Origin of the sequence: Streptomyces sp. NPDC058145 (assembly GCF_042884245.1) — a bacterium.
In the GTDB taxonomy this organism is placed as follows: domain Bacteria; phylum Actinomycetota; class Actinomycetes; order Streptomycetales; family Streptomycetaceae; genus Streptomyces.
On sequence record NZ_JBHVUH010000010.1, the window covers coordinates 1 to 112,795 of the forward strand.

Sequence of the window (112,795 nt, forward strand, 5' to 3'; positions counted from 1 at the left end):
CCCCCTGACGGGGGCGTGCCCGCCCGGCGCCTCCCCGTTGGTGTCCTGCCTGCTTCCCGGACCGCCCTGTCAGGGCAGCAGCTTCTCGATGGCCGACGGCCCCTCGGCCTCCAGCTTGCGGCGCGCCCAGTCGAGGGTCGCCGGGGTGACGTCCCTGCCCGTCGCCATCACCAGGTCCTCCGGGGTCAGACCCCGTGAAGGAGCGGAGTGGAGCAGGGCGTCCGGGGTGCAGTGGTCGTCGGACGACCGGGACCCTTCGGGTGTGGATGTCGACATGATGCCTCCTCCTCGGTCCGGATGACCGCATCCGTGCCGGTGCCGCCGAACGGGGCACCCTCTCACCATTCACCGCCGCGCCGAACCCTGCATCCGGAAGGGGCCGCAGAGCGGGGTGAGGACCGCCTGCCCAGCCCGCGCCGAGGCACTCGCCCGTAAGCTGGAAATCCGCCCATACCCTGGAAAACAGCAGCGTTCCGCACCGGGGAGGCCTCAACGATGGCCGAGATGCCCTTCCAGCAGGAGTCGTCCCGAAGCCCCCGCTACCTGCCGATCGCCGAGCACGGTCTCATCGGCGACCTGCGCAGTGTCGCGCTGGTCGGCACCAACGGCACGATCGACTGGTACTGCTCACCTTCCTTCGACGCACCCAGTGTCTTCGCGTCGATCCTGGACGCCGAGCGCGGTGGCAGCTTCGAGCTGGCCGCCGCCGTACCGGGCCGGACCAAGCAGTTCTACTTCCCCGACACCAACGTGCTGATCACCCGCTTCTTCACCGAGGACGGGGTCGGCGAGGTGCAGGACTTCATGCCGGTCGCCGGGGACGGGCTCGCCGCCGAGTCGGGCCGGCACCGGCTGATCCGGCGCGTGGTGTGCGTGCGCGGCACCGTCCCCTTCCGGGCCAGGGTCGCGCCGCGCTTCAACTACGGCGCCGACCCGCACACCGTGCGCAAGCTGAACGGCCTGCTCTTCTTTGAATCGCCCGAGCGGTCCCTTGCGCTCACCTCCACCGTCGTCATGGAGTGCGACGGACGGGACGCGTGGGCCGACTTCAAGCTCGGCGAGAGCGAGACCGCGGTGTTCGCCCTGGACCTGGCCGGCGAGGAGGTGCCACCGCGCGGCTGCCCCCACATGGAGGCCGAGCACGAGTTCAACGCCACCGTCACCTACTGGCGGCACTGGCTCCACCAGTCCCGCTACCGGGGCCGCTGGCGCGAGATGGTCCACCGCTCCGCGCTCACCCTCAAGCTCCTCACCTACGCCCCCACCGGCGCCATCGTCGCCGCGCCCACCACCAGCCTGCCCGAACAGCTCGGGGGCGAGCGCAACTGGGACTACCGCTACGTGTGGGTGCGCGACGCCGCCTTCGCCGTCTACGCGCTGCTGCGGCTCGGCTTCACCGGCGAGGCCGAGGCGTTCATGCGGTTCCTGACCACGCACATCAGCCCCGGCTGCGGCGACCACGCCGGACCACTGCAGATCATGTACGGCATCGACGGCCGCACCGAGCTGCCCGAACGCGAACTCACCCATCTGGAGGGCCATCTGGGCTCCGCCCCGGTCCGGGTCGGCAACGCAGCCGCCGACCAGCTCCAGCTCGACATCTACGGCGCCCTGATCGACTCCATCTACCTCTACGACAAGTGGGCCCAACCCATCTCCAGCGGCCAGTGGGACGACGTGTGCCACCTCGTGGGCTGGGTGTGCGACCACTGGGACCAGCCCGACGAGGGCGTGTGGGAGACCCGGGGCGGCCGCCGCAACTTCCTGTACTCGCGGCTGATGTGCTGGGTGGCCGTGGAACGGGCCATCCGCCTGGCCAACCGGCGCGGACTCCCCGCCGACCTGCCCCGCTGGCGCCAGTCCCGCGACACCATCTACCGGCGGATCATGGACCGCGGCTGGTCCGAGCGGCGCGGCGCCTTCGTCCAGCACGAGGACAGCGAGGTGCTCGACGCGGCCGTGCTCATGATGCCGCTCGCCAAGTTCATCGCCCCCACCGACCCCAAGTGGCTGTCCACCCTGGACGCCCTCACCGAGGACCTGGTCTCCGACTCCCTCGTCTACCGCTACGACCCGCAGGCCAGCCCCGACGGACTCCGCGGCGACGAGGGCACCTTCTCGATCTGCTCGTTCTGGTACGTCGAGGCCATGGTCCGGGCCGGGCGGCTCGACGAGGCCCGGCTGGCCTTCGAGAAGATGCTCACCTACGCCAACCACCTCGGCCTGTACGCCGAGGAGATCGGCCGCACCGGCGAGCAGCAGGGCAACTTCCCGCAGGCCTTCACCCATCTGTCCCTCATCAGCGCAGCCTTCAACCTCGACCGCGCCCTCGGCTGAGCCACCCGGGCCCGCGCACGGGCGGCGGAGGGTGCCGTGTGCCGCGCAGGCCGCACGGGTACCCGGGGGTCTTACGAAGGACGAAGAACACAGGGCCCGCGAAAGGAGGAGACCCCGCATGACCAGCACCAGCGAGACCGGCGACGTCACCGGAACCCTCGACAGGGACTACAACCTCATCTGGTACGTAGAGGCGTGCCTGAGCAACGCCCTGCGCCTGGAGCAGTACATCCAGGACGCCGACCGTGAGAAGGACAACGAGGTCGTGGAGCTGTTCCGCAAGGCCCAGTCGGACAGCCGTAAGGGCGCCGAACTGGGCAAGCAGTTGCTGCGCTCGCGGCTCGGCGGCTGACCGGGCCCCCGCCGGGTTCGCGCCGCACCCCCCCCGCGTGCTCGGCGGACGCACCGGCCGGGATGATCCCGGCGGTCAGGACAGTGGCTGCTCCGCCCAGATGATCTTCCCGTGGGGGGTGTACCGGGTGCCCCAGCGCTCGGCGAGCTGCGCGACCAGGAAGAGGCCCCGGCCGCCCTCGTCGGTGCTCGCCGCGTACCGCAGATGCGGGGAGGTGGTGCTGCCGTCGGAGACCTCGCAGATCAGCGTCCGCTCGCGCAGCAGCCGTACCCCGATCGGGTCGCGCCCGTAGCGGATGGCGTTGGTCACCAGCTCGCTGAGGATCAGCTCCGTGGTGAACGACAGCTCCTCCAGGCCCCAGCCGTCGAGCCGCCGGGTCACCGACGCCCGCACCTCGGCGACGGCCGCCGGTTCGGACGGGACCTGCCACTCGGCGACCCGGTCCGTGCTGAGGACCCGGGTGCGCGCCACGATCAACGCCACGTCGTCGCTGGGCCGGGCCGGGAGGCGGTCCAGCACGGTCCGGCAGGTGTCCTCGGGCGAGGCGCCGGGCGTCCGGCGCAACGCGTCGCGCAGCAGTTCGAGGCCGACGTCGATGTCCCGGTCCCGGTCCTCCACCAGACCGTCGGTGTAGAGCACCAGACTGCTGCCCTCCGCCAGCTCCAGATCGACCGTCTCGAACGGCAGACCGCCCAGGCCCAGCGGGGGACCCGCGGGCACCTCCGGGAACTCCACCTCGCCGTCCGGGCACACGAGCACCGGCGGCGGATGCCCGGCCCGGGCGACGGTGCAGCGCCGGGACACCGGGTCGTACACCGCGTACAGACAGGTCGCGCCGGTGACCGCGGCACCGTCGGCCGGGGTCTCGTCCTGGTCGATGCGGCCCACCAGTTCGTCCAGCAGGCCGAGCAGTTCGTCGGGCGGCAGATCGAGCGCGGAGAAGTTGTGCACCGCCGTGCGCAGCCGGCCCATCGTCGCCGCCGCGTGCAGCCCGTGCCCCACGACGTCGCCCACCACCAGGGCCACCCGGGCGCCGGACAGCGGCAGTACGTCGAACCAGTCGCCGCCCACCCCGGCCTGCGCCGGCAGATAGCGGTAGGCGATCTCCAGGGCGTCCTGCTCGGGCAGGGAGCGCGGCAGCAGGCTGCGCTGGAGGGCCACCGCCATGCTGTGCTCACGGGTGTAGCGGCGGGCGTTGTCGATGGACACGGCGGCCCGTGCCACCAGTTCCTCGGCGAGGGCCAGCTCCTCGGCGTCGAACGGCTGCGGCTTCTCCGCGCGCCAGAAGTTCGCCAGGCCCAGGACCAGGTTGCCCGCCCTCAGCGGCACGGTGATCAGCGAGTGGATCCCGTACGCCACGACCTGACCGGTGCGGTCCACGTCCTGTGCCAGCCAGCCGGACGCCTCGCGGAGCACCGGCTCCACGACGGACTGCCCCGTCGTCAGGCTCCGGGCCTGCGGCGACGTCGGCACGAACCGGATGCGCTCGCCCAACGGATACAGCGGGGCGTCCTTGCGGATGCCGCTGAACGCCGCCCGGCGCAGCGCGGTGCCCGGCTTCGGCTCCTCGCCCTTCAGCACCGCGTCGAACAGGTCCACGGTGGCGAAGTCCGCGAACCGGGGCACGGCCAGTCCGGCCAGCTCCTCCGCCGTACGGGCCACGTCCAGGCTGGTGCCGATGCCCACCCCGGCGTCGTACAGCATGTTCAGCCGCTCGCGGGCCACCTCCGCGCGGCCGGACAGGGCGCGCAGCTCCGTGGAGTCGCGCAGCGTGGTGACGCTGCCCGGCGGCCCGCCGCGCAGGTCGGTGGGGCGCTGGTTGATGGCCAGCAGCCGGTCCTTGACCAGATGCACCTCGTCCGTGGCGACCCGCCCGGAGGCGAGCAGCCCGGCCGTCTCGTCGTCCAGCCCCAGTTCCAGCACATGCCGCTGCTCGGCGTCCTCGGGCAGGTCCAGGAGCCGCTGCGCCTCGTCGTTGGCGAGCAGCAGCCGGCCACCACCGCCGACGATGAGGACGCCCTCCCGGACGGCGTGCAGCACCGCGTCGTGGTGTTCGTACATCCGGGTCATCTCGTACGGTCCGAGGCCGCGCGTCTGGCGCAGCAGCCGTCTGCTGACCAGGGCCGTGCCCGCGGTGGCCAGCGCCATCGCCGCCGCGGCCGCCGCGAGCAGCAGGGGTAGCTGCTGGTTGGCGGTCCCGCCCACGTGCGCGGTGGTGATCCCGGACGACACCAGGCCCACCACCTTGCCGGCCTTGTCCTTGACCGGCACGACGACCTGCACCAGCGGGCCGATCGTCCCGTTGACCTTCTCGACGACCGTGCCGCCGGCGACGGCCGGCGCGAGCGTCCCGACGAACTTCTTGCCGATTCGGTCGGGCTTGGGATGGGTGTACCGGGTGCCGTCGGTCGACATCACGACGACGAAGTCCACGCCGGTCGCCTTGCGGGTGGCCTCGGCGCGTGGCTGCAGGATGGCCGTCGGGTCAGGGGCGCGCAGCGCGGCGGCCGTGCCGGGCGCGTTGGCGAACGACTCGGCGACGGCGAGCGAGCGGCTGCGGGCCTCCTGGGCGCTGTCGTGCCGCACCTGGAGCACCTGGGCCACCACGGCCGACACGACCAGCAGCAGCACGATCACCGCTTGCAGCAGGAACACCTGTCCGGCGACGCTGTGTCCGGTCACCGCCGACCGCAGCACGCCCGGCGGTGCGCCGTTCGTGCCGGCCGCCTGCTGCCTCGGTGCGCGCGGACGCCCGAAGGAACGGGGCGGCCGAGTCTCGGGCCGGCCGGGCAGTCGGACCATGAGCCCATGTCTACACTGCGCGGCCCCGGGTGGCGAGGGCGTCGGCCGAGGCGGCTGCCGCGGGAGCCGGCCGCGTGCCGCGGTCACCGCCCCTGCGCCGGGCGCCGGGTGGCGAGCAGCAGCGCCACGTCGTCCGGCCGGGCGGTGGCGTTGCGGGCGGTGGAGGTGAGCCGGTCGGCGACCCCGGCGAGGGAGCCGCCCCGCCGTCCGACGGCCGCCCCGGCCCGCGACAGCGCCAGGGCCAGCGCGGTGATGCCGTCGTCGATGTCGGTGCCGGGCCGCTCCACCAGCCCGTCGGTGTACAGGGCGAGGACCGCGCGCGGCTCCAGCCGCAGCCCGGTCACCGGGTACTGGGCCTGCGGATCCACCCCGAGGACGACACCGCCCGGGATGTCCAGCACCCTGGTCCGTCCGTCGGGGCAGCGCAGCAGCGGCGGTGGATGCCCCGCCCGGGCCGCCCGGGCCCGTCCGGTGGCCGGGTCCAGCCGGACGTAGCAGCAGCTCGCGAACTGGCCCGGATCGAGGTCGATCAGCAGCCGGTTGGTGCCGCTCATCACCTCGTCGGGCGGCCGGTCCCCCAGCGCGAAGGCCCGCACCGCGCTGCGCAGCTGGCCCATGGTGGCCGCCGCCTGCACACCGTGCCCCTGCACATCGCCGATCACCAGCGCCAGCCCGCTGCCCGCCTCCACCACGTCGTACCAGTCGCCGCCCACGTCCATGCCCTGGGTGCCGGGCAGATAGCGTCCGGCCGTCTCCACCCGGGGATGCGCCGACAGCCGCCGGGGCAGCAGGGCCTGCTGAAGACCCCGGGCGAGCGCCGCCTCGCTGTCGTAGCGCTGGGCCCGCTCCATCGAGTGCGCGATCAGTCCGGCCAGGGCGGTGAGGACCGCACGCTCCTGGGTGCCGAAGCCGCGCGGGCGGTCGAACCCGAGGATGCACGAGCCGACGGGCCGGCCTGAGGCGATCAGCGGCAGGAAGGCACGGGCGCCCTCCTCGGCGTCCAGGGCGAGCCCGGGATAAGTGTCCGCCAGCTGCCGCATGGACTCGAAGAACAGCGGGCGGCCGGTGGTGAGGGTCTCCACGCCAGGTATGTGCGCGTCCAGGCCGACGCCGTCGAACGGGGCGAGGAAGCCCTGGGGGAAGCCGGTCTCCCAGGCCAGGTACAGGTGGCGCTCCTGGAGCAGGTAGATGGCCAGGCGGCGGCCGCCGAAGGCGGGCAGCAGCTCCCGCATCACGACCGCCGACACCTGCCGGGCGGTGACCGCGTCGGTCAGCGCGATCGCCAGTGCGATGGGCCGGTACAGCGGGGCCAGCGAGTGATCGCCGAGCACCGTGTCCTCCAGGGCGTGCGGCTCGTCCGGCGGCCGGTCGGCGGTCTCCGGCTCCGTCGACGCGTCCACGTGGCTGGCCGGCACGAGCGTGCAGGTGAGGATGTCCGGGCCGGGATGGACCGTCAGGGCGAGCCAGTCACCCCCGGCGGGCCCCGCGGCGCCCTGCGGCGGGCGCCGGACGTGCACGTGCACCGGTTCGAGCGACAGCAGCACGCCGCGCAGATGGTCGTCGTACGGCGGTCCGGTCAGCCACGGCATCGCCTCCCACAGCGGACGGCCGAGCAACGCCGGCCGCTCCCGGCCCGCGAGCCGGGCCGCGGCCGGGTTGACGTACACGACCAGCCCCATCCGGTCCAGGCAGAACACCCCTTGCGGGAGCAGATCGGCCGCGCCGTCCGCCGCCGCGGCGGGCCCCGGCTCGAAGACGATGCCGCCCACCAGCACCTTCGCGCCCGCGTCCGCCTTCGGCCACAGGTCCAGCAGCCGGAGGGCACCGTGCACCGATCTGACGCTCAGCGGCACGGGCGGCGGCTTCCCGGCGGCGGTCTCGTGCAGCGCGGCCAGGATGTGTCCGGCCTCGTCCCGGGACAGCGCGTCCGCGAGCGCCGGGCCGGTGCCGGGGAACTCGCCCGTCCGCAGCCCGAGCAGCGCGCTCAGCCGGTCGTCGGCGTCCACCGCGGAGGTCGCCGGGTCCCAGGTGAAGCGGCCCACCCTGGTCTCAGCGGGACGCGTGACGGGCGGCCGTGCGCACAGCGGGTCCCCGTCCCAGGCGAGTGCCGCCTCCTCCCCGTTCGCGAGCCCGAGAAGCTCGGCGCCCAGTCCTTCGGCGAGCCGCCCGAGCAGCTCCTGGTCCAGCAGCTCGTCCACCGTGTCCGGCACCGCCGGTCGCAGCACCGTGAGCACACCGAGCGGCTCGGCCCCGCCCGGCACCGGCACGTGCACCGACCCGAACGGGAACGGCAGACCCGCCGCGAACTGCGGATACCGGCGCACCGTCTCCGTGGCGTCGGGCAGCACCACAGGGACGCCGAGACGGTAGGCGTCGGCCACCGGGAAGGGCCGGCCCAGGTGCAGCCGCCACCAGGGCCGGAACAGCGGCCCGGGCAGCCCCACCAGCACGGCCAGGCGCAGCAGCCCCGGGGTGCTGGAACGCAGGTAGACACCGGCCACGCGGCCGCCGGCCGCGCCGAGCGCGCCGGTCGAGGCGTCGACCAGCAGCGTGGCCAGCCGGGCCCGCGTACCGGCCGTGCGCTCGCGGCTCACAGCCATGGGTGCCTACCTCCCGTGCGCCGCCGGGTGGATGACACAGCAAGAATGCGCCACCCGGGCGGCGGACCGCACCTGGGCGGAGCAGGAAGGGCGGCGGGAGAGCGGCCTTCGCATCCACCGGGATGCCGGTGGACCCGGTCCGCGTCGCCGCGAGGTGCGGCGGACCGGCGTGGGACGCGGGGCCGGTTCAGAACTCCTTGGTCTTCGGCGGCAGGGCGCGGCCGGCCCCCAACTCGGTCCCCTCCGGCAGGACGCGGCCGACCCGCAGGCTGCGCAGGGCAAGGAGCAGGACGGCGATGTCGTCCAGGTAGACCGGGTCCGGCAGCAGATCGGTGGGCAGCACCAGGTACGCGACCGCACCCCAGAACACCCACCGCGGTCCCGTGGGCAGCCCGGCGCGCCGCAGGGTGCGCCGGGCGCGGACCAGGCGCACCAGCAGGCCGACGGCGACGGCGAGCAGCACCGCCGCGACGACGGCGCCTGTCACCAGCCAGGTCGCGGTGGAATCCATGCGGCCTCCAGTCCCTCGTGACGGACGGGGCGGGCCGGTGCGGCCCCCTTCACTTCCCCTTCTCTTCCCTCTGCCCGGTCCCGGCCGCCGTACCGCCTCGCGTGCCGGTCCACTACCGCCGCTCCGCCGCGCCGGCGCCGGGGACTTCGGGGACTCCGGGGATTTCCAGGACTCCTGGGGCCTCGGACGGGCCGTCCGGGGCGGGTGCCGGGCGCGGGCCCTTGGCGGTGAACCGCAGTCGTTCGAAGGTCCGCGTCAGCTGCTGGAGCGCGGCGGGTGTCCGGGCGCCCGTCCGCTGCTGCTGCGGCAGCGCGGCGGGGGCGGGCGCGTCGCGGAGGGCGGTCAGCGCCTGGTGGGCCTGCTCGGCGGCCTCCCGGTACAGGTCCCGGGACTTCGTCATCGCCTCCAGCGCGTCGGCGTACATGGCGACCAGCTCCCGCTGCCGCTCCAGTTCCTCCTGGAGCGTCGTCAGGGTCCAGTTCTCGCGCAGGTCCGTCAGCGCCTCCTGGGCGCCAGGCGGCAGCGGCCGGGGGAGGGCCATGAAGTCGCGCAGTGCCGCCACGAGTCCGGCCGGCTCCGAGCCGTCCAGGAAGACGGTGCGCACGCTGTGCTCCCGGCCGTCGTAGTCCTGGGGCGCCGGGTCCGGCGGCAGCAGCACGGCACCGCCGCGGGGCACCTCGACGCCGAGGTCCTTCAGCGCCCAGTTGACGGCGCGGAACTGCTGAGGCGCGGCCCGGTGCTCCATCACGCGGTGCCGGAGCCCCGGCGGCAGCAGCCGGGCCAGGGGCAGCCTGCCCTGCTCGTCGGGGGTCATCGCCTCGTGCACGACGACATGCGCGCACCAGGACTCGCGGGCGGCGTCCTTCAGCCGGCGCCGCGTCTCCTTGTCGTCGTCGGGCAGCGGGTTGACCTGGCCGAAGCGCAGGCCCTGGACGGTGGGGTGGTGGTCCCAGTCGCCGTCGGCGCCCTCCGCCGGCCCGGCCTCGGGCCAGAACAGGGTCGCGGGGGAGGGCCACGCCTCGTCCCACGGGCGCTCCGCCTCGGCGACGAGCGTCCACTCCTGCCCCTCGGGGCGGGCGGCCCGCGGTACGAGGGTGAGCCGGGCCCGCACGGTCACGGTGCCGCCGGCCCGCCAGCGGGCCTCGAAGATCCGTTCGGGGGAGTCGTCGGGCACGGGCGGCTCGGCGAAGTCGTCGATGTCCCCGCTCTCCCTGTGCCGTCCGAGGGTGCGGCGGACGACGTCCTCGGCGGCGGGGCCGGGGTGGCGGCCGCGGGCCGCCCAGAGGGTCTGCGGGATGGTGGCGTGGTCGGTGGCGGAGTTCGACATGGGCCAATCTGCTGATGGGGGCCGGTGCGCTACCCAGTATCACCGCTGGGGGGCGGAACCCGTCGACAGGGCCCCGGGCGGCGCGCCGTGCCACCGGTGACAGAGGCGCGGGGCGCGTCACGGGCGGTCTCGCGGTGGTGTGCCCGCGCTCCCGGGCGCGCGACCGACGCTCCCGCGCACCGGGCGCGCGCCGGTCACCCGTGACGCACGCCGCTGACACGAGGCTCGCGCCGATCACCCGGGGTGCGCGCCGCACGTGTGACACGACCGTCGTTCACACGTCCCGGAGCCGGGACCGGACGCCCACAATGGGCCGTCGGACGGGGCCGCCCACCCATCCGCTCGGGGCGGGCCCCGTCCACCGACGAGTTACGCGCCGCTCTCCCGCAGCATGTCCTCACGCTCGACGAGCTTCACGCGATCACGGCCCTGCGGCTCGCCCAGCGCGCGCTCGGCGGCGTCCAGCTTGTACCAGCCCTCCCAGGTGGTGAAGCGGACCTCGCGCTCGGCGAGGAAGGCGTCCACGGCCTCCGGCGCCGGCGAGGCAGGGGTGTGCAGGCGGCCGTTCGCGTGGTCGTCCAGCAGGTTGGCCACGGTCTCGTTGGCGTCGCCCTTGGTGTGGCCGATGAGGCCGATGGGGCCGCGCCGGATCCAGCCGGTGACGTACGTCGACTGCAGGTGGCCGCCGCTCTCCTCGAGGACCCGGCCGCCCCGGTCCGGCACCGTGCCGGAATCCAGGTCCCAGGGCAGCTTGGGCAGCTTGTCGGAGAGGTAGCCGACCGCGCGGTACACGGCGCTGACGTCCCAGTCCTTGAACTCACCGGTGCCCTTGACGTTCCCGGTGCCGTCCAGGGCGGTGCGCTCGGTGCGCAGGCCGACGACCCTGCCGTCCTCGCCGAGGATCTCCGAGGGGGACTCGAAGAAGTGCAGGAACAGCTTGTGCGGCCGCTCGCCGGCGTCGCGGATCGCCCAGTTCTCCAGGGTCTTGGCGACCATGTCGGCCTGCTTGTTGCCACGCCGGGTCTCGATGGAGCCGGCGTCGTAGTCGATGTCCTCGGGGTCGACGATGACCTCGATGTTGGGGGAGTGGTCCAGCTCGCGCAGCTCCATCGGGCTGAACTTCGCCTGTGCCGGGCCGCGGCGGCCGAAGACGTGGATCTCCTTGGCCCGGTTCGCCTTCAGGCCGTCGTACACGTTCGGCGGGATCTCGGTGGGCAGCAGCTCGTCGGCCGTCTTGGCGAGGACGCGGGCCACGTCGAGCGCCACGTTGCCGACGCCGAGCACGGCGACCTTCTCGGCCTCCAGCGGCCAGGTGCGCGGCACGTCCGGGTGGCCGTCGTACCAGGAGACGAAGTCCGCGGCGCCGTAGGAGCCGTCCAGTTCGACGCCGGGTAGGGACAGCTCGCGGTCGGCCGTGGCGCCGGTCGAGAAGACCACCGCGTCGTAGAACGCCCGGAGGTCGTCCAGGCTGATGTCGGTGGGGTAGTCGACGTTGCCGAAGAGGCGGATCTGCGGCTTGTCGAGCACCTGGTGCAGGGCGGTGATGATGCCCTTGATGCGCGGGTGGTCGGGCGCCACGCCGTAGCGGATCAGGCCGAACGGGGCGGGCATCCGCTCGAAGAGATCGATGGAGACACCGGGCTCGGCGGCCACCTCGGACTTGAGCAGGGCGTCGGCGGCGTAGATCCCGGCCGGGCCGGCTCCGACGATGGCTACCCGCAGGGGGCGCGGCATGATCAGTTCCCTTCGAGCGTGAACATTCGAGCCTGAACAGAAGACTCGCTCGATCGGGAAGCCTAAGCTAAGGCAGCCCTAAGTTAGTACGCGGGTCTGGTCTATGACCTCATAAGCGGATCTTATGAGGGTTCAAGGAGCCACTTATGCCCCGGGCCGGGCCGGGGCCGACACCCCTGGAAAGGGGGTCAGGCCGGCCGGATCACCCGGTGGATCGCGGACTCCCCGGCGCCGTAGATCGACTCCTCGCGGATCGTGGATCCCGGGCCCGGTGCGTGGATCATCATGCCGTCGCCGATGTGCAGGCCCACGTGCCGGTCGTCGTCGAAGAAGAGGACGAGGTCGCCCGGTTCGAGTCCGGCGAGGGCGACCGGGACGCCGGCCAGTGCCTGCTCGTGCGCGGCACGCGGCAGCGTGACCCCGGCGGCCTGCCACGCCGCCCGGGTGAGGCTGGAGCAGTCGTAGGACTCCGGACCGGTGGCCCCCCATACGCAGGGCTTGCCGATCTGTGCCCGGGCGAACGCGATGGCCTTGGCGGCGCGTGTCGTGTCGGGGGTGAAGGGGGTGGGGAACGGGGTGAAGGAGCCGGTGTCGGTGAGGGCGGGCTGCGGGAACGCGCCCGTGTCCGTGAAGGCGTCGATGGTGGACCGCGTGAAGGAGCCCGTGCCGCCGAGGGGGTCGAAGGGGGCGGGCGTCACGGGGGCGGGCGTCACGGGGGCGGGCGTTACGAGGGCGGGCGTTACGAGGGCGGCCGCGCTCGGCGTCGCCGCGGTGCTGGGCGCCGTCCACGGGGGTTGCTCCCACTGCCCGTCGACCGGCTGGAACGCCGTTGCGGAGAACGTGAATTGGGCGGCGTGCCGGGCCAGCAGGTCCCGGGCCGCGGCCAGTTTGCGGCGGTGGCTCGCCTTGGAGTCGGCGGGGGAGGGGTGCCGGGGCGCGGCCCCGGAGGCAGGCAGTTCCCTCGGCATCCACGCCGGGGCGGCCTGCGGCTCGGGAAGGGTGGCGACGGGCAGTACGGCCGTCTCCGCCGGGCCGGGGTCGCTCGTCTCCGGGACGCCGAGGTGAGCCGGTTCCGCCGCACCCCAGGCGGCCGGCCGGAGTGACATCGGAGCGGACAACTCGGCTGTCATCGAAGGAAGTTCGACGGGACGCGCGGCCGGGAGCTCAGCGGGACGCGCGGCCGGGAGTTCCGGGCGGGCGCCCGTCAGGCCGGACGTGCCCGCTTCCAGGGCGGCGCGGGGGCGGCCGTTCGATGCCGCCGAGGACCCGCCCGTCAGCTCCGCCACCGCGCGATCGGGGGCCCGGCCGGCGGAGCCGGGTGCCAGCTCGGGCAGTGCGACGCTCAGGGCGTCCCGGTCACCGGGGTTCGCGCGGTCCCACGAGCGGGCCGGGCCGGCCGGGGGTTCGGGCAGGCGGTCGGCGGGGAGCACGGCCGGAACCGTCGGGCCGAGCTTGGCGCGCGCCGCGTCGAACCACTGCCGGGCCACCGCGTCGAGGCCCGGGTCCGGACGCGGCCCGGACCTCTTGGACAGCGCGACCCCCCGGTTCCTGCCGGCCGCCGACATGGCCCGGGTCGCGTTGTAGTTCCCGGTCGCGTTCTCGGCCTGTTCGTAGAGGAAGTCGATCCGCCGCCGAACCTCGTCGCGGCCCTCCGGCACCATGGAAGACGTGCTCCTTCCTTGCCCCGCGGGGCAGTTGGGCCGATCTCGGGGTCGGTCGAGCCCCGGCCCGGGACGCCACGGCGAGTTCGCTGGGGGCAGCCGGGCGGCCTGGCGGTCAACCTAGCCAACTTGTGTGCTCGGTGTGAAGGTTGCAGGGCGGAATGTCCGATACGTATTTGTGATGTTCGCGGCGTCGTTCGAGTGGGAAGAATTTTTCGCCTTTTGCATGGCCCTGCCACCCGGCTCGCGTTGTCGTACGCTGCCGCCGCCGGTGTGACCACGGTTTCCTGTGAGATCCCGGTGAATCGCGGATTCGGTTGAACGCTACGGGTCCGCCCTGCGTATGGGACGCGGGAACTCCATGCCCGACCGACCGCTCCACACAAGGGGACCACCGTGGTACGCAACAGGCGCAGACGCCCGACCGGCGCACGACGCGCGACCTTCGCAGCAGTCGCCCTGATGCTGGGCGGGGGCGGCCTCGTCGCCGCGAACGTCTATGCCTCGGCCACGGAGGGTGGTTGGGGCGGTGGCTCCGGCCAGGACGCCACCGGACAGGTCAGGTCCGCCGGTATGGCCACGATCGACTGCCCGGACGTGGGGAGCCGGCTGACATCGGTCCCGGACGACGCCCGCTCCGACGTCGACCGTGAACTCGCCGAGCTGGACCAGCAGACGGCCGGCGCCTACCAGCAACTCCAGGCATCCGCACAGGAGATCCGCCAGGACCCGAAGGTCGCCGACGGCTCGATCATGAACCCGCTGAAGGAGAAGCGGGCGGCGACGATCGAGCGCATCGCGGTCGCCATCGACCGGGTCGGGGACCGGCCGGAGGGGCTGGAGTCCCTGGCGGCCTGCACCCTGCGCCCCGCCCAGGACGGCGCGGGCGGCGGCTCGGACGGCACCGGCCAGGCCACCGCCTCGCCGAGCGCCGGCGGCCAGCAGGGCGGCGGCCAAGGGCAGAACGGCGCCGGGCAGGCGGGCACCGGTCAGGGCGGCAACGGACCCGTCGCCTCGGACTACGCGGACATCACCGCCGTACAGCCCAACGCGCCGAAGCCGCCCCAGGGGGACGGCGCCTCGCGCGGCACCTTCACCACCGAGTGCGGCGTCAACGCGAACGGCCTGTTCAACTCCGACAACGTCATCGTGGCCCCCGGCGTCTCCAACGGGGCCCACCACTTCCACGACTACGTCGGCAACCAGTCCAACACCGCCTTCGCCAGCGACGACGACCTGGCCAAGGCCGACACGAGCTGCGTGGACAAGGGCGACCGGTCGACGTACTACTGGCCGGTGGTGCGCCTGCAGAACGGCACACAGGAGCGGGACGCCGGTGCGCCCGGCGGCGGTACGGAAGGCAACGCGGGCCAGATCGTCACGCCCAAGGACGTCACGCTGACCTTCGTCGGCAGCCCGCAGGGCAAGGTGACCGCCATGCCGCGCCTGCTGCGCGTCATCACCGGTGACGCCAAGGCCTTCGTCAACGGCCCCACCAACGCCAACGCCTCCTGGAGCTGCACCGGGTTCGAGGACCGGCAGCTCAAGGACAAGTACCCGCTGTGCCCGTCCGGCAGTGACGTCGTGCGCACCTTCCGCTTCCAGAGCTGCTGGGACGGCCGCAACATCGACAGCGCCAACCACCGTACGCACGTGGCGTTCGCGACGCCCGACGGCGCGTGCCCCGCCGGCTTCCAGGCGATCCCGCAACTGGTGCAGCGCATCGTCTACGACGTCAAGGCGCCCAGCCTGAACGACGGGGGGCGGTCGGTGCCGCTGTTCGCCGTGGACTCCTTCCCGGAGCAGCTGCACAAGCCGGTCACCGACCACGGCGACTTCATCAACGTCTTCGACGAGGACCTGATGCGCGACATGGTCGACTGCATCAACTCCGGCCGCACCTGCGGTCCGCGCGGCGGCGACGACTCCGGTGCCACCGCGGCCCCGAGCCAGAGCCCCGGCAACGGTGCGACGGACGCCCCGGGCGGCGGTGCCTCGGACGACCCCGGCACGGGTGCCACGGCCACGGCCGAACCGACCGCCTCCGCCCCGGCCGAGGAGCCGCGGACCGACGCGACGACCTCACCGGCGAACACCACCAAGCACAGCAAGCCGGCCAAGGACGACACGCGGACCGAGCCCGCCAAGGACGACACGCGGACCGAGCCCGCCAAGGACGGCAAGCGGACCGAGTCGGCCAATGACGGCAGGAAGACCGGGGACAACCCGGCGACGTCGGCCGGCTCGGGCGGCACCGGCGAGGTCGGTTCGGCCACCCGGACCGCACCCGCGCCGGCGGCCGACGGCGGCGGCCTGTCTCCGGCCGCCCAGTCTCCGGCCACGCAGTCCCAGGCACCGGTCGCCCAGACGGAACCGCAGGCGGCCGGGCAGGGCGGACTCGCCGAGACCGGGGCCAACCTGTGGCCCGCGGGCATCGGCACCCTGCTGGCGCTTGCGGGCCTGTTCATGCTGATCAAGGCCAAGCGCCTGACCCACTGACCCCCCACCCGACCCCGGCCTGATCCTCGGACGGCGGCCCACCCCCTGCGGGTGCGGCCGCCTTTCCGTCGCTCCAGGCCGGCCGAACAACTTGTGGGAGCGCTCCCAAAGGCGTGAGGATGTCTCCATGCCGACCAACGCCCCGAGCCCGTTCGTCCGCCCCTACCGCCCCGCCGACCGTGACGCGGTCGCCGACGTCTGCGTCCGCACCGCACTCGACGGCGGCGATTCCCGGGACCTGTATCCCGATCTTCGCCTCATGCCGGCGATCTTCGCCGAGCCCTACTGCCACTTCGACCCGGACCTCGCCTTCGTCCTGGACGACGGCGCGGGCCGGGCCGTGGGCTATGTGATCGGCACGGCGGACACCGAGCGCTTCGTGAAGGACTTCCGGCGGACCTGGATCCCTCGGCTGACCGCCCGCTACCCGGCCCCGGCGGCACCGCCGCGCACACCCAGCGAGCAGATGATCGGCCTCCTGCACCATCCCGAGCGGATGCTCGTCCCCGAACTCGCCGCGTATCCGGCCCACTTGCACATCGACCTGCTGCCGGCACGGCAGCGGCGCGGACACGGCCGCCAGTTGATGGGCGCGCTGCTCGACGCCCTGCACCAGCAAGGGGTTTTGGCCGTCCATCTCGGCATGGTCACCGCCAACACGGCCGCCCGCGCCTTCTACGACCGCCTCGGCTTCCACGAGGTCCCGGTCCGCGACCCCGGCCCGCTCACCTATCTGGGCCGGGCCACGGCGGACGACTGAACCAGGCTGCCGGCCGAACCGGACCGTCAGCGAACGCGCAGGGTCCGCTTGGCGAGTTCGTAGGCGGGTCGCATCTCCTCGTGCTCCTCGGTGTCCATGCCGCCGAGGTGCAGCACGACCGGCCCGTCGGGCGTGCCGACCGCGAGTGCGGTCTCCTTCTTGGTCTCCTCCAGGAGCTTGCTCGTGTAGAGGTACTCGACCTCCACACCGCTCACCCCGGTGGCCGTCTTGAAGGAGTGGTACTTCTCCTCGCTGACGTTGTCCTCGGCCGCCACGAACTCCCGCAGCGCGGTGCGCGCGTCCGTGCCGCCCGGCCTGCCGGTCCACACGCGCAGGAAGCCGATGTTGCCGGCCGGCTTGGCGTCGATCTCGCAGGCGGTGGTGACCGGTCCCTGGCGCAGGAAGGCATCGGCGAGGCCGCCCGGCAGGCCGCCGCCCGAGCCCTTCGACGCCTTCGACATCTCCGCCTCGGCGTCGATGCCCTTGGCCTTCCAGTGCTTGGCGATGTCGAAGCCGACGGGCAGTTCACAGGCCGAGCCGGCAGCGCCGATCGTGCCTCCGCTCGCCGCCGTTCCGGCCGTCGCCTCCGCCTTCGCCGACGAACCCGACTGACCCTTGTCGTCCGTTCCGGACGACTCGGCGCACCCGCTCAGTACCGCCGCTGCAAGCGCCGTTCCGGCCGCCAGACCCACTGCTCCGCCGCGCACAATCCCCACCTTGACCTGCACCGTCTTCTCCCCAATGGTCCGGTCGGACACTGTAGCCGAGGGGTCGGCGGCGTCGCGGGGAACAACGGTGCGGGGCACTTGCTGACGGGGCGTCTCATTGCCCAACCGTGACCTACCGTGGGCTACCGCCGGTAACTTACTCGACAGTAAGGTCCGTGCCACCCACTTCGGTACCCCCTGCCCCACCACTCGGGAGGTCCGCCATGCGCGCACACACCCCACTTCCGGTGCTCGCCGTCGCCGTCGCCGCCTGCCTGGGCGCACAGACCGCCGCCGCACTCCCCGCCACGGCCTCGGACACCGTCGTGTCCCGGGGCGTCACCATCCCCGCCTTCTACGACCCGCCCGCCACCCTGCCCGCCGCCGACGGCACCCTCGTCCGCAGCGAGCACCTTCCGCTCGCGCTGAGCCTGCCCGGACTCGACGACCCCCTGCCGGGCCGGGCCACCCGGCTGATGTACAAGTCGACCGACTCAGGCGGAAGTCCGGTCGCCGTGACCGGCGCCTACATCGAACCGGCCGCCGCCTGGAAACACGGCGGACCGCGCCCCCTCGTCGCCGTGGCGCCCGGCACCATGGGGCAGGGCGACCAGTGCGCCGCCTCACTCGGCCTGGAACACCCGCTCGGCATCAACGGCCAGACCCTGTCGGTCGGTTACGAGGACCTGGCGATCTACCGCATGCTCGCCAGGGGCGTCGCCGTCGTCGTCACCGACTACGCGGGCCTGGGCGCCACCGACCGGCTGCACACCTACGTCAACCGCCTCGACGGCGGGCACGCCGTGCTGGACGCCGTGCGCGCCGCCCGGAACCTGGCGGGCACGTCCGTGACGGCCGCCTCGCCGGTCGGGCTGTACGGCTACAGCCAGGGCGGTGGCGCCACGGCCGCCGCCGCCGAACTCCAGCCGTCCTACGCCCCCGACGTCACCCTGGCCGGCACCTACTCGGGCGCGCCGCCCGCCGATCTGACCGCCGTCACCAAGGCCATCGACGGCAGCGACCTGGCCGGTGCCCTCGGCTGGGCCGTCAACGGCTTCCTGCAGGCCGACCCCGCCCTGCGGCCGATCGCCGACAAGCGCCTCAACGCGGCGGGCAAGGCCGCGCTGGCCGACCTGTCGACGATGTGCGTCGGAGACGCGATCCTCTCCTACAACTCCGCGCACAGCACGGCCTGGACCGCCGACGGCTCCTCCATCAGCGACGTCATCAAGGCCGAGCCGTCCCTGCGGGACTTCCTCGACCGGCAGCGCATCGGCCGGACGAAGCCGGCGAGCCCGGTCCGGGTGGCGACCGGAGTCAACGACGACCTCGTCCCGCACGCGCAGGCCCGGACGCTCGCCGTCGACTGGTGCCGCAAGGGCGCCGACGTCACCTATGCGCCGGTCACGGTGCCCCCGTTGGGCCGTTCGCTGCTCAACCACTTCGCCCCGCTGATCACCGACCAGGGCGACGCCATCGACTGGCTGACCGACCGGCTCTCCGGCAAGCCGGCGAGCTCCACCTGCTGGTCGCTGCCCGTCCGGCCCTGACCGCGGCCGGCGCGCTCAGCCGGACGCGCGCCGGCAGTGCAGGAACAGGTGCGGCTCGGGTACGGCGCCGGGATGGGCCGGGGCGAACACGGCGTGCTCCTCCGCGAGGACCGTCAGGCCCGCCCCGGTCACCAGCGCCGTGAAGTCCCCGGCCGCGAAGCTGGTCACCCGTACCGGCTGCCCCATGAACAGCCCCTCGACGGCCTCCAGGTCGAGGGGCACGGTGGCCAGCACGGCGTACCCGCCCGGCCGCAGCGCCCGCGCCAGCCGCGCCACCACGGCCGCCTGCTCGGCGCGGGACATCTGCAGCAGCGAGAAGTACCCGCACACCGCGTCGAACGAGCCCTCGTCCAACGGCAGGTCACGGATGTCGCCGAGCCGGAAGACGGCCCCTGGCACCTGCCGGGAGGCGACGTCGACCATGACCGGGGAGACGTCGACGCCGAGCACCTCGTGCCCCGCGTCGCTGAGTGTCCGCGCGGTCGGCCGTCCCGTTCCGCTGCCCACGTCCAGCACCCTGCTGCCCGGCTCCAGCCGGTCCAGCAGCCACCGCAGGGAGTCGCGATGCGCCTCGGAGGCGGCGAACGCCTTCTCGTAGTCGAGCCCCAGCGCGTCGAACAGCACGGCGGCCGGTGCCCGGTGATCGTCCTCGGCCAAGACGGCTCCTTCCGTGGTCCCCTGCAGGTGCCCGGCATCGTCGCACTCCGGGCCCGCGCCCCACAACGCCGCGCGCCGGGCGCGGTTTGCGGGGCACGGCACCGGCAGGGCAGGGTTCGGGCGTGCCCACCTTGCTGATCGTGCATCACACCCCCTCGCCCAACTGCCAGGCGCTGTTCGAGGCCGTCGTCTCCGGCGCGACCACACCGGAGATCGAGGGCGTGCGCGTCGTGCGGCGGGCGGCGCTGTCCGCCACCGCAACCGACGTCCTCGAGGCCGACGGCTACCTCCTCGGTACCCCGGCCAACCTCGGCTACATGTCCGGCGCCCTGAAGCACTTCTTCGACCAGATCTACTACCCGTGCCTGGACGAGACCCGGGGCCGCCCGTTCGGCTACTACGTGCACGGCGGCAACGACGTCACGGGCGCCGTCCGCGCCGTCGAGTCCGTCACCACCGGCCTCGGCTGGCGCCGTTCGGCCGACGCCGTGACCGTCACCGGCGCCCCCGGCAAGGCCGACCTCGAGGCCTGCTGGGAGCTGGGCGCCACGGTCGCCGCCGGGCTCATGGACGACGCCTGACGGCGCCACCGTACCGACGCGGCCGCCCCGCCCGCCGATGGGCCGTTCGGGTGCCAGGGCAACCGGGCCGAATTCCGTTCCACCAGGTCAGGAGGGAGCCGCCCGGCAGGTGAAGGTGCGGGCGTGGTGTCCGTCGCCCACGATGGACCGCGACCGGCCTTCGCGGGTTCGGTCGCGCACGCACGTCGTCGAGCCGAGGGAGCGTCGGATGCGAGCGGACGGCCACGCCCCCGGACAACCGGACGAGCAGGACGCCGGGGAACTCCTCCGCCGGTGCGCACAGGACGTCCTGGACGTCGCGGAGGGGATCCGCGCGGTGTCCGCGCGGACCGGCGCCGCGCTGCTCGACCCGGGGCTCACCGGCTCCGCACACCGCCGGCCCCGGACCGCCCTCGCCGCCCGCTGGGCGCTGCTGCGCGCCCTGACCGGCGGGCGGGGCCTCGGCCGCCCGGCCCTCACGCTGCCGAAGAGCCCGGCACGGCTGCCCGGCCGTGCGGGCCTGCCCGCGTGGGTGGCGGTGACCGCCCTGCGGCTGAGGGTCGCCGCCGTGCTGGCCGGTCACCCCGAGTTCGCCCGCGACCCGGGCATGCGGCGGCTGACGGACGCCCTGGCGGCCGACCGCGCCCCGGCGGCCGTGCGCTCCCTGCGTGCGCTTTTCCGGGACCCGGGAGCGCAGCGCGCCCTGTCCGGCCTCATCCCCCTGATGGCCGAACTCGTGGCCGTGCGGCGGCTGCTGGAGGGTAACCCCCGGACCGGCGACGGGGCCGGCTGGGCGCTCGTACCCGGACCACCGGACGGGCAGCCGTCCGCCGGCCCCATGCCCCCGGTCGAGGCCCGGGACGGGGGCGAGGCAGCCGCCGACGCCGTCGACCTGACCGAGCAGGAGAGGCAGACCATCGCCACCGAGGGGTCCTTCCTCGGCTTCCTGAGCAACATCAAGGCGCTGTCCGCCGACGGGCGGATCCTGGTGCAGAACGTGCGCGGACCCGACGGCGTCGTCCGCTACGTCGTCCAGGCCCCCGGCACCTCACCCGGCCGGCCCCGCGACGACGGCCCGCGTGACTTCGCCGACGCCTGGCACGACCTCTTCGCGACCGACTCGCCCCACACCCGCTCGATCCGGCTCGCCCTCGCGGACTACGGCATACCGCGCGGCGCCGACCTCGCCCTGATCGGACACGGCGAGGGCGGCACCGCGCTGCTGAACCTCGCCCGGGACCCGGACTTCTGCCGGGCCTACCGGGTCACCCACGTCATAACCGTCGGCTCCCCGGCCGGCGGCCGGCGGACCGCCGACCCGCGCACCTGGGTCGCCGCCATCACCGACCAGCACGACATGGTGCCCGTCCCGGACGGCCCGGACGCCGGCCCCGCCCCCGACCCGCACCCCAACCGGTACGAGCTCCACTACCCGGGACCCGCCGGCCCGTTTCCGCTGCGCCACACGGTCCGTGACTACATCGAGCATCTGCGGTCCGTCGTCCCCCAGGCCCGTGGGACCGTCGACGACGCGCTCACGCCCTACCGAGGCCCCGTCGTGCGCACCCGGGCCTATCGACTCCGCAACCGTGCCCACCCGCCCGAGGGGCACCCGTTCCTCACCCTGCCGACCGCCTCCGTCCCCACCGCGACCGGCCCGGTGGACGTGCCGGTGCGCTACTACGACTCCTCCGCCGCCCACCTGTGCTACCTCGTCGACGCCGAGGCGGCGCAGGGCCTGCTGCCCGCCGGCACCCGGACGGTGCCGAGCCGGCTGGGCGGCCGGGCGCTGGCGGTGCTGTCGCTGTACGAGCACCGCTGCTCGACCATCGGCCCCCACACGGAGGTCGCCCTGACCGTGCCGGTGGCCGACCTGTGGCGGCCGCGCCCGTACGACATCGCCGCCGATCTGCTGCGCCGCGCCGACCTGCGCCGTACCGGCCGGCACGTCCTCTCCCTCGCCGTCAGCAGCGAGGAGGCACGGTCCGTCGCCCGGGAGATCTGGGGCCAGCCCGCCACCCTCAGCTCGGCCGTGGCCGACCTGATGGGGCATCACCTCAGGTTCGCCACCATGGAGATCGGGCTCGTCGTGGCAGGCCGCCTCGGTCCCGGCGTCCGCTGTCCGGAGGCGGACTGGGTGCTGTACGGCCGGCGCGACGAGAGCACGGTCCGCACCCTGGTCCGCGCGCACGGTGCGCCACGGCTGCACGCCGGCGCCCGGGTGCGAATGCGCCTGGACACCGCGGCGGCCGAACCCATGGCCGGACAGCTGCGCCGGCTCGGCGTCGACGCGGCCCGGCCGCTCTTCGTGCTGCACAACCCGCGGTTCACGGCCCACCGCAGCGCCGGCGCCGTCCTGCCGCGCTGAACCGCACGCATCGATCCATGAGTTGGGAGTCTTCGTGGTCACCGAGCTGCTGCCCCGCACGATGCCGACACCCGCCGGACTGCTCGACCGAGCGGTCGCGTTGCGTGCCGACGCCGACCTGCTGGACGGTTACGCCCGGCGGCTGCTCGCCACCGCCGCGGCACTGACCGGTCCAGCGGCGCCCGGGTGGAGCCGCCCCGCCCTGGAACGCCAGGCGGCCGCCTGCCGCGCTTCGGCACGGCAACTGCGCACCGCCGCGGCGGCGTTGCTCGCACATCGGCGGGCCACTGGAACCGGACGGGGCGGATCGCCGGCCCGCGACGGCCGCGACGTGGCGTGGACGGAGCCGGGCGCGGGCAGGGGTGCGCGGGGATGACGGTCCGGCAGCACGTGCGCGTCAGCGGCCGCGTCCAGGGGGTCTTCTACCGTGACACCTGCCGTCGGCTCGCGGAGGAGCGGGGCGTGGCCGGGTGGGTGCGCAACCTGTACGACGGAGACGTGGAGGCCGTGTTCGAGGGGCCTTCCGACGACGTCGCCCACCTCGCGCGCTGGGCGGCGCAGGGCCCGCCGGCGGCCACGGTGACGCACTGCACGGGCGCCGCCGAGGAGCCCGAGGGGCTGTCCGGCTTCCGCGTACTGCCCGACGCCGCGCCCGGCGACGGCCCCCACGGGGGATAGGCCGGCGGGAAAGAGAGGGAGGGAAAGGGAACCGGCGGAAGGGAATCGAGGTCTTACGGTCCGTCGGCGCCCGGGATCGGCCCGGTCGCGAATAAAACGGGGGAATGAGAAAGATGCCCGTCCGCAGTCGAAGGACTCTACTGACCGCCGTCACCGTCACGGCCGGCCTCACCCTGGCCGCCGTCACGCCCGCCCTCGCCGGCACCGGCGCGAACCACACCCGCGCCGCCGTGTCCTCCGCCCAGGGCGACCCGCGCAACGCCACCCAGCGCGTGGCCGACTTCTACGGCGCCTACATCGACTCCGTCTGGGCCGCCGACGACCCGGCGGCCGCCGCCAACGCCAAGGCGCTGCGCGCCTTCTACCTGTCCGCCGCCGCCCAGAAGAAGGCCGGCGCCTACGAGAAGAAGAACCACGCCGACGGCATCCTCTTCGCGCAGAACGTGCCGGTGAGGTGGAAGGTCGCCTACACCGGCTCCGGCATGGGCCACTCCACCAGCAGGGTCACGCTGACCTGGAGCGACGGCGGCAACGCCCAGGTCACCAGGATCGACGTCCAGTCCGATCTGCAGACCCTGAAGATCACCGGTCTGAAGCCGGTGGACTGACCCCGCGAGCGGGCCCGCGGTCCCGCCCCGCCCCACCCGGGGCGGGCCCGCGCGGTCGTCGGGGCCGGTGGTGCGGGGCCGGTGGTGCGGGGTCGCACCACACGCCCGCCGGCAGGCCGCCCCCGCGGCCGACGGCGATGGCGGGCCAGGACTGAGCGGCACCGGCCCGGGTACCCGGTGTGCCCCTCCTGGGGCCGTCCCGGCCGCCCGGGAGCGCAGGGCGCCGCGAACGGAGAGACCATGACGCAGAACGGGGAGGGAACCACCCCCGCCCGGCGGACCGAGGTCACCGGGCTCCGCCTCGCCGGCGACGGACCGGCGCCGCCGGTACCGGCCGCACCGGTCACGGAGCCCCTGCCGCACGACCGCAGCCAGGCGATCCTGGAGGCCGCCAAGCAGATCGGCGCCCTGCTGAAGAAGAAGGGCCACCCCTTCGCCCTCGCGGGCAGCGTGGCGGTCTACGCCCACGGCGGGAGCCGTGACCTCCAGCACGACGCCGACTTCGCCGTGCTGCCCGAGGACTCCGACGCGGTGGCAGCGACCCTGCGCGAGGCCGGTCTTCCCGTGCGTACCCCGCCGGAGGACTGGCTGCTGAAGACGGCCTGCCGGGGGCAGGACATCGACGTCATCTTCCAGTTGGCGCACGAGCCCGTCACCCAGGACATGCTCGCCCGGGCGACGTGCCTGCCGGTCGACTCCGTGCTCATGCCCGTCCTGTCCCCGACCGATCTGATCCGCAGCCTGATCAGCGCCTTCTCGGAGCACTACTGCGACTTCGGGGCGGTTCTCCCGGTGGCCCGCGCCGTGCGCGAGAAGGTCGACTGGGACGAGGTGCGCCAGACCTGCGGAGACCAGCCGATGCCCGCCGCCTTCCTCTTCCTGCTCGAACGGCTGAACGTGATCGCACCCCGGAAGGGGCAGCCATGACCGACCGAGACGCACACCGGCCGCCGGACCCGCCGGCCGCCGAGAACCTGGACTACCGCGTCGCCCATCTGGCCGAACGGATCGCTGCCGGACCGCTCGGCGAACTGGGCGTACGGCTGGTCCCGCACGGTGACTCCGTACTGCTGACGGGCACCGTGCCCTCCACCGAGTGCCGGGACGAGATCCTCGGCCTCGCCCGCGAGGTGCTGGCGGGGCACCCCGTCCACTGCGACATCCTCGTCGCCGGGACCTCCTCGCCCGATCACGGGGAGGACCTCACATGATCCGCGTCGCCGCCGTCGGGGACATCCACATGGGGCCGGACAGCCAGGGCACGCTGCGTCCCGCCTTCGAGACCCTGCCCGAGTGCGCCGACGTCCTGCTGCTCGCGGGAGACCTCACCCGGCACGGCACGCCCGAGGAGGCGCGGGTCGTCGCCCGGGAGATCAAGGACCTCGCCGTCCCCGTCGTCGCCGTGCTCGGCAACCACGACCACCACGACGACCACCCCGAGGAGGTCACCGCGATCCTCCGGGACGCCGGCGCGCACGTCCTCGAGGGCCAGGCCGCCGTCGTCACCCGCGACGGGGCACGCATCGGGGTGGCCGGGACGAAGGGCTTCGGCGGGGGATTCGTGGGACGCTGCGCCGGGGAGTTCGGCGAGCCGATCATGAAGGAGTTCGTCCGCTACAGCCGCCGGCGCGCCGACGGACTGCTCGCCGCCCTGCAACAGCTCGACGAGTGGAACTGCGACGTACGGATCGCCCTGACCCACTTCGCACCCGTGCCGGACACCCTGGCCGGGGAGCCGCCGGAGATCTACCCGTTCCTCGGCAGCTATCTCCTCGCCGAGGCGATCGACACCGCCTGCCCCGACCTCGCCGTGCACGGGCACGCCCACGCGGGCACCGAGCACGGGATGACCAGCGGGGGCGTCCGGGTCCGCAACGTGGCACAGCCGGTGATCGGCCAGGCGTTCCACGTCTACAACCTGCCGGGGCGCGAGCCGGCGGCGACGGCCTGACCGGGCGGCGGACGGCGAGGTCTCAGGCGGCCGTGCCCAGGGCCTCGCGGCCCGTCACGTCGCCGTCCTTCGCCGGCAGCTTCAGCGCGGTGGGGAGCGCGACCCGGCGCCGCAGCAGGCCCGCGCCGATCGCACCGGCGATCAGCAGCCCGCCCGCGACCAGGGCGCCCCGCGCCCCCGCCCACTCCATCAGCAGACCCAGGGCGGGCGGCCCGCCGAGGCCCCAGACGGTGCCGATGCAGCTCCACACGCCGAGCACCCGGCCCCGCATATGGGCGGGCGGGTCGGTCTGCAGCACCGCCGTACCGGCGGTGTCGGAGACCGACTCCACCACGGCCATCGGCAGCACCAGCACCAGCAGGACGGCCAGGGACGGCGAAAGCCCCGCCGCGACCTGGAGCAGCCCGCCGGCCGCCGCGAGCACACCCACGGTCCGCACCGAGGGGCTGCGCAGCCGGGCGCCGAGGATCGCGCCGAGGATGCCGCCGACGGCCAGCACCGTGGACACCGTGCCGAACGCCCCGGCGCCGCCCGCGAGCGGCCCGGTGACGAGGACGGCCAGGGTGAGGCCGTAGTTGCGGCCGAAGACCGAACTGAGACCGGTGACGGCGGCGAGCGCGACCAGCCGGGGCCGGCGGACGAAGAAGGCCAGGCCCTGCCCGACGCTCATCTCCGCCCTGTCCGGTACGGCGCGCTCGGTGGTCGCCTGCTCCCGGTGTGCCCCGGGCGCGGGGCGCAGGAACGGCACGACCGCCGCCACGAACAGGAACGACAGCCCGTTGGCGGCGTACGCGGCGGAGGTGCCGAGGAAGCCGACGGTCACTCCGGCCAGCGCCGTACCGGCGAGCCGGCCCGCGCTGTGTACGAGGGCGCCCACGCCGATCGCGGAGGGGACGTCCTCCACCGGCACGAGATCGTTGCCGAGCAGCGCGCAGGCCGGTCCGTCGACGGTGGCGATGACACCGGTCACCCCGGCCAGCACCAGCAGGGACGTTATGTCGATCCGGTCCAGTGCCACGAGCAGGGCGGTGGTGAAGGCCACCGCGCCGAGCAGGGCCTGGCTGACGGCGACCGTCAGCTTCCGGGGCCAGCGGTCGACGGCCGCGCCGCCCAGCAGGCTCACGAAGAGCGCGGGCGCCGCCTGTACCGACATCGACAGACCGGTCGCCGCGGCGGACCCCGTGATCTGCAGTACCAGCAGGTTCTGCACGGTGAGCTGCGTCCAGGTGCCGGCGTTGGAGACGAGGTTCGCGACCGACCACCAGCGCATGCCGCGGTGACGCAGCGACCGCCACGGTGAACGCGAGGCGCTCGGGCGCGCGGCGGGAGTGGTTCCGGGCGTGGGCAGGGCAGGGGCAGAGGACAAGGCGGCTGCTCGACATCCAAGGGAGTCGGAAGAGCGACCGGCGGAACGGCTGAACCGGCTGCGCCGCACGGCTCGTCCGCCCGGTCGGGAGGGCGCCGACCATGGTGGCAGAAGGGACGGGCGAGTCGCTGCCGCCCCGCCTCCCGGAGGGGCCCGGAGAACCCCAAAGCTCCGCACCCATAACGGACTTGGGACCCGGGTGGGCTTCCTCACAGGCCTGTGTCACGGCCGCGGGCGACGGCCGTTCGCCCGGCGCCCGCGCGGGCTGCGCGGAGGGCGGCCGGACCACACGGTCCGGCCGCGGGAGGTGTGACGTGCGCGACTACGACCGGGCACGGGACGGCCGGTCCGGGCGGACAGCGGCGCCGGAGCCCCGCTCGCGCTCCGGCGTCCCCGGCCGCCGCTCGTCCCGCACCGGCACCGAACCGGTCACCCCCGTAGCGCCCTGCGCCTGCGGCTGCCGCTCTCCGAGGTCTTCCTGCCGTTCTCCGCCGCGGCGACCGCCGCCCTCGCGGTCCGGGCCCCCGCGCGCTCGGACCCGTGCGACAGCCCCGGCAGCGGCGCGCTGACCGTCCTCGCCCTGATCCGCGGGGTGCGCTCGCGCTCGCGGCGGCGCCGGACCTCGCCGTCGTGACCGGCCGTGTCCGACGGGAGCACGGCGAGAGGTCCCAGCGCCCGGCGAGAGGTCCCGGCGCTTGACGGCACCGCCCTAACGGTTGACCGACCGCATCCCGGCCTCGTCGTAGCGCTCGCCCGACGCCTGCGGCAGCTCGGCGTCGATGCGGGCGAGGTCTTCCTTGGTCAGCTCGACGTCCACCGAGCCCGCGTTCTGCTCCAGATAGGTGCGGCGCTTGGTGCCCGGGATGGGGACCAGATCCTCGCCCTGGGCCAGCACCCAGGCGATCGCGAGCTGGGCCGGGGTCACGTCCTTCTCCGCGGCGATCTCCTTGACCTTCGCCGCCAGCCGCAGGTTCGCCTCGATGTTGGCGTCGGCGAAACGGGGGCTGCTGCGGCGCCAGTCGTTCTCGTCCAGCTCGTCGGGGGAGGAGAAGCGGCCGGCGAGGAAGCCGCGGCCGAGGGGCGAGTACGGCACGAAGCCGATGCCCAGCTCCCGGCAGGCCGGCAGCACCTCGGCCTCCACGTCCCTGGTCCACAGCGAGTACTCGCTCTGCACGGCGGTGACGGGGTGGACGGCGTTCGCGCGCCGGATGGTATCCGCGCTCGCCTCGCTCAGCCCGATGTACCGCACCTTGCCCTCGGTGACCAGTTCCGCCAGGGCTCCGACCGTCTCCTCGATCGGCACCTGGGGATCGACCCGGTGCTGGTAGTACAGGTCGATGTGGTCCGTGCCGAGGCGCTCCAGCGAGCCGTGGACCGAGCTGCGCACATGCTCGGCGGAGCCGTCCTGCCGGCCCACCGTGCTGATGTCGCCCGGCACCGCGTCGTCCATCCGGTAATTGAACTTCGTGGCGATCACATACTCGTCCCGGTGCCCCCTGATCGCCTCGCCGACCAGGGACTCGTTGGTCAGCGGCCCGTACATCTGCGCGGTGTCGAGGAAGTCGATGCCCAGCTCGAGGGCGCGGCGGATGGTCGCGATGCCCTCGTCCTGGTCGGCGGTTCCGTAGAAGGCGGACATTCCCATGCAGCCGAGGCCGATGGCCGATACCTGGAGATCCCGCAGACTGCGCTGTCGCATGTGCTGTCCCAGCCTTTCCATGCCCACTCGATGGTGATGCGTTCCGTACGCCCGCGCCCCTCATCCATCTAGCGACGGATCCGGCGGCCCGGCATCCCGTGCGGCGGACCCGGCGGCGCGGGCCCGGTGGCCCGGGACGCCGGTGACGCTACGAGCTGGAGCGCGCTCGAAGTCAACCCGGACCTTGAGAGGCCCGGGGCGGAACCCCGCAAGCGTCAATGTGACGCTTTTCGCACTTCGACATGTGCGGGTACCCCCTAATGTTGCCGCGACGTACGGCAGGGCATGGCTGACACCATGGTGTTTGTCGCCGCCAGGCAGCTGAAGGGAATCCAGGATGTTCCGCAAGGTGCTGGTCGCCAACCGTGGAGAGATCGCGATTCGCGCGTTCCGGGCGGGCTACGAACTCGGTGCGCGCACGGTCGCCGTGTTCCCGCACGAGGACCGCAACTCACTGCACCGGCTGAAAGCCGACGAGGCGTACGAGATCGGGGAACCGGGGCATCCCGTGCGGGCCTATCTCTCCGTCGAGGAGATCGTGGGCGCGGCCCGCCGGGCGGGCGCGGACGCCGTCTACCCCGGGTACGGATTCCTGTCCGAGAACCCCGAACTCGCCCGCGCCTGCGAGGAGGCGGGCATCACCTTCGTCGGCCCGGACGCGCAGACGCTCGAGCTGACCGGCAACAAGGCCCGCGCGGTCGCCGCCGCGCGCGCCGCCGGCGTACCCGTGCTCGGCTCCTCCGCGCCCTCCAACGACGTGGACGAACTGGTGCGCGCCGCCGAGGACGTCGGCTTCCCGGTCTTCGTCAAGGCGGTCGCCGGCGGCGGCGGCCGTGGCATGCGCCGGGTGGAGGACCCCGCCCAGCTGCGCGAGTCCATCGAGGCCGCCTCCCGCGAGGCCGCGTCGGCGTTCGGCGACCCGACCGTCTTCCTGGAGAAGGCCGTCGTGGACCCGCGCCACATCGAGGTGCAGATCCTCGCCGACGGCGAGGGCAACGTCATCCACCTCTTCGAGCGCGACTGCTCGCTCCAGCGCCGCCACCAGAAGGTCATCGAACTGGCGCCCGCGCCCAACCTCGACCCCGAACTGCGGGAGCGGATCTGCGACGACGCGGTGCGCTTCGCCCGCGAGATCGGCTACCGCAACGCGGGCACCGTGGAGTTCCTGCTCGACCGCGACGGCAACCACGTCTTCATCGAGATGAACCCGCGCATCCAGGTCGAGCACACGGTCACCGAGGAGGTCACCGACGTCGACCTGGTCCAGGCCCAGATGCGCATCGCCTCCGGTCAGACCCTCGCCGACCTCGGCCTCTCCCAGGACACCGTCACCCTGCGCGGTGCCGCCCTGCAGTGCCGCATCACCACCGAGGACCCGGCCAACGGCTTCCGCCCGGACACCGGCCGGATCAGCGCCTACCGCTCCCCGGGCGGCTCCGGCATCCGCCTGGACGGCGGAACCACCCACGCGGGTACGGAGATCAGCGCCCACTTCGACTCGATGCTGGTCAAACTCACCTGCCGGGGCCGGGACTTCCAGGCCGCCGTCGGACGCGCCCGGCGTGCCGTGGCCGAGTTCCGCATCCGCGGTGTGGCCACCAACATCCCGTTCCTGCAGGCGGTCCTGGACGACCCCGACTTCCAGGCGGGCCGGGTCACCACCTCCTTCATCGAGCAGCGCCCGCACCTGCTGACCTCCCGGCACTCCGCCGACCGCGGCACCAAACTGCTCACCTACCTCGCCGACGTCACCGTCAACAAGCCGCACGGCGAGCGGCCCGACCTGCTCGACCCGGTCACCAAGCTGCCCTCGCTCCCGGCCGGTGAGCCCGCGGCCGGCTCCCGGCAGCGGCTGGTCGAACTCGGTCCCGAGGGCTTCGCCCGGCATCTGCGCGAGTCGCCGACCATCGGAGTCACCGACACCACCTTCCGCGACGCGCACCAGTCGCTGCTGGCCACCCGGGTGCGCACCAAGGACCTCCTCGCCGTCGCCCCGGTGGTCGCCCGAACCCTGCCGCAGCTGCTGTCCCTGGAGTGCTGGGGCGGCGCCACGTACGACGTCGCGCTGCGCTTCCTGGCCGAGGACCCCTGGGAGCGGCTGGCCGCCCTGCGCGAGGCCGTGCCCAACATCTGCCTGCAGATGCTGCTGCGCGGCCGTAACACGGTCGGCTACACCCCGTACCCGACCGAGGTGACCGACGCCTTCGTGCAAGAGGCCGCCGCCACCGGCATCGACATCTTCCGCATCTTCGACGCCCTGAACGACGTGAACCAGATGCGGCCCGCCATCGAGGCCGTGCGCGAGACCGGCACCGCGATCGCCGAGGTGGCCCTCTGCTACACCGCCGACCTCAACGATCCCGCCGAGCGGCTCTACACCCTCGACTACTACCTGCGGCTCGCCGAGCAGATCGTCGAGGCAGGCGCCCACGTCCTGGCGATCAAGGACATGGCCGGACTGCTGCGCGCCCCGGCCGCCGCGAAGCTCGTCACCGCGCTGCGCAGCGAGTTCGACCTGCCCGTGCACCTGCACACGCACGACACGGCGGGCGGCCAGCTCGCCACCTACCTCGCCGCGATCCAGGCGGGCGCCGACGCGGTCGACGGCGCGGTGGCCTCGATGGCCGGTACGACCTCGCAGCCCTCGCTGTCGGCCCTCGTCGCCGCCACCGACCACTCGGAGCGGCCCACCGGCCTCGACCTGGGTGCCGTCGGTGACCTGGAGCCGTACTGGGAGGGCGTGCGGAAGATCTACGCCCCGTTCGAGGCGGGCCTCGCCTCCCCGACCGGGCGGGTCTACCACCACGAGATCCCCGGCGGGCAGCTGTCCAACCTGCGCACCCAGGCCGTCGCCCTGGGCCTCGGTGACCGCTTCGAGGACATCGAGGCGATGTACGCCGCCGCCGACCGGATCCTCGGCCGGCTGGTCAAGGTGACCCCGTCGTCCAAGGTGGTCGGCGACCTCGCGCTGCACCTGGTCGGCGCCGGGGTCTCGCCGGAGGACTTCGAGGCGACGCCGGACCGGTTCGACATCCCGGACTCGGTGATCGGCTTCCTGCGCGGCGAGCTGGGCACCCCGCCCGGCGGCTGGCCCGAGCCCTTCCGCACCAAGGCCCTGCAGGGCCGGGCGGAGGCCAGGCCGGCCCCCGAGCTGTCCGCCGAGGACCGCGACGGCCTGGCCAAGGACGCCCGCGCCACCCTCAACCGGCTGCTGTTCCCCGGCCCGACCCGCGAGTTCGACACGCACCGCCAGAGCTTCGGCGACACCAGCGTGCTGGACAGCAAGGCCTTCTTCTACGGCCTGCGCCCGGCCAAGGAGTACGCCGTGGACCTGGAGCCCGGTGTCCGGCTGCTGATCGAGCTGCAGGCGGTCGGCGAGGCCGACGAGCGCGGTATGCGCACCGTGATGTCCTCGCTCAACGGCCAGCTGCGGCCCATCCAGGTGCGGGACCGGGCGGCGGCCTCGGACGTCCCGGTGACGGAGAAGGCGGACCGGGGCAACCCGGGTCATGTGGCGGCGCCGTTCGCCGGGGTGGTGACGCTCGCGGTGTCCGAGGGCGACGAGGTGGCGGCCGGTGCCACCGTGGCCACCATCGAGGCGATGAAGATGGAGGCGACGATCACCGCGCCGAAGGCGGGCCGGGTGTCCCGGCTGGCCATCAACCGGATCCAGCAGGTGGAGGGCGGCGACCTGCTGGTGGAGATCGCCTGACGGCAGCGCCCGCCCGCCGCGGCCGGATGTCACCGGCCGCGGCGAGCGGGCGTACGAACCGGCTCGGTGCCGGTCGGGAGGCGCCGGTCAGCTCCAGAGCGGGTAGGCCACGACCTGGTTGAAGCCCTCGGGCCGGGCACCCTCGTAGGTGAGGGTCATCCGGGTGAACCGCTGGACGCCCGGATGCTTCTTCCACGGGGCCGGGCTGTCCAGCCGCACCGTCACCCGGTACGAGTGGAACTTGCCGGCCGCGCAGTACGGCTTGCAGTCGTTGACCGCGTTCAGGCCCTCGGCCATGGCCGCCCGGGAGCCCCACTTGGTCCAGTGCAGCCCCAGCAGGCGGCTGTTGCCGTCGCCGCAGGCCAGGATGAAGTCGGCCGGGCGGACGTTGCGCTGGAAGGAGCAGTCGACCAGCACCGGCTGCGAGCGCCGGGCCTGCGCGGCCGACGTGTCCGGCGGAGTCGCGGAGGCCGTCGTCATGGCCGCCGTGAGCATGGCTCCCGCCGCGAGCGTGACTGCCGTTCCCACCAATGATCCGCGCATGGCCGCTCCCACTGCCGTTCCGTGTCCGACCGCGTGCACATCGACGCTACGACCGTACGCCCGGATGTACCAATCGCGCAGGTCGCGCCGCGTGTCCGCGGTGCGGACAGCCGTTCGGCGTCAGCTTTGGACCGAACACGTCAAGCGGGTCAGCAGGTGCCCTCGTCCTGCCAGGGACCCCACTCCGAGGCGCCGGGCACCTCGTTCTGGGTCCACCACTTGGCCTTCCAGTTGTGCTTGCCGTACGAGACCTCGTTGTCCTTGGTGTACACCGCCGTCGAGCTCCAGGCGGCCTTGCAGGAGGTGCCCGGGGTCGGCGTCGGGGTCGGGGTGGGGGTGGGTGTCGTGGTGGGCGGGGTGACGCCCGCGAACTTCACCGAGTACTTGGCGAAGTCCCAGGAGTTCTGCGCCACGCTCGAGCAAGTGCCCGACGTACGGCCGCCGTTGTCGGCCGGGGTGCACTGGCGGTCGCGGTTCAGGGACCAGAACGTGAAGCGGTCCATGTGGTGACCGGTGGCGTAGTCCAGGACGGTCTGGAAGTCGGCCTGCGTGAAGTACTCGCCGGTGTCGCTGCGGCCGTTCATGCCGGAGAAGCCCTCGTGGGCGTAGGCGGCCGCCTCGTCCCAGCCGAAGGTCGACCGGAGGATCGAGTTGAAGTTGGTCAGCGCCGTGGTCTGGCTCGCCGCCCCGTTGAAGCCGCCGTCGAACGGCATGATGGAGAAATTGTTCGGGGTGAACCCCTGCGACTTGGCCTCGAGCAGCATCTGCTTGCCGAACCAGCCGGTGCCGTCCGCCGTGCCGGCGGTGGTCACGGAGACGTACAGGCCCGGGTTGTTCTGCTGGAGGATCTTCGCGGCGCCGATCTCGTTCCTGATCGCGGCGCCGTTCTCGTACTCCGGCTCCTCCAGGTCGAAGTCGATGGCGTGCAGGCCGTACCTGGTGATCACCTGCTGATAGGCCGCGGCCGTGGCGGCCGGGTCCGCGCACGCCTGGCCGAGCTTGGTGCCGCCGTAGCCGCCGATGGAGACGGAGACGTCTCCGCCCTTGGCGCGGATGCCGCTGATGACCGACTGGACGGCCGTGTCGGAGGAGACGGGGGACGTGCCGCCCCAGGTGGGGGAGCAGCCGCCGCCGTTCGGGGCGAGCACGAAGGCCAGCTGGAACGTCTTGAGGCCGGTGGCGTCCATGATGGCGGCCGCGTTCGGCGGGTCGTTGTCCAGCGGCATCAGATAGGGGGCCGCGGCGTACCACCGGTCGCTCAGCGCGGTGGTGGCGCCCGAGGCGCTGGTGGTGACGAGGGCGGTGGTGCCCGCGGCGGCCAGTCCGACGGCGGCCGCCGCACCCAGACATGCGCGAAGGGGTCTCACTGCGTGCCTCCAGGGGGTGGGGGTGGGAGTTGCCCAGCGGGGAGTCGCCCCAGCCTCCGGGAGCTGTTGCGGTCACGTCAATGAGTTGGTCTAGTCCAAAGAGGTCTTTGGACTAGACCATACGATCTCTTTACTCGAGGCGCGGGACGCGGCCGCCGCCGGCGGGGCTCAGGCCTCGCTCTTACGCAACACGATCTGGGTCTGCGTGGTCTGACCGACCAGCCGGTCCCGGTCGTCCCGCAGGTCGGTCTGCACCACCAGGAGGGTGCCGCCGAGATGCAGCGGGCGGGCCGTGGCGTGGACGTGCCCGGCGGTGACCGCCCGCAGGAAGTTGGTCTTGGACTCCACCGTCGAGGTGCCGGAGGCCCCCGTCGGCAGATTCAGGTAGGCGCACACGGCGCCGACGCTGTCCGCCAACGCCATCAGCGCCCCGCCGTGCAGCGCGCCACCCGCCGTGCAGGCCTTCGGGGACCAGGCCAGACTGCCGGTCGTGCGCTCGGCCGTGGCCTCGTGCAGCTCGATGCCCAGGCCGGCCGCGAACGGCATGGCGGCCAGCAGGTCGGCGGGCCGGGGAGCGGCCGGCTCGGACAGGGACATGGTGTACCGCCTCTCGTGGGTGCCGTGCTGCTCCGCACGGCGATCAGGCAGTGTGCCAGCGGTGCCCGGCACGGGCCGGGATCATGGTCGTCATCGCGCCAGTCGGTCCCCGGCCGCCCGGACGGCCGTCCGGGGGCGGGCTGCACGCCGTCCGTCCGGACTCGTGCGCGATTGCGCATACCCATGGCGGATCGTCCGTCGCCTGAGGCACCCTTGACAGGGTGCGTACGGTTTCGCGAACTTTGAGCATCGGCGCACGGCGGGGATCCGCACACGGCAGCAGCAAATGGCAGGACGCGCCCGGCGCGTCATGGGGGGAGCGGTCGCCCATGCGATCCAGGAGCCATGATCCACACACCTCACCGGCCCCGGCCGAGCCCGGCGGGCCACTGGCGGAGCGGGCCGAAGGGCGGTCGAGCTGAGGTGGACGTCACCATCCACAGACCCGGGGACCTGACCTCCGCGCTGTGCGGGTCCTGGCACCGGGCGATGGACGAGTCGCCCGAGTACGCGAACCCCTTCCTGGCACCGGAGTTCACCGTCGCGGTCGGCCGCCACCGCGGCGGCGTGCGGGTCGCGGTACTGCGGGAGGACGGGCAGCCGGTCGGATTCTTCCCGTACGAGCGGGGCCCTCTCGGCACCGGCCGGGCCGTCGGGCTCGGACTGTCCGACTGCCAGGCCCTCGTGCACCGGCCCGGAGTCACCTGGGACGCCGGGGACCTGCTGCGCGCCTGCGGCCTCAGCATCTTCGAGTTCGACCATCTCGTCCAGGAGCAGCGGCCGTTCGCCCCGCACGTCACGGGAACCTTCGCCTCGCCGGTGATCGACGTGAAGCCCGGCGACGGCACGTACGCCGAGTGGCTCCGCGGGTCCTATCCGGGGCTGGCCAAGACGACCCTGAAGAAGGAGCGCCGGCTCGGGCGGGACATCGGCGCGGTGCGGTTCGAGTTCGACGAGCGCGATCCACGGGTCCTGCGCGCCCTCATGCGCTGGAAGTCCGCCCAGTACCGCCGCACCGGGCGCATGGACCGCTTCTCCCGGCCCTGGATCGTCGACCTGGTCGACCACCTCTTCCACGTCCGCGAGGAGCACTTCACCGGAGTGCTCTCCGTGCTCTACGCCGGCGACCGCCCGGTCGCCGCCCACTTCGGCCCGCGCTCCAGCACCGTCCTGGCCGCCTGGTTCACCGCCTACGACCCCGAACTGCACTACTACTCACCCGGGTTGATGATGCACCTGCGGACCGCCGAGGCGGCCGCCCGGCAGGGGGTGACCCTCGTCGACCTGGGGCGGGGCGACAAGGAGTACAAGGACTGGCTCAAGACCCGCGAACTGCGGGTGGGGGAGGGCTTCGCCGCGCGCCGGCACCCGGTGGCCGCCGCGCGGCGCATGTGGCGCCGGCCGGTGCGCGGCCTGCGGAACACGGTCCTGGCCCATCCCCGGCTGCGCGAGCCCGCCGACCGGCTGCTGAGGACGGTGGGAGAGCTGCGCACCCGCGGCCCACGCCCCTGAAGCCCTCCGCCCCGAGACGGAAGCGACCGAATGTGGGCGTGCCGGTTTGCCCGCCCCGCCCTCCATGGCGTAGCTCTGCCACCCGTCGGCGCACGCGAACGGAACGGTGGGTGGTACCGATGGCACGCATTCTGGTGATCGGCGGCGGCATCGCGGGCACGGCGGCCGCGCTGGGCCTGCGCAAGGCCGGACACGACGTCGCCGTCTTCGAGGCGCACCCCGACACCGCCGAGGACATCGGCGCCTTCCTGACCCTCGCGGCGGGCGGCATGCGCGCCCTGGCCCAGATCGACGCCACGGACGCCGTCACCGCCATCGGTTTTCCGCTGACCTCCCTGCGCCTGCTCGACAGCGAGGGCGGCGAGGTGGCGCGCGCACCGCTCGCCGGTGCCGACGACCCCGCGCTGCGCTACCGCTGCCTGCGCCGCGGCGAACTGAACGCGGCCCTGCAGGCCGAGGCGGTCCGGCGTGGCACGCCCCTGCGTCACGGTGCCCGGCTGGTGTCCGTGGACGACGGCACCGACGGCGTGACCGCGCACTTCTCCGACGGCAGCAGCGCCACCGGAGACCTGCTGATCGGCGCCGACGGCCTGAACTCGGCCGTGCGCCGGCTGGTCGTGGCGCCCGCCGCCCGGCCCCGGTACGCGGGCCAGCGCGTGTACTACGGCTACACGGACGCGGCACCCGCACCGGGGCCGACCGGCGCCATCACCATGGTGCGCGGCAGCGCGGCCGCGTTCGGATACGCGGTCTCGCCGACGGGGGAGACGTACTGGTTCGCCCGCGTCACCGGCGCCCCCCGGCCCGCCGGTGACGCGCCGGGCCCCACACCCGCCGGTCTGCGCGGCGAACTGCTCCCGCTGCTGCGCGAGGACGCCACACCCGCCGGGGACATCGTCGCGGCCGGCGGCGAGACCATCATGGCCACCGACGCCACCGAGATGCCGCTGGGCACCCCCTGGCACACGGGCCGTGTCCTGCTCCTCGGCGACGCGGCGCACGCGGCCTCACCGGCCACCGGCCAGGGCGCCTCCATGGCGCTGGAGGACGCCGTCGTCCTCGCCAAGGCCCTGCGCGACCTGCCAGATCCGCGGACCGCTTTCACCGTGTACGAGCGCCACCGCCGCCCGCGCGCCGAGCACAACATCTCCGTCAGCGGCGCCATCTCGCGCGGCGCCCACACCCCGGCGCGCGACGATTCCGCTGCTCCCGGCGCACCCCGCGAGGACGACACGCTGAACCGCCAGTTGGACTGGGAGACCCCGCTCGCCGACGTTCCCCTGGCGGAACGCTGAGCGCGGGACAACTGGACCGGCGGCAACGGAAGTTCGGTCAGCGGGAGCGCGGGCTATCCTGCCCGCATGGAGATGATCGACTCGGGGTCGGACGCCCACCTCGCCCGCACGGCGGCGCAGGCGGGAGCCGCCGTGGTCCGCGAGATGTACGGCGGACGGCTGGACCGCTTCGAGAAGTCGGCCGGTGACTTCGCGACGGCGGCGGACCACGCGGCCGAGAAGACCATCCTCGACGTCCTGCGCGCCGCCCGGCCCGGCGACGCCGTCACGGGCGAGGAGAGCGGCAGCAGCGGTGCGGCGGACGCCCGGCGCCGCTGGCTGGTCGACCCACTGTGCGGCACCCTCAACTACGCCGTGCGGAACATGCTGGTGGGGGTGAACGTGGCCCTGCGGGAGGACGACGAGATCACCGCGGCGGCGACGGCCGACCCGTTCGGCGGCGAGGTGTTCTGGACCGACGGACACCGCGCCCGGGTCCACCGTGACGGCGAGGACGAGGAGTTGGCGCCCTCGCCGGAGTCCCGGCTGGTGGACGTCAACCTCGACCCGCCGTTCCCCAACGCCCCCGGCTTCCAGGCGGTCCGGCTCCTGGCCGACCCCGGCTTCGGCCGGCGGTTCCGGCCCCGGGTCGTCTCCACCACCCTCGCGGTCGCCTGGGTCGCCGCCGGCCGCAGGGCCGCGTACGTCACCGACGGCGACCTGCGCGACAGCGTGCACTTCGCCGCCGGGATCGCCCTGTGCCGGGCCGCCGGCTGCACCGTCACCGGCATCCACGGTCAGCCCCTGCACACCGGCGCCGGCGGACTGATCGCGGCCGCCGACGCCGAAACGCACGCCGCGCTGCTGGAGATGGTCAAGAACCAGACGCGGTAGCGGAGTTGGCGCACGGCACGCCAGGTCGCGCGTATTTCAGGTTTTGACTTCCGAAGGCTTGCCGCCCGCTTGGCTCATCACTTAAATCAAAACATGAACTAAGCCATGGGGTCAGCTTCCTGACCTCCGCAGCCGCATGGAGCCGCCACATGAGACTGAGATCCCTGGGCATCGCGCTAGCCGCCACGGCGGCGCTGATCGCCCTGCCCACCACCCATCCACCCGCCGCGGCGGCCGAAACCCCGCTGTCGCAGGGGAAGACGGCCACCGCGTCCTCCGAGGAGAACGCGGGCACCGCCGCCGCCAAGGGCGTCGACGGCGACTCCGGCACCCGCTGGTCCTCGGCCGCCACCGACGACCAGTGGTTCCAGGTCGACCTTGGAGCCACCGCCACGGTCAGCCAGGTGGTCCTCAACTGGGAGGCAGCCTACGGCAAGGACTACAAGGTCCAGCTGTCCAAGGACGGCAGCACCTGGACCGACCTGAAGTCCGTCACCGGCTCCGACGGCGGCGTCGACACCCTCGACGTCTCCGGACAGGGCCGCTACGTACGCATGCTCGGCGTGCACCGCGCCACCCAATGGGGCTACTCCCTCTGGGAGTTCCAGGTCTACGGCACGGCGAGCGGCAGCCAGACCGGCTGCGGCACCGCGAACGCCGCCCAGGGCAGGCCCGCCACCGCGTCCTCCACCGAGAACGCCGGCACCCCCGCCTCCGCCGCCTTCGACGGCGACACCGCGACCCGCTGGTCCAGCCAGGCCGCCGACCCGCAGTGGCTCCGGGTGGACCTCGGCTCGGTCAAGGACCTGTGCCGGATGGACCTCAACTGGGAAGCGGCGTACGGCAAGGACTTCCAGCTCCAGGCCTCCGCCGACGGCCAGACCTGGAGCACCCTGAAGAGCGTCACCGGCGCGACCGGCGGCACCGCCTCCTACGACGTCAGCGGCACCGGCCGTTACGTCCGGGTCTACGGCACCGCCCGCGGCACCGGCTACGGCTATTCGCTGTGGGAGGTCGCCGTGCACACCGGCGCCACGGGTGAACCGCCCGTCCAGGGCGGCGGCGACCTCGGCCCGAACGTCATCGTCGTCGACCCCTCCACGCCGAACCTCCAGCAGAAGTTCGACGACGTCTTCAAGCAGCAGGAGTCGAACCAGTTCGGCACCGGCCGCTACCAGTTCCTGCTCAAGCCGGGAACCTACAACGGCATCAACGCCCAGATCGGCTTCTACACCTCGATCTCCGGTCTCGGCATGAACCCCGACGACACCCAGATCAACGGTGACGTCACCGTGGACGCGGGCTGGTTCAACGGCAACGCCACGCAGAACTTCTGGCGTTCGGCGGAGAACCTCGCCATCAGGCCGTCCAACGGGACCGACCGCTGGGCGGTCGCCCAGGCCGCCCCGTTCCGCCGCATCCACGTCCAGGGCGGCCTCAACCTCGCCCCCAACGGCTACGGCTGGGCCTCCGGCGGCTACATCGCCGACTCGAAGATCGACGGCACCGTCGGCCCCTACTCCCAGCAGCAGTGGTACACCCGCGACAGCTCCGTCGGCGGCTGGACCAACGGCGTGTGGAACATGACGTTCTCCGGCGTGCAGGGCGCGCCGGCGACCAACTTCGACAGCGGCCCGTACACCACCCTCGACACCACGCCGGTCTCGCGCGAGAAGCCGTTCCTCTACCTGGACGGCTCCGCCTACAAGGTGTTCGTCCCGGCCAAGCGCACAAACGCCCGGGGCGTCTCCTGGCCGGCCAACGCGGGCACCTCCCTGCCGCTGGACCAGTTCTACGTGGTCAAGCCGGGCGCCACCGCCGCCACCATCAACGCGGCCCTCGCCCAGGGCCTCAACCTCCTCTTCACCCCCGGCGTCTACCACCTGGACCGGACGATCGACGTCACCCGCGCCAACACCGTGGTCCTCGGGCTCGGCCTCGCCACCCTGGTCCCGGACAACGGCGTCGACGCCATGCACGTCGCCGACGTCGACGGCGTGAAGCTCGCCGGATTCCTCATCGACGCGGGCCCGGTCAACTCCGACACCCTGCTGCGGATAGGCGACCCCGGTTCAAGCGCCGACCACTCCGCCAACCCCACCACCATGCAGGACGTGTTCGTCCGCATCGGCGGCGCCGGACCCGGCCTCGCCACCAACTCCGTCGTGGTCAACAGCGACGACGTCATCGTCGACCACACCTGGATCTGGCGTGCCGACCACGGCAGCGGCACCGGCTGGGACACCAACCGTGCCGACTACGGCCTGCGGGTCAACGGTGACGACGTCCTCGCCACCGGCCTGTTCGTCGAGCACTTCAACAAGTACGACGTGTACTGGAGCGGAGAACGCGGCCGCACGATCTTCTTCCAGAACGAGAAGGCGTACGACGCCCCGAACGCCGCCGCCATCACCCACGACGGCATCGTCGGCTACGCGGCCTACAAGGTCGCCGACCCGGTCACCACACACGAGGCGTGGGGCCTGGGCAGCTACTGCAACTACACGGCCGATCCCACGATCGTCCAGGCGCACGGCTTCCAGGTCCCGGCCACCTCGGGGATCAGGATGCACGACCTGCAGGTGATCTCCCTCGGCGGCAAGGGCCAGTACGCCCATGTCGTCAACAGCACGGGCGCGCCCACCTCGGGGACGGACACCGTCCCCTCCAAGGTGACCTCGTTCCCGTGACGCACGCCCCGCTCCCGCGCGTCCGCCCGGCGCGCGGGAGCGGGCTCAATCCCCGGCCAGCGCCAGACGGGGAGCGCGCCGATAGGTCTCCCGGTACAGGGACGCGAAGCGGCCCGGGTGGTAGAAGCCCCACCGGGCGGCGATGTCCGTGACCGTGGCGCCGTCGGTGGGATCGGCGGCGAGCAGGTCGTGGTGGGCGTGCGTCAGCCGCACCCGGCGCAGGTGGGCCAGTGGGGTCGTGTCCAGATGGCGGCGGAAGGCGTACTGCAGCCCCCGCACGGTGACCCGCGCCGCCCCCGCGATCTCCGCGACGGTGACGGGCCGACCGGCTCGCCGCACTTCAAAAGGAAGTGAGTCAGCTGCGGCACGCCGTTGTCTCGCATGCCGTCATCGACGAGGCGATCGGAGTGGTCGTCGCCGTCGGCGGCCTGAGCGCCGGGCAGGGCTGGGAGGTGCTGGTGCGGGTCTCGCAGCACACCAACATCAAACTGCGGGAGGTCGCGCGCCGCCTGGTGGAGTGGCCTGCCTCCGGATCGCTGCCCGAACCGATCGACCGGGCGCTGACCGAGGCGATGGAGCAGGAGCGTGACGCGACGGCCCTCGTGCCCGCCGACCGGTACGACGCATGGGCGGCGCGGTGCGGCTCCCTGGAGTGAACGGCCCGGCAGCCCGACACCGGTCGTCGTGGGGTTTGGAGCGGACGTCGGGTGCTACACGGTGAGTGCCGCACCCGCACTGCCACGGCGCCGGCCGGGCACCGGCTCACGGCCGCCCGGACACCGGCTCGGTCGCGCGGTGCCTCACGCTCACGCCCGGACCAGGAGGAGGACGGCCATGGACCACTCACGCGCACCCGTGCTGGAGGCCCTGCAGGAATTCCGGCGCCGGGGGGACGTGGTGTTCGGGCCGCCGGGCCACAAACAGGGCCGCGGGACCGACCCCCGAGTCGCCGAGGTCCTCGGCCTGGACGTCTTCCGCTCGGACGTGCTCAGCCTGAACGGCCTGGACGACCGGCGCGAGTCCCAGGGCGTCCTCGAACAGGCACAGGAACTGATGGCCGACGCCGTCGGCGCCGAACACGCCTTCTTCTCGACCTGCGGCAGCTCTCTGTCCGTGAAGACCGCGATGCTCTCCGTCGCGGGCCCGGGGGAGAAACTGCTGCTGTCCCGCAACGCGCACAAGTCGGTCATCGCGGCCGTGATCATCAACGGGGTGGAGCCGATCTGGGTCCACCCGAAGTTCGACGCCGAGCGGCACATGGCCCACCCGCCCGAGCCCGACGACGTGCGGAAGCGGCTGCGGGAACACCCCGACGCCAAGGGCATGCTGCTGATCACGCCCACCGAGCTGGGCTCCTGCGCCGACATCCGCGGCGTGGCCGACGTCTGCCACGCCGTGGACGTACCGCTCATCGTGGACGAGGCCTGGGGCGCCCACCTGCCCTTCCACCCGGACCTGCCGGCCTGGGGCATGGACGCCGACGCCGACCTGGTCGTCACCAGCGTCCACAAGATGGGCGGCGCGATCGAGCAGAGCTCGGTCTTCCACCTCCAGCACGACCGGGTGGCGCCCGAAGTGCTCAAACAGCGGGAGGACCTGCTCGGCACCACCAGCGCCTCCTCCCTGGTGTACGCGGCGCTGGACGGCTGGCGGCGCCAGATGGCGGAACAGGGGCACGAGCTGCTCCAGGCCGCCCTGCGCCGTGCCGAACGGCTGCGAGCCGCGCTGAACGAACTTCCCGGGCTGCGGGTGATGGGCGAGGACATCGTCCGCGAGGGCCTGGCCGCCGAGTTCGACCCCCTGAAGATCGTCATCGAGGTACGGGACCTGGGCATCACCGGCATGCAGGCGGCCGAGTGGCTGCGGGCCGAGCGGCACGTCGACGTCGGTGGCTCCGACACCTGCCGGATCAGTGCCTCGATCACCCACTCCGACGACGACGAGACCGAGAAGATCCTCCTCGAGGCGCTGCGCTCCCTGGTGGACGGCGCCGGCTCGATCGAACGGCAGCGCCCGGTCCACCTGCCGGAGCCGGGCGCGCTCGAACTGGAACAGGCCGTCCTGCCCCGTGCGGCCTTCTTCGGCCCCGCCGAACAGGTCCCGGCCGAACGGGCCGTGGGCCGGATCGCCGCCGAGACGATCAGCCCCTACCCCCCGGGCGTCCCGGTCGTGGCGCCGGGCGAGGTGATCACCGAGGAGGTCGTCGACTACTTGCGCAGCGGCATCGAGCACGGCTTCCTGGTCTCCGACGCGGCCGACCCCTCGCTCGAGACCTTCCGGGTGCTGACCCGCCCCTGACCGGCGCCGGCCGAACTGCGCGGCACGCGCCCAGCACCTAGGGTGGCGGGTGCGGGCGGGCCGCGTGCCGGTCCGCTCGCGGGTCAAGAAACGGCCCTCCTCCGAACCCGCTTTCGGCTGGGGGCGGTTGACCCCGCCGACGGTCCCCGGGTCCGGGCGCATGTCCGAAGGGCCGGACGCGCGGCGACACGCCGCGCACCCGACCCGACTTCACCCCACGGGACAAGCCGCACGGCTCCCGGTTTCGGACGCCCGGCCCGGGGACCTCGGTGTGCGGGTCCCGCTCGGCCCCTGGGCCGCGCCCCCGCACACCGCCGGTCGCCCGCCCCTGGGCGTGGGGCGGCCTCCGTGCGCCGAACCTCCCGGACCGCCCGTGCCGGGCATGGGCAGCCCTGTGACCAGCGAAGGAATGGTAGTGATGAGCGAGAGCATCCCCGGTAAACCGGCCCCCGAGACGCCGTCGGTCGCCGAGCCGGCCGAACCCCGCGAGCCGCTGCCCCCGAAGCCCGACCAGACCGGCCCGGACACCGTCTCGCCGACGGGTCAGCCCACCGGCTCCGACCAGGCACGGATGGCCCAGAGCGGCAGCTACCTCACCAACGCCCAGGGCACCCGGCTGTACGACACCGACCACTCGCTGAAGGCGGGCCCCCGCGGCCCGGTGCTCCTGCAGGACCACCACCTGCGGGAGAAGGTGATGCACTTCGACCACGAACGCATCCCGGAGCGCGTGGTCCACGCCCGGGGCGCCGGAGCGCACGGTGTGTTCCGCAGCTACGGCACCGCCGCCCGGCTGACCAAGGCGGCGTTCCTCGCCGAGGACGTCGAGACACCCGTCTTCGTGCGCTTCTCCACCGTGCTCGGCTCCCGGGGTTCCGCCGACACCGTCCGCGACACACGGGGTTTCGCGACCAAGTTCTACACCAGCGAGGGCGTCTACGACCTGGTCGGCAACAACATCCCGGTCTTCTTCATCCAGGACGCCATCAAGTTCCCCGACGTCGTGCACGCCGCCAAGCCGCACCCCGACCGGGAGATCCCGCAGGCGCAGAGCGCCCACGACACCTTCTGGGACTTCGTCACCCTGCACACCGAGGCCACCCACCACACGCTGTGGAACATGTCCGACCGGGGCATCCCGCGCTCCTACCGGACCATGGAGGGCTTCGGCGTCCACACCTTCCGGCTGGTCGACGCCGACGGCGGCACCACGTTGGTGAAGTTCCACTGGAAGCCGAAGCTGGGCGTGCACTCCCTGGTGTGGGAGGAGGCGCAGATCATCAACGGGGTGGACCCCGACTTCCACCGCCGGGACCTCGCCGACGCCATCGAGGCGGGCGCGTACCCCGAGTGGGAGCTGGGCGTCCAGGCCTTCCCCGACACCCCCGAGCAGACCTTCGAGGGCATCGACCTGCTGGACCCGACGAACATCGTCCCCGAGGAACTCGCCCCCGTGCAGCCCATCGGACTGCTCACCCTGGACCGCAACCCGTCGAACTTCTTCGCCGAGACCGAACAGGTCGCCTTCCACGTCGGCCACCTCGTCCCCGGCATCGACGTCACCGACGACCCGCTGCTGGCCGGCCGGCTCTTCTCCTACCTGGACACCCAGATCACCCGCCTTGGCGGCCCCAACTTCCCCCAGCTCCCCATCAACCGGCCGCAGTCCCCGGTCAACGACATGCTGCGCGACGGCATGCACCAGACGGCCGTGCACCGGGGCGTCGCTCCCTACCGGCCCAACTCCCTCGACGGCGGCTGCCCGTTCACCGCCGGCGCCGACATGGGCGCGTTCGTCGAGGCGCCCGTACGTGTGCCGGAGGCGACCAAGGTCCGGGAGGCACCCGAGTCGTTCGACGACCACTTCAGCCAGCCCCGCCGGTTCTGGCTCAGCATGAGTTCCGTGGAGCGGGAGCACATCATCGGGGCCTACGCCTTCGAACTCGGCAAGTGCTACGAACAGGTCATCAAGGAAAGGGCGTTGCAGGTTCTCGCCAACATCGACCCGGAGCTGTGCACGGCCGTCGCCGCGAGCCTCGGGCTGCCCGCACCCGAGCCCACCGTGCCTCTCGCCGACGTCGAACCCAGCCCCGTCCTCTCCCAGACCGGTCACACCTGGCCCACCGACGGCCGGATCATCGGCATCATCACCGGTCCCGACGGTGACCTCGGCGGTGTCCGGGCCGTACGCCAGGCAGTGCTGGACAGCGGCATGGTCCCGTTGATCGTGGCGCCGAGCGGCGGCACCCTCGGCGACGGCGTGGACGCCCTGACCGTCCAGCGCACCTACTCCACCGCACGCTCGGTGGAGTTCGACGCCCTGCTGGTGGCCGGGACCCCCGGGGTCGGCGCCGACGCCTTCGGCGCCCGTGACGCCAAGGCCGGGCTGCCCACGGCCCCGCAGGGCACCCCCGACCCCCGGGTGGGGCTGCTGCTGGCGGAGGCGTACCGGCACGGCAAGGCCATCGGTGCGGCCAAGGGCGGCGAGGCCGCGCTGGAGGCGGCCGGCATCCCGCTCGACGCGCCCGGTGTGGTCGCCGGCGACGGCGCCCCAGCCGTGCTGCAGCAGCTCAACGGGCTGCTCGGCGCCCACCGGGTCTGGGAACGCTTCCCCGCCGCCGCCTGACCTACGCCGGTCACCCAACGGCGTATCCCAACAGGCGGCCGCCGTGCGCAACCGGTGTGATGAGAGGGTCCCTACGTCAACCAGTGAGGCAACACACATGCGTATGCGCAGCTTTGCCACGGCGGCGGTTCTCGCGGGCTCCCTCGCGCTGGCCGGCACGACGGCCGCCCACGCGGCCGACCCGGACCCCACGACCGGCACCGCCAGCAACAGCCCGGGCGTCCTCTCGGGCAACGTCACCCAGGTCCCGGTCGGCCTCGGCCTCAACCTGTGCGGCGACAGCATCGATGTCATCGGGCTGCTGAACCCGGCCGGCGGGAGCACCTGCACCGCGCAGTGACACCGTCGCGTGCGCCGGCCCCCTCGCGCGGGGGGCCGGCGCACGGGTGTTCAGGACGCCGAGGTGCGGCAGAGCAGCAGACAGACGTCGTCGTCGTGCTCGGAGTCGTGCAGCATCGGCTTCAGCAGCGACTCGGCCGCCGCGTCCAGATCCTCCAGCTCCGCGGCGCCGAGCGTCTCCAGGGCCCGGGCCAGCCGGTCGATGCCCGCGTCGATCCCGGCCGCCCGCCGCTCCACCAGGCCGTCCGTGTAGAGCGCCAGCGTGGACCCGGCCGGCAGCCGCACGGTGTTCTCCTCGTACTCGTACGCCATGGGCACGCCCAGCATGATCCCCGGCTTGAGGTCCAGGACGCTCACCCCGCCGCCGGGATCCCGGGTGACGGCCGGCGGATGGCCGGCCGCGGCCCACACCACGGCCGGATCGCCCGGGGTGAAACGGGCGATGGCGCAGGTCGCGTACAGCTCCGGCTGCTGGTGGCGGAGCATCCGGTGCAGCAGGGTGAGGATGCGGGCCGGGCCGTTGCCCTCGACGGCGTACGCGCGCAGGGCGGTGCGCAGTTGCCCCATGATCACCGCCGCGCGCAGCCCGTGTCCCGTGACGTCCCCTATCACCGCGAGCACACTGCCGTCGGGCTGCGGGAACGCGTCGTACCAGTCGCCGCCGATGTTCAGGCCGCGGGTGGCGGGCAGATAGCGCGCGGCCAGTGACACGCCCCGGACGTCGGGCAGTTCGGTGAGCTGGGCGCGCTGCAGCGCCTCGGCGACGTCCCGGTGCTGCTCGTACTGGCGGGCGTTGTCCAGCGCGATCCCCGCCCGCCGGCCCAGCTCCAGCAGCATCACGGTGGTGTCCGGGTCGAACCGGTCGTCCGGCGCGGTCAGCGTCAGCACACCCTGCACGGTGCGCGCGCCGAGCGGGATGCACAGCAGCGGCCGGTCGGGGGAGAGGGGGGAGGGCGGCAGGTCGTCCACCCCGGGCAGCTCGCCGGGGTGCCGGGCCGCGTGCTGCGGGCGGCCCGTGCGGGCCGCGGTGAGCGTGGCGGCCGCCCGGTCGTCCGGGAGCGTGCGCTCGTCGTCCGCGAGCCAGATGTCGATGTCGGCGGCGTACTCCGGAACGAGCAGATCGGGCAGCCTGCGCAGGATGCCGTCGTGCTCGAGGGAGGCGTTCAGGGCGGCGCTCGCGTTCGCCAGGAAGGTCAGCAGCCGCCGCGCGTTCTCCGCCGTGGTGCGTGCCGCCCGTTCGGCGTCCAGCAGTTCGTGCTGCGCCAGCGCGGCCGCCTCCAGCTCGGCGTGCAGCGCCAGCACCCCCTGGTTGGTCTGGTGGAGCTCGTCCCGGTGGAAACTGACCATCTCCTCGGTCTCGGTCAGGCTCTCCAGTACCGCGTCCGCGTCCGCGTCGGCGTCCAGCAGCGCCTCGGCGAGCCGTGTGCCGTCCAGCTCGGCGGGCGTGGGCAGCGGCGAAGCCACCGGGCGCGGGCAGGTCAGCGTGTGCCGCCACGCCCCGGGCCGGCCGGGCCGCCGTACCGCGATGTGCAACTGCCCGGCGGTGTCGGAGCGGACGGCGACCTCGGCGCCGCCCTCGCCGAGACAGCGGCGCAGCCGCGCGGTGAACGCGGTCAGGAACCGGGCGCGGTCGAGCGCGGGCAGGCCGGCGTCCGCCGTGAGCCGCGCGAGCACGGCCCGGGCGCGGGCCGCGTCGGCGGTCGAGGCGATGGTCCAGATGTCACGGGCGGCTGTCATGGGAGCTGGTCCGGCGGTCGGGGGCCATTACGGCCACGCTGGTGTCGTCGCGTACGGGGCGGGCGGGACTGCTCGCGTCGCGCAGGATCGTAGCGGCCACCACCGACGGGTCACGGGCGAGCAGCCCGGGGTCGTCGGGCGGCGACCAGCGGCTCGGCAGCCCGTCGCTGTGCACGACGAGCAGGCTGTCCGCGTGCCACGGCATCTTCCGCAGCGGAACCCGCGCCGGGAAGTACGCCCCGACGATGCCCGGATGGGAGATCAGGGACGTCCAGGTGTCTCCCGTGCGCAGCCGGGCGCCGGCGTTGCCCACCCCCGCGAAGCGCAGTTCCCGCCGCTCGGTGTCCACCTGCGCCACGACGGCGGCCACGCCCCGGGTGCGTCGCAGGGCGGTGTGCAGGCGGCGCAGTATCTCCACCGGCGGCAGATGCGCGCCGGCGTGCAGCTCCTCGACCGCCGCGGTGGAGGCGTGGGCGGCCTTGGCGCCGTGCCCGAGACCGTCGGCCAGCAGCAGCGTCAGCAGGGGACCGGAGCGGGCCCAGCCCCAGGCGTCCCCGGAGTGCTCCGCCTGGTCGAGCGCGACGGTGATCCCGCCGACCGGCACCTCCCCCGCGGACGCGCCGGTGTGGGCGGCCTCCGGGTCGACGCGGGCCGTCGCCACCGTTCCGCGGCCCGGGACGCTGTGCAGGTGGAAGGCGTTCGCGAGCCGGCGGCAACCGCCCAGGCCCGCTCCCAGGGATCCCTCGGTGGTGCTGAAACCGTCCCGCAGGGCCGTGCCGACGTCCGCGATGCCCGGCCCCTGGTCGAGCGAGCACAGCTGCACCGACGGCGAGCCGGCGGCCGGCCCGTCCACCAGGTTGAGCACCATGCGGCCCTCGTCGGCGTGCTTGAGCAGATTGGTCGCCAGTTCGGTGGCGACCAGCGCGGCCGCCGCGGTGCGCTCCTGACCGAGACCCGCGGCGGCGCTCGCGGCCTCGGCCGCGACCCGGACGTCACGCACCCGCGTCGAGTCGTGCACCGGGATCTCCCACACCCTGCTCATCACACCCTCGTCCTGGACGGCGGCACCGGAGTGACCCAGGCGAGCGCCGTGACCGTGGTACCCCGGCCGGGCGCGGTGTCCACGGCGAACTCCTGCACGAGCCGTTTGGCACCACTGAGTCCCAGACCCAGGCCGCCGCCGGAGGTGTAGCCGTCGGTCATCGCCAGGTCCAGGTCCCGGATGCCCGGGCCCTCGTCGACGAAGCGCATCCGCAGCCCGCGGACGCCACCGTGGTCCAACGGGGTGATCTCCGCCCGCCCGCCGCCGCCGTGCACCAGCGTGTTGCGGGCCAGTTCACTGGCCGCGGTCACCAGTTTGGTCTGCTGCACCAGGCCGAAGCCGAGCTGCGCCGCGTACTGCCGCACCTGTTGCCGGACGTAGGCCAGATCCCCGTCCGAGCCGATGGGCAGGCAGGTCGAGCAGGCCTGGCCGGACGACGCCGGCATCATTTCTCCTCCGGCGACAGCAGTTCCATGGCGCGGTCGACATCGAGAGCGGTGGTCAGACCGTGCAGCGTGAGCCCCAGTTCGACCAGGGTGATCGCCACCGCCGGCCGCATGCCCGCCAGCACCGTACGGGCCGCCAGCAGCCGGGCCGTCGACGCGATCTCCGCGAGCACCCGGCCGAGGAAGGAGTCCACGATGTCGACCCCGGAGATGTCGAGCACCACGCCGGTCACCCTGCTGGTGGCGATGCGGCTGGAGATGTCGTGCTGGAGCTGTTCGGCCATGCCGTCGTGCAACTCGCCCTGCAGCGAGACGAGCAGTATGTCGCCCAGTGCCAGTACGGGCACCTGTGCCTGACCGGGAAGGGGCTGGCTCACCGCGCGACCGCCCGGGCGTCCGCGCGGGCGGAGACCTCGATGCCCTGCCGGCCGAGGGCGTAGGCGAGCGCGTCGGCCAGCGAGGCGCGGGTGAGCACCGTCCCGAGGTCGATGCCGAGCTGCACGATCGTCTGGGCGATGGCCGGCCGGATGCCGGAGACGATGCACTCCGCCCCCATCAGCCGTGCGGCGGCCACCGTCTTCATCAGGTGCTGGGCGACCAGCGAGTCGACCGTGGGCACACCGGTGATGTCCAGGATCGCGTACCGGGCCCGCTGTTCGACGATCGCCTCCAGCAGGGACTCCATGACCACCTGGCTGCGCGCGCTGTCCAGGGTGCCGATCAGCGGCACGGCGACGGTGCCCTCCCACAACTGGATGACGGGCGTGGCCACTTCGAGGAGCTGTTGCCGTTGCCGGTGGATCAGGTCCTCACCCTCGTGCAGCGCCGTCTCCATCACCACCAGACGCAGGGTGCCCATGATCAGGGTCAGGGCGAGCACCCCTTCCTGCGCCTCGGGGCCGGCCGGGTCGGGGAACTCCTCGCGCAGCAGATCGGCCGCGGGGCCGCGCAGCGCGGCCACCTCGGCGGAGATCTGCGCCGGGCTGGACCCCGTACGGGACCGGGTCGCGGCCATACGGCCCAGCTGCTCGCGCACCGTGCCGAATCCGGGGGCGTCGATGTCCTCGAACCGGCCGCTCACCGCCACGTCCGAGAGCGCGTCCAGCACGGCCTTGCACGCCTCGATCGCTTCGTCACGGGAGACGGTGAACACCGAGCGGAACAGGGGGGCGTCCGCCCAGCGCTGCGCGATCTGCTCCTGACGCCGCTCCAGAAAGGCGCTCACCACACGAGACACCGACTCGTCCGCATCCTGCTCCGGCACGTACATCCTCTCCCTTCCGCACAGCCCGGCTCCGCCTGGTCCGGCTGGTTCCGGGCCGATGGCCTCCATACGACAGACAGCGGGGTCCGTGCCGGCGAGCGGCCGAACCCCGGCCGGCCCGGCAGCCGAAGCCGCCGGGCCGGTGTCGGATGCCGTCTACCCGGGATCAGGGAGACCTGTCCGCACTGTTAGGCACATCACTCGCGCGTGCGACGGATCAGATCGCGCCGCCGCCAGGGCCGCCGCCCATCTCGCCGCGCCACGCACCGGTCTCCAGGCCGCCGCGCTGCTCGATGAACTCCTTGAACCGGTGCAGATCCCCGGAGACCCGCCGCTTGACGATGCCGAGCTTGTCGCCGACCGTCTCGGCCAGGCCCTCGGGCTCGAACTCCAGTTGCAGCATGACCTTCGTGGTGGAGTCGTCGATGCGGTGGAAGGTGACGACGCCGGCCTGCTTCGCCTCGCCGTCCACGGTGGTCCAGGCGACCCGCTCGTCCGGCCGCTGCTCGGTGATCGCGGCGTCGAACTCCCGCCGAACCCCGCCGACGTTGGTCACCCAGTGGGTGAGGGAGTCGCTGCGCTGCTCGATGCGCTCCACCCCCTCCATGAACTCCGGGAACGTCTCGAACTGGGTCCACTGGTTGTAGGCGGTGCGCACCGGGACGCCGACCCGCACGGATTCCTCGACCTGCGACATACAGGAACACCTCTCGTTCTCGTCGGCTGTACGAGGAGCGGGTTCCTCTTTGCCGCCCGGTCATGCACACGATCCCGCGAACGAGTGACATGGGGTGAGCGGCGTGGACGCGGCCGGCGCCCGTCAGTCCCGGGCCGGGGCCGGGGCCTCCCGGGTGCCGGCCACCGGCTCGCGCTGCTCCCGTGACTCGCGGCCGGTGCGCCGGCTGCGCAGCAGCAGGCGTCTCGCGGGCCGCTCCACCGCCTCGTACAGCACCCAGGACAGCGCCAGCGACACGGTGAAGGCGACCGCCGTCACCGCCAGGCCCGCGAGCAGGCCGAAGTGCGGTTTCGTGCCGAGCAGTTGAGTGCCCGCGCGCAGGACCAGCAGGTGGATCATGTAGAAGGCGAACGACAGTTCCCCGAGCCGCACCAGACGCCGGCGCCGCCACAGCGACGGCAGTCCGCGCAGGTCCGCGACGGCCGCGGCCGGGATGAGCAGGGCGAACCCGGCGATGGTGCAGAGGGTGGCCGAGTAGCCGGGCGTCACCTGGGGCACCAGGAAGTAGCCGATGACCGCCAGCGCCAGCGAGGCCTCGAGTCCGGGCCCGCGCCACCGGCCGAGCAGCACCAGCCGGGCCGTGACGGCGCCGAGCACGAACTCCGGGAGCCGGGCGGCGGGCATCGAGTACAGGGCCTGGTCCGTCCAGTGGTGGGCGTCCGCCCGGGCGAGCACCAGCACCGCCACCACCGACAGCACACCCAGCACCGTCGCGCCCCGGGCGCCCAGCCGGCGCAGCAGCAGGAACAGCAGCGGGAAGGCCGCGTAGAAGAACGCCTCGCAGGCCAGCGACCAGCTCACCGGGTTCAGCGTCTGCCACCAGGGACGCCACCACGAGTGCACCAGCAGCAGGTTGGACAGAGCCTGGTCGGAGGTCGGTCTCGTCTGGTGGGGCAGCGCGTAGGCCATGAGCAGGGCGATGCCCAGGGTGACCAGGTGCACCGGGTAGACGCGTGCGATCCGCCGCCGCCAGAAGGCCGGTGCGCGATCGCCGGGCCGCGCGGACCACGTCAGTACAAAACCGGACAGCACGAAGAAGAACGACACGCCCGTGGCGCCCGCCCCGAAGCCCCACAGGACGATACGGCCGGCCTCGCCCCCGAAGTACCCGAAGTTGTTCACGTGCAGTCCGAAGACCAGCAGGGCCGCCACCCAGCGCAGCCCGGTCAGGGACGGCAGGGCGGGCCGGGGGGTCGGCGGGGCGGAGCCCGCCTTGGTCTCGCCGGTCCGTGCGGGCGGCGTCCGGGTCGTCCGGGGCGTCGCCGTGGTCATCACATCACCTGCCGCAGGAGGGTTGCGTGGGGCATAAAGGGGAACCTTGCCCGTTCGCCCCTTTGCATTCACATCACGTTGCGAACATCACACTGCTGCCGAACGATTCGGCCCGCCGTATGCCACGGAAGGCCGCGCCCGGGCAGCCTTACGAGTGAACGGCCCGTGTCCCCGCCAAGCCACCCACCGGCCCGATGGCGGTCCCGTGACCGGCTGACGGCAACGAGTCACGGGTGTACGTGAGTTGACCACGTCGCCGCGCGTCGCGGTCCGGTCGTGGGTGTCCTGGCCGGCGGCCCGCCGTTCCGCCCGTAAGGCGGTCGATCCGGCGTGCTTGCGGGCCCCCCGCCGTCCGCTCCACGGTGATCGCCTCTCGCGGGTGGGTTTCGCAGGGCTCGGCCGGCCGCCGGCGGCACTCCTCGCCGGTTCGTTCACGGTGCGGGTGCACGCGGGGGAGTGGGGCGGGGGCGGCGTTCGTTCCGTCGGTGGGCGAGCAGACGCAGTGGGAACCGTCCAGCTCGCGGTGCGCCCGGCGCCGCTCCTCGCCGGGTTCGAGCAGCGGCTGGGCCTTGGCATGTCACCGGCGGACGAGGAGGCCGGCGGCCCAGGCGGCCGGACGCGGCCGCCGCGACGCGGCGATGGCGTGGTACCGGGGCCGGGGCCCCAGCGGCGGAGAGGGCAGGATTCGAACCTGCGTGGACCCCTCGCGGGGCCCGACCTCGAGGCGTGCTCTTGGTCCCCGATCAACCACTCCGGGCACCTCTCCCTGTTCCCGGCCCGGTCTCCCGTGCCGTTCACATGCATCACAGTGGCAGGGGCCGCTGACCGCGCCCTGACATTCCGCTGACGTCGAATCGCCCCGCGCTCACCCGTTCGGAGGACCCGTCGGCTCGGCGCCCCGCCCGGTGAGCCGTACGGCCACATGATGCGTTCACATGACGCCTCCGGCGATGCCGGGCAAAGCCACGCACAGGCAAACACCAGGCGTCGGCAAGAGGCCAGAATTGCATCGTTCGTTTTATTGAACCCTTCGTGTTTACAGGGGTAGGTTCGGCCCATGACCGCATCCGGTACTCCGACCACCGCCGAGGAGCTGCGCGGTGCCGGCCTGCGCGTGACGGCGGCCCGTGTCGCGCTGCTGGAGACAGTCCGGGACGGTGACCACCTCGGCGTCGAGGCGATCGCTTCCGGGGTCCGCGACCGTGTGGGCCACATTTCCCTGCAAGCCGTCTACGAGGCACTGCACGCGCTGACCGCGGCGGGCCTCATACGGCGGATCGAGCCGGCCGGCAGCGCCGCCCGGTTCGAAGGACGCGTCGGCGACAACCACCACCACATCGTGTGCCGGTCGTGCGGTGCCCTCGCCGACGTCGACTGCGCGGTCGGCGAGGCGCCCTGCCTGACCGCGTCCGACGACCGCGGCTTCTCGATCGACGAGGCCGAGGTCGTCTACTGGGGCACCTGCCCCGACTGCTCCACCGGCCGCATTTCCTGAGTTCCAGAGTTCCTGAGCACAGAGTTCCGTTCCGTTCGGAAGGATTGCCATGACTGAGAACCACGACGCGATCGTCACAGACGCGAAGTCGGAGGAGACGAGCGGCGGCTGCCCCGTCACGCACGGGCGAGCCCTGCACCCGACCCAGGGTGGTGGCAACCGTCAGTGGTGGCCGGAGCGGCTCAACCTGAAGATCCTTGCCAAGAACCCGGCCGTCGCCAACCCGCTGGGCGCGGACTTCGACTACGCCGAGGCGTTCAAGTCCCTGGACCTTCCGGCCGTGAAGCAGGACATCGCCGAGGTGCTCACCACCTCCCAGGACTGGTGGCCGGCCGACTTCGGCCACTACGGCCCCTTCATCATCCGGATGGCCTGGCACAGCGCGGGCACCTACCGCATCAGCGACGGCCGCGGCGGCGCCGGCGCCGGCCAGCAGCGCTTCGCCCCGCTGAACAGCTGGCCGGACAACGCCAACCTGGACAAGGCCCGCCGGCTGCTGTGGCCGGTCAAGAAGAAGTACGGTCAGAGCCTGTCCTGGGCCGACCTGCTGGTCCTCGCCGGCAACGTCGCCCTGGAGTCCATGGGCTTCGAGACCTTCGGCTTCGCCGGCGGCCGCGAGGACGTGTGGGAGCCGGAGGAGGACGTCTACTGGGGCCCCGAGACCACCTGGCTCGACGACAAGCGCTACAGCGGCGACCGCGAGCTGGAGAACCCGCTCGGCGCCGTCCAGATGGGCCTGATCTACGTCAACCCGGAGGGCCCCAACGGCAACCCGGACCCGATCGCCGCGGCCCGCGACATCCGTGAGACGTTCCGCCGCATGGCGATGAACGACGAGGAGACCGTCGCCCTGATCGCGGGCGGCCACACCTTCGGCAAGACCCACGGCGCCGGCCCCGCCGACCACGTAGGCCCCGACCCGGAGGCCGCCGGCTTCGAGGAGCAGGGCCTGGGCTGGCGGAGCACCTACGGCACCGGCAAGGGCGCCGACGCCATCACCTCCGGTCTCGAGGTCACCTGGACCAACACGCCCACCCAGTGGAGCAACGGCTTCTTCGACAACCTCTTCGGCTACGAGTGGGAGCTCACCGAGTCCCCGGCCGGCGCCAAGCAGTGGAAGCCGAAGGACGGCGCGGGCGAGGGCACCGTCCCGCACGCCCACGACTCCTCGAAGAAGATCGCCCCGTCGATGCTCACCACCGACCTGGCGCTGCGCCTCGACCCGATCTACGAGCCGATCTCCCGCCGCTTCCACGAGAACCCGCAGGAGTTCGCGGACGCCTTCGCCCGCGCCTGGTACAAGCTGACCCACCGCGACATGGGCCCGAAGTCGCTCTACCTCGGCCCGGAGGTTCCCGAGGAGACCCTGCTCTGGCAGGACCCGCTGCCGGAGCGTGAGGGCGAACTGATCGGCGACGCCGACATCGCGGCCCTCAAGACCAAGCTGCTCGACTCGGGCCTGACCGTCTCCCAGCTCGTCACCACCGCCTGGGCTTCCGCCTCCACCTTCCGCGGCAGCGACAAGCGCGGCGGTGCCAACGGCGCCCGCATCCGCCTCGAGCCGCAGCGCGGCTGGGAGGTCAACCAGCCCGACCAGCTCGCGCTGGTGCTGCGCACCCTGGAGAGCGTCCAGCAGGAGTTCAACGCCTCCTCCGGCGCCAAGCGGGTCTCCCTCGCCGACCTCATCGTCCTCGGCGGTGTCGCGGCCGTGGAGAAGGCCGCCAAGGAGGGCGGCTTCCAGGTCGAGGTGCCCTTCACGCCGGGCCGGGTCGACGCCGGTGAGGAGCACACCGACGCCGAGTCCTTCGAGGCGCTGGAGCCGACCGCGGACGGCTTCCGCAACTACCTCGGCAAGGGCAACCGCCTGCCGGCCGAGTTCCTGCTGCTGGACCGGGCCAACCTGCTGACGTTGAGCGCCCCGGAGACGACCGTCCTGGTCGGCGGCCTGCGGGCGCTGGGCGTTGGCCCCGAGGGTTCGCAGCTCGGCGTCCTCACCAGGACGCCCGGCTCGCTGACGAACGACTTCTTCGTCAACCTGCTCGACCTGGGCACGACGTGGTCGGCGACCACCGAGGACCAGGCCACGTTCGAGGGCCGGGACGCCGCCACGGGCGAGGTGAAGTGGGCCGGCAGCCGCGCCGACCTGGTCTTCGGCTCGAACTCCGAGCTGCGCGCGCTCGCCGAGGTCTACGCGGGCGACGACGCGAAGGAGAAGTTCGTGAAGGACTTCGTCGCCGCCTGGGACAAGGTCATGAACCTCGACCGGTTCGACCTGGCCTGACCGACCCACCGAGGGCGTCCGGCCCGGCCCGCACGGGCCGGACCGGGCGCCCTCGCCGTGCACCGGCGCGCGCGGCCGTACCCCGCCCGCGTCGCCCGGCCGAAGAGGACCGGCATCGAAGACCGTCGCCGGTACTGCGGTCGCGGCGGTCGGGGTGCACGATGGTGTGGTGGCGATCCGGATCCCGATCCGGATCCTCCGGACGCCGAGCGGGCCCGCGCGTCCCGGCACGCGGCCGCCGGCACGGGAGAGGAGGCGGCGGCCGATGACTCGGACACCTCCCACGACGGTGACTCGGGACCGGCTGTGGCGCTGGCGGCGCAACCCACTGCGCCGGCACAGCGACATCGTCGAGGGCTGGGTCGTGCTCGCCACCTGGTTCCTCGCCCTGCTGGGCGCGGCCCTCGGGGGCTGGGCGGCGGCCCACTCCGTGGACTCGACGCTGACCGCACGGCGGGCCGAGGTGCGCGCCGTCTCCGCGGTCCTCACCGACGGCGCGGCGAAGACCTCACCCGCCGGCAGCGGCTACGACGACGGCCGGGTCTGGGCCACGGCCCGCTGGACGGGCCCGGACGGCAAGGTGCACATGGACCGGACGAAGGTCCTGCCGGGCGCTCCGGCCGGAACCCAGGTCACTGTGTGGACGGACCGCACGGGCCGGGCGGTGCCCGCGCCCGCCTCCGCGGCCGAGGCCATGCTGCAGACGGTCCTGACCGGCGCCCTGGTCGCCCAGGTCACGGGCACGACGGTCTGGGCCGGCGGCTGGTTGGTCCGCAACGGGCTGGTGCGGCGCAGGCTGGCCGAATGGGACGAGGAGTGGAAGCGCGTCGGACCCGAGTGGCGCAACTTCAGCGGCGGCCGAGGCTGACCGCCCCGCCCCGCCCCTCCGCGCCGCCTCACCCGCCCGCTCCTCACGCCGCCCGCCCCTCGCCCCGTCCCCACCTCACCCCGTCCGCTCATCTCTCCGTCCGCTCCTCACCCGCGCAGCGCCTCGAACGCCTGCCGCGCGCCGATCCCGATCGCCAGATCGATGTCCGGTGCCTGCGCCGCCCGCCGGTCCGCCCGGGTGAGCGCGGCCACGGCCACCCGGGCCCCGGAGTCCGCTTCGACCACGCCGATCTCGTGCCGCAGATGCAGGAACGTGCCCGTCTTCCCGCTCAGCCGCAGACTGTCGGCGCGCAGTTCGCTCGCCAGCCGCTGGGTGAAGACCTGATGGCCCATCAGCCGCCGCAGTTCGGCCGTGGCGCGGGGCTGCGCCACCTCGTCGCGCCACACCCGCTGGAGCAGGCCGACCAGCGCCGTGGCGGTGCCGAGGTTGGCGTGCGCGGGGTCGAGCGTCTCGATGGTGTGCCGTCCCGTCCGCTCGTCGCGGACGGCCAGTTCCAGGGCGAGGGAGAAGTCGTCGCCGGCGGCACCGGCGGCGCACTCGTACATGTGGTTCATCCGGTGCCGTACCTGGATGCCGGCGCAGCCCCAGGCGCGCAGCCGGGCGTCGACGTCGGCCACCGGCACCAGGTCGAACAGCGCGTCGGCGGCGGCGTTGTCGCTCACCGAGAGCATGAGCAGGAGCAGGTCACCCACGGCCATCGTGACCGGGTGGCGGAACGCGGCGATGCCGGTGGGGCCGACACTGCTGGTGGCCGGGTCGACCGTCACCGGCAGCGCCGGGTCCAGGTCGCCGTCCGCGATCAGGTCCAGCACGACCAGCGCGAACGGCACCTTCACCACGGACGCGAGGGGAATCGGCTCCTCGGTGTCGAAGCCGAGCTGTGCGCCGGTGTCGATGTCGCGGGCGAGGAACGAGCCGCGGACGCCGAGCGCCGCCCAGTCCCGGGCGATCTCCTCGGCGACGTCCAGGAGGGGGCCGTCACCGCGGACCTGCGCCGGACGGTGCGCCGTGTCCCCGGTCATCCGCGTGCCGCCAGCCGCGACGTGGCGTCCGTGGACTCCGGCCGCCCAGCAGCGCGTACGGCGCTCTCGGCACCGGCCGCCGCCGCCAGCACCGCGGACAGCCACTCCGGCACGTCGCCGCTCGGCAGACGCGGGGTGCCCCCAACGTCGTAACCCCGGTGCAGCGAGGCGTCGGCCAGCGGCGCCCAGTCGGCCCCGTGCCGCCGTGCGAAGGGCTCGTCGCACAGCAGCATCGCCCGGCCGGCCAGTGTCTCGGCGAGCGCGGTGGCCGCCGGTCCGGCCGGCCGCACCAGCCGCTCGGACAGCCCGGAGCGGGCCACCGCGCGGCCCAGCCTGTCCCGCGCATCGGGCACTTCGTCCTCCGGCAGGGTCAGGATCGGCAGGGGAACGGTCCGTTCCCCGGTGGCGCCGCCGCGGCGCGGCCGCAGGTCCTCCAGGTGGATCGGACGCCCCCGGCCGGCGCGGGCGGCGGCGCGTGCCGGCCGCTCCGCGTCGAGGGGCCGCGGGCCGGCCAGGCCGAGTGACACCCGGTACGCGGCGTGCTCGGGCGGGACGCGCAGCAGCGCGTACGCGAGCGAGCCGTCCGCCAGCCGGCCGGCCCGCTCCTGGGGCGGCAGTTCGCGCACCCCGAGCGTGATGCCGCGTTCCGCCCCGGCCCGGATGACCCGTGCCAGCGCCGCCGGCGCACGGTCGGCGGGCACCCCGACGGCCCGGGCCTGGGCCTGCTGGGCCGACCGGGCGACCTGTTCGAGCCGCTGGGCCCGGTCCAGGACGTCCTGCGCGTAGGGGAGCAGCAGCATGCCCAGCTCCGTCGTCGCGACCTGCCGCCGGGAGCGGTCGAACAGCAGGCCGCCGAAGTGCGCCTCCAGCGTCTTGATACGGCGGCTCAGGAGCGGCTGCGCGATCCCGAGCCGGTCGGCCGCGCGCGAGAAGCTCGTCTCGTCCACGGTGGCGACATAGGCCTCGAGGTGTGCGAGCAGATCCATCCAGCAGTCATATCAATTGGGTATGGGATCTTCAAAGTTCACTCTTGGACATGAGTGGAGTCCTGCTGTTTCGCTGTCCCCGTCGACGAAGATCCACCAAGCCGACGCCCGATCACCGACGACCTGGGAGAACTCCGCACATGACCAGTGCTGCCCCGATGCCGCGCCGTCGCCTGTTCAAGGCCGGTATCGCACTCACCACCGCCGCCGCGGTGGCCCCCGCCCTGATCTCCGCCCCCGCCTCGGCGGCGGCACCGGACGCCCAACCGGATGAGCTACGGGCTCGGTTCAGCGAGCTGGAGCAGCGGTACGGCGCGCGGCTCGGTGTCCACGCCCGGAACGCGCGCACCGGCCGGACCGTGGCGTACCGGGCCGGGGAGCCGTTCGCGATGTGCTCCACGTTCAAGGCGTTCGCAGCCGCGGCCGTGCTGCGCGACCACGGTGACTGCGCACCGCTGGACAAGGTGATCCACTATCCGCCGCGCGACATCCTCGCCAACTCCCAGCAGTCCGAGGACCATCTGGCCACGGGGATGACGGTGGGCGACCTGTGTGCCGCCGCGATCCAGTACAGCGACAACACGGCGGGGAACCTGCTGCTGCGTCAGATCGGCGGTCCGGAGGGGCTCACCCGGTTCTTCCGGTCGCTCGGTGACCGGGTGAGCCGGCTCGACCGCTGGGAGACCGACCTGAACACCGCCGTCCCCGGCGACCCGCGTGACACCACCACGCCGGAAGCCCTCGGCAGCAGCTTTCAGCGGCTGACCCTCGGCCGGGCCCTGGCCCGCGCCGACCGCGAGCGGCTCGTCACCTGGCTGAAGGGCAACACCACCAGCGGCGAGCGGTTCGGCGCCGGACTGCCGCAGGACTGGGTCCTCGCGGACAAGACGGGCACCGGCGACTACGCGTCCGCCAACGACATCGGCGTCGCCTGGACGACCCGGGGGACACCCCTGCTGCTCACCGTGCTGTCCACGAAGGACACCAAGGACGCGCCCGTCGACAACCGGCTGATCCGCGATGCCGCCGCCGTGCTGGCCGAGGCTCTCGCACCTGGCGAGTAGAGCCGCTCGACCTGCTCTCAGGGCAGACGCAGCGCCGACGGACTGGTCCACGTATCTGAACACAAACCACGCACCAGACTGTTGACGCGCTCATGGCGGCCTCCCTACGGTTCGGGAGAAAGCGCTTTCTCCCGTGAATGGCGCCTGCGGTCCGGCAACTGCGCGGTCCCGCAGGCGCGTTCACTCACCGGAACCGCCGGCATCGCACCAAGGCTCCACGGCATCAAGGCACCGCACCCGCCCAGCCGACCCCCACCATCCTGGAGACAAGCCGATGCACCTGAGAGCAGCCATCGCCTGCGCCTGCCTGACCGCCGGCACGCTCGTCGCGCTGTCCGGCCCCACGGCGCAGGCCGCCACCACCCGCTACGAGGCGGAGAGTTCCCCCGCCTCCTGCACCGGCACCATCGACTCCGACTGGGCGGGATACTCCGGCAGCGGATTCTGCAACGGCACCAACGCCACCGGTGCCGCCGCCCAGTTCACGGTGAACGCCCCGAGCGCGGGCACCGCCACCCTCAAGGTGCGCTTCGCCAACGGCACCACCACGGCCCGGCCCGCCACCGTCACCGTGAGCGGGGCGACGGCCACCACGGTCACCTTCGAGGGCACCGGTGCCTGGAGTACCTGGGCGACGAAGACGCTGACCGTGCCGGTGAAGTCCGGCAGCAACGTCATCCGGTTCAGTCCGACCGCAGCCGACGGACTGCCCAACCTCGACTACCTCGACGTCGACGTGGCCGGGGACACCACCCCGCCCCCTTCGGGCTCCGTGCTGTACGTCTCCCCGAACGGCACCGACAGCGCGTCCGGCAGCCAGTCGAACCCGACCACCCTCACCTCCGCGATCAGCCGCGTCACCCCCGGCGGCACCATCTATCTGCGCGGCGGAACCTACGCCTACGCGCAGACGGTCACCGTGCCCGAGGGCGGCGACGGCACCTCGGGCGCCCGCACCACGCTGAGCGCCTATCCGGGGGAGACTCCGGTGCTCGACTTCAGTGCCCAGAACGAGAGTTCGTCCAATCGGGGCCTCCAGCTGAACGCCTCGTACTGGCATGTGTACGGCCTGGTCGTCGAGCACGCCGGCGACAACGGCGTCTATGTGGGCGGCAGTCACAACGTCATCGAGCGCACGGTGACGCGCTTCAACCGGGACACGGGTCTGCAGCTCGGGCGGATCGCCTCCAGCACCCCCAAGAGCCAGTGGCCGTCCGACAACCTCGTCGTGAGCGCCGAGTCGCACGACAACGCCGACTCCGACGGTGAGGACGCCGACGGCTTCGCGGCCAAGCTCACCGTCGGCACGGGCAACGTCTTCCGCTACGACGTCTCCCATCACAACATCGACGACGGCTGGGACCTCTACACCAAGACCGACACCGGCGCCATCGGCCCGGTGACCATCGAGAACTCCCTGTCCTACAGCAACGGCACCCTCTCCGACGGCACCGTGAACGCCAACGGCGACCGCAACGGCTACAAGCTCGGCGGCGACGACATCGCGGTCGACCACGTCGTCCGGCACAGCATCGCCTACCGCAACGGCCACCACGGGTTCACCTACAACAGCAACCCCGGCTCGATGCAGATCTCCAGCAACGTCGGCATCGACAACGCCGAACGCAACTACTCGTTCGACAAGGGCACTTCGGTGTTCCGGGCCAACACCTCGTGCCGCTTCTCCAGTGGCGGGTCCAACGACAAGGCGGTCGGCGACGCCGACAGCTCCAACCAGTTCTGGGCCGGCACCAACGGCTCCCGGTGCGCCTCCTACTCAGGCGCCCTCGGCTGGTCCTTCGCCTCGAACGGCAGCCTCGTGGTGACCTTCGGCGGCAAGGTCGTCACCCCGTAGCCGATCCGCGCGGGCATCCGTGCCGCGGGACGCCGTGCACCGGCGTCCCGCTCCGGCCCGCCAACCGCGATTTTCCACTACCGCAAGTAACGTGATGACCTTCTCCTCGGTTATACCAGTCAGTCAACTTCGCACGTCCGACGGGCGTGCTCCGCCCGGAGAAGTCCATGCCTTCTGAAGCCTTCGAGAACGCGCGCCTCACGTACGAGCACCACATGCGGACCTGCCGCCAGTGCCATGCCGACACCGTGCCCTGCGCGGTGTCCAAGCACCTGCTGCGGATCTGCAACAACGCCCGCAGGGAGCTGCTGCGCACCTCGGGTCACCGGGCCACCCAGGCCTGACCCACCGCCCGGCTTCCTGGCTCGGGCCGGGCGGACCAGAGTTTCCGCAGGCCGGGGGCTTTCGGCCGGGACGATCGGGGAACCCGGCCGGCTGTCCCGCCCGCCCGAGACGACGGAGGCCGACGTGACGGACAAGCAGAGTCCGCAGCCCGACCCGACCACCCGGCACCCCCGACCGGACTTCCCCTCCCAGGACCAGCCGCACCCCGGCTGGACCGGTCCGATGGACCCGCCGCCCGACCACGGCGAGGAGTCCTACCGGGGCGCCGACCGCCTGAGCGGCTTCAAGACCGTGATCACCGGCGGTGACTCCGGAATCGGCCGCGCGGTCGCACTGGCCTTCGCCCGCGAGGGCGCCGATGTGCTGTTCACCCACCTCGCCGACGAGGAGGACGACGCACGCGAGACCGCCCGGCTGGTCGAGGACGCGGGCCGCAAGGCGGTCGCCGTGTCCTGCGACATCAGGGAGGAGGAGGCCTGCCGCGCGTTGATCGGGCGGGCGGTCGACGAGTTCGGGCACATCGACGTCCTGGTGAACAACGCCGCCTACCAGATGTCCCAGCCGGACGGCATCGAGGCGATCAGCACCGAGCAGTTCGACCGGGTGCTGCGGACGAACCTGTACGGCATGTTCTGGCTCACCAAGTTCGCCCTGCCGCACATCCCGGCCGGGGGCAGCGTCATCAACACCACCTCGGTGCAGGCGTACAAGCCCAGTCCGCACCTGCTCGACTACGCCATGACCAAGGGTGCGATCGTCACCTTCACCCAGGGGCTGGCCCAGATGGTCGCCGAGCGCGGCATCCGGGTCAACGCGGTGGCGCCCGGCCCGGTGTGGACGCCCCTGATCCCGGCGACGCTGCCCGACACGGCCGAGTTCGGCAAGCAGAGCCCGCTCGGCCGCCCGGCCCAGCCCGCCGAACTCGCTCCGGCCTACGTCTATCTCGCCTCCGACCAGGCGAGCTTCGTCACGGCCGAGATCCTCAACGCGACCGGCGGCACCCCGCTGCCCTGACCCGAGTGCGACGGTCGGCCCCCCCGGCTACAGCGGGGGCTCCTCGGCGAGTTCCAGCAGCGAGCGGGCGCTCTCCGCCGTCAGGGGAGAGGCCTCGGCCGCGGACGGGAACAGACCGCCCCAGGCCCGGGCCCGCCCCAGGGCGCTCAGCCGCCAGGCGAGACGCACCGCCCGCCGGAGTTCCGCCGTCGTGCGGCCGGCTCCCGTCCACGGCTCCAGGTAGGCGTCGCGCAGCCGCGGCAGTACGCCCGGCCCGTACCGTTCGCAGGCCTTGCGGGCCGGGACCCGCAGGCTGCAGAACGGGTGGGATACGGCCGCGTCGCCCCAGTCGAAGAAGGTGAACCGGCCCGGCTCCGGGTTGAACAACTGGCCGTCGTGCAGATCGACATGGTCGAGCGAGTCGGGCACGCCCAGGGCCGCCAGCTCGGCGCACCAGTCCGCCAGCCGGGGCCTCAGTTCCGCCAGCCGGGTGCGATCGTCCGTCCGCAGCGCAGGGCTGCCGGCAACCAACTCGTCGAACACGTACGGCAGTTCCATGGTGCGGGCGCTCGGCACACCCAGCCGCTCGAGCTCCCGCGCGTGCGGGATCAGCGCGCACTGCATGCTCGCGTACTGGCGCAGCAGGTCCTCCCAGGCCTCCGGCCGTACCGGCTCCCGCTCGAGCACGTCCCGGAAGAGCGCGCCCCCGTCGGGCAGCAGCGACCAGCCGCGGGCGGCGTCGATCGCCAGCGGCGCCAGGACGTGCCGCGGCACCCAGCGGGCGAGCGCGGCGGTGAGCGCGCCCTCGAAACCACTGGCCGGCGGATTCGCCTTGAACCAGACGGTCTCCCCGCCCGCCATGGCCTTCCGGCCCGCCACGGGCACCCGTACCAGCACGGACCACGGCCGCAGCCGTACCCGCAGCCCGCCGGACACCCGCAATCTGTGGGCGGTGAGCCCGTCCTCCAGCCAGCCGAGGGCCGCGGACCGCCAGCTCCGCTGCTCCCAGGGGATCACCGTGTCCGGGTAGACGCCCCGGTCCACGGTCGGTGACGCAACATCTCGCATCCGGCCATCCCAGCATGGCGTATGCCATGCGGCCAGCGGTTTTCCGTGCCGGCGAGCGGCGGAGAGGGCAGGATTCGAACCTGCGTGGACCCCTCGCGGGGCCCGACCTCGAGACGTGCTCTTGGTCCCCGATCAACCACTCCGGGCACCTCTCCCTGTTTCCGGCCCGGTCTCCCGTGCCGTTCACATGCACTACGTTGCCAGGCCCCGCTGACCGCGCCCTGACGCCCCGCTGACACCCGGGTCGGTGCCGGGGGCTGAGACTGGTGGGCTCGCATGTAGAGGTGTCGCGTATTCGGCCGGTTCGTCGAGGCCGCCCCGTGTCGGGGTGGGGCTTGGCCTCCACGGTAATCAGCCGGACCACTGTGGCTGTCAGCCTCATGGTGGTTCTGGGGGTCGTAGGCGGTCAGTGCGCGCATGACCGGCTGGCCGCGCATGAAGCCGGCTCCACTCATCAGGCCCCTTGGAATCGACCGTCTAGGCTGGCGCGGTGACTGATGAGCGGGAGCGGGTGCAGCCGTCGGGAGTGTGGGCAACGGCGGTGGGCGTGGCCAGAGTACGGGCGCTGGAGACCGAGCGGGAGAACGCGCTGTTCCGCGACCCGCTGGCACAGGCCTTCGCCACCGCCGGCGGCCTGTGGCCCTCCTCGCCGCCGCTGCCCGATGACGAGGCCGCGCGACGCCGCCGGCTGGCCGTGTCGTTCTCCATCGTCATCAGGACGAGGTTCCTCGACGACCTGTTGCGGCAGGCCTCCGCGTCCGGGGTCCGGCAGGTAGTGCTGCTCGGCGCCGGCATGGACAGCAGGGCCTTCCGGATGGACTGGCCCGAGGGCACCCGGCTGTTCGAGGTCGACACCGCCGCCCCACTGGACTTCAAGGCTTCGGTGCTGCGCCAGGAGCGGGCCGTCGCGCGCTGCGAGCGGATCACCGTCGCGGTGGATCTGCGTGAGGACTGGCCAGGCGCGCTGGCCGCCGCGGGGCACGACCCGGCCGTGCCGACCGCGTGGATCGCCGAAGGACTGCTGATCTATCTGCCCGAGGATGCGGTGGAGCAACTGCTGGCCCGGATCAGCACGCAGTCGGCGGCAGGCAGTCGGATGGGGCTGACATTGGGCTCGCGCGGCGTGATCGAGCGCTTCGGCGTGGACGCCGCGCCGGGATCGGCGGCGTCCATGTGGATCTCGGAGATGCCCGACGACCCGGTGGGCTGGCTGGCCGGGCACGGCTGGGAGGCCGACAGCCACACTCTGCGCGAGCGCGCTGCCGCCTACGGCCGCCCGATCAGCACCCCGCCGCAGCGCGAGGAGCGGCCCGGTGGACTGATCTCGGCGGTCCGCCGGTAGAGCGCCTTCCGGTTCCCTGGATGATCGATTCCAAAGAGGTCTCCGAGGCGATGTGGGATCGGATCGAGGCGGTGGTGCCCCGCCACGAACTGGCCGCCGCGACCGCGCTGTTCGGGCTGATGCCACCCGGTACATGGACGCAGCCGTCACCAGCTCCGAGAGGACGGGTTGTGCTCTACCCAGGACGGCGGCATGCGCGTCCGGCTGCCCACGTCCTGAGCCCGGCCGGATCACGCCCCGGCTGCCTGCCGTCCCGTTCAGCGCACCGGGAAACCGAAGGAGTAGCCCTGCTGCTTCAGCCAGGGCAGCAGGGTCCGCAGGGCGGCCACGGTCTGCGAGCGGTCACCGCCGGCGTCGTGGAAGAGCAGGGTGGGGCCGTTGGGCAGTTCCCGCTGGACGGTGGCGACGATGGCCTCGGTGCCGGGCCGCTCGAAGTCCTTGGAGTCGACGTTCCAGCCGAGCGGCCGCATGCCGTGGGAGGCCGCGAGATGCCGGCTGTAGGGGGTGAAGGCACCGCCGGGGGCACGGTAGTACAGGGGGCGCACACCGCCGGACGCCTTGGTGATCTGGCGTTCGGCGGTGACGATCTGCTCCGACTGGTAGGACTGCGGCTTCTTGTCCATGGTGGTGTCGTGCGACACGGTGTGGTCGCACAGTCGGTGCCCGCCCGCCACCACCTGCTTGACCAGGTCCGGGTGGGCCTCGGCCTGGGGCCCGACCATGCAGAAGGTCGCCTTCACACCGTTGTCCCGCAGCACCTGAAGCACCTGCGGGGTCCAGGTCGGGTCCGGACCGTCGTCGATGGTGATGTTGACCGCGTGGTCGCCGCCGTCGGAGGCGTGCACGATGCCGGCGGACACGGGGGCCGTCTTCGGGGCGGCCGGCTTCGCCGCGGCCTGGTTCCCGCCGGCGGGGCCCGCCTGCGCGGTCCACACCGAGGTCGCGGCGGCCACCGCCGTCACCCCGACCGCCGCCGCGACCACCCGGCCGTACCATCCCCGCCCGCCGTGCCGTGCCATGTCCCGCCCCGTTCCTGCCGTGTTGGTGTCCCCGTGCACCTGACAGGACGGGCGGGAACGGCCCGAGGATCCCGCTGTTACCGATCAAGGACAATTCCGGGGTGCTTCCGGGACAACGAAGGAAGCCCCGGGACGGGAACGGCCGTCCGCCGCCCCGATCACCCCGGCCCGGCCCCGCCCTCGGGTCCGTCCGTGCATCCGTCAGACCGCGGACGGGCGGCGCGCGTACACCTCGATCTCGATCTTCATGCGGGGGTCGGCAAGACCGCACACGAGCATCGTCGCGGCGGGCCGCACCTCCCCGAAGCGCCCGCGCAGCACCGGCCAGCAGGGCTCGAAGTCGGCGCGTTCGGGCAGGAGATAGCGCACCCGCACCACATCGGGGAAGCCGCAGCCGGCCTCGGCCAGCGCGGCCTCTATGTTGCGCAGGCACTGCTCGGCCTGCTCCACCACGTCGTCGGAGATGGTCATCGTGGCGTAGTCGAACCCGGTCGTCCCGGACACATGCACCCAGTCGCCGTCCACCACGGCGCGGGCGTACCCGATCTGCTCCTCGAAGACGGAACCGCTGAGGATCGCACGTCGCATCGTCATGCGCGGCACGCTAAGAGACCTGCGCCGATCCGTCCAACACCGGCCTGGTCGCACGGAGTCCCGTCAGCGGCCGTAGCGGCGGTCCCGGTCGGCGTACGAACGCAGGGCGCGCAGCAGGTCGATCTGACGGAAAGCGGGCCACAGGACGTCGACGAAGTGCACCTCCGCGTAGGCGGACTGCCACAGCAGGAAGCCGGACAGCCGCTGTTCGCCCGAGGTCCGGATGATGAAGTCGGTGTCGTGACCGGCCGGCGAGTACAGGTTGTCGCTGATGTGTTCCAGGTCGAACTCCGCCGCCAGGTCCCGGGGATCGCCGCCGGCGCCGATGTGCTTGTCGAAGGCCGCCCTGACGGCGTCGACGATCTCCCGGCGGCCGCCGTAGCCCACGGCGACGTCGACCTTGAGCCCGCCCCGGCCGGTGGTGCCCGCCGCGGCCTCCTTCAGGACGCGGGCGGTGTTCCCGGGCAGCAGGTCCAGGGCGCCGATGATCTCGATCTCCCAGGGCTCCCCGGGAGCGCAGACCCGCTGGACGGTCTCCTCGATTATGGCGAGCAGCGGGCCGAGTTCGTCGGCCGGACGGTGGAGGTTGTCGTCGGACAGCATCCACAGCGTGACGTGCTTGATCCCGGCGTCGGTGCACCAGTGCAGGAAGTCCGTGACCTTGGCACCGCCGACGCGATAGCCCTCGCGGACGTCGCTGTGTCCCGCGCCCCGGGCCCAGCGCCGGTTGCCGTCCAGCATGATCGCCACGTGCCGCGGCCGGGGCAGGCCCTCCAGCTTGCGGTTCAGGCGCCGTACGTAGACCGCTTCCAACGCCGCACGCAAGGCCTTCATCGCCACACCGACATCCTTTCCCCGAGCCGTGTTACAGGGCGCAACGATAGTCCCACGTCCGCCGTCGGGACATGCGAAGCCCCGGCGTCCGCGTCCCCGGGGAGCCGCTACGCTGCGGGAGTGACCGGTCGACCGATGAGCCGCCGCGGCCTGCTGCGGGCCGCGGGCCTCGGTCCGGCCGCCGCCGTCGCCGGCTGCTCCGCGGACACCGGCCCCGAGCGGCGGCTCAGACTCGCGACGGGAGCGCCGGGCGGGCCGTACCACGCCTTCGGCCGGGCACTCGCCGCCGAGGCCGCCCGCAGTGACACCCGATGGCGCATCACCGCGCTCGGCACCGCGGCGAGCGTGGACAACCTGCGCATGCTCGCCCACGCTTCCGCCGACCTCGGCCTCGCCATGGCCGACGCCGCCGAGGACGCCGTCCGGGGCCGGCCGCCGTTCACCCGCCCGACCGGGGTGACCGCCCTCGCCCGCGTCTACGTCAACTACGCGCACCTCGTCGTGCCGGCCCGCGGCCCCGTGCGGTCGGTGCGGGACCTGGCGGGGCGGACCGTCGCCACGGGCGCGGCGGGTTCCGGCGGGCAGGTGCTGGCCGGCCGGCTGCTGCGGGTGTCGGGGCTGACCGGCGAACGGTCGGTGCGGCAGCGGCGGTTCGGGCTCGCCGCCTCGCTGGAGGCCCTGCGCACGGGCACGGTCGACGCCCTGATCTGGGCCGGCGGTGTCCCCACCCCGGCCCTGTCCGCCCTGGCCCGTGAACTGCCCCTGCGCTTCCTGCCGCTGGAGTCCGCCGCCGGGACCCTGCGCGACACCTACGGCCCCGTCTACACGACCGTCACCCTCCCGGCCGGCGTGTACGGGCTCACCGCACCGGTCGCCACCATCGGGGTGGGCAACTACCTGCTGGCCCGCCCCCGCGTGCCCCGGCAGGCCGCCGAGGAGGTGCTCCGCGTGGTGTTCGACCGGTGGCGGGTGCTGCTGAGGGGGGTGACCGCGGGCGCCCGGCTCGAACCCCGGTTCGCCGTCGCCACGGGTGACGTACCCCTGCATCCGGGGGCCGTGGCCTACTACCGCTCGGTCTACGGCTGACACGGGGTCGCGGCTCGTGCCGCCCGGCTCAGACGGCCGGCAGCCGCAACTCCACCACCAGGCCGTGCGGCTGGTTGCGGGACGTGCCGAGCAGCCCTCCGCTGAGCCGGGCGATCTCGTCGGCGATGGCCAGTCCGAGGCCGCTGCCGGGCACGTTCTGGTGCTCGGGAGCCCGTGCGAATCGCCGGGTGAGCAGGGGGAGCTGGTCGTCCGGTACGCCCGGCCCGTCGTCGGCGACGCGTACCACGGCCTCGCCGTCCACGAGCGTGGCCGCCACCAGGACGGCCCCGCCGGACGGGACGAACTTCACCGCGTTGTCCAGCGCGGCGTCCAGGATCCGGCCCACCGCGTCCGCCACCGCCCGCGCCCGCGGCCCCTCCGGTACGCAGGTGGCGCTCAGCGTCAGCCCCGAGGCCTCGAAGACGGGCTGCCACGCCGCCACCCGCTCACGCACGGCGCGCGACACGTCCTGCTCCGTCCGCCGCACCGCACCGGACTCCACACGCGCCAACGCGAGCAGTCCGTCCAGGAGTTCCTCCAGACGCTCCGCCTCGTCCAGGGCACGCGCGTGCTCCTTCCGGCCGGGGCCCGGCACCAGATGCGGCTCGACGTTCTCCAGTCGCAGGACCAGGGTCGCCAGCGGGTTGCGCAACTGGTGCGAGGCGTCCGCGACGAAGGCGCGCTGGCGCCCCAGGGAGTCGGCGACCGCCTCCGCCATGGCGTTGAAGTGCCGTCGCAGGCTCCGCAGTTCGGGCGGACCGGTGTCGGAGACGGCCCGCGTCTGCAGGCTGCCGGAGGCGAGACCGGCGACGGCCCGGTCGAGATCACGCACCGGGCGCATCAGCCAGCGGGTGATGCCGGCCGCGACCAGCGCGGCGGCCGCGAAGGCGGTGAGCGCCCCACCGGCGATGAGTGCCCAGCGCACGGTCACGTCCCGCCGGGCGGCCGTGGTCGGCACGGCCAGCAGCACCGCCCCGCTGACCCGCTCGTCCCGCCCCACCGGCTCGGCGAGCACCACCCGGTCCGGGCCCCAGGGCCGTACGGTGGGCAGCCGCTCGGTGGACCGGCCGGTCAGCGCCCGGCCCAGGATCTCGTCCGCCGAGGACGCGGAGACGCCCGTTCCCGCCCGCGCCAGGGTCCGCCCCGCGGAGTCCACCACGGTCACCGAGGCGCCGTACAGCCCGGCGTACCGGCGGATCTCGGTGGACAGTTCGGCGCGGTCGGCCGCGGTCCGTACCCGGTCGGCGAGATCGGCGAACCGTACCGCGTCGGAACGCCGCTGCAGCAGCAGATGCTCCGTGCGCCCACTCGCGTACGAGCCGGCCAGCGGCACGGACAGCAGCAGGGTCGCGGCCCCCATGAGCACCATCAGGACGGCGAGCAGTCTGCGCCTCATCGGCTCCCCGGCCCTGCCGCAGGACCGTCCGGCGCCCCCAGCCGGTACCCGAAGCCCCGCACCGTGCCCACCAGCCCGGCGCGGCCCGTCTTCGCGCGGATGCCCGCCACATGGACGTCCAGCGACCGGGAGGCGGCGAGGAAGGCGTCGCCCCAGACCCGGTCCAGGATCTCCTCCCGGGAGTGCACCTCGTCGGGCCGGGTCGCGAGCACCGCGAGCACGTCGAACTCCCGCCGGGTGAGGCGGACTTCCACGCCCGCGACGGTGACCGTACGGCCCGCGACGTCGATCTCCACGTCCCCGGCGCGCACGGAACGCCCCCCGGTGCCGGCGTGGGACGGCGTCGCCCCGGTGCGGCGGCGCACGGTGTCGATCCGGGCCATCAGCTCGTTCATCCGGAACGGCTTGACCACGTAGTCGTCGGCGCCGGCCCGCAGCCCCTGCACGATGTCACGTTCCTCGCAGCGGGCCGTCACCACGATCAGCGGCGCGTCGCACACCGTGCGCAGCCGGCGCAGCAGCTCCAGCCCGTCCAGGTCGGGCAGTCCGAGGTCGAGCAGTACGAACTGGGCCTCGTGGACGTGCCGCAGTGCGTCCAGGGCCCGGGCGGCCCGGCGCACGGTGTGCCCGCGCTGGGCGAGGGCCGTGGCCAGCGCCTGGGCCATCCGGTCGTCGTCCTCGACGAGCAGCGCGTGCATGCGGAAGTCCTCGTGCCGTGGTGACCTGGGCGGCAGCTTACGCAGACGGCGCGGCCCAGGTCACCATCCAGGTCAGCGGACGGCCCGCGTCCGGGCGCGGTCGGGACCGGTGTCCGCGTCCGTCGCCGCCTCGGCGCGGCTGAGCGTGGCGTCGCGGGTGTCCCGCATCAGGACGTAGGTGACCAGCGAGACGAGCGCACAGCCCGACACGTACCAGAAGAAGAGCTTCTCGTGACCGCCGTCCTTGAACCACAGGGCCACGTACTCGGCCGTGCCGCCGAACAGCGCGTTGGCGATCGCGTACGGCAGGGCAACGCCGAGGGCGCGCACCCGGGTGGGGAACAGCTCCGCCTTCACGGCCGCGTTGATCGAGGTGTAGCCGGTGACGATCACCAGGGCCAGCAGGGAGAGACCCAGCGCCGGCCAGTAGGAGGACGCCGAGCCGAGCGCGGTCATGATGGGGTACGTGCCCACCGTGCAGCCCACCGCGAAGGTGATCAGCAGCGGTCGGCGCCCGATCCGGTCGGACAGCGCCCCGGCGAGCGGCTGGAGCAGCGCGAAGGCGGCGAGCGCGGTGAAACTCACCAGCGTGGCGGTGGACTTGGCCATGCCGGCGCTGCCGATCAGATACTTGGTGAGATACGTGGTGTACGTGTAGTACGCCACCGTGCCGCCCAGGGTGAGCGCCATGACGAGGCCGGCCTCGCGGCGGTGCTGCCACAGCGCGGCGAGCGTGCCGCGCGCGCTGTCCGGGCCCGCGTCCGCACCGGACTCCTCGGTGAAGGCCGCCGTCTCCGTCAGCCGCCGCCGCAGCCAGTACACCAGCAGGGAGAACAGCGCACCGAGCGCGAACGGGATCCGCCAGCCCCAGCTCTCCAGCTGAGCGGTGGTCAGCGTGTGCTGCAGCGTGATCAGTACGGCGAGACCGAGGAGCTGACCGCAGGTCATCGACACGTACTGGAACGAGGAGCCGAGGCCGCGCCGGTTCCGGGCCGACGCCTCGGTCAGATACGTGGCGCTGGCGGCGTACTCGCCCCCGATGCTCAGGCCCTGCAGCAGCCGTGCCAGCAGCAGCACCACGGCGCCGAGGTAGCCCGCCCGGCCGTAGGTGGGCGCGAGGGCGATGAGCAGCGCGGCCACCGACATCAGGGTGACGGTGAGGGTGAGCGCGCTCTTGCGGCCGTGCCGGTCCGCCGCCCGCCCGAGGATCCACCCGCCCACCGGGCGCATCAGGAAGCCGACGGCGAAGATGCCGGCCGTGTTCAGCAGCTTGGTGGTCGGGTCGTCGCCGGGGAAGAACGAGTCGGCGAAGTAGATCGCGAAGCTCGCGTAGACGAACCAGTCGTACCACTCCACGAGGTTGCCCAGGGACCCGCCGACGAGGGCGAGGCGGCGGCTGCCGGGGGAGTGGCCCGGGGGCGTTCCGGGCACGGCGGCGGAGGATGACATGGCGGCTCCAGGTGGGGAATTCCGGTGGGGACCGGGGAGCGGGGCGGGTGCCCCCGGGACCTGAACGCGCCCGAGCATGCGGGCGCCCGCCACCTCCGGACAAGGACCGGCGCGCAGATCTAACATGCCGCTAAGAAAGCGGCCCCGCGGGCCCGGACCGGGGGGAGCACCCGCTGCCCGGCGGGGACCGGGCGGCGCCCGGCCCCCGCGGGACCCCGAGTTCACAGGGTCAGGTACAGCCGCGTGCCCCGGGGCCGGAAGCCGACCCGTTCGTACACGCGGCGGGAGCCCTCGCCGGAGTACTCCAGCCACACGGACGACGTGCCACGGGCGAACGTGTCCCCGGCCAGGGCCGCGGTGACGGCGGCCGCGATGCCCCGGCCCCGGTACGCGGGCCGGGTGCCGACGCCCGCCAGTTCCGCGGTGTCCTCGGCGGGCGCGGAGCAGAGGGCGCCGCCGGCGCAGGTGCCGTCGGCCGCGCGCACGAAGCGGACGGCGCCGCCCTGCTCCGCGGTGCGCCGCAGCCGGGCCGCGCCCGCCTCGGAGGGGCCGAACTCGCCCGCGAACGCCTCGGACAGCGCGGTGTCGATCGCCCGGTAGTCCTCGTCGGTGCGCGGCGCCCGGACGGCGGGGATCCCGTCCGGCCCGTCGCCGTCCGCCGGTACCACCAGGGTCGCGGGGGTGCAGACCAGGTACTCGTGGACCGCCTCGGTGCGGAAGCCCGCCCGGCGCAGCGCGGGTTCGACGGCGGGCGCGGCGTCCGGGGCGAACTCGAGGCGGGGCCGCAGACCGCGTTCGCGGAACGCCCGGATCAGGGCGGTGACGTCCCGGTCGGCCGGCTCGGCACCGGGGAACGGGGTCGCGTAGTTGACGTACGGGCTGTCCGTCGCGGGATCGAAACCCGCGACGAAGCCGCCGGCTTCGACCGGCGTCGGACGGCGGAGCAGATGGGCGACGGCGAAGTTCTGCACGTTGTCGTGCACGATGATGGGGACCTCACGGTGAAGGGCAGCCGTCAAGGCTGCGGGAACGGCCGTGGCCGGGAACACGGGACACGCGTGGGGCCGCCGTGAGGAGACGCGAGGGCACCGGTCGCCGCCGTGGTGGCGGGCGGTGTCAGTGCCGACGGCGGCCGCTGTGGGACGCCGCGATCAATGGCTTCAGTCCTTCGCCGTGCAGAAGTGCGCGTGGATCAACTCGGCGGATGCTGCCACACGTTGGCGGAGCCGCACAAGCGGAGGCCCGCCTGCTTCGGGCTCCCTCACAGCCGGACCACGATCAGGGCGATGTCGTCGCGGCCGCCGCTGGCCACACCGAGTTTGGTCAGCAGCGTGTCGGCGAGCCGCTCGGCGCCCAGGCTCTGGCACTCCGCCAGCGCGCGCATCAGCCGGTCGAGGCTGATGTCGATGTCCTCCTTGCGGCGTTCGATGAGCCCGTCGGTGTACAGCACCAGGGTGTCGCCGGGCGCGTACTGGATGCTGGCCTGCGGCCGCGGCACGTGCATCGGCCGTGTGCCCAGGGGCGGGTCGGTGGCCCGGTCCAGCAGCTCCATGCGGCCGTCCGGGTGAGCCAGCACCGGCGGCGGGTGGCCGGCGCAGCTGTAGGTGATCAGATGGCTGCGCCGGTCGACGATCGCCTTGAACGCCGTCGTGCCCAGGGCTCCCTCGATCGAGCGGGCGTACAGCCCCAGGACCTCCAGGGCCTGCGCGGGCCGCTCCAGGGCCCGGATGGCCGCCGACAGCGCGCTGCGCAGCATGCCCATCACGGCGGCGGCCTCCAGGCCGTGCCCGATGACGTCGCCGACCGCCAGGGCGAGCTGGTCCGGCGGGATGTCGACCACGTCGTACCAGTCGCCGCACACGTTCAGCGAGCCGATCGCGGGCAGATAGCGCACCGCCACGTCGTGCGGATGGTGGGCCAGGTCGGGGGCGTGCAGCATGGCCTCCTGCAACGTGACCGCGACCTCCCGTTCCCTGGTGTTGGCCTGCCGCAGCTCCTCGTTCAGCCGCTGCAGCTCCCGCGCCCGGGCGTACAGCTCCGCCTCCAGCGTCTGGGCGGCCTCCAGACGCTGCCCGACCCGGACCCCGGTGGGGTTGCCGGCCTGATGGGCCTTGACGAACGCGGTCACGTCCTCCACCCGGTGGATGATCCACGCCACCTGCCCGTGCGGCCCCATGACCGGGGTGTTCACCGGGGACCACCAGCGCTCCTCGAACTCTCCGGGCCGGCGCACGACGGGGATGTCGTACTTCTGCAGCGCCATCGTGTCCGGCTCGCGGCTGGACAGGACCCGGTGCAGGGAGGCGTTGAGATTCCGTGTCCCGTCGGCCTCCGGGTCGTTCGGGTTGTCCGGGAACGCCTGGAAGACGTGCTGCCCGATCAGGTCGTCGCGGGTCCGCCCGGTCGCCTCCAGATACGCCCGGTTGACGTCCACGATCACCAGATCCGGGCCCAGGACGAGGTACGGGCTCGGGGTGGCGGCGAACAGCGCCGCGTGATCGACCTCCGCCGGCATCCTCCGCTCCCTGCTCCACTGGTGGCCTGCACACCAAGGCTGCACCAGCCGGACGCGTCCCGCTCTCCCAGCGGCGCCCGGACACGACCGCGGCGCGGGCCGTGTCCGGCCCGCGCCGCGGTCGTACCGTGCGGGTGTCCGCGCCGTGAGGCGCGTCAGACGGCGGGCTGGACGGCCTCCACCTCGGGCTGCTGGGCGGCGTGGGCACGGCCCGGCAGCGTGAGCACGGCCAGGAAGCCGAGGACGGCCACGGCGGCGAAGAAGTAGAAGCCCCACGGGTGACCGACTCCGGAGGCGACCAGGGCGCCGGTGATCGACGGGCCGACGATCGACCCGATGCGGCCGATGCCGGAGGCCGAACCGAGGGCGGTGCCGCGGACGGCGGCCGGATAGTAGTTGGTCACATACGCGTAGACGAGCACCTGCGCCGAGAAGACGAACACACCCGTCAGGAAGACCACGGTGTCGAGCAGCAGATCGCTGTCCATCCTGATGCTGAGGCAGGCCAGCATCACCACCGAGACCGCGAACCAGCAGAGCGTGACCGGCTTGATGCCCCGCCGGTCGGCGACGAAGCCGCCCAGCACCAGCCCGACCACACCGCCGGCGTTGAGGATCAGGAGCTGGGTGACGGCCGTGGGGACGGGGTAGCCGGCCTCGTTCATCAGCTTGGGCAGCCAGGTGTTGAGGCCGTAGACCAGCAGCAGGCCCATGAAGGAGGCGACCCAGATGCCGATGCCCGCCCGCAGGTAGGCCGGCTTGAGCAGCTCGGTGAACGGCACGCGCTGGGTCCCGCCGGCCTTCTGTGCGCGCACGAACGCGTCCGACTCCGGCAGCCGGAACCACTGCACGACCGCGACGACGAGCCCGGCCGCGCCGAGGACGTAGAAGAGCACCTCCCAGTTGTCGGTCACCTGCAGGGCCAGCAGCGAGGTGATCACGGCACCGGTGTGGTAGCCGGTCATCGTCAGCGTGCTGGCGCGGGCCCGGCGCCGGGCGGGCATGTGCTCGGCCATCATGGTCAGCGACACCGGCATGCAGGCGCCGAGGCCCACACCGGCGATCAGCCGCAGCACGGCGAACATCGCCACGGAGGAGGCGAGCGGCACCAGCAGGGTGAAGACGGAGAACAGCACCACCGACCCGATGAGCAGCAGGCGCCGCCCGAGCCGGTCGGCCAGCGGGCCGACCAGGACCGCGCCGATGGCCACGCCCACCAGCGAGAGCGTGGCGATGGTGGTGGCGTCCCCGGCGGTGATGCCGAGGTGCTTGGTCTTGATCAGGGTCGGGATGATGGCGCCGAGGACGACGAGGTCGTACCCCTCGAGCATGACGGTGATCCAGCACAGGACCACCGTCCAGACGTTGCGGCCGGCGGCGCCGGTGCCCGCGGAGGTGTTGGACGCGTCGGACGCGTCGGAAGAGACGACGGATGTCATGGAGACATTCCCCCCAGAGCGGCTACGGGAGACGGAAGTGGGTGAGCGGAAGCCGGAGCGGTTGCGCGGAGATCCGGCGGAACGGGAACGCGGGAATCAGAACGGGTAGTCGGCGATGTCCGGCCGTACGGTGACCCACTGGGTCTCGGTGAAGGCCTCGATGTTGGCGGCGGCTCCGCCGAACCGGGACCCGGTGCCGGACGCCTTGACCCCGCCGAACGGGGCGTGGGGCTCGTCGGCGACGGTCTGTTCGTTGATGTGGATCTTGCCGGAGTCGATCCGGTCGGCGAGCTTCATCGCCGTGCCGACGTCACCGAGGATGCCGACGGACAGCCCGTACTCGCAGTCGTTGACGATCCGCGCGGCCTCCTCCGGCGTGGAGAAGCCGATGACGGGCGCCACGGGACCGAAGATCTCCTCGCGCCAGGCCGGCATGTCGGGGGTGAGGCCGGTCAGCACGGTGGCGCGGTATCCGGCGCCCACGATCTCGCCGCCCGCGGCCAGCTTCGCGCCCGCCGCGACGCTGTCGGTGACGATGCCGTGCACCCGCTCCAACTGCCGCCGGTCGATGATCGGGCCCAGCGCCACGTCCTCCCGGGCCGGGTCGCCCACGGGCAGCGCCTCCGCCTTCGCGGCGAGCACCGCCGAGTACTCCTCGAGCAGCGACTCGTGCACGATGTGGCGGCCGGTCGTCATGCAGATCTGCCCCTGGTGCAGATACGAGCCGAACGCGCCGGCGGAGGCCGCCTTGCGCACGTCGGCGCCCGGCAGCACCACCAGGGCGTTGTTCCCGCCGAGTTCGAGGTGGGCCCGCTTGAGCAGCCGGCCCGCCCGCTCGCCGATCGCCCGGCCGACCGGGGTGGAGCCGGTGAAGGAGACGACCCGCACCTCGGTCGCCTCGACGACGGCCTGGCCGACCGAGCCGTCGCCCGGAAGCAGGTGCAGCAGACCGGAGGGCAGCCCGGCCTCCTCGAAGACGCGGGCGATGACGACGCCACCGCTGACCGCGGTGCGCGGGTCCGGCTTCAGCAGGACCGCGTTGCCCAGGGCCAGCGCGGGCGCCACCGAGCGCAGGCCGAGGATGAGCGGGAAGTTGAACGGCGCGATCACGCTGACGACACCGGCCGGGCGGCGCCTGGCGAACGACCAGCGGGCCTCCTCCGAGGCCAGCACCTCGCCCTGCGGATGTGTCGGCAGCGCCGCGCACTCGAAGCACTCGCCCTGGGCGAGCCCCACCTCGAAGGCCGCCTTGGACCGTACCGAGCCGGCCTCCCGCACCAGCCAGTCCTCGATCTCGGCGGCGTGCTCGGTGAACAGCTCGCCCGCGCGGCGCAGCACGGCGGCCCGTTCCGCCGCGGGGGTGGCGGCCCAGGCCCGCTGGGCCTCGGCGGCGCGGGCGGCGGCCCGGCCGACGTCCTCGGGCGTGGCCAGGCCCACGGTGCCGAGCCGGTCACCGGTCGCGGGCTCGGTCACCGGCTGGTCGAGGGAGGCGTCCCGCCGGCCGTCGCTGAAGAGCTTCCTGCCCCAGACGGCGCTGTCCAGGAGTGTCATCGGTTTCCCTTCCGCCACCGTCGGGTGGCGAGTTGTCTGAGAGGGGGGCGTGCCAGGAGGGTGGTCAGGACGGCGTGGTGAGCGCCGTGTCGACCTGGACGAGCCGGGGTCCGTCCGGGCGCTCGGCCAGCACGGCCCGCAGTTCGTCCACGCCGCCGACGTGCCGGCCGGGCACCCCGTAGCCCTCCGCGATACGGGTGAAGTCCAGACCCGGGATGTCCAGGCCCGGCGCGTCCGGCACGCCGAGGAGACCGCTGAACCAGCGCAGCGCCCCGTACGTCCCGTTGCGCAGCAGCACCACGGTGAGCGGAACCCGGTGCCGCGCGGCGGTCCACAGGGCGGTGATGCCGTAGTTGGCCGAGCCGTCCCCGATCACGCCGACGACCGGCCGGCCGGGCTGGGCCATGGCGACCCCGACCGCGCCGGGCAGCCCGAAACCGAGGCCGCCGGCCGCCGGGAAGTAGTACGAGCCCGGCTCGCGCAGGTCCATCTGGCGCCACCACGCGGAGTTCGTCGAAGTCGACTCCACGACGTAGGCGGTGTCGCCGGGCTGCTCGTCCCGCAGGGCCGCGAACACCTGCTCGGGGTGCAGGCGCGGTGCCTCGGCGGACGCCGGGGCGGGCACCGGCCGGAACTCGCCCGTGGGCGCCGCCGGCGCGTCCAGCTCCTTCAGCAGCAGCTCGATCACCGCCGCCGGGTCGGCCACCAGCGCCTCGCCCATCGGGGCCCGCGCGGCGGCAGCGGCGTCCTCGGTCACCTGGATCAGCCGGGTGCCCTCCGGCAGGTACCGGCCGGGAAGGTACTCGTGGTACCGGAACACCGGGGCGCCGAGCACCAGCACCAGATCGTGGCCCTCGAACGCCCGGGAGACCGGTTCGATACCGGCCGGCAGCACACCGCGGAACAGCGGATGGCGGTTGGGGAAGGGCAGCCGGAACTGCGACGGCGCCGCCCACACCGGACCGCCCAGCCGCTCGGCGAGGCGCACCGCGTCGTGGAACAGCCCGGCCGAGTCGATGTCCCCGCCCAGCACCAGCGCGGGCCGCCGCGCCGCGGCGACCTGCTCGGCCAGCCGGCGTCCCTGCTCCCCGCCGGGCACACCCGCGCGCTCCACCTGCCGGTCCAGCACGGCCAGGGAGTTCTCGCCCGCGTCGGCCGCCCAGTCGTCGTACGGCACGGAGAGGTAGGTGGGCCGGCGCTGCAACCGGGCCTCGAAGACCGCCTGGGCGAGCGCGCGCGGTACGTCCTGCGCGCACGCCGGCTCGGCGGCCCAGCCGACCAGCGGCCGCATCAGCGCGGGGGCGTCGACGTTGGCGAGGTTGGCCTCCGGTCCGATGGCCGGCCGCACCTGCTGACCGGCCACGACCACCAGGGGCGTGCGCGAGGCCACCGCGTTCGTCAGCGCGCCCATGGCGTTGCCGGAGCCGGACGCGGCGTGCAGGTTGACCAGGACGGGACGGCCGGTCGCCTGGGCGTAGCCGTCGGCCATGCCCACCACGGCCCCCTCGTGCAGACCGAGGACGTAGCGGAACCCGTCCGGCAGGTCGGCGAGGAAGGGCAGCTCGTTGGAGCCGGGGTTGCCGAAGACGGTGGTGAGCCCCTGACGCCGCAGGAACTCATGGGAGACATGACGCACGGATGGCACGGGTGCTTTTCCCTTCGGAAGTGACGCAGCACACGGTATGGAGCCCGCGACATGGTCACCAATAGATGTTGCCCGGCCCCGATATAGACTCCGTCGATATGAGCAGCTTCGACCTCAACCTCGCCCGGGTCTTCGTGCTGCTCTACGAGACCGGCAGTGTCACGGCCACCGCCGAGACCCTGCACGTCACCCAGCCCACCGTCAGCTACAGCCTGGGCAAACTCCGCCGCCACTTCGGCGACGAGCTCTTCCGCCGGACCGGCCGCGGCCTCACCCCCACCGCCGGCGCCCGCCGCTTGTACGAGCCGCTGCAGCGCGCCCTGGCCGACATCGACGGGGCGATCCGCCAGTCCGACGACTTCGACCCGGCGACCATGGGGGGCCGCTTCACCCTCTCCTTCTCCGACCTCGGTGAGGTGACCCTGCTGCCGCGCCTGGTGGCGGCGGCGCGCGAGCGCGCGCCCCGGGTGTCCTTCGCCGTCCGCTCCCTGGACGTGGACGACGCCGAGAGCCAGCTCCGCCGCGGCGAACTCGACGCCTTCGTGGCCACACCGGTGCTCACGTCCCACCGCACCGTGCGCATCCCGCTCTTCCACGAGCGCTACGTCGGCATGGTCGCCGCCGACCACCCCCGCGTCCGCGGCGCCTGCGTCACCCTGGCCGAACTCGCCGCCGAACACCACGCGTCGGTGTACGGGCCCAGCGGGCACGTCGTCCCACGATCGCTGCTGGCCACCCACGGACTGCTGGACCGGGTGGCCGTGGACGCCACCCGCTTCTCGGTGCTGCCGTATCTGCTGGAGCGGACCGATCTGATCGCGATCGTCCCCGAGTACGTCGGCGAGGTCTTCACCGCCTCGCATCGCCTGCGGCTGGTCCGTCTGCCGTTCGACACCGAGCCGATCGAGATCGCGCTCTACGCCCGGCACGAGGCGTCCCGCAGCCCCTCGCAGCGCTGGCTGGTCCACTTCATGGCCGAGGTCCTGGGCGAACTGGTCAGCCCCGCGCAACTGCCACCGACCGCCATCCGGTAGGGCGCTCTCTTCTGGCGGTGCGGCGGTGTCTCGCGCACCGTGGAGGGGAGATGGACCGTCCAGGCGGGCGCACGTTCCGCGAGAGAGGTGGGACAGGTGGACAGCAATGTCTCCGGGCCGAAGGTCGTGGTCGGTGTCGACGGCTCGCCGTCCTCGTACGCGGCACTGCGCTGGGCCGTGCGCTACGCGGACCTCGTCGGCGCCACCGTGGACGCCGTCACCGCGTGGGAGCTGCCCGGCCTTTACGGCTGGTCGGGGCCCGCCGTGGACATGGACGTCGACCGGGACGAGGCCCGGGACCGGATGCGGCAGGAGCTCACCGACGTACTCGGCGCGGACGCGGCCGGCTCGGTGCGGACCCACGTGGTGCACGGCAACCCCGCCGAGGTGCTGCTGCGGGCCGCCGAGGGAGCCGAGGCGCTGGTCGTCGGCAGCCGGGGCAGGGGCGGCTTCGCCCGGGCCCTGCTCGGCTCCGTCGGCCAGCACGTGACGCAGCACGCGACCTGCCCGGTCGTGCTGGTGCGCCCCGAGCCGCCGAAGCCCGAGCCGAAGTAGGCCCGGCCGGGGCACTCACTCCGTGGCGGCGCCCTGCCCGGCCACCGCGTCACGGCCGCCAGGCGGCAGGTCGAACCGTACGTCGACCACGCCCTCGACGGCCCTGATCAGGCGTGCGGCCACGGGGACCAGGGCGGTGTCGCGCACCCTGCCGACGAGCGTCACCACCCCGTCCTCGACCACCACGTGCAGGGACGAGGTCGGCGGCGGGAAAAGGTAGGACACGATCTCGCGCCGGACCTGCTCGGCGATGTCCTCGTCCCCGCGCAGGAAGACCTTGAGCAGGTCGGCGCGGCTCACCACGCCCTGCAGCAGTCCGAGTTCGTCGACCACCGGCAGCCTCTTCACCGCGGCCCGCGCCATCACCCGGGCGGCCTCGGCCAGGGTGGCGTCCGCCCGTACGGTCACGGCGGGCGAGGACATCAGGTCCCCGGCGCTGAGCGCGCCGGCCTTGGCCAGGTCGGCGGGGCGGCGCAGCCGCGTGTACTCCTCGGCGGGGTCGTCCCGGAGTTCCTCCGTGGGCAGCAGGTCGGCCTCGGAGACCACACCCACGACCCGGCCCTCGCCCTCGATCACCGGGAGGGCGCTGACCCGCCAGTCCTGCATCATCTCCACGATCTCCTTGAACGGGGCCCGGCGGCCGACGGCGGCGACCGTGTGCGTCATGACGTCGCTGACGATGTGCGGGGTGCCGTACATGGGGACTCCAAGAGGGGACTTGGCTTCGGCGGCGGGTTGAGCGGCGGATTCGCTGACGGGCCGCGTTCTAGGGCAGTCGCGGGTGCACCTCGAAGACCTCCCCCAGGCCCGTGAGGCGCAGCATGCGCAGGAAGCCCGTGCTGTCGTCGGCGACCAGCCGCAGCCGGCCCCGGCGGGCCAGCGTCCGGTTCCGTGTCCGGCACAGGACGCCCAGCCCGGCGCAGTCGATGAAGGTGGCCGGCCGCAGGTCGAGCACCAGATCGGGGCGCGGGCCCGCGGTGAGCGTGTCGAGCCGTTCCGCCAGCGCGTCCGCGGACAGCAGGTCGATCTCCCCGTTCAGGGCCACGACGGTCGCGCCGACGGCCTCGCGGAGCGCGGGGGCCGGGCTGGGCATCGTGTGGTTCTCGGACATGCAACGAGACAAACGCCTGCGGGGGTGTGCGCGGAAGGGCCGGACGGCCCCATCCCGGGGCCGACGGGACCCACGGGGTGCGGCACGGGGGCCGCGGGGTGCGTAACGGCGGCCGCGGGGCGTGTGCGCGGGGCCCGCGGGGCACGAAACAGGGCCCGGCGGGGGCGAAAGGCCCGGACGGGCGCCCTCCGGCCGGGGGCGAGGGCCGGTCGGCCCCATGCGCGGACCCCGCGCACCGCACAAGCTGGATACGTGGGGCACTTCCGGCAGCGTGCCGGAGTACGGCCGCCGCCCGCGCCCCGGCCGGACGCCCCGGTCCCGCGGCAGACCGAAGAGGTGAGGAGCGTCATGAAGGGCTATGTCTTCCACGGTCCCGGGCAGGCCTCCTGGCAGGACGTCCCGGACCCGGCGATCAAGGAGCCGACCGACGCGATCGTGCGGGTCGGTGCCGTCACCATCTGCGGGACGGACCTGCACATCCTCAAGGGAGACGTGCCCGAGGTACGCCCCGGCACGGTGCTCGGCCACGAGGCGGTCGGCGAGGTCGTCGAGGTCGGCAGCGACGTGAACACCGTGCGGCCCGGTGACCGGGTGCTGATCTCCTGCATCAGCTCCTGCGGCCGGTGCCGCTTCTGCCGGGACGGCTCGTACGGCCAGTGCCGCGGCGGCGGGGGCTGGATCCTCGGCCACCTGATCGACGGCACCCAGGCCGAGTACGTACGCGTGCCCTACGCCGACCTGTCCGTGCACCCGCTGCCCGGCGCCGTCCGCAGCGAGGACGCCGTACTGCTGGCGGACATCTTCCCGACCTCCTACGAGGTCGGCGTCCTCAACGGGCGGGTCCGTCCCGGTGACACCGTCGCCGTCGTCGGCGCCGGCCCCATCGGACTCGCGGCGGTCGTCACGGCACACCTGTTCTCGCCCGAACGGATCATCGCCGTCGACCTGGCACCGGCCCGGCTCGAGGCGGCCAGGCGGCTTGGCGCCGACGCGGTGGCCGACGTGCACGAGGCGCCCCGGCAACTGGTGTCCGACCTGACCGACGGGCTGGGCGCGGACGTGGTCATCGAGGCGGTCGGCGTCCCCGAGAGCTTCGAGCTGTGCACCGGCATGGTGCGCCCGGGCGGGCACGTGGCCAACATCGGCGTGCACGGCCGGCCGGCGACCCTGCACCTCGAGGACCTGTGGATCAGGAACGTGACCATCACCACCGGTCTGGTGGACACCTACTCCACCCCGACGCTGCTGCGGATGACCGCGGCCGGCCGGCTGCCGACCGGTCAACTGGTCACCCACACCTTCCCGTTGCAGCAGATGGAGGAGGCGTACGACATCTTCTCCCGGGCCGGCGAGACCGGCGCGCTCAAGGTGGTACTCGGCGGGGAGCAGCACGCGGAACTGGCCGTCCCCGCGGCCTGACCGAGAAGCGAGAAGGAGGCGAACGACCATGACCGGCAGGACAAGGGCGAGGACGGCGGCGGCCCCCTCCGCGGGAGCGGTGACGGACGCGCCCATGGAGGTGGACACCCGTACGGCGCTGGGCGACCTCGGCCGGCGGCTGGCCGCCCGACGGCTGCAGCTCGGCCTGACCCGGCGGCAGGCGGCGACCCGCGCCGGGATGGCGGCCAGCTATCTCAGGTACCTGGAGGAGCACCCCGGCGCCGCGCCGGGCACCGGTGCCCTGATGAACCTGGCCGAGGCGCTGGAGACCACCGTCACCGAACTCACCGGCGGTGGCGTCGACCTGCCGCCCGGCACCGGACGGGCCGGGCGCGCACCGGAGTTCACCAAGCTGCGCCCCAGCGAGTGCCGCACCCTGCTGGCCATGCACGGCGTGGGGCGGCTCGCGGTGCCCACCCCGTCGGGGCCGGTGATCGTGCCGGTCAACTACACAGTCGTGGACGGCGCGATCGTCTTCCGGACCGCGCGCGGCGCGACCCCCTCCCAGGCCGCGGGACTCCATGTGGCGTTCGAGGTGGACCGCATCGACGACGCGTTCAGCCAGGGCTGGAGCGTCCTGGTACGCGGGCCCGCCCGCGCGGTCACGGACCGGCATGAGCAGCTCAGGCTGGCCGAGCGGGCGTACAGCATGCCCTGGGCCGGGGGACCCCGGAGCGTGTGGGTGCGCATCGATCCCTTCACCATCACCGGACGCCGGATCACCGTGTGAGGCGGTCCGGCGCCGTGACCACGGGCTGTTCGCCGGGCGCGGGACGACGGAGCGACACCGCGGGGGATCGGTGCCGCTCCTGCGACCACTCTCGCCCAGGCCACGCCCCGTCCGTAGTGCCGATGGGCCCCGATGGGGGGCCACAGGTCCCTCGGCGTACGCGGCCGGCCGTGGTCCGGGCCGCTTCGGCCCCGGGAACGGGCCACTCGGCCCATCCCCCGGACGAGGCCGTGGCCGCACGCTGAAGGTGCCCCAGGAAGGGATCCGAGCCCCCGGGAGGACGCCATGAACGGCACTCCGACCGTCGTGAACGACGTGATGACCCGCACGGTCGTCGCCCTGCGCACCGGCGCGGTCTTCAAGGAGATCGTGCAGACGATGCGGGAGTGGCGAGTGAGCGCCCTCCCCGTGCTGGACGCCGACGGCCGGGTGGTGGGTGTGGTCTCCGAGGCCGATCTGCTGCCCAAGGAGGAGTACCGCGAGGGCGACCCGGACCGGTACGCGCAGGTGCAGGACCTCGCCGACCTCCGCAAGGCGGACGCGGTGACCGCGGCGGAGCTGATGACGGCCCCGGCCGTCACCGTGCCGCCCGAGGCCACCCTCGCCCACGCGGCGCGCGTGATGGCCCGCCGCCGGGTCAAGCGTCTGCCGGTCGTCGGCCAGGACGGAACCCTCAAGGGCGTCGTCAGCCGGTCCGACCTGCTGAAGGTGTTCCTCCGCGCCGACGAGGACATCGCCGAGGACGTCAAACGGGAGGTCGTCGTACGGCTGTTCGGCACCGTGGAGGCGCCGGTGCGGGTCGAGGTGCGCGACGGGGTGGTCACCCTCACCGGGCGCGTCCACGACGTCGTGCTCGTACCGCTCGCCACCCTGCTGGCACGGTCGGTGCCCGGTGTTGTCGACGTGCGCTGCGCCCTGACCGGACCGCGCCGCCACCCGCACGCCGGTCCGGACCTTCCGGAGCCGCGGCGGACGGCCCCCGCCTGACGGCGGCCTTCGGCAGGCGGAGCCGAGAGGAGGCCACCCCCGATGCCGGCGAAGTCACCCCGCACGAACAAGCCCCCCGTCAGGCTTTGGCGTTGGCGGCGCAACGCGCTGCGCAGGCACAGCGACGTCGTCGAGGCCTGGATCGTGCTCGGCATCTGGCTCCTGGTCTTCGTCGGCGGAGCCGTCGCGGGGCTGGTGGCGGCACGGACGGTGGACTCGGACTTCGCCGCGCGTCGGGCCCGCGCGCACCCGGTCGCCGCCGTGGTCACCGACGTCACGCCGGCGACGCCGCCCGCCACGAGCGGACGCGACGACGGCCGGGTGTGGGTCACCGTGCGCTGGACCGACGCGGTCGGCTCGGTGCACCAGGCCCAGGCCAAGGTGCTGCCGGGCGCCCCGGCAGGCACCCGGCTCACGGTGTGGACGGACAACGCCGACCGGGTGGTGGCGGAACCCCTGGGCAGGACGGAGGCGGCCCTCCAGGCGGCCCTGACCGGCATCCTCGTCGGCCCCCTCGCCGCCGGGGCGATCTGGGCCGGCGGCCGGCTGCTCCGAGCCGCCCTCGTACGCCGTCGCCTGACCGAATGGGACGAGGAGTGGAAACGCGTCGGCCCCGAGTGGCGCAACCTCAGCGGGGGGCGGGGGTGAGGGCGGGAGGAGAGGAGCGGGGGCTCAGGGACTGAGGGCCGGGGCCCGCTGCCGGGTTGTCGGGTCCGCCGCTCGGTCGTCGTCGGCTGTCGGGGGTGCCCACGTGGTGGTGACCGGGTCTGTTGCTGCCTTGGGGTCGAGTCCGTCGGAGGTGTGGGGTCCGGGGCCGCCGGCGGGCCGGGCGGGGTGGTCAGCCCGAGGCGAGCTCCGCTCGCTCGGTCGTCGTCGGTTGCCGGGGTGCCCACGCTGTGCGGCCCGGCCCCGCTGACTGCCTTGGGGCCAAGCCTGGGAGGGGTGGGGTCCGAGCCCGACTGACCGCCGGCGCGCCGGGCCCGGCGGTCAGTCCGGGGTCGCTCCCGCCGGTTGCCGCGTGGCCCCGCGCCGGGGGATCGAGTCCGCTACGCGTGGCGGGACCACGTACCCGAGTCGCCGGGAGCCGAGCGGGAGCCGCCCCGACCCTCGCCGCCGGGGCCTGTCGCCCCGTGTCGTGGGCGTCAGTCGTCGGCCGAGGTGAGGTGGCAGTCCACGCCCACCACGCCCTCGACGGCCCGGACCATGCCGACCGCCAGGGGGATGCGGGTCGCGTCGGTGACGCGGCCGGTCAGGGTGGCGACGCCGTCCGAGACCGTGATGTGCACGGGCTCGACCGGGGCCGGGAAGAGGACGTCGACGACGTCGCGCCGGATCTCGTCGGCGAGGTCGTCGTCCGGGCGCAGGAACACCTTGAGCAGGTCCGAGCGGCTGACGACGCCCTCGAGCACGCCCTCGGCGTTCACCACGGGCAGCCGCTTGACGTGCCGCATGGCCATGATCCGCGCCGCCTCGGCGAGCGTGGCGTCGGCGTGCACGGTGACGGCCGGGGCGCTCATCACCTCGTCCGCCGTCACCGCCCCTGCCTTGGCCAGGTCGGGCAGCCGGCGCAACTGGGTGCGCCGGTCCGGATCGCTGTCCCGGAACTCCTCCTTGGGCAGCAGATCGGCCTCGGAGACCAGGCCGATCACCCGGCCGTCGCCCTCCAGCACGGGCAGTGCGCTGACCTCCCACTGCTCCATGCGCTCGACGATGTCCTTGAACGGGGCCTTGCGGCCCACCGCGACGACGGCACGCGTCATGACGTCGTTCACCCGGTACGGGGTGCCTGGCATGGTGTCCTCCTCGCCGGGCCGGGTGCTCACACCAGGCCGCCGCTGCCGTAGGGGGCGTAGAGGTCGAGGAGCCGGATCCGGGACGCGTGCAGCCGCTGCGCGACCACCCGCCCGACCCAGACCGCGATCGCCCGGCCGAACTCCGGGTCCTCGGCACACATCTCCAGGACGGTCCCGGCGTCGAACTCCCAGGCCCGCACGGGGCTCAGCGCCTCGGCGCCCAACTGCCAGATGTGCGGCGGGAAGTGCCAGGACCAGCCGACCAGATCGCCGTGGCCGAGCGACTCGATGACGGCGGGACGGCGGCCGGGCACCCGCAGGTCCAGGGCCACGGTGCCGGTGCGCACGATCCAGAAGCGGTCGGCCCGCCGGCCCTCCTCGAACAGGCGGGTACCGCTCTCGAACGAGACCTCGCGGGCGGCCCGCATCAGGCGTTCACGGTGCTCGGCGGGCAAAGCCGCGTTCAAGGTGGTGGTGGCGGAGGTCATGGCACCGGCTCCCTTCATGGCGTCTGCTGCCAGCGTGGGCCACCCGGGCCCTTGGCACCACGGGCCGCTCGGGCCCGAACCGGGGGCCCTTCGGCCCCGACGTGAAGGCCTTGAAGGACGCGTGACGGGAAGGACGCATGACGGGCGGGAAGGACGCCATCCGCTTCTCGTGGATCCTGATTGCGCGGTGCACGGCCGCCAGCCGCTTCTCCGCGTCTCCAAGGAGTCCTTCCCGCTACCTCCAGCACACCACGGGAAACGTCCGTCCACCAGTAGTGTCCGTCGGCAGGCCCCCTTCAGCCACCTCAGCCCCTCCAGCCCCTCCTCAGTCCCCGGACAGGTCGAGGAGGACCTTGGAGGCGACGGTGCGGTCCCGGGCCGTGGCGAACGCGGCGGCGGACTGCTCCAGCGGGAAGACGTGGGTGACGGCGGGCTCCACGTGCAGGCCCTGGGCCAGCAGGGTCAGCGCCTCGTCGAACTCGGTGTCGAAGCGGAAGGCCCCGCGCAGCTCCAGCTCCCGGGTCACCGTGACATTGCCGAGCAGCCCGACCTCGCCCGGCGGCAGCAGCCCCAGCAGTACGACGGTGCCCCCGCGGCGCACCCGCTCCACGCAGGTGCGCAGCCCCGCCGGCGCGCCGGACGCCTCGACGGCGACGTCGAACTCACCGGACCAGGCCGGATCACCGGGCCGGTCCGCGCGTACCGTGGCGGTGGCGCCCATCGCCGCGGCGATCCGCAGCGGCTCCTCGTGCAGATCGCTGACGACGATCTCGGCGGCCCCGGCGTGCCGCAGGGCCGCCACGACCAGGCAGCCGATCGGCCCGGCGCCGGTGACCAGGACCCGCCTGCCCCGCACCTCGCCCGCCCGGCGCACGGCGTGCAGTGCCACCGACAGCGGCTCGGCGAGCACCGCGCGGCGCAGGCTCAGCCCGGGCGGCAGCGGCCGGACCTGGTCGGCGGGCACGCTGATGAGCTGGGCGAAGCCGCCCTGCACGTGCGGGGTGTGGGCGGCGCTGCCCAGGTAGCGGGTGTGGCCGCAGATGTTGCGCCGGCCGCGCGCGCACTCCTCGCAGGTGCCGCAGGGGGTGGCGGGATGGATCGCGACGGGAGTGCCCGGCGCAGGTCCGTCCGGTGCGCCGGTGCCGGGTCCGAGGTCCGCGACATGGCCTACCACCTCGTGCCCGAGCACCATCGGCTCGCGCAGCGCGAAGTCACCCACCCGGCCGCGGTGGTGGTAGTGCAGATCGGATCCGCAGATCCCGCCGAGGGTGACGGCGACCGCGATCTCACCCGGTCCGGGGCCGGTGAACGGCCGCTCCTCGATCCGCAGATCGCCGGCTCCGTGGACGACACAGGCTCGCATGGTCAGGGGCTCCTTCACGGTCACAGGACGGAGAGCATGCCGCCGTCGACGTACAGCAGCTGCCCGTTGACGAAGTCGGAGGCGGGGGAGGAGAGGAAGAGCAGGGCGCCGACGAGGTCCTCGACGGCGCCCCAGCGGCCGGCCGGGGTGCGTCCGCGCACCCAGGCGCTGAACTCCTCGTCGGCGACCAGCGCGGAGGTCAGCTCGGTGTCGAAGTAGCCGGGGCCGATGCCGTTGACCTGGATGCCGTGCGGCCCGAGGTCGGCGCACATGCCCTTGGTCAGCATCTTCAGGCCGCCCTTGGTGGCGGAGTACGGCGCGATGCCGGGGCGTACCACCTCGCTCTGCAGCGAGCAGATGTTGACGATCTTGCCGTGCCCCCGCGGCACCATGCGCCGGGCGACCTCGCGGCCGACCAGGAAGGCGCTGGTGAGGTTGGTGTCCAGCAGGCCGTGCCAGTCCTCGTCGGTGAAGTCGAGCAGGGGCGCGCGGCGCTGGGCCCCGGTGTTGTTCACCAGGATGCCGACGGGCCCCACCTCGTCCTCGATCCGGGCGACGGCGCCGGCGACCGCGGCGGAGTCGGTGACGTCGAAGGCCTCCGCGACGACCGCGTCCCCGAACTCCGCCGCCAGCTCCGCGCGAGCCGACTCCAGTGCCAAGGCGTCACGGCCGTTGAGGACGACCGTGCAGCCCGCCTCCAGCAGACCCCTGGCCAGTGCCTTGCCGATACCGCGGCTCGACCCGGTGACCAGGGCCACCTTGCCGGTGACGTCGAAAAGGGGGTGGCTCATGTGTGTCGTCCTCCTGGGTGCCCTCGACCGCTATCCAGCAGCAGCCATCATTTTCCCATTGAGTGGAAAGTCTGTCTGCTCAACGGAAAGCATCGTGGGCATGCGTGAGGATCAATGTCAACCACTGAGTGAAATATCCTTCCGCTCAGTGGAAATTTGGATACCTTGTCGCTGTGACCTCCAATGACTCCAGTGCCGTCCCGGCAGACGTCGTGGGCCGGGCGATCCGGCTGCTCGTCCTGGTCGGCGAGCACGCGCACGGCAGCACCCTGTCCGCGCTGGCCCGCGAGAGCGGTGTCCCCGTGAGCACCGCCCACCGGCTGCTCAACACGCTGCGCCGCGAGGGTCTGGTGGAGTTCGAGCCCGACGGCAAGCGCTACAAGCCGGGGCTGAGGCTGTTCCAGCTCGGCCAGCAGGCCGGGCAGGCCTACGGGTTCGCCGGCACCGCCCTGCCCGTCATGCAGCGCGTGACCCGGCAGACCGAGGAAGCCACCCTGATGTCGGTGCTCGACGGCACCCGGCACCTGTACGTGCACTACGTCGACGGCCCCCTCCCGGTCGGCGTGCGCAGCGAGCCGGGCCGGCACGGACCGCTGCACTGCACCGCCATGGGCAAGGTGCTCATGGCCTTCGCCCCCGACGAGGTGCGCGCCGACCTGCTGGACCGCGTCGAGCTCACTCCGCACGGGCCGAACAGCATCACCGACCGCGACGTCCTGCGTGCGGAGGTCGCCCGCGCCGCCGACCTCGGCTACGCCACCGTCGACGAGGAGCACCACGCCGGGCTGCGCGCCGTGGCCGTCCCGATCCTCCGCCCGGACGGCAGCCTCTTCGGTGCCCTCTCCACCGCCGCGCCCGCGTTCCGGCGCGGCGTGGACGACCTGGTCGCCCTCGTTCCCGTGCTGCGGTCGGCCGCCGCGGAGCTGGGTGTCCGCCTGCCCGCCCGCTGAGCCGGGCCGATCCGGCTCTGGACGGCGGCGAGGCCCCGGGTTAGCCTTCCTGTCCAGAGTTGGATTTCCAGTCCAGATTCCGGAGCGGATGCCGATGGACCACGTCATGGACAGCGCCGGGCCGGACCGCCGCACCGGTGCGGCGGCGTCCGCGGCCGCCGAGGCGGACGAACATCTCATCCGTGAGGCGGAGAAGATCGCCGTCGCACTCGGACGCATGTTCCCGGGCCTGTGTGAAGTGGTCCTGCACGACCTGCGCGACCCCCGGCACGCCATCCGGGCGATCGAGAACAGTCTCTCGGGCCGCCGGATCGGGGACTCCGCGACCGAGCTGGGCCTGGCCCGGATCGCCGACCCGGAGTACCCCGGCGTCATCCAGAACTACCCCAACCGGTTCCCCGACGGCCGCCCTGCGAAAAGCACCTCGATCGGCATCAAGAACAGCGCCGGCGACTACATCGCCGCCCTCTGCCTGAACCTCGACGTCTCCGTGCTCTCACCCGTCACGCTCGCCCTGTCCAACCTCGTCGCCACCGACACCGACCGCCGAGAACAGCCGCTGGAGACACTGCGCGACCGCAACGCCCGCGAGCTGCGCCGGGCGGTCGAGGCGCTCGCCGCCGAGCGCGGCGGCACACCGCGTTCGCTGAGCCGGGACGCCAAGAAGGCGCTCGTACGGCACCTGCACGCCGAGGGCCACTTCGACTCGCGCGACGCCGCCCGGACCATCGCCGACCTGCTCGGCGTGTCCCGCGCCACCGTCTACAACTACACCAGGTGAGAGGCCGCCCATGACCGCCGCGGACCGCCGTCCGCCGGTCGTACCCGGCCCTGCCGAAGAAGATGGACATCAGCCTGTGACCACCACCCCGCCCCCCGCTCCCGCCCGGACCCTGGCCGACCCCGACACACCGTTCGCCGTCGTCGACGCGCACCGGGTGCGGCGCAACATCGAGCGGGTCGCCCGGCGCGCCGACCGCCTCGGCGTCACCCTGCGCCCGCACGTCAAGACGGCCAAGAGCCTCGACGTCGCCGCGCTCCTGCACGACGGCACACCCGGCCCCGTCACCGTCTCCACCCTCGCCGAGGCCGAGGCGTTCGCCGACGGCGGCCACACCGACATCACCTACGCCGTCGGTATCGACCCGCACAAGCTGCCCCGGGTGATCGCCCTGCTCCGCCGCGGCGTCACCCTGCGCGTCCTGCTCGACAGCGCGGAACAGGCGTCGTCCGTGGCCGAAGCGGCCGGCGAGGCGGGCATCGCCGTCCCCGCCCAGATCGAGATCGACTGCGACGGCCACCGCGGCGGCCTGCGCCCCGACGCGCCGGGGCTCGTCGGCATCGGCCGCGTCCTGCACGACGCGGACTGCCTCGACGGGGTCCTGACCCACGCGGGCGAGTCCTACTTCGCCCACACCGCCGAGGAGCGGCGCCGGGCGGCGGAGCGGGAACGCGACGCCGCCGTCGCGGCGGCCCGGCGGCTGCGTGCCGCCGGCCTGCCCGTGCCCGTCGTCAGCGTCGGCTCCACCCCCACCGCCCACGCCGCCGAGGACCTCACCGGCGTCACCGAACTGCGCGCCGGGAACTACGTCTTCTTCGACCTCGTCATGGCCGGCCTCGGCGTCTGCGACCTGGACGACCTCGCCCTGTCGGTCGTCGTCACCGTCATCGGCCACCGCCCCGAGTACGGCTGGATCATCACCGACGGCGGCTGGATGGCCATGTCCCGGGACCGCGGCACCTCCGCCCAGCCCCAGGACCAGGGCTACGGCCTGGTCGCCGACCTCGACGGACGGCTCGTCCCCGGGCTCGTCATGACCGCCGCCAGCCAGGAGCACGGCACCCTCACCGCCCGCGACGGCGCCCGGCTGCCCGACCTGCCCATCGGCACCCGCCTGCGCGTCCTGCCCAACCACGCCTGCGCCACCGCCGCCCAGCACCACGGCTACCACGTCGTCGACGGCGCCCGGCCCGGCCACCCCGCGCCCGCGATCCAGGCGGTCTGGAACCGCGTCGCCGGCTGGTGACCCGCACCCCGCAGGCCGCCTCCACCGGCCACCGCCCCGCCCGTCATCCCCGCCCGCTCCTGCCCTAAGGAACCAGCATGGCCGCCGCATCACCCGTATCGTTCGACGACGTCCGGGCAGCCGCCGCACGCCTCCGCGGCATCGCCCACCGCACCCCCGTCCTCACCTCCCGCACGCTGAACTCGGCCGTCGGCGCCGAGGTGTTCATCAAGTGCGAGAACTTCCAGCGGGTAGGCGCCTTCAAGTTCCGCGGCGCCTACAATGCCGCCGCCCAGCTCTCGCCCGAGCAGCTCGCCAAGGGCATCGCCGCCTACTCCTCCGGCAACCACGCCCAGGCGACCGCGCTGGCCGCCCGTGAACTGGGTACCAGCGCCGTCATCCTGATGCCCGAGGACGCCCCCCGCTCCAAGCTGGCGGCCACCGCCGGATACGGCGCCGAGGTCGTCACCTACGACCGCTACGCCCAGGACCGCACCGCGCTCGGCGAGGCCCTGGCCGAGGACCGCGGCCTGGCCCTGATCCCGCCCTACGACCACCCCCACGTCATCGCCGGCCAGGGCACCGCGGCCCTCGAACTCCTCGAGGACACCGGGGCGCTCGACGCGCTCCTGGTGCCGGTCGGCGGCGGCGGCCTCATCGCCGGCAGCGCCACCGCGGCCAAGGCGCTGCACCCCGGCATCCGCGTGATCGGCGTGGAGCCCGAAGCGGGCGACGACACCAGGCTCTCGCTGGCCAGCGGCGCACGCGTCACCATCCCCGTGCCCCGCACCATCGCCGACGGCCAGGCCCTGGCCACGCCCGGCGAGATCACCTTTCCGATCAACCAGCGCCTCGTCGACGCCGTCTCCGTCGTCAGCGACGAGGAGATCGTCCACGCCATGCGGTTCGCCTTCGAACGCCTGAAGATCGTCCTCGAACCGAGCGGTGCGAGCGCCCTGGCGGCCCTGATGGCCGGGCGCGTCGACAACCCGCCGCGGCGGATCGGCGTCATCGCCTCCGGCGGCAACATCGACACCGAGAGGTTCGCCGGACTCATCGCCCGCTGACCCTGTGACTTCGCCCACCTGCTCTTGCCGCGGCGGCCGGGGCGTACCTACGTTCGGACGCATGTCCACCCATGAACCCATCATTCCTGGCGAACCGGACGAACCCGTCGCGGCGGGCAAACTTCCGGCGGACCGGCCCGGCACCGCCGAGCCGGTCGAGTTCACCGTCGACCTCAGCTCCCACGAGATGCTCCGGCGCACGCACACCGTGGCCGCCCTGGGCGCCGGCTGGGACCCCGTCGCGGCACTGCACGGCGAGCAGGCGGCGTACGACCTGCTGTACTCCGGCCTCGACGCCGAACAGCAGCGGCTGTACGAGGAACTGATCGCGGCCGGTGTGCTGCCCCGGCGCGGCGGCGGCGATGCTGCCGCTTGATCCGCAGGCCGACATCGGCCGTCGCGCCTGGGTGGCCTGCCCGAAGTGCGACGACCGCCGCGGCTGCGCCACCTGCGAGCAGGGGCGCCCGTGCCGCGGGCACTGGCGCTACCTGCTCTCCAACACCGGCAGCCTGCTGCACCTGCAGTGCCCGTCCTGCCGCCACGTCTGGAACCACGAGACGCACTTCGGCGCCACCCGGTCCCAGATGTGACGCGGGCCGGGCCCCGCGGATCCGCTCAGCGGCTGCCCGTCCAGTTGTGGGCCACGTCGATGACCAGCCGGCCCGACACCTGCTGGACCCGGAACGGCAGCCGGGCCCGTACGCCGAGACCCACCTGCGTCTCGCCCTCGAAGCTGCCGGCGAACCGGGTGTCCCGGAAGGTGCGGTACCCGTGGACGTTCACGCCCGGCAGGGTGCGGCCCACCCGCCCCGGGTACGTGACCGCGCCGGTCGCCGGATCGTAGCTCGGTGCGCCGACATGGACGTCGAGCACGGCCCCGCCGCCGACCGGGATCGTGTGCCCGGTGGCGCTCTGCCGGAGCCGGTCGACGTACCGGACGTGGTAGCCGACGGCGCGGCCGCCGCCGGGCACGTCGAACACCATGCGGTCGTAGCAGTCGTGCCGGCCGGTCCTGATGTTCTTCAGCGGCACCGCCCCGGTGGCCGTACCGCCCTTGGCTCCGCTGCCCCAGCCGGTCGGACAGGCCGTGGCCCGCGCGGCGGCCGCCGGAACCGCGTCCGCGGCCGTCGCCACGCCGCCCAGTCCGGCACCCGCCAGGACGAGAGCTGTCGCTATTACCCCTGTTCTCCGCATGATGTCCCCCTTGGTCACGCCATGCTGTTATGAGATGAGACATGCGGGTATGGCAAATGGTTGCACCCGGGGAGGGGGAAACCGCGCGCGTCCGCCGAGGGGTCAGGACAGCGGTGGCGCCCGGTGCGGGGCGGTGGGCAGCGCGAGGTGCGCGAGGTCGCCCGGCGGCGGTGTCGTCACCGGCCACAGGGGAGCGGCCTCGCCGTCGGCGAGCGCGGCGGGAGCGTCGGTGAGGTTCATGCGCTCGCGCAGCCGCCCGTAGAAGTCCATCGGGCCCAGCCGGACCGCCTTGAGCCGGCGGGGAGCGGCGTACACACCGATCCAGTCCCCGGGATTCAGCACGCCGCGCACCTGGCCGTCGATGCTGACGGCGGCCGCCCCGGATCGTTCCAGCACGCGCAGCGCGATGGGCTCGTCCGGGGCGGCCACGACCGAGCGGTTGAACGCCATGTGCGGGGCGACCGGAGTGAAGATCAGACCCTCCGCGCGGGGCGAGACCACCGGGCCGCCCGCGGCGAAGCTGTACGCCGTCGAGCCCGTGGGCGTGGCCACCAGCAGCGCGTCGGCGGAGTAGGCCGCGAGCAGCCGGCCGGCGAGATAGACGCCCACCGACACCTGCCGGTCCCGGGTCAGCTTCTCCAGCACCACGTCGTTCAGCGCCATGACGTTCAGGGCGACGCCCCAGTCGTCACCGATCTCGCACTCCGCGCGCACCCGGGGCGGCGGCAGCATGGGACCGCGGCCGTAGCGCACCAGCGCCTCCATGTGCTCCGGCACCTCCAGCCGGCACGACGCGCGCAGGGTGAGCAGCATCCGGTTCTCGACCGTGATCCGCTCCTCCCGTACGGCGTCCAGCGCGGCGCGCACCGCCGGGGCGGGCACCTCCGTCAGGAAGCCCACCCGCCCGAGGTCGACGCCCAGTACCAGGGCGTCGTTCTCGGCCGCCAGCCGGGCACCGCGCAGGAACGTCCCGTCGCCGCCCAGAGTGACGATCAGGTCCGGATCGCCGGCCGCGTCCATCTCCTCACGGGCGCTGTGCCGCTCGCCCTCCTGCCACACGTCGATGTCGGCACAGGCCACCGCGTACTCGACGCACCACTCACGCAGGGTACGGGCGGCGGCCACGGCCTCCGCCCGTCCGCCGTGCACGACCAGGCCGACACGGTTCACCGTCATAGCCGCCTCCCAGCCGGTTCGCCCAGGAGTCCATCCTCGCCGGGAAACCCGGCGGGCACCTCCCGCGCCACCCGGCCGCGGCCCGCCCATCCCGGGCGCGGCCCTGATCGCGCGTCCGGCCGAGCGGCTCCCGTGCCGGGTTCCGTGCCGATACGACCCCGTTACCGTCACCGCCGTGTCACAGGTGAAGCGCCGTGGAACCCCTGGTCAGGCGGCTCTGTCTGGGTGGGTGAGCACCGGCGCCGAGCCGGTCGACCTGAGCACTTCGAACCATCGGGGGATCCCATGCCGTACCGCGACACCGTCCGAGTCACCACATCCGCCGCTGCCGTGATCGCGGCCGCCCTGTCGCTGACGGCATGCCAGTCCGGCGGCGACGAGCCGGCGGCCGGGGCCTCCCGGACACCGGCCACCACCGCGGCTTCCCCCGCTGCCTCCGCCCCCGCCGCCTCCGCCCCCACGAGCCCGGCCCCCGCGGCCTCCCGGCCCGCCGGCGGCGGTACCCCGACCGCCACTGCGGCCCCCGCCTCGCCGGTGTCCCGCACCTCGGCGAAGCCCGCGCCGCCGTGCCCGGCGACGGCCCTGAAGACCAGGGCGTACCAGGCCGCCGACCGCCCGGACGGCACGGGCACCGGTGCGGCGGTCGTGGAGTTCACCAACGTCTCCGGCGGGTCCTGCGTGCTGCGGGGCCACCCCTCGGTGGCCGGGGCGGGCAACGGTTCGCCCGAGCACAACACCCCGCTGTCGGTCACCCCGCAGGGCACCGCGTCGAGCGTGCGGCTCACGCCGGGCGGCAAGGCGTGGGTGAAGCTGACCTTCGTACAGGTGCAGGGCGAGGGCGACGGCTATTGCGCCTCCGGTGCGAAGCCCGCCGCCTACCCGACGCTGGTGGTCGGCCTGCCCGGCGCGGGGGCGCATCAGGTGGCTCTGGACGATGGTGTGTTCGCCGAGTGCGACAACAAGGTCACGGCGACCGCGGTGGCGTCCGTCAAGCCGGTCTGACCCGCGTCCCCCGCGGCACGGCCGAGGACGAGGACGACCGACGCGGGGACGGGCCGCGGCCGCCGGTTCCGTACCCTGGCGGCATGCGCATGCGCCCCACCCTGAGCTGGACCCCCGCGGAGGACCTGCCGCCGGGGACCACGGACCTGGAGCCGGTAGCCGAGGCGCTGAGCATCGGCGGTGTGCTGGTGCTCAGCGGGGCCGGCATCTCCACGGAATCGGGCATCCCCGACTACCGGGGTGAGGGCGGAAGCCTGAGCCGGCACACCCCGATGACCTACCAGGAGTTCACCGCCGACGCACTGGCCAGGCGCCGGTACTGGGCGCGCAGCCACCTCGGCTGGCGCACCTTCGGCCGCGCGCGGCCCAACGCCGGACACCGGGCCGTGGCCGCTTTCGAACGGCACGGCCTGCTCTCTGGCGTGATCACCCAGAACGTCGACCGCCTGCACCAGGCCGCCGGCACCGAGGACGTCGTGGAACTCCACGGCAGCCTGGACCGGGTCGTCTGCCTCTCCTGCGGCGTCTTCAGCCCGCGCCGCGAACTCGCCCGGCGCCTGGAGGAGGCCAACCCGGGCTTCGATCCGGTGGCCGCGGGCATCAACCCGGACGGAGACGCCGACCTGACCGACGACCAGGTCGGCGACTTCCGTGTCCTGCCCTGCACGGTCTGCGGCGGCATCCTCAAGCCCGACGTCGTGTTCTTCGGCGAGGCCGTTCCGCCGCAGCGGGTCGAGCACTGCCGCACCCTGGTCCGCCAGGCCTCCTCGCTGCTGGTCCTCGGCTCCTCCCTGACGGTGATGTCCGGCCTCCGGTTCGTCCGTCAGGCGGCAGAGTCCGAGAAGCCGGTGGTGATCATCAACCAGGCCCCCACCCGAGGCGACCGCCACGCCCTCACCCGCGTCGCGCTCCCCCTGGGAGCAGCCCTCACCACGGTGGCCGGCCGACTGGGCGTCGCCGTCGTCGACGGGCAGCCCGAGGACCTGGCCAGGCCCTGAGCGAGCGGAGCGGCGACACAGGGCGGGACCCTTCCGTCAGCCGCCCCGCGTCGAAGCGCGGTCGTTCCGCGGCGTGGCTGACGGAGCGGTCCCGCACGGCAGTGACCCGACCGGGTGGTACCCGTGTGGGGGCCCGGCCAGTACCTGTATCGGCAGACCCCACCCCTTGGCCCGCTGTTTCCTCGGTATCGGCGGCGGTCGGGCCCACCCGCCGCGGGGAGAGCGACGACGTCGACCGGCCGGCGCACGTCACCGCCGCCGAGTACGGGGGCCGGCGCCACAGCACCCGCAGTGCTTGACGGGCGCGTCCCCACCCTCGGGCCGCCTCGGCACCGGATTGCGCTGGGGGCTCTAGAAAGCGCGGGCCGCCGTGGTGGACACGGCGGTCCGGGCCGCCCGTTCCACCAGCGAGACGCCGTCCTTCATCGTCTTGTTGCCGTCCGACAGGACCGCGACGAGGTAGTGGTGTCCGCCCGCCGTGATCCGGCCGACGCTGTTGACGTCCCACAGGTCGGTCGTGTCGCGCTGCAGCCAGCCGTTCTTCAGGGCCCGCCCGGAGCGGCCGGCAGCCGAGACGCCCCAGGACTGGTCGTCGGCGACATGGCTCATCAGCGTGCGGATGTAGGCGCGGGACGCGGCGCCGAGCGCCGGTCGGGAACCGGTCTTCGTGGCCTGCCCGGTGTCGAACACCGCGCGCAGCAGCCGTATCTGGTCGGCGGACGTGGTCCGGGTCAGGCCCCACTTGCCGCCGGGGCCGCCCTGGGTCTCGGTCAGTCCCAGCCGCTTGTTCGCCGCCTTGAGGCCCGGCGCGAGTCCGATGCGCCGCCACAGGGCGTTCGCCGCCGCGTTGTCGCTGTGCTCGATCATCTTCTTGGTCTGCGCGCGCTCCTGGACGGTCAGGGCGCGCCCCGAGTCCTGTGCCTCGAGCAGCAGCGCGGCGAGGATGTCGACCTTGATGATGCTGGCCGTGTCGTAGGGGGTGTCCTCGCCGAACACGGTGGGCGCGTGGCCCGGGCGGTCCAGGTCGAGGACCGCGGCGGTCACCCGTGCCTTGCCGTGCGCCCCGACCGACGCGGGGAAGTCCGCCGGGCCGGCGGCGGCCCGCGCGGCAGTGGGGGCCGCCGCGGCGGCGGACGCCACAAGCGTCGCCGCGGCCGCCGCGAGCGCGCCGCAGGCGGCCGCGCGCTTGCCCGGGCGCGGGAAGGGGGAGGTTCGGAACGGCATGGTGGCAGGCCTCGGCGGTGCGGGGGACAGGGACACGGACTTGCGAACGTAGCCAGAACACCCGCTCTGTGAAGTGACCGCTGCCACGAAAAGGCCCCTTCAGGGCGATATGTGAGCAGAGCAACAGATCCCGGTGGGCGCAGAATGAGACCACGGAGGCATGACAGTTCCGGGAGGCGTCATGAGCACATCAGGCGAGTCCAGGGTGTCCGGGCTGGAGGTCCGGTCCATCGACTACGTGCCCCTGAACGAGCGGCACGGCAGGCTCTGGCACCTGGGCCCGCTGTGGTTCATGTCCAACGCGCAGATCGCCACCCTGGCGGTGGGGCTGATCAGCATCACCGGGGGCGGCAACCTGCTCTGGTCGCTGCTGGCCATCGTCGCCGGCACCGTCATCGGCACCTTCTTCATGGCCTTCCACTCGGCCCAGGGCCCTCAACTCGGCCTGCCGCAGATGATCCAGTCGCGGCCCCAGTTCGGCTACGTCGGCGCCCTCCTGGTGTGGCTCTTCGCGTATGTGCAGTACGCGGGATTCAACGTCTTCAACAGCATCCTCGCCGCCGACGCCCTGCACACCACGCTGCACGGAGGCGTCAAACTGTGGGTGGTCGTGGTCACCGCGGTCGCGCTCGTCATCGCGCTGGTGGGCTACGACATCATCCACAAGGCCGAACGCCTCCTGACCTACGCCTTCCTCGTCGTCTTCGGCGTCTTCACCGTCGGCGTCCTGGTCACCCTGCACTACCCGGCGGGCTCCTTCGACCTCGGCGGCTTCCGGTGGACCCCGTTCCTCGCCCAGTTCGGCGTGGTCGCCGGCTACCAGATCAGCTGGGCCATCTACGTCTCGGACTACTCGCGCTACCTCCCGCCGGACGTGACGGTCCGCAAGACCTTCTACTGGACCTACTTCGGCTCCGCGCTCGGCGGCATCTGGCTGATGGTGCTCGGCGCACTGCTGGCCGCCTGGGCCGGCAAGGACTTCGAGACGATCCGGTCCATCAACGCCGCCGGTGACAAGGTGTTCGACGGGTTCGGCGCGATCGTGCTGCTCTTCGCCTCCCTGGGCCTGATCTCCGTCACCGCGCTGAACATGTACGGCGGTTCACTGACCCTCATCAGCGGCATGGACTCCTTCCGGCGGGTGCGGCCCACCCTGGGCGTACGGCTGCTGACCATCGGGCTGACCGCGGCGCTCTCGCTGGTCGGCGCGCTCGCCGCGACCGCCCACTTCCTCGAGAACTTCAACGACTTCCTGCTGCTGGTGCTCTACCTGTTCATCCCGTGGACCGCGGTGAACCTCATGGACTACTACGTCGTGCGCCGCGGCCACTACGCCATCGCCGAGATCTTCAACCCGCGGGGCATCTACGGCCGTTGGGGGTGGCACGGCATCATCGCCTACCTGGTCGGCTTCGCCGTCATGGTCCCGTTCTTCTCGGTCGGGAAGCTGTTCGTCGGCCCCGCCGCCGAGGCGCTCGGCGGAGCCGACATCTCGCTGTTCATCGGGCTGCCGGTCTCCGCGCTCCTGTACTGGTGGCTGACGCGCTCCATCGATGTGGAGGCCGAGACCCGCCTCGCCGAGGCCGAGGCGGAGGCCCTGGAGCAGGCGGCGCACGAACACCGCGAGCCCTGAGCGTCCGCACCCCTCGGGGCCGGGGGAGTCGCTCGCCGACGATTTATTAGCTGCGCGGCGCAGCGGAATCAAGGTATGTTTCTGCGCGACGCAGCAAATGTGCTGCGCAGTGTTCGCTGCGCGCCTTCCCGCGCCCACCCCTGAAGTCCGACTCCCTCCCGAGGAGACCTTCCATGCTCACCATCGCTGTCACCGGCGCTACCGGCGCCCAGGGCGGTGCCACCGCCCGCGCGCTGCTCGCGGCCGGACACCGCGTCCGCGCCCTCACCCGTGACCCGGCCGCACCGGCGGCCGAGGCCCTGCGCCGGCTCGGCGCGGACGTCCGCCGTGCCGACTTCGACGACCGTCCCTCCCTGGACGCCGCCCTCGCGGACGCAGACTCCCTCTTCGCGGTGACGACCCCGTTCGGCACGGACACCGCGACCGAGGTGCGCCAGGGCAGGACCCTGCTGGACGCGGCGGCGGACGCCCGCCTCGGGCACATCGTGTTCACCTCGGCGGCGCACGCCGACCGCCGCACAGGCATTCCGCACTACGACAGCAAGGCCGAGATCGAGCGTCACCTGCGGACGACGGGCGTTCCCTGGACGGTCGTCGCCCCGGCGGCCTTCATGGACAACTTCGCCTCCGGCTGGACGCTGGAGGGCCTGCGCGAGAACACCTTCGCCTGGCCCATGCCGGCCGACCGCCCCCTGACGCTCATCCCCGCCGAGGACATCGGCGCCTTCGCGTCCCTGACCCTGGTGCGTCGCGCCGAGTTCACCGGCCGCCGGATCGACATCGCCTCCGACGAACTCACCGCCGCCGGGATCGCCGCGGTCCTGACCAAGGTCACCGGCCTCCCGGTCGGGCACCACGAGGTGCCCCTGTCCCAGGTCCGCACCCGTTCGCACGACCTCGCGGCGATGTTCGGGTACTTCAGCACCACCGGCCTCGACGTCGACGTCACCGCCCTGCGCCGCGCCCACCCCGAGGTCGGCTGGCACACCTTCGCCGAGTGGTCCGCCGCCCAGGACTGGCCGGACCTGCTCGCCGCGCCCGCCCACGCCTCATGAGCGCAACCCTCACTCCTCGTGGGACGGCATCCAGTGGTGCTCGCAGAACCAGCGGCCGAACAGCGCACCCCCGTACACGACGAAGCCCACCCCGATCAGCCATGACTCGACCACCAGCACCGTCCCCACCGCACCGTAGTTCAGCGCGTTGGTGACGATGAGCGGGGTGAAGACGAGATACGAGAAGACGCGCAGCCCGGCCAGGCCGGCGACGGTGGCGATCGCGCCCGGCAGCAGGCGGCGCCAGTTGACCTGGCCGCCCAGCAGGAACCGCTGGCCCCACCAGAAGAACAGCACCCCGCTCAGCACGGACACCACGATCCGTGGCGTCCCGTGCAGCGCCGGGCGGGTCTGCACCTCCTGGTAGAGGTAGCCGGTCAGCACCACGAGCCAGGTCGTCTGCCGCCAGACCCGGTGCCAGGGGCCGGCCGTGAGACTCCAGACGCGCTCGTAGCCGTTCTGCACACTGCCGGCGAACGACACCCCGAACACGGCCAGCAGCACCAGGCTCAGCACGCTGGTGGTGCCGATGACCTTGCGCGGCGGACTGATGATGCCGGTGAGCGCGGCGGCGGACTGGCCGGACAGGCCCATGCCGTCGGTGAGCCACGAGGCGAAGCCGCCCCGGACCAGCGGATCGCCGGCGGCGACCACGATCAGCAGCGGGGCCAGCGTCACCAGGGCCAGCGTGGCGAACCCCATCGCCCGGTGCATCAGTTCCAGATCACGCCCGCGCCGGAACAGCGCGCGCACACCGATCCACTCCCACGCGCGGTGGAGGCCGCGCCGCCACTGCCTCACGGGTCCCTCCCGTGCTCGCCGCACCCGGGCTCGTCGCCGACGGCCGAACGCCGCCCCCTGGAGCGGGCGGCACCGGTCGAGCCCCTGGTGCCATGATCCGACGAAAGGTGCCGGTCCGCTCGGTCCCCCTCCGGTGGGCAGCACGCTCAGCTCCGGCTGCCGGGTCCCCGTCGCCGAGGGGAGTACACCCGGCCGGACGGTGCCGGGAGCCCTGGTCCCGGCCGGTCCGTGGGCATCGTCACCCGTGCGTCTGCCGCACCGTGGTGGTCACGCGCACGAGGGAGGGCCGGCGGGGGGTGGAGCCGAAACCGAAGCGCACGGGTGGTGCGACCGGCGTGAGCGCGCCCAGGTCCCGGCCCTCGAACGTGGCCGTCGCCGTGGTCAGCGCGCGCAGATCACGCGCCCCGTACCACTCGCGTCTGCCCCCGCCGGCGCTCCCGCGCGTGCGTACGCCCATCAGCAGGCGGGCGAGCGGATCCGTCACGGCGGTCCAGGCGGCCGACGCGGCGAGCGCCCCCGGGACGGCCCTCAGCAGCAGCCCCGTCGCTCCGCGCCGCCCGACGGTGAAACGCAGCCGGAGCAGCGGCTCGGCCTCGACGCTCCAGCAGCCATCGTCCGCACGCACCCGTACGGGCACGATCCGTACCTCGTCGAAGGTGTAGGTACTGCCGATGAACCGCGCCGTCCGCGGGGTGGGGGCCAGCAGCAGCCGGTGGCCGTCGGCCCGTTCGAGCATCACGTCGCTGAACGGGCCGAAGGGTGAGCGGACCCAGTGCCCCACCACCAGACGGGTGCCGGACGACGTCCCGACCCCCGCGATCCAGCCGTCGAAGCGCAGCGGAGCGGGCCGGGCCCGGTTCCGGGTGCGGCCGCTCATCGGCGCGGGCCGGGCGGGGGCGGCATCATCGGGCGGGTCGGCTGCTAGACCGTTCCGCTCTCGGCGATCGTGACCTTCGCACTCGGCGTGCCGCTGCGGCTGCCGAGCGTCTCGATGCGCTTCACCAGGTCCTGGCCCTCGACGACCTCACCGAAGACGACGTGCTTGCCGTCGAGCCAGTCGGTGACGATCGTGGTGACGAAGAACTGCGAGCCGTTGGTGTTCCGGCCCGCGTTCGCCATGCTCAGCAGGTACGGACGGTCGTGCTTGAGGTTGAAGTTCTCGTCCGCGAACTTCTCGCCGTAGATGCTCTTGCCACCGGTGCCGTTGCCCCGGGTGAAGTCGCCGCCCTGCAGCATGAACTGCGGGATGACGCGGTGGAACGAGGAACCGGCGTAACCGAAGCCGTTCTGGCCGGTGGCCAGCTCGCGGAAATTCCTGGCGGTCTTGGGAACCACGTCGTCGAACAGCTTGAAGACGATCCGGCCGGCCGGCTCGTCGTTGATCGTGATGTCGAAGTACACGTTGTCACTCATGGCGATCAACCTACCGTCGAGCGGCGTCCCGGCGCGCGGAAGGGTCCGCCCGGACGCCCGGTGTCGTCACCGGCGGCCGAGGCGACTCGGACTGCCGGCGCCATACGGAACCCTACCGGAACGCGCGCCGTGACATGATCGGCGGGACGGAGCCGGTGGGGGAGAGGAGTCCGTCGTGGCCGAGGGCTGGACCTGGGACGAAACCCTGTTCGCCGGCACCGCGGTCCACTACGGGCGGGGCCGGCTGCCGTACGCCCCGGCCCTGGTGCCGCGGCTGGCCGAGGTGCTCGCACTGGACGGGACCGGGCGGCCGCCGAGCTCGCGCCCGCGGAACCCGCCTGCGGCCTCGGTACCTACGCCCGGCGGGTGATGACACCGCACGGTTCCACCGCCGCGACCGGGCCGGAGCTGATGACCGCCCTCAACCCGCCCTCCCGGGCGAGTGAACCCGACGCGGACGGCAGGCGGCGCAAGGAGCACCGACCCGGCTTGGAACGCGAGGTCGCCAGGCGCCGGCAGCCGCGGATCCGCCCCAGGGTGAGGCGGACCGCCGCCACCAGCGCCGGCATCGTCATCGGCACCCGCGCGCGGTTCGGCTACCCGGCCGCACCCGGCTCCACGGTCGACGCCGGGCTGCGCCACCTCACCCTGACCCTGTCCTCCCAGCACGCCACCCGCCTCTTCGAGGCGCAGGAGGCGGGGGCCACCGAGGACCGGCTGCGGGAGCCCTGGGCGAGGTCTACTTCCGCGACAGCGGCCGCCGCGCCCACGGCCTCGAGGTGGCAGTTCACCGACCTCGAGCGCGTAGAGTTCGACCTGTAGCCCCGCCCGCCGCCCCCGCGCGCCGGGGCCTCAGGGGTACGACACCACCGTCGACGGCGTCGTCGACGTGCCCGAGGTCGGGGCCCCCGTCTCGTTGATCACGTGCTCGTACTGCCCGTTGCCGCCGAGCGAGACCACCAGCAGGTCGTGGAACTTCACGCCCGGACGGTTCGGCGCCGAGAAGCCGTGGTGCTGGACGATGCCCGGGTCGACGTCGTAGTAGCAGTAGCTGCCCAGGCCCCAGCCCTCGTGGGCGGTGACGTGGTCACCGACCTTGTAGGCCGCGTAGCCCTTGACGTTGCCGTTCTGCACGGCGGCCTGGTTCGGGGCGTCGTACGCCTTCTCGTTCTGGAAGAAGATCGTGCGGCCCCGCTGGCCGTTCCACTGCACGTCGTACTTGTTGAAGTGCTCCACGAACAGTCCGGTGCAGAGCACGTCGTCGCCGTTGACCACCACTCCGTAGTCGGCGCGGTTGGTGTCCCAGCCGACGCCGGTGCCGTGATCGGCGCGCCACACCCAGGTGTGGTCGACGATGGTGTGCCGGTTGTTGATCACCATGCTGGTGGTCGCCTTGCCGGCGCCCGCGCCGCCGATGCGCACGAAGACGTCCTGCACCGTGGTCGGGTTGGCCGAGTGGTCCTTGACGGCACCCGCCGGGCCGATCTCCAGCAGGGTTCGGGAGTTGACAGGCCCGGCGTCGACGAGGAATCCGGCGAGCCGCACGCCGTCGACGTCGGCGACCTTCAGGGCCGTGGTCCCGTTGCCGGGCACGAGAGTGGCGTAACCGAGGCCCAGCACCACGGTGTTGGGGCGGTCGACCTGGATCGGCCGGTCCAGGTGGTAGACGCCGGGCGTGAGCAGCAGGTGCAGGCCCTGCGCGAGCGCCTGGTTGAGGGTGGCCGCGCTGACGCCCGGCTTGGCGACGTAGAACCGCGACAGCGGCAGGGACGTGCCCCTCGGCGTGCCGTTGCCCCAGGTCACCCCGCGGGCGTTCGTCCGCTTCGCCGGCAGGAAGACCCGGAACTCGCTGCCGCCGACGTACAGGAACGGCTTCTCGCGGGAGACCGGGGTGGTGTCCAGCGTGGTGTACACCGGGTTCGGGAAGCCCTGCGCCGGGGCGCCCTGGACGCCGGAGAACACCATGTTCCACACGCCGTTGAGCCAGCTGCCGATGACGCTGTCGCGGGTGTACCACTGCTGCTGCGAGTAGGGCCCGACCTGGCCGTCGATCCGGCTGTCGGCGATGTAGCCGCCGCTCGCCCAACCGTAGCCGGACGGCGCGAGGTTGAGCCCGCCCCGTACGTGCATCCGGCGGAACGGCGCCGCCTGGGCGACCGCCCACCGGTTGGTGCCGTTCGCGGGGACCACGGCCAGGTTCTCCGCCGAACGCCAGAAGTTCTGCGTGGCGTTGCCGTCGAACCAGCCCGCATCGACCGTCACGTCACCGTTGATGGTCGTGTCGTCGGGGGACAGGCCGAGGCCGGCGATGGAGGTGTAGAAGCCGATCTGCGCGTTCAGGCCGTTGTACGTGCCGGGCTTGAACAGCAGCGCGTAGCGGCCGGAGCCGAACTGGGCCGACTCCTGCTTCGCGAAGACCTCGTCCAGTTCGGCCTGGATGCCGGGCGTCGCCGGGTCGAAGACGAGCACGTTCGGACCCAGGTCGCCGCCACCGGGGAGGGCGCGCGGGGAGCTGCGGCGCCCGGTCGCGGCGCCGGCCGGGGCGGCCGCACCGGCCAGCACCGGCACGGCCGCCGCCGCGGCGCCCAGCACGGTCCGGCGGCCGACGGACGGCGAGGAAGAGGAGGAGGGGGAGGTGGGGGAGGAGGGGGGCATGCGCGGCTCTCCTGGTTCAGGAAGTGAACGATGCAGGGCGTGGGAGCGCTCTCTCGACGATGGATGCTTCATTGGCGTGAACCATGCGTCAAGAGTTACGACCGGATTTCCCCACAGGCCCCCTGAGTGACCGTCACATTCCCACCCATGCCTTCGAGAAGTGAGCGATAGCCCATCGCTGATCCTTTGGTCGATTCTCTTGACACCTCTCGTCACCGCCCCAACACTCCAGCGGTGGGAGAGCGCTCTCCCGCTCCGTACGACCTCCAGCCCCCACCTCCCTCCGAGGAGCCCGTATGTCACGGAGATCGAAGATCCTCTCGGGCGCGCTCATCACCTCCGCCCTGCTGCTGACCCCGCTCGGCCTCAGCGGAGTCGCCGCGTCCTCCACGCCGTCCGCGGCCGTGGTGCACACCGGCCACACCATGGCGCTGTCCACCGCCTCCTCACCCGAGGACCCCGACGGCGACGGCTACATCCCCGCCAACCCCCCGGTCACCGGCGTCACCCCGTCGACGCAGAACCCGCCGCACCGCTACTTCCACGAGTTCCAGGCCAACTGCTCGGTCAGCCACACCAGGCCGGACGACCCGATCGTCTATCCGCAGCAGCCCGGCAAGTCCCACGACCACACGTTCATGGGCAACACCACCACGAACGCGGGGAGTACGACCGCGACCCTGAGCGCCGGCGGCACCACCTGCAAGGCCCCCGGTGACCTCTCCGGCTACTGGATGCCCACCCTCTACAACGGGGACAAGCCGGTCCTGCCGGTCGGCCCGCAGGTCATCTACTACAAGGCCGGCGTCACCGACTACACCAGCGTCCGGCCCTTCCCCAAGGGGCTGAGGTTCGTCGTCGGCAGTCCCATGCAGAGCGCCGACGAGTTCCGCCACCACCCCGGCTTCGTCGAGGGCTGGGAGTGCGGCGACAGCTTCTTCAACACCGAGTTCCCGGCGAGCTGCCCCTCCCGGCCCGACGTCCAGCTCAACATCCGTTTCCAGGCGCCCAGTTGCTGGGACGGCAGATACCTGGACACTCCCGACCACAAGAGCCACATGGCCTACCCGGTGGTGAAGCCCGGCACGAACGACAACGTCTGCCCCGCCGACCATCCGGTGGCGCTGCCGATGATCGAGTTCAAGATGGCGTTCCCGGTCAACGGCGACATGTCGAAGGTGCGGCTGGCCAGCGGACCCGGCCACGGCTTCCACCACGACTTCTTCAACGCCTGGGACGACCGCACGCTCAAGGCGCTGGTCGACCACTGCGTCGTCGGCGGACTCCAGTGCGACGCCCGCGGCTACGACGAGACGCACCCGGAAGCGGGCGCGGCCCTCGGCGCCGACTACCGCCTCCCCTAGGTCCTCTCGTTTGGATCAGGCCGGGCTCGCGGGCCCTGGCACCGCCCCTCGCCGCGTTGTCGTCGGTTGCCATGGCTCCGCCATGTCGCCCTCCTCCGCCTTGCGAGGCACGGCACCAGACCCCGCTCCCTGATCCGGCCTGATCCAAACGACAGGACCTAGCCCCCACAGCGGAAGAGCCCACCACCATGACCCCACCACACCGCACCCGCGCGCGCCGCCTCGCCGCGCCCCTCACCGCCGGCGTGCTGACCGTCGGCGCCCTCACCGCCCTGCCGGCCGCGCAGGCCCACGCGGCCGGCAGCATCGTCAAGGTGACCGGCACCCAGGGCAACTGGCAGCTGACCGTGGACGGAAAGCCGTACCAGATCAAGGGCCTGACCTGGGGCCCGTCCACGGCGGACGCCGACAGGTACCTGCCCGACCTCAAGTCCATGGGCGTCAACACCATCCGCACCTGGGGGACCGACGCCACCAGCAAGCCGCTGTTCGACTCCGCCGCCGCGCACGGCGTCAAGGTCATCGCCGGGTTCTGGCTGCAGCCCGGCGGCGGACCGGGCAGCGGCGGCTGCGTGAACTACGTGACCGACACCGCCTACAAGAACCAGATGCTGGACGAGTTCCCCAAGTGGGTCCAGACCTACAAGGACAACCCCGGCGTCCTCATGTGGGACGTCGGCAACGAGTCGGTGCTGGGCCTGCAGAACTGTTACAGCGGAACCGAGCTGGAACGGCAGCGCGACGCCTACACCTCCTTCGTGAACGACGTGGCGAAGCGGATCCACTCCGTCGACCCCGACCACCCGGTGACCTCCACCGACGCCTGGGTCGGCGCCTGGCCGTACTTCAAGAGGAACGCACCCGACCTCGACCTGTACGCCGTCAACTCCTACAACGCGGTCTGTGACATCAAGTCCGCCTGGGAGCAAGGCGGTTACACCAAGCCGTACATCATCACCGAGACCGGTCCGGCCGGTGAGTGGGAGGTGCCCGACGACGCCAACGGGGTGCCCCTGGAGCCGGGCGACCGCGCCAAGGCCGACGGATACACCCGGGCCTGGGGCTGCGTCACCGGGCACCGGGGAGTCGCCCTCGGCGCGACGATGTTCCACTACGGCACCGAGTACGACTTCGGCGGCATCTGGTTCAACCTGCTGCCCGCCGGCCAGAAACGGCTGTCGTACTACGCGGTGAAGAGGGCCTACGGCGGCGACACCTCCCACGACAACACCCCGCCGGTCGTCTCCGACCTGACCGTCGAGGGCGACGCGGGCCGGGTACCGGCGGGCCGGGACCTGACCCTCGCCGTCAGGGCCACCGACCCGGACGGGGACGCGCTCTCCTACGAGGTCCTGGACAACAGCATGTACATCGACAAGAGCAAGGACCTCACCCCGCTGCCCCTCACCGACCTCGGCGGCGGCCGCCTCAGGGTCACCGCACCCGACCGGCCCGGCGTCTGGAAGATGTACGTCAAGGTGACCGACGGCCACGGCAACGTCGGCGTCGAGACCCGGTCCGTCAGGGTCGTCCCGCCCACCCCGAACGGCACGAACCTCGCCCTCGGCAAGCCCGCCACCGCCTCCTCGTACCAGTCGAGTTACGGCGACTGCCCGTGCACCGCCGCCAACGCGGTCGACGGGAACCAGAACACCCGCTGGGCAAGCGACTGGAGCGATCCGCAGTGGATCCAGGTCGACCTCGGCAGCCGCACCGCGTTCCGGCACGTCCAGTTGCTCTGGGAGGCCTCGTACGCGAAGGCGTACACCGTGCAGACCTCCGACGACGGGCAGAACTGGCGCACCGTGCGCACCGTGACGGACGGCAACGGCGGCGTGGACGACTTCGACGTCACCGGAACCGGCCGCTTCGTGCGCGTCAACGGCACCGCGCGCGGCACCGGCTGGGGCTACTCGCTGTACGAGTTCGGCGTCTACAGCTGACCCGGGCGGTCGGCGACACGAAGGGGTGAGGATGGCCGACGAGGACGAACTCGACCGGTTGCTCGACAAGCTGACCCTGCGGACCGCGGTCCGCCTGCTGACCGGCGCCACCACCTGGCGCACGGCGGCCGAACCCTCGGTGGCGCTGGGCCAGTTGGTCCTGTCGGACGGCCCGGCTGGGGTACGCGGGGAGGGCTGGGACGAGCGCGACACCTCCGTCCTGCTGCCCTCGGCCACCGCGCTCGCCGCCACCTGGGACGAACCGCTGGTCGAGGAACTGGGCGGCCTCCTCGCCTCCGAGGCCCGGCGCAAGGGCGTGCACGTCGTCCTCGCCCCCAATCTCAATCTGCACCGCAGCCCCCTGGCCGGGCGGCACTTCGAGTGCTTCTCGGAGGACCCGCTGCTGACCGCCCGGACCGGGGCCGCCCTGATCCGGGGCATGCAGGCGCACGGAGTCGCCGCCACGGCCAAGCACTTCGTGGCGAACGACGCCGAGACGGACCGGCTGACCGCCGACGCGTCGATCGACGAGCGGACGCTGCGCGAGGTTCACCTCGCACCGTTCGAGGCGGCGGTGGCGGCGGGCGTCCGGCTGGTGATGGCCGGGTACAACCGCGTGAACGGCACCACGATGACCGCGCACGAACTCCTGACCGCGCCCCTGAAGACCGAGTGGGGGTTCGACGGCGTCGTCGTCTCCGACTGGGGCGCGGTACGTGGCACCCTGGACACGGCCCGTGCCGGTCTCGACCTCCAGATGCCCGGCCCGGCGGGGGAGTGGGGCGAGTCGCTGGCGCGGGCCGTGGAGGCGGGCGAGGTCGAGGAGCGGGCCGTGACCGGCAAGGTGCGCCGGCTGCTGCGGCTGGCCGCCTGGTGCGGCGTCCTCGGCGGCCCGGACCGCCCGGCCCGGCCGCTGCTGCGGTCCCGGCAGGCTCGGGTCCTGGCCCGGCGGGCGGTCGCGGCCGGAGCCGTACTGCTGGCCAACCGGGGCGTCCTGCCCCTGGACCCCGGACGCCTCGGCACGGTCGCCGTCATCGGCACTCCGGCGGCCCGCACCCGTACCCAGGGCGGCGGCAGCGCCGGCGTCTTGCCCCAGGACGAGGTCTCGCTGCTGGACGGCATCCGGGCCGGTCTGCGCGGCCGCGCCCGGGTCGTCCACGTACCCGGCCCGGCCCTGGACGGCCCGCCTCCGCCCCTGGACATGATCCTGGCCGGCGACCCACGCACCGCCGCCCCCGGCGTGCTGCTCCGCGTCCTGGACTCCTCCGGTGCCGAGCTGTACGCCGGACACCGGCGCGGCGGGCGGCAGTTGGAGCCACCGCTGCCGGCCGGCGCGCACACCGTGGAGATCAGCGCACGACTGCACCCCCGCACCTCCGG

General features: G+C 73.1%; 102 protein-coding genes and 2 pseudogenes (1 of these 104 cut by a window edge). 52 read left to right on the forward strand and 52 right to left on the reverse strand.

Features of this window, described 5'->3' with window-relative positions; translation table 11 throughout:
* Positions 1–69: 69 nt before the first annotated feature.
* On the reverse strand, positions 70–276 hold the full coding sequence (locus tag ACFVVO_RS22785) for a hypothetical protein (protein WP_385015121.1): 207 nt from the start codon (positions 274–276) through the stop codon (positions 70–72).
* A gap of 219 nt (positions 277–495) precedes the next feature.
* Between ACFVVO_RS22785 and ACFVVO_RS22790 the strand changes: the two genes are divergently transcribed.
* Complete coding sequence (locus ACFVVO_RS22790; RefSeq protein WP_390057413.1) at positions 496–2,337, forward strand: glycoside hydrolase family 15 protein; 1,842 nt, start codon at positions 496–498, stop codon at positions 2,335–2,337.
* A 118-nt stretch (positions 2,338–2,455) separates the two neighbouring features.
* Positions 2,456–2,689, forward strand: a complete 234-nt coding sequence (locus ACFVVO_RS22795; RefSeq protein ID WP_390057414.1) for a hypothetical protein — start codon at positions 2,456–2,458, stop codon at positions 2,687–2,689.
* A gap of 75 nt (positions 2,690–2,764) precedes the next feature.
* On the opposite strand, the gene ACFVVO_RS22800 is transcribed toward ACFVVO_RS22795, so the two are convergent.
* From ACFVVO_RS22800 to ACFVVO_RS22825, 6 genes are all read right to left on the reverse strand, one after another.
* The gene (locus ACFVVO_RS22800) at positions 2,765–5,491 is read right to left on the reverse strand and encodes a SpoIIE family protein phosphatase (RefSeq protein WP_390057415.1); all 2,727 of its coding nucleotides are present in this window, start codon (positions 5,489–5,491) and stop codon (positions 2,765–2,767) included.
* Between the two features lie 83 nt (positions 5,492–5,574).
* Positions 5,575–8,091: a SpoIIE family protein phosphatase gene (locus ACFVVO_RS22805; RefSeq protein WP_390057416.1), complete on the reverse strand. Its 2,517-nt coding sequence runs from the start codon at positions 8,089–8,091 to the stop codon at positions 5,575–5,577.
* A gap of 187 nt (positions 8,092–8,278) precedes the next feature.
* The gene (locus tag ACFVVO_RS22810; protein WP_390057417.1) at positions 8,279–8,602 is read right to left on the reverse strand and encodes a YkvA family protein; all 324 of its coding nucleotides are present in this window, start codon (positions 8,600–8,602) and stop codon (positions 8,279–8,281) included.
* A 112-nt stretch (positions 8,603–8,714) separates the two neighbouring features.
* Entirely contained in the window at positions 8,715–9,929 is a 1,215-nt protein-coding gene (locus ACFVVO_RS22815; protein WP_390057418.1) for a hypothetical protein, read from the reverse strand.
* 369 nt (positions 9,930–10,298) lie between these two features.
* A complete protein-coding gene (locus ACFVVO_RS22820) occupies positions 10,299–11,663 on the reverse strand; it encodes an FAD-dependent oxidoreductase (RefSeq protein ID WP_390057419.1) in 1,365 nt (454 codons plus the stop codon).
* Positions 11,664–11,851: 188 nt separating this feature from the next.
* Positions 11,852–13,324, reverse strand: coding sequence for an NlpC/P60 family protein (locus ACFVVO_RS22825; RefSeq protein WP_390057420.1), 1,473 nt, complete (start codon positions 13,322–13,324; stop codon positions 11,852–11,854).
* A gap of 462 nt (positions 13,325–13,786) precedes the next feature.
* On the opposite strand from ACFVVO_RS22825, the gene ACFVVO_RS22830 reads away from it, so the two are divergent.
* On the forward strand, positions 13,787–15,823 hold the full coding sequence (locus ACFVVO_RS22830; RefSeq protein WP_390057737.1) for a DUF1996 domain-containing protein: 2,037 nt from the start codon (positions 13,787–13,789) through the stop codon (positions 15,821–15,823).
* 127 nt (positions 15,824–15,950) lie between these two features.
* On the forward strand, positions 15,951–16,583 hold the full coding sequence (locus tag ACFVVO_RS22835) for a GNAT family N-acetyltransferase (protein ID WP_390057421.1): 633 nt from the start codon (positions 15,951–15,953) through the stop codon (positions 16,581–16,583).
* Between the two features lie 26 nt (positions 16,584–16,609).
* Here ACFVVO_RS22835 and ACFVVO_RS22840 read toward each other — a convergent pair whose 3' ends face one another.
* Positions 16,610–17,311, reverse strand: a complete 702-nt coding sequence (locus ACFVVO_RS22840; protein ID WP_390057422.1) for a lipoprotein — start codon at positions 17,309–17,311, stop codon at positions 16,610–16,612.
* A gap of 203 nt (positions 17,312–17,514) precedes the next feature.
* Between ACFVVO_RS22840 and ACFVVO_RS22845 the strand changes: the two genes are divergently transcribed.
* Positions 17,515–18,840 (forward strand): lipase family protein, encoded by a 1,326-nt coding sequence (locus tag ACFVVO_RS22845; protein WP_390057423.1) that lies wholly within the window; start codon positions 17,515–17,517, stop codon positions 18,838–18,840.
* 15 nt (positions 18,841–18,855) lie between these two features.
* Here the strand turns inward: ACFVVO_RS22845 and ACFVVO_RS22850 are convergent, their stop codons facing one another.
* A complete protein-coding gene (locus tag ACFVVO_RS22850; protein WP_390057424.1) occupies positions 18,856–19,497 on the reverse strand; it encodes a class I SAM-dependent methyltransferase in 642 nt (213 codons plus the stop codon).
* 122 nt (positions 19,498–19,619) lie between these two features.
* On the opposite strand from ACFVVO_RS22850, the gene ACFVVO_RS22855 reads away from it, so the two are divergent.
* The 8 genes from ACFVVO_RS22855 to ACFVVO_RS22890 all read left to right on the forward strand — a co-directional run bounded on the left by ACFVVO_RS22855 (position 19,620) and on the right by ACFVVO_RS22890 (position 25,662).
* Positions 19,620–20,078: a flavodoxin family protein gene (locus ACFVVO_RS22855; RefSeq protein ID WP_390057425.1), complete on the forward strand. Its 459-nt coding sequence runs from the start codon at positions 19,620–19,622 to the stop codon at positions 20,076–20,078.
* A gap of 208 nt (positions 20,079–20,286) precedes the next feature.
* Complete coding sequence (locus ACFVVO_RS22860; RefSeq protein WP_390057426.1) at positions 20,287–22,425, forward strand: acetoacetate decarboxylase family protein; 2,139 nt, start codon at positions 20,287–20,289, stop codon at positions 22,423–22,425.
* Positions 22,426–22,459: 34 nt separating this feature from the next.
* Positions 22,460–22,801: a hypothetical protein gene (locus tag ACFVVO_RS22865; protein WP_390057427.1), complete on the forward strand. Its 342-nt coding sequence runs from the start codon at positions 22,460–22,462 to the stop codon at positions 22,799–22,801.
* Entirely contained in the window at positions 22,798–23,103 is a 306-nt protein-coding gene (locus ACFVVO_RS22870) for an acylphosphatase (RefSeq protein WP_390057428.1), read from the forward strand. The genes ACFVVO_RS22865 and ACFVVO_RS22870 overlap by 4 nt, the downstream gene beginning before the upstream one ends.
* 104 nt (positions 23,104–23,207) lie before the next feature.
* Positions 23,208–23,711 carry a hypothetical protein gene (locus ACFVVO_RS22875; protein WP_390057429.1) on the forward strand — a complete coding sequence of 168 codons (504 nt, stop codon included), beginning with the start codon at positions 23,208–23,210 and terminating at the stop codon, positions 23,709–23,711.
* A gap of 240 nt (positions 23,712–23,951) precedes the next feature.
* Entirely contained in the window at positions 23,952–24,638 is a 687-nt protein-coding gene (locus ACFVVO_RS22880) for a hypothetical protein (protein WP_390057430.1), read from the forward strand.
* Positions 24,635–24,922, forward strand: coding sequence for a BON domain-containing protein (locus tag ACFVVO_RS22885; RefSeq protein ID WP_390057431.1), 288 nt, complete (start codon positions 24,635–24,637; stop codon positions 24,920–24,922). Before ACFVVO_RS22880 ends, ACFVVO_RS22885 begins: the two co-directional genes overlap by 4 nt.
* Entirely contained in the window at positions 24,919–25,662 is a 744-nt protein-coding gene (locus tag ACFVVO_RS22890; RefSeq protein WP_390057432.1) for a metallophosphoesterase, read from the forward strand. Before ACFVVO_RS22885 ends, ACFVVO_RS22890 begins: the two co-directional genes overlap by 4 nt.
* 22 nt (positions 25,663–25,684) lie before the next feature.
* Here the strand turns inward: ACFVVO_RS22890 and ACFVVO_RS22895 are convergent, their stop codons facing one another.
* The 3 genes from ACFVVO_RS22895 to ACFVVO_RS22905 form a co-directional block, all read right to left on the reverse strand.
* Positions 25,685–26,932, reverse strand: a complete 1,248-nt coding sequence (locus tag ACFVVO_RS22895) for an MFS transporter (RefSeq protein ID WP_390057433.1) — start codon at positions 26,930–26,932, stop codon at positions 25,685–25,687.
* 525 nt (positions 26,933–27,457) lie between these two features.
* Positions 27,458–27,685 (reverse strand): hypothetical protein, encoded by a 228-nt coding sequence (locus ACFVVO_RS22900; RefSeq protein WP_390057434.1) that lies wholly within the window; start codon positions 27,683–27,685, stop codon positions 27,458–27,460.
* A 52-nt stretch (positions 27,686–27,737) separates the two neighbouring features.
* Positions 27,738–28,727, reverse strand: coding sequence for an aldo/keto reductase (locus ACFVVO_RS22905; RefSeq protein ID WP_390057435.1), 990 nt, complete (start codon positions 28,725–28,727; stop codon positions 27,738–27,740).
* 337 nt (positions 28,728–29,064) lie between these two features.
* Between ACFVVO_RS22905 and ACFVVO_RS22910 the strand changes: the two genes are divergently transcribed.
* Positions 29,065–32,439 (forward strand): pyruvate carboxylase, encoded by a 3,375-nt coding sequence (locus ACFVVO_RS22910; RefSeq protein ID WP_390057436.1) that lies wholly within the window; start codon positions 29,065–29,067, stop codon positions 32,437–32,439.
* An 87-nt stretch (positions 32,440–32,526) separates the two neighbouring features.
* Here ACFVVO_RS22910 and ACFVVO_RS22915 read toward each other — a convergent pair whose 3' ends face one another.
* The 3 genes from ACFVVO_RS22915 to ACFVVO_RS22925 all read right to left on the reverse strand — a co-directional run bounded on the left by ACFVVO_RS22915 (position 32,527) and on the right by ACFVVO_RS22925 (position 34,946).
* Positions 32,527–32,982 (reverse strand): hypothetical protein, encoded by a 456-nt coding sequence (locus tag ACFVVO_RS22915; RefSeq protein WP_390057437.1) that lies wholly within the window; start codon positions 32,980–32,982, stop codon positions 32,527–32,529.
* 149 nt (positions 32,983–33,131) lie between these two features.
* Entirely contained in the window at positions 33,132–34,349 is a 1,218-nt protein-coding gene (locus tag ACFVVO_RS22920; protein WP_390057438.1) for a chitinase, read from the reverse strand.
* Between the two features lie 168 nt (positions 34,350–34,517).
* Positions 34,518–34,946, reverse strand: a complete 429-nt coding sequence (locus ACFVVO_RS22925; protein ID WP_390057439.1) for a PaaI family thioesterase — start codon at positions 34,944–34,946, stop codon at positions 34,518–34,520.
* Positions 34,947–35,369: 423 nt separating this feature from the next.
* Between ACFVVO_RS22925 and ACFVVO_RS22930 the strand changes: the two genes are divergently transcribed.
* The 4 genes from ACFVVO_RS22930 to ACFVVO_RS22945 all read left to right on the forward strand — a co-directional run bounded on the left by ACFVVO_RS22930 (position 35,370) and on the right by ACFVVO_RS22945 (position 41,316).
* Positions 35,370–36,458, forward strand: coding sequence for a GNAT family N-acetyltransferase (locus tag ACFVVO_RS22930; protein ID WP_390057440.1), 1,089 nt, complete (start codon positions 35,370–35,372; stop codon positions 36,456–36,458).
* A gap of 119 nt (positions 36,459–36,577) precedes the next feature.
* Complete coding sequence (locus ACFVVO_RS22935) at positions 36,578–37,753, forward strand: FAD-dependent oxidoreductase (protein WP_390057441.1); 1,176 nt, start codon at positions 36,578–36,580, stop codon at positions 37,751–37,753.
* Positions 37,754–37,819: 66 nt separating this feature from the next.
* On the forward strand, positions 37,820–38,626 hold the full coding sequence (locus ACFVVO_RS22940; protein WP_390057442.1) for an inositol monophosphatase family protein: 807 nt from the start codon (positions 37,820–37,822) through the stop codon (positions 38,624–38,626).
* 149 nt (positions 38,627–38,775) lie between these two features.
* On the forward strand, positions 38,776–41,316 hold the full coding sequence (locus tag ACFVVO_RS22945; RefSeq protein ID WP_390057443.1) for a discoidin domain-containing protein: 2,541 nt from the start codon (positions 38,776–38,778) through the stop codon (positions 41,314–41,316).
* A 45-nt stretch (positions 41,317–41,361) separates the two neighbouring features.
* On the opposite strand, the gene ACFVVO_RS22950 is transcribed toward ACFVVO_RS22945, so the two are convergent.
* Positions 41,362–41,655, reverse strand: a complete 294-nt coding sequence (locus ACFVVO_RS22950) for a helix-turn-helix transcriptional regulator (RefSeq protein WP_390057444.1) — start codon at positions 41,653–41,655, stop codon at positions 41,362–41,364.
* 11 nt (positions 41,656–41,666) lie between these two features.
* On the opposite strand from ACFVVO_RS22950, the gene ACFVVO_RS22955 reads away from it, so the two are divergent.
* The 4 genes from ACFVVO_RS22955 (at position 41,667) to ACFVVO_RS22970 (ending at position 46,580) form a co-directional block, all read left to right on the forward strand.
* Positions 41,667–41,972, forward strand: a complete 306-nt coding sequence (locus ACFVVO_RS22955) for an ANTAR domain-containing protein (RefSeq protein ID WP_390057445.1) — start codon at positions 41,667–41,669, stop codon at positions 41,970–41,972.
* A 178-nt stretch (positions 41,973–42,150) separates the two neighbouring features.
* Positions 42,151–43,614 (forward strand): aminotransferase class I/II-fold pyridoxal phosphate-dependent enzyme, encoded by a 1,464-nt coding sequence (locus tag ACFVVO_RS22960; RefSeq protein ID WP_390057446.1) that lies wholly within the window; start codon positions 42,151–42,153, stop codon positions 43,612–43,614.
* Between the two features lie 418 nt (positions 43,615–44,032).
* On the forward strand, positions 44,033–46,240 hold the full coding sequence (locus tag ACFVVO_RS22965; protein ID WP_390057447.1) for a catalase: 2,208 nt from the start codon (positions 44,033–44,035) through the stop codon (positions 46,238–46,240).
* A 103-nt stretch (positions 46,241–46,343) separates the two neighbouring features.
* Entirely contained in the window at positions 46,344–46,580 is a 237-nt protein-coding gene (locus ACFVVO_RS22970; protein WP_390057448.1) for a chaplin, read from the forward strand.
* A 50-nt stretch (positions 46,581–46,630) separates the two neighbouring features.
* Here ACFVVO_RS22970 and ACFVVO_RS22975 read toward each other — a convergent pair whose 3' ends face one another.
* The 8 genes and pseudogenes from ACFVVO_RS22975 to ACFVVO_RS23010 all read right to left on the reverse strand — a co-directional run bounded on the left by ACFVVO_RS22975 (position 46,631) and on the right by ACFVVO_RS23010 (position 53,842).
* Positions 46,631–48,316: a PP2C family protein-serine/threonine phosphatase gene (locus ACFVVO_RS22975; protein WP_390057449.1), complete on the reverse strand. Its 1,686-nt coding sequence runs from the start codon at positions 48,314–48,316 to the stop codon at positions 46,631–46,633.
* Positions 48,300–49,358, reverse strand: coding sequence for a SpoIIE family protein phosphatase (locus tag ACFVVO_RS22980; RefSeq protein ID WP_390057450.1), 1,059 nt, complete (start codon positions 49,356–49,358; stop codon positions 48,300–48,302). The genes ACFVVO_RS22975 and ACFVVO_RS22980 overlap by 17 nt, the downstream gene beginning before the upstream one ends.
* Positions 49,358–49,807, reverse strand: coding sequence for an anti-sigma regulatory factor (locus ACFVVO_RS22985; protein WP_390057451.1), 450 nt, complete (start codon positions 49,805–49,807; stop codon positions 49,358–49,360). The genes ACFVVO_RS22980 and ACFVVO_RS22985 overlap by 1 nt, the downstream gene beginning before the upstream one ends.
* Positions 49,804–50,181, reverse strand: coding sequence for an STAS domain-containing protein (locus ACFVVO_RS22990; protein WP_390057452.1), 378 nt, complete (start codon positions 50,179–50,181; stop codon positions 49,804–49,806). The genes ACFVVO_RS22985 and ACFVVO_RS22990 overlap by 4 nt, the downstream gene beginning before the upstream one ends.
* Positions 50,178–51,074: an STAS domain-containing protein gene (locus tag ACFVVO_RS22995; RefSeq protein WP_390057453.1), complete on the reverse strand. Its 897-nt coding sequence runs from the start codon at positions 51,072–51,074 to the stop codon at positions 50,178–50,180. Before ACFVVO_RS22995 ends, ACFVVO_RS22990 begins: the two co-directional genes overlap by 4 nt.
* A gap of 211 nt (positions 51,075–51,285) precedes the next feature.
* Positions 51,286–51,765, reverse strand: a complete 480-nt coding sequence (locus ACFVVO_RS23000) for an SRPBCC family protein (protein WP_390057454.1) — start codon at positions 51,763–51,765, stop codon at positions 51,286–51,288.
* A 123-nt stretch (positions 51,766–51,888) separates the two neighbouring features.
* A complete protein-coding gene (locus ACFVVO_RS23005) occupies positions 51,889–53,076 on the reverse strand; it encodes an acyltransferase family protein (RefSeq protein ID WP_390057455.1) in 1,188 nt (395 codons plus the stop codon).
* Positions 53,077–53,746: 670 nt separating this feature from the next.
* A pseudogene (locus ACFVVO_RS23010) lies at positions 53,747–53,842 on the reverse strand.
* A 291-nt stretch (positions 53,843–54,133) separates the two neighbouring features.
* On the opposite strand from ACFVVO_RS23010, the gene ACFVVO_RS23015 reads away from it, so the two are divergent.
* The 3 genes from ACFVVO_RS23015 (at position 54,134) to ACFVVO_RS23025 (ending at position 57,720) form a co-directional block, all read left to right on the forward strand.
* Positions 54,134–54,571 carry a Fur family transcriptional regulator gene (locus ACFVVO_RS23015; RefSeq protein WP_390057456.1) on the forward strand — a complete coding sequence of 146 codons (438 nt, stop codon included), beginning with the start codon at positions 54,134–54,136 and terminating at the stop codon, positions 54,569–54,571.
* A 49-nt stretch (positions 54,572–54,620) separates the two neighbouring features.
* Positions 54,621–56,852, forward strand: a complete 2,232-nt coding sequence (katG, locus tag ACFVVO_RS23020; RefSeq protein ID WP_390057457.1) for a catalase/peroxidase HPI — start codon at positions 54,621–54,623, stop codon at positions 56,850–56,852.
* 265 nt (positions 56,853–57,117) lie between these two features.
* Positions 57,118–57,720 (forward strand): hypothetical protein, encoded by a 603-nt coding sequence (locus ACFVVO_RS23025; protein WP_390057458.1) that lies wholly within the window; start codon positions 57,118–57,120, stop codon positions 57,718–57,720.
* A gap of 107 nt (positions 57,721–57,827) precedes the next feature.
* On the opposite strand, the gene ACFVVO_RS23030 is transcribed toward ACFVVO_RS23025, so the two are convergent.
* Both ACFVVO_RS23030 and ACFVVO_RS23035 read right to left on the reverse strand, forming a co-directional pair.
* On the reverse strand, positions 57,828–58,763 hold the full coding sequence (locus tag ACFVVO_RS23030; protein WP_390057459.1) for a serine hydrolase: 936 nt from the start codon (positions 58,761–58,763) through the stop codon (positions 57,828–57,830).
* Positions 58,760–59,749 carry a LysR family transcriptional regulator gene (locus ACFVVO_RS23035; protein WP_390057460.1) on the reverse strand — a complete coding sequence of 330 codons (990 nt, stop codon included), beginning with the start codon at positions 59,747–59,749 and terminating at the stop codon, positions 58,760–58,762. Before ACFVVO_RS23035 ends, ACFVVO_RS23030 begins: the two co-directional genes overlap by 4 nt.
* 140 nt (positions 59,750–59,889) lie before the next feature.
* Between ACFVVO_RS23035 and bla the strand changes: the two genes are divergently transcribed.
* From bla to ACFVVO_RS23055, 4 genes are all read left to right on the forward strand, one after another.
* Positions 59,890–60,813, forward strand: a complete 924-nt coding sequence (bla, locus tag ACFVVO_RS23040; RefSeq protein ID WP_390057461.1) for a class A beta-lactamase — start codon at positions 59,890–59,892, stop codon at positions 60,811–60,813.
* A gap of 274 nt (positions 60,814–61,087) precedes the next feature.
* Positions 61,088–62,668, forward strand: a complete 1,581-nt coding sequence (locus tag ACFVVO_RS23045) for a carbohydrate-binding protein (protein WP_390057462.1) — start codon at positions 61,088–61,090, stop codon at positions 62,666–62,668.
* A gap of 167 nt (positions 62,669–62,835) precedes the next feature.
* On the forward strand, positions 62,836–63,012 hold the full coding sequence (locus tag ACFVVO_RS23050) for a hypothetical protein (RefSeq protein ID WP_390057463.1): 177 nt from the start codon (positions 62,836–62,838) through the stop codon (positions 63,010–63,012).
* A gap of 124 nt (positions 63,013–63,136) precedes the next feature.
* Entirely contained in the window at positions 63,137–64,027 is an 891-nt protein-coding gene (locus ACFVVO_RS23055; RefSeq protein ID WP_390057464.1) for an SDR family oxidoreductase, read from the forward strand.
* Between the two features lie 27 nt (positions 64,028–64,054).
* On the opposite strand, the gene ACFVVO_RS23060 is transcribed toward ACFVVO_RS23055, so the two are convergent.
* Entirely contained in the window at positions 64,055–65,074 is a 1,020-nt protein-coding gene (locus ACFVVO_RS23060; RefSeq protein WP_390057465.1) for a phosphotransferase, read from the reverse strand.
* A gap of 59 nt (positions 65,075–65,133) precedes the next feature.
* Positions 65,134–65,229 (reverse strand): annotated as a pseudogene (locus tag ACFVVO_RS23065).
* 371 nt (positions 65,230–65,600) lie between these two features.
* On the opposite strand from ACFVVO_RS23065, the gene ACFVVO_RS23070 reads away from it, so the two are divergent.
* Positions 65,601–66,416 carry a class I SAM-dependent methyltransferase gene (locus tag ACFVVO_RS23070; RefSeq protein ID WP_390057738.1) on the forward strand — a complete coding sequence of 272 codons (816 nt, stop codon included), beginning with the start codon at positions 65,601–65,603 and terminating at the stop codon, positions 66,414–66,416.
* A gap of 257 nt (positions 66,417–66,673) precedes the next feature.
* Here the strand turns inward: ACFVVO_RS23070 and ACFVVO_RS23075 are convergent, their stop codons facing one another.
* From ACFVVO_RS23075 to ACFVVO_RS23085, 3 genes are all read right to left on the reverse strand, one after another.
* Positions 66,674–67,435 (reverse strand): polysaccharide deacetylase family protein, encoded by a 762-nt coding sequence (locus ACFVVO_RS23075; protein WP_390057466.1) that lies wholly within the window; start codon positions 67,433–67,435, stop codon positions 66,674–66,676.
* A gap of 201 nt (positions 67,436–67,636) precedes the next feature.
* A complete protein-coding gene (locus ACFVVO_RS23080; RefSeq protein ID WP_390057467.1) occupies positions 67,637–68,029 on the reverse strand; it encodes a RidA family protein in 393 nt (130 codons plus the stop codon).
* Positions 68,030–68,092: 63 nt separating this feature from the next.
* Complete coding sequence (locus ACFVVO_RS23085; protein ID WP_390057739.1) at positions 68,093–68,863, reverse strand: isoprenyl transferase; 771 nt, start codon at positions 68,861–68,863, stop codon at positions 68,093–68,095.
* A 120-nt stretch (positions 68,864–68,983) separates the two neighbouring features.
* Here ACFVVO_RS23085 and ACFVVO_RS23090 point away from each other — a divergent pair, with 120 nt between their 5' ends.
* On the forward strand, positions 68,984–69,949 hold the full coding sequence (locus tag ACFVVO_RS23090) for a TAXI family TRAP transporter solute-binding subunit (RefSeq protein ID WP_390057468.1): 966 nt from the start codon (positions 68,984–68,986) through the stop codon (positions 69,947–69,949).
* Between the two features lie 28 nt (positions 69,950–69,977).
* On the opposite strand, the gene ACFVVO_RS23095 is transcribed toward ACFVVO_RS23090, so the two are convergent.
* The 8 genes from ACFVVO_RS23095 to mdlC form a co-directional block, all read right to left on the reverse strand.
* Complete coding sequence (locus ACFVVO_RS23095; RefSeq protein WP_390057469.1) at positions 69,978–71,345, reverse strand: ATP-binding protein; 1,368 nt, start codon at positions 71,343–71,345, stop codon at positions 69,978–69,980.
* On the reverse strand, positions 71,342–72,043 hold the full coding sequence (locus tag ACFVVO_RS23100) for a response regulator (RefSeq protein WP_390057470.1): 702 nt from the start codon (positions 72,041–72,043) through the stop codon (positions 71,342–71,344). The genes ACFVVO_RS23095 and ACFVVO_RS23100 overlap by 4 nt, the downstream gene beginning before the upstream one ends.
* Positions 72,044–72,115: 72 nt before the next feature.
* Positions 72,116–73,492, reverse strand: coding sequence for an MFS transporter (locus ACFVVO_RS23105; RefSeq protein WP_390057471.1), 1,377 nt, complete (start codon positions 73,490–73,492; stop codon positions 72,116–72,118).
* Between the two features lie 221 nt (positions 73,493–73,713).
* Positions 73,714–74,475, reverse strand: a complete 762-nt coding sequence (locus ACFVVO_RS23110) for a GNAT family N-acetyltransferase (protein ID WP_390057472.1) — start codon at positions 74,473–74,475, stop codon at positions 73,714–73,716.
* 278 nt (positions 74,476–74,753) lie between these two features.
* Entirely contained in the window at positions 74,754–76,007 is a 1,254-nt protein-coding gene (locus tag ACFVVO_RS23115; RefSeq protein WP_390057473.1) for a PP2C family protein-serine/threonine phosphatase, read from the reverse strand.
* Between the two features lie 155 nt (positions 76,008–76,162).
* On the reverse strand, positions 76,163–77,446 hold the full coding sequence (locus ACFVVO_RS23120) for an MFS transporter (RefSeq protein ID WP_390057474.1): 1,284 nt from the start codon (positions 77,444–77,446) through the stop codon (positions 76,163–76,165).
* A 96-nt stretch (positions 77,447–77,542) separates the two neighbouring features.
* Entirely contained in the window at positions 77,543–78,997 is a 1,455-nt protein-coding gene (locus ACFVVO_RS23125; RefSeq protein WP_390057475.1) for a benzaldehyde dehydrogenase, read from the reverse strand.
* A gap of 64 nt (positions 78,998–79,061) precedes the next feature.
* On the reverse strand, positions 79,062–80,642 hold the full coding sequence (gene mdlC, locus ACFVVO_RS23130; protein WP_390057476.1) for a benzoylformate decarboxylase: 1,581 nt from the start codon (positions 80,640–80,642) through the stop codon (positions 79,062–79,064).
* Between the two features lie 98 nt (positions 80,643–80,740).
* Here mdlC and ACFVVO_RS23135 point away from each other — a divergent pair, with 98 nt between their 5' ends.
* Together ACFVVO_RS23135 and ACFVVO_RS23140 are read left to right on the forward strand one after the other, a co-directional pair.
* On the forward strand, positions 80,741–81,676 hold the full coding sequence (locus ACFVVO_RS23135) for a LysR substrate-binding domain-containing protein (RefSeq protein WP_390057477.1): 936 nt from the start codon (positions 80,741–80,743) through the stop codon (positions 81,674–81,676).
* Positions 81,677–81,772: 96 nt separating this feature from the next.
* A complete protein-coding gene (locus ACFVVO_RS23140) occupies positions 81,773–82,231 on the forward strand; it encodes a universal stress protein (RefSeq protein WP_390057478.1) in 459 nt (152 codons plus the stop codon).
* A gap of 15 nt (positions 82,232–82,246) precedes the next feature.
* On the opposite strand, the gene ACFVVO_RS23145 is transcribed toward ACFVVO_RS23140, so the two are convergent.
* Together ACFVVO_RS23145 and ACFVVO_RS23150 are read right to left on the reverse strand one after the other, a co-directional pair.
* Complete coding sequence (locus ACFVVO_RS23145) at positions 82,247–82,930, reverse strand: CBS domain-containing protein (protein WP_390057479.1); 684 nt, start codon at positions 82,928–82,930, stop codon at positions 82,247–82,249.
* A 67-nt stretch (positions 82,931–82,997) separates the two neighbouring features.
* Positions 82,998–83,342: an STAS domain-containing protein gene (locus tag ACFVVO_RS23150; RefSeq protein ID WP_390057480.1), complete on the reverse strand. Its 345-nt coding sequence runs from the start codon at positions 83,340–83,342 to the stop codon at positions 82,998–83,000.
* Between the two features lie 348 nt (positions 83,343–83,690).
* Between ACFVVO_RS23150 and ACFVVO_RS23155 the strand changes: the two genes are divergently transcribed.
* The 4 genes from ACFVVO_RS23155 to ACFVVO_RS23170 all read left to right on the forward strand — a co-directional run bounded on the left by ACFVVO_RS23155 (position 83,691) and on the right by ACFVVO_RS23170 (position 87,147).
* On the forward strand, positions 83,691–84,761 hold the full coding sequence (locus ACFVVO_RS23155; RefSeq protein WP_390057481.1) for a zinc-dependent alcohol dehydrogenase family protein: 1,071 nt from the start codon (positions 83,691–83,693) through the stop codon (positions 84,759–84,761).
* Positions 84,762–84,855: 94 nt separating this feature from the next.
* The gene (locus ACFVVO_RS23160) at positions 84,856–85,512 is read left to right on the forward strand and encodes a helix-turn-helix domain-containing protein (RefSeq protein WP_390057740.1); all 657 of its coding nucleotides are present in this window, start codon (positions 84,856–84,858) and stop codon (positions 85,510–85,512) included.
* A 285-nt stretch (positions 85,513–85,797) separates the two neighbouring features.
* On the forward strand, positions 85,798–86,499 hold the full coding sequence (locus ACFVVO_RS23165; protein WP_390057482.1) for a CBS domain-containing protein: 702 nt from the start codon (positions 85,798–85,800) through the stop codon (positions 86,497–86,499).
* Between the two features lie 42 nt (positions 86,500–86,541).
* Complete coding sequence (locus tag ACFVVO_RS23170; protein WP_390057483.1) at positions 86,542–87,147, forward strand: hypothetical protein; 606 nt, start codon at positions 86,542–86,544, stop codon at positions 87,145–87,147.
* Between the two features lie 494 nt (positions 87,148–87,641).
* Here ACFVVO_RS23170 and ACFVVO_RS23175 read toward each other — a convergent pair whose 3' ends face one another.
* The 4 genes from ACFVVO_RS23175 to ACFVVO_RS23190 form a co-directional block, all read right to left on the reverse strand.
* The gene (locus ACFVVO_RS23175; RefSeq protein WP_390057484.1) at positions 87,642–88,292 is read right to left on the reverse strand and encodes a CBS domain-containing protein; all 651 of its coding nucleotides are present in this window, start codon (positions 88,290–88,292) and stop codon (positions 87,642–87,644) included.
* A gap of 26 nt (positions 88,293–88,318) precedes the next feature.
* Positions 88,319–88,780, reverse strand: a complete 462-nt coding sequence (locus tag ACFVVO_RS23180; protein ID WP_390057485.1) for a cyclic nucleotide-binding domain-containing protein — start codon at positions 88,778–88,780, stop codon at positions 88,319–88,321.
* A 325-nt stretch (positions 88,781–89,105) separates the two neighbouring features.
* Positions 89,106–90,143 carry an L-idonate 5-dehydrogenase gene (locus ACFVVO_RS23185; RefSeq protein ID WP_390057486.1) on the reverse strand — a complete coding sequence of 346 codons (1,038 nt, stop codon included), beginning with the start codon at positions 90,141–90,143 and terminating at the stop codon, positions 89,106–89,108.
* Between the two features lie 20 nt (positions 90,144–90,163).
* Entirely contained in the window at positions 90,164–90,934 is a 771-nt protein-coding gene (locus ACFVVO_RS23190; RefSeq protein WP_390057487.1) for an SDR family oxidoreductase, read from the reverse strand.
* Positions 90,935–91,107: 173 nt separating this feature from the next.
* On the opposite strand from ACFVVO_RS23190, the gene ACFVVO_RS23195 reads away from it, so the two are divergent.
* The 6 genes from ACFVVO_RS23195 (at position 91,108) to ACFVVO_RS23220 (ending at position 95,547) form a co-directional block, all read left to right on the forward strand.
* Entirely contained in the window at positions 91,108–91,884 is a 777-nt protein-coding gene (locus tag ACFVVO_RS23195; RefSeq protein ID WP_390057488.1) for an IclR family transcriptional regulator, read from the forward strand.
* Between the two features lie 106 nt (positions 91,885–91,990).
* Positions 91,991–92,665, forward strand: coding sequence for a transcriptional regulator (locus ACFVVO_RS23200; protein ID WP_390057489.1), 675 nt, complete (start codon positions 91,991–91,993; stop codon positions 92,663–92,665).
* A 76-nt stretch (positions 92,666–92,741) separates the two neighbouring features.
* Positions 92,742–93,911 (forward strand): alanine racemase, encoded by a 1,170-nt coding sequence (locus ACFVVO_RS23205; protein ID WP_390057490.1) that lies wholly within the window; start codon positions 92,742–92,744, stop codon positions 93,909–93,911.
* 77 nt (positions 93,912–93,988) lie between these two features.
* The gene (locus ACFVVO_RS23210; RefSeq protein WP_390057491.1) at positions 93,989–94,957 is read left to right on the forward strand and encodes a threo-3-hydroxy-L-aspartate ammonia-lyase; all 969 of its coding nucleotides are present in this window, start codon (positions 93,989–93,991) and stop codon (positions 94,955–94,957) included.
* A 61-nt stretch (positions 94,958–95,018) separates the two neighbouring features.
* Positions 95,019–95,333: a DUF6400 family protein gene (locus ACFVVO_RS23215; protein ID WP_390057492.1), complete on the forward strand. Its 315-nt coding sequence runs from the start codon at positions 95,019–95,021 to the stop codon at positions 95,331–95,333.
* Positions 95,320–95,547 (forward strand): hypothetical protein, encoded by a 228-nt coding sequence (locus tag ACFVVO_RS23220; RefSeq protein WP_390057493.1) that lies wholly within the window; start codon positions 95,320–95,322, stop codon positions 95,545–95,547. The genes ACFVVO_RS23215 and ACFVVO_RS23220 overlap by 14 nt, the downstream gene beginning before the upstream one ends.
* Before the next feature lie 25 nt (positions 95,548–95,572).
* Here ACFVVO_RS23220 and ACFVVO_RS23225 read toward each other — a convergent pair whose 3' ends face one another.
* Positions 95,573–96,151, reverse strand: a complete 579-nt coding sequence (locus ACFVVO_RS23225) for a hypothetical protein (RefSeq protein WP_390057494.1) — start codon at positions 96,149–96,151, stop codon at positions 95,573–95,575.
* A 102-nt stretch (positions 96,152–96,253) separates the two neighbouring features.
* Positions 96,254–97,327 carry an NAD(+)/NADH kinase gene (locus ACFVVO_RS23230; RefSeq protein WP_390057495.1) on the reverse strand — a complete coding sequence of 358 codons (1,074 nt, stop codon included), beginning with the start codon at positions 97,325–97,327 and terminating at the stop codon, positions 96,254–96,256.
* 285 nt (positions 97,328–97,612) lie between these two features.
* Between ACFVVO_RS23230 and ACFVVO_RS23235 the strand changes: the two genes are divergently transcribed.
* Positions 97,613–98,329 carry a DUF4232 domain-containing protein gene (locus ACFVVO_RS23235; protein WP_390057496.1) on the forward strand — a complete coding sequence of 239 codons (717 nt, stop codon included), beginning with the start codon at positions 97,613–97,615 and terminating at the stop codon, positions 98,327–98,329.
* 83 nt (positions 98,330–98,412) lie between these two features.
* Entirely contained in the window at positions 98,413–99,327 is a 915-nt protein-coding gene (locus ACFVVO_RS23240) for an NAD-dependent protein deacetylase (RefSeq protein ID WP_390057497.1), read from the forward strand.
* Between the two features lie 351 nt (positions 99,328–99,678).
* Here the strand turns inward: ACFVVO_RS23240 and ACFVVO_RS23245 are convergent, their stop codons facing one another.
* Positions 99,679–100,551, reverse strand: a complete 873-nt coding sequence (locus ACFVVO_RS23245) for a serine hydrolase (protein ID WP_390057498.1) — start codon at positions 100,549–100,551, stop codon at positions 99,679–99,681.
* Between the two features lie 181 nt (positions 100,552–100,732).
* On the opposite strand from ACFVVO_RS23245, the gene ACFVVO_RS23250 reads away from it, so the two are divergent.
* Both ACFVVO_RS23250 and ACFVVO_RS23255 read left to right on the forward strand, forming a co-directional pair.
* A complete protein-coding gene (locus tag ACFVVO_RS23250) occupies positions 100,733–102,184 on the forward strand; it encodes a purine-cytosine permease family protein (RefSeq protein ID WP_390057499.1) in 1,452 nt (483 codons plus the stop codon).
* Positions 102,185–102,357: 173 nt separating this feature from the next.
* Positions 102,358–103,239 carry an NmrA/HSCARG family protein gene (locus ACFVVO_RS23255; protein WP_390057500.1) on the forward strand — a complete coding sequence of 294 codons (882 nt, stop codon included), beginning with the start codon at positions 102,358–102,360 and terminating at the stop codon, positions 103,237–103,239.
* A 9-nt stretch (positions 103,240–103,248) separates the two neighbouring features.
* Here the strand turns inward: ACFVVO_RS23255 and ACFVVO_RS23260 are convergent, their stop codons facing one another.
* The 3 genes from ACFVVO_RS23260 to ACFVVO_RS23270 form a co-directional block, all read right to left on the reverse strand.
* Positions 103,249–104,040 (reverse strand): ribonuclease BN, encoded by a 792-nt coding sequence (locus ACFVVO_RS23260; protein WP_390057501.1) that lies wholly within the window; start codon positions 104,038–104,040, stop codon positions 103,249–103,251.
* A gap of 238 nt (positions 104,041–104,278) precedes the next feature.
* A complete protein-coding gene (locus tag ACFVVO_RS23265; RefSeq protein WP_390057502.1) occupies positions 104,279–104,917 on the reverse strand; it encodes a hypothetical protein in 639 nt (212 codons plus the stop codon).
* 44 nt (positions 104,918–104,961) lie between these two features.
* Complete coding sequence (locus tag ACFVVO_RS23270; protein ID WP_390057503.1) at positions 104,962–105,453, reverse strand: peptidylprolyl isomerase; 492 nt, start codon at positions 105,451–105,453, stop codon at positions 104,962–104,964.
* A gap of 175 nt (positions 105,454–105,628) precedes the next feature.
* Between ACFVVO_RS23270 and ACFVVO_RS23275 the strand changes: the two genes are divergently transcribed.
* Together ACFVVO_RS23275 and tpg are read left to right on the forward strand one after the other, a co-directional pair.
* Entirely contained in the window at positions 105,629–105,823 is a 195-nt protein-coding gene (locus ACFVVO_RS23275; protein WP_390057504.1) for a hypothetical protein, read from the forward strand.
* Complete coding sequence (gene tpg / locus ACFVVO_RS23280; protein ID WP_390057741.1) at positions 105,823–106,275, forward strand: telomere-protecting terminal protein Tpg; 453 nt, start codon at positions 105,823–105,825, stop codon at positions 106,273–106,275. The genes ACFVVO_RS23275 and tpg overlap by 1 nt, the downstream gene beginning before the upstream one ends.
* Before the next feature lie 30 nt (positions 106,276–106,305).
* On the opposite strand, the gene ACFVVO_RS23285 is transcribed toward tpg, so the two are convergent.
* Positions 106,306–108,108 carry a coagulation factor 5/8 type domain-containing protein gene (locus ACFVVO_RS23285; RefSeq protein ID WP_390057505.1) on the reverse strand — a complete coding sequence of 601 codons (1,803 nt, stop codon included), beginning with the start codon at positions 108,106–108,108 and terminating at the stop codon, positions 106,306–106,308.
* Between the two features lie 296 nt (positions 108,109–108,404).
* Between ACFVVO_RS23285 and ACFVVO_RS23290 the strand changes: the two genes are divergently transcribed.
* From ACFVVO_RS23290 to ACFVVO_RS23300, 3 genes are all read left to right on the forward strand, one after another.
* Positions 108,405–109,472, forward strand: coding sequence for a DUF1996 domain-containing protein (locus tag ACFVVO_RS23290; RefSeq protein WP_390057506.1), 1,068 nt, complete (start codon positions 108,405–108,407; stop codon positions 109,470–109,472).
* 188 nt (positions 109,473–109,660) lie between these two features.
* The gene (locus ACFVVO_RS23295) at positions 109,661–111,415 is read left to right on the forward strand and encodes a discoidin domain-containing protein (RefSeq protein ID WP_390057507.1); all 1,755 of its coding nucleotides are present in this window, start codon (positions 109,661–109,663) and stop codon (positions 111,413–111,415) included.
* A gap of 31 nt (positions 111,416–111,446) precedes the next feature.
* On the forward strand, positions 111,447–112,795 hold the 5' portion of the coding sequence (locus ACFVVO_RS23300; protein WP_390057508.1) for a glycoside hydrolase family 3 C-terminal domain-containing protein. 1,093 nt of this gene lie beyond the right edge of the window; 1,349 of the gene's 2,442 nt are visible here — the first part of the coding sequence; its start codon is at positions 111,447–111,449; its stop codon lies beyond the right edge, outside the window.

Excerpts from the sequence above, each read along its gene's own strand:
- ACFVVO_RS22870 (WP_390057428.1), top strand. The coding sequence starts at position 22,798 with ATGACGGTCCGGCAGCACGTGCGCGTCAGCGGCCGCGTCCAGGGGGTC.
- ACFVVO_RS22910 (WP_390057436.1), top strand. The coding sequence starts at position 29,065 with ATGTTCCGCAAGGTGCTGGTCGCCAACCGTGGAGAGATCGCGATTCGC.
- ACFVVO_RS23255 (WP_390057500.1), top strand. The coding sequence starts at position 102,358 with ATGCTCACCATCGCTGTCACCGGCGCTACCGGCGCCCAGGGCGGTGCC.
- ACFVVO_RS23060 (WP_390057465.1), bottom strand. The coding sequence starts at position 65,074 with ATGCGAGATGTTGCGTCACCGACCGTGGACCGGGGCGTCTACCCGGAC.
- ACFVVO_RS23175 (WP_390057484.1), bottom strand. The coding sequence starts at position 88,292 with ATGCCAGGCACCCCGTACCGGGTGAACGACGTCATGACGCGTGCCGTC.
- ACFVVO_RS23190 (WP_390057487.1), bottom strand. The coding sequence starts at position 90,934 with ATGAGCCACCCCCTTTTCGACGTCACCGGCAAGGTGGCCCTGGTCACC.
- ACFVVO_RS23240 (WP_390057497.1), top strand. The coding sequence starts at position 98,413 with ATGCGCATGCGCCCCACCCTGAGCTGGACCCCCGCGGAGGACCTGCCG.
- ACFVVO_RS22800 (WP_390057415.1), bottom strand. The coding sequence starts at position 5,491 with ATGGTCCGACTGCCCGGCCGGCCCGAGACTCGGCCGCCCCGTTCCTTC.
- ACFVVO_RS23000 (WP_390057454.1), bottom strand. The coding sequence starts at position 51,765 with ATGTCGCAGGTCGAGGAATCCGTGCGGGTCGGCGTCCCGGTGCGCACC.
- ACFVVO_RS23125 (WP_390057475.1), bottom strand. The coding sequence starts at position 78,997 with ATGACACTCCTGGACAGCGCCGTCTGGGGCAGGAAGCTCTTCAGCGAC.
- ACFVVO_RS22875 (WP_390057429.1), top strand. The coding sequence starts at position 23,208 with ATGAGAAAGATGCCCGTCCGCAGTCGAAGGACTCTACTGACCGCCGTC.
- ACFVVO_RS23230 (WP_390057495.1), bottom strand. The coding sequence starts at position 97,327 with ATGACGGTGAACCGTGTCGGCCTGGTCGTGCACGGCGGACGGGCGGAG.
- ACFVVO_RS23215 (WP_390057492.1), top strand. The coding sequence starts at position 95,019 with ATGTCCACCCATGAACCCATCATTCCTGGCGAACCGGACGAACCCGTC.
- ACFVVO_RS23185 (WP_390057486.1), bottom strand. The coding sequence starts at position 90,143 with ATGCGAGCCTGTGTCGTCCACGGAGCCGGCGATCTGCGGATCGAGGAG.
- ACFVVO_RS23105 (WP_390057471.1), bottom strand. The coding sequence starts at position 73,492 with ATGTCATCCTCCGCCGCCGTGCCCGGAACGCCCCCGGGCCACTCCCCC.
- ACFVVO_RS23150 (WP_390057480.1), bottom strand. The coding sequence starts at position 83,342 with ATGTCCGAGAACCACACGATGCCCAGCCCGGCCCCCGCGCTCCGCGAG.
- ACFVVO_RS22825 (WP_390057420.1), bottom strand. The coding sequence starts at position 13,324 with ATGGTGCCGGAGGGCCGCGACGAGGTTCGGCGGCGGATCGACTTCCTC.
- ACFVVO_RS22815 (WP_390057418.1), bottom strand. The coding sequence starts at position 9,929 with ATGTCGAACTCCGCCACCGACCACGCCACCATCCCGCAGACCCTCTGG.
- ACFVVO_RS22940 (WP_390057442.1), top strand. The coding sequence starts at position 37,820 with ATGGAGATGATCGACTCGGGGTCGGACGCCCACCTCGCCCGCACGGCG.
- ACFVVO_RS23100 (WP_390057470.1), bottom strand. The coding sequence starts at position 72,043 with ATGCACGCGCTGCTCGTCGAGGACGACGACCGGATGGCCCAGGCGCTG.
- ACFVVO_RS23075 (WP_390057466.1), bottom strand. The coding sequence starts at position 67,435 with ATGGCACGGCACGGCGGGCGGGGATGGTACGGCCGGGTGGTCGCGGCG.
- ACFVVO_RS22915 (WP_390057437.1), bottom strand. The coding sequence starts at position 32,982 with ATGCGCGGATCATTGGTGGGAACGGCAGTCACGCTCGCGGCGGGAGCC.
- ACFVVO_RS23265 (WP_390057502.1), bottom strand. The coding sequence starts at position 104,917 with ATGAGCGGCCGCACCCGGAACCGGGCCCGGCCCGCTCCGCTGCGCTTC.
- ACFVVO_RS22820 (WP_390057419.1), bottom strand. The coding sequence starts at position 11,663 with ATGCCGCGCCCCCTGCGGGTAGCCATCGTCGGAGCCGGCCCGGCCGGG.
- ACFVVO_RS23270 (WP_390057503.1), bottom strand. The coding sequence starts at position 105,453 with ATGAGTGACAACGTGTACTTCGACATCACGATCAACGACGAGCCGGCC.
- ACFVVO_RS22830 (WP_390057737.1), top strand. The coding sequence starts at position 13,787 with ATGCTGGGCGGGGGCGGCCTCGTCGCCGCGAACGTCTATGCCTCGGCC.
- ACFVVO_RS22880 (WP_390057430.1), top strand. The coding sequence starts at position 23,952 with ATGACGCAGAACGGGGAGGGAACCACCCCCGCCCGGCGGACCGAGGTC.
- ACFVVO_RS23025 (WP_390057458.1), top strand. The coding sequence starts at position 57,118 with ATGACTCGGACACCTCCCACGACGGTGACTCGGGACCGGCTGTGGCGC.
- ACFVVO_RS23160 (WP_390057740.1), top strand. The coding sequence starts at position 84,856 with ATGGAGGTGGACACCCGTACGGCGCTGGGCGACCTCGGCCGGCGGCTG.
- ACFVVO_RS23170 (WP_390057483.1), top strand. The coding sequence starts at position 86,542 with ATGCCGGCGAAGTCACCCCGCACGAACAAGCCCCCCGTCAGGCTTTGG.
- ACFVVO_RS23120 (WP_390057474.1), bottom strand. The coding sequence starts at position 77,446 with ATGACATCCGTCGTCTCTTCCGACGCGTCCGACGCGTCCAACACCTCC.
- ACFVVO_RS23145 (WP_390057479.1), bottom strand. The coding sequence starts at position 82,930 with ATGTACGGCACCCCGCACATCGTCAGCGACGTCATGACGCACACGGTC.
- ACFVVO_RS23080 (WP_390057467.1), bottom strand. The coding sequence starts at position 68,029 with ATGACGATGCGACGTGCGATCCTCAGCGGTTCCGTCTTCGAGGAGCAG.
- ACFVVO_RS23290 (WP_390057506.1), top strand. The coding sequence starts at position 108,405 with ATGTCACGGAGATCGAAGATCCTCTCGGGCGCGCTCATCACCTCCGCC.
- ACFVVO_RS23180 (WP_390057485.1), bottom strand. The coding sequence starts at position 88,780 with ATGACCTCCGCCACCACCACCTTGAACGCGGCTTTGCCCGCCGAGCAC.
- ACFVVO_RS23155 (WP_390057481.1), top strand. The coding sequence starts at position 83,691 with ATGAAGGGCTATGTCTTCCACGGTCCCGGGCAGGCCTCCTGGCAGGAC.
- ACFVVO_RS22905 (WP_390057435.1), bottom strand. The coding sequence starts at position 28,727 with ATGCGACAGCGCAGTCTGCGGGATCTCCAGGTATCGGCCATCGGCCTC.
- ACFVVO_RS22890 (WP_390057432.1), top strand. The coding sequence starts at position 24,919 with ATGATCCGCGTCGCCGCCGTCGGGGACATCCACATGGGGCCGGACAGC.
- ACFVVO_RS23115 (WP_390057473.1), bottom strand. The coding sequence starts at position 76,007 with ATGCCGGCGGAGGTCGATCACGCGGCGCTGTTCGCCGCCACCCCGAGC.
- katG (WP_390057457.1), top strand. The coding sequence starts at position 54,621 with ATGACTGAGAACCACGACGCGATCGTCACAGACGCGAAGTCGGAGGAG.
- ACFVVO_RS22805 (WP_390057416.1), bottom strand. The coding sequence starts at position 8,091 with ATGGCTGTGAGCCGCGAGCGCACGGCCGGTACGCGGGCCCGGCTGGCC.
- ACFVVO_RS22965 (WP_390057447.1), top strand. The coding sequence starts at position 44,033 with ATGAGCGAGAGCATCCCCGGTAAACCGGCCCCCGAGACGCCGTCGGTC.
- ACFVVO_RS22785 (WP_385015121.1), bottom strand. The coding sequence starts at position 276 with ATGTCGACATCCACACCCGAAGGGTCCCGGTCGTCCGACGACCACTGC.
- ACFVVO_RS23245 (WP_390057498.1), bottom strand. The coding sequence starts at position 100,551 with ATGCCGTTCCGAACCTCCCCCTTCCCGCGCCCGGGCAAGCGCGCGGCC.
- ACFVVO_RS22935 (WP_390057441.1), top strand. The coding sequence starts at position 36,578 with ATGGCACGCATTCTGGTGATCGGCGGCGGCATCGCGGGCACGGCGGCC.
- ACFVVO_RS22980 (WP_390057450.1), bottom strand. The coding sequence starts at position 49,358 with ATGAGCAGGGTGTGGGAGATCCCGGTGCACGACTCGACGCGGGTGCGT.
- ACFVVO_RS23250 (WP_390057499.1), top strand. The coding sequence starts at position 100,733 with ATGAGCACATCAGGCGAGTCCAGGGTGTCCGGGCTGGAGGTCCGGTCC.
- ACFVVO_RS23295 (WP_390057507.1), top strand. The coding sequence starts at position 109,661 with ATGACCCCACCACACCGCACCCGCGCGCGCCGCCTCGCCGCGCCCCTC.
- ACFVVO_RS22790 (WP_390057413.1), top strand. The coding sequence starts at position 496 with ATGGCCGAGATGCCCTTCCAGCAGGAGTCGTCCCGAAGCCCCCGCTAC.
- ACFVVO_RS22860 (WP_390057426.1), top strand. The coding sequence starts at position 20,287 with ATGCGAGCGGACGGCCACGCCCCCGGACAACCGGACGAGCAGGACGCC.
- ACFVVO_RS22960 (WP_390057446.1), top strand. The coding sequence starts at position 42,151 with ATGGACCACTCACGCGCACCCGTGCTGGAGGCCCTGCAGGAATTCCGG.
- ACFVVO_RS23235 (WP_390057496.1), top strand. The coding sequence starts at position 97,613 with ATGCCGTACCGCGACACCGTCCGAGTCACCACATCCGCCGCTGCCGTG.
- ACFVVO_RS23200 (WP_390057489.1), top strand. The coding sequence starts at position 91,991 with ATGGACAGCGCCGGGCCGGACCGCCGCACCGGTGCGGCGGCGTCCGCG.
- ACFVVO_RS22845 (WP_390057423.1), top strand. The coding sequence starts at position 17,515 with ATGCGCGCACACACCCCACTTCCGGTGCTCGCCGTCGCCGTCGCCGCC.
- ACFVVO_RS22885 (WP_390057431.1), top strand. The coding sequence starts at position 24,635 with ATGACCGACCGAGACGCACACCGGCCGCCGGACCCGCCGGCCGCCGAG.
- ACFVVO_RS23015 (WP_390057456.1), top strand. The coding sequence starts at position 54,134 with ATGACCGCATCCGGTACTCCGACCACCGCCGAGGAGCTGCGCGGTGCC.
- ACFVVO_RS22975 (WP_390057449.1), bottom strand. The coding sequence starts at position 48,316 with ATGACAGCCGCCCGTGACATCTGGACCATCGCCTCGACCGCCGACGCG.
- ACFVVO_RS23165 (WP_390057482.1), top strand. The coding sequence starts at position 85,798 with ATGAACGGCACTCCGACCGTCGTGAACGACGTGATGACCCGCACGGTC.
- ACFVVO_RS23220 (WP_390057493.1), top strand. The coding sequence starts at position 95,320 with ATGCTGCCGCTTGATCCGCAGGCCGACATCGGCCGTCGCGCCTGGGTG.
- ACFVVO_RS23085 (WP_390057739.1), bottom strand. The coding sequence starts at position 68,863 with ATGAAGGCCTTGCGTGCGGCGTTGGAAGCGGTCTACGTACGGCGCCTG.
- ACFVVO_RS22985 (WP_390057451.1), bottom strand. The coding sequence starts at position 49,807 with ATGATGCCGGCGTCGTCCGGCCAGGCCTGCTCGACCTGCCTGCCCATC.
- ACFVVO_RS23135 (WP_390057477.1), top strand. The coding sequence starts at position 80,741 with ATGAGCAGCTTCGACCTCAACCTCGCCCGGGTCTTCGTGCTGCTCTAC.
- ACFVVO_RS22810 (WP_390057417.1), bottom strand. The coding sequence starts at position 8,602 with ATGGATTCCACCGCGACCTGGCTGGTGACAGGCGCCGTCGTCGCGGCG.
- ACFVVO_RS22925 (WP_390057439.1), bottom strand. The coding sequence starts at position 34,946 with ATGTCCCTGTCCGAGCCGGCCGCTCCCCGGCCCGCCGACCTGCTGGCC.
- ACFVVO_RS22970 (WP_390057448.1), top strand. The coding sequence starts at position 46,344 with ATGCGCAGCTTTGCCACGGCGGCGGTTCTCGCGGGCTCCCTCGCGCTG.
- ACFVVO_RS23005 (WP_390057455.1), bottom strand. The coding sequence starts at position 53,076 with ATGACCACGGCGACGCCCCGGACGACCCGGACGCCGCCCGCACGGACC.
- ACFVVO_RS23285 (WP_390057505.1), bottom strand. The coding sequence starts at position 108,108 with ATGCCCCCCTCCTCCCCCACCTCCCCCTCCTCCTCTTCCTCGCCGTCC.
- ACFVVO_RS23035 (WP_390057460.1), bottom strand. The coding sequence starts at position 59,749 with ATGGATCTGCTCGCACACCTCGAGGCCTATGTCGCCACCGTGGACGAG.
- ACFVVO_RS23030 (WP_390057459.1), bottom strand. The coding sequence starts at position 58,763 with ATGACCGGGGACACGGCGCACCGTCCGGCGCAGGTCCGCGGTGACGGC.
- bla (WP_390057461.1), top strand. The coding sequence starts at position 59,890 with ATGACCAGTGCTGCCCCGATGCCGCGCCGTCGCCTGTTCAAGGCCGGT.
- ACFVVO_RS23045 (WP_390057462.1), top strand. The coding sequence starts at position 61,088 with ATGCACCTGAGAGCAGCCATCGCCTGCGCCTGCCTGACCGCCGGCACG.
- ACFVVO_RS23050 (WP_390057463.1), top strand. The coding sequence starts at position 62,836 with ATGCCTTCTGAAGCCTTCGAGAACGCGCGCCTCACGTACGAGCACCAC.
- ACFVVO_RS22995 (WP_390057453.1), bottom strand. The coding sequence starts at position 51,074 with ATGTACGTGCCGGAGCAGGATGCGGACGAGTCGGTGTCTCGTGTGGTG.
- ACFVVO_RS22835 (WP_390057421.1), top strand. The coding sequence starts at position 15,951 with ATGCCGACCAACGCCCCGAGCCCGTTCGTCCGCCCCTACCGCCCCGCC.
- ACFVVO_RS22895 (WP_390057433.1), bottom strand. The coding sequence starts at position 26,932 with ATGCGCTGGTGGTCGGTCGCGAACCTCGTCTCCAACGCCGGCACCTGG.
- ACFVVO_RS22945 (WP_390057443.1), top strand. The coding sequence starts at position 38,776 with ATGAGACTGAGATCCCTGGGCATCGCGCTAGCCGCCACGGCGGCGCTG.
- tpg (WP_390057741.1), top strand. The coding sequence starts at position 105,823 with ATGACACCGCACGGTTCCACCGCCGCGACCGGGCCGGAGCTGATGACC.
- ACFVVO_RS22795 (WP_390057414.1), top strand. The coding sequence starts at position 2,456 with ATGACCAGCACCAGCGAGACCGGCGACGTCACCGGAACCCTCGACAGG.
- ACFVVO_RS23225 (WP_390057494.1), bottom strand. The coding sequence starts at position 96,151 with ATGCGGAGAACAGGGGTAATAGCGACAGCTCTCGTCCTGGCGGGTGCC.
- ACFVVO_RS23095 (WP_390057469.1), bottom strand. The coding sequence starts at position 71,345 with ATGAGGCGCAGACTGCTCGCCGTCCTGATGGTGCTCATGGGGGCCGCG.
- ACFVVO_RS23210 (WP_390057491.1), top strand. The coding sequence starts at position 93,989 with ATGGCCGCCGCATCACCCGTATCGTTCGACGACGTCCGGGCAGCCGCC.